The 107,369-nt window shown below is 67.0% G+C and carries 101 protein-coding genes and 3 pseudogenes (1 of these 104 only partly in view); 58 read left to right on the forward strand and 46 right to left on the reverse strand.

Annotated features, from left to right (window positions below; all coding sequences use genetic code 11):
- The 8 genes in view from bluB to WFQ67_RS27375 are tightly spaced (each overlapping or abutting the next) and all read left to right on the forward strand, a layout consistent with a single transcriptional unit that may run on beyond the window.
- Positions 1-166, forward strand: partial view of a 5,6-dimethylbenzimidazole synthase gene (gene bluB / locus WFQ67_RS27340; RefSeq protein ID WP_213625598.1) — the 3' portion only. It extends 485 nt beyond the left edge of the window; the window shows 166 of its 651 coding nt (coding positions 486-651); the start codon falls outside the window, past its left edge; the stop codon is at positions 164-166.
- The gene (gene cbiB / locus WFQ67_RS27345) at positions 163-1,071 is read left to right on the forward strand and encodes an adenosylcobinamide-phosphate synthase CbiB (protein WP_213625597.1); all 909 of its coding nucleotides are present in this window, start codon (positions 163-165) and stop codon (positions 1,069-1,071) included. Before bluB ends, cbiB begins: the two co-directional genes overlap by 4 nt.
- Positions 1,064-2,056 carry a threonine-phosphate decarboxylase CobD gene (gene cobD, locus WFQ67_RS27350; RefSeq protein ID WP_337058733.1) on the forward strand — a complete coding sequence of 331 codons (993 nt, stop codon included), beginning with the start codon at positions 1,064-1,066 and terminating at the stop codon, positions 2,054-2,056. Before cbiB ends, cobD begins: the two co-directional genes overlap by 8 nt.
- The gene (locus tag WFQ67_RS27355; RefSeq protein WP_337058734.1) at positions 2,053-3,519 is read left to right on the forward strand and encodes a cobyric acid synthase; all 1,467 of its coding nucleotides are present in this window, start codon (positions 2,053-2,055) and stop codon (positions 3,517-3,519) included. The genes cobD and WFQ67_RS27355 overlap by 4 nt, the downstream gene beginning before the upstream one ends.
- Positions 3,512-4,033 (forward strand): bifunctional adenosylcobinamide kinase/adenosylcobinamide-phosphate guanylyltransferase, encoded by a 522-nt coding sequence (gene cobU / locus WFQ67_RS27360; RefSeq protein ID WP_337058735.1) that lies wholly within the window; start codon positions 3,512-3,514, stop codon positions 4,031-4,033. The genes WFQ67_RS27355 and cobU overlap by 8 nt, the downstream gene beginning before the upstream one ends.
- Complete coding sequence (cobT, locus tag WFQ67_RS27365; RefSeq protein WP_337058736.1) at positions 4,030-5,088, forward strand: nicotinate-nucleotide--dimethylbenzimidazole phosphoribosyltransferase; 1,059 nt, start codon at positions 4,030-4,032, stop codon at positions 5,086-5,088. Before cobU ends, cobT begins: the two co-directional genes overlap by 4 nt.
- A complete protein-coding gene (gene cobC / locus WFQ67_RS27370) occupies positions 5,085-5,633 on the forward strand; it encodes an alpha-ribazole phosphatase family protein (RefSeq protein ID WP_337058737.1) in 549 nt (182 codons plus the stop codon). The genes cobT and cobC overlap by 4 nt, the downstream gene beginning before the upstream one ends.
- The gene (locus WFQ67_RS27375; protein ID WP_337058738.1) at positions 5,630-6,361 is read left to right on the forward strand and encodes an adenosylcobinamide-GDP ribazoletransferase; all 732 of its coding nucleotides are present in this window, start codon (positions 5,630-5,632) and stop codon (positions 6,359-6,361) included. Before cobC ends, WFQ67_RS27375 begins: the two co-directional genes overlap by 4 nt.
- A gap of 33 nt (positions 6,362-6,394) precedes the next feature.
- On the opposite strand, the gene sph is transcribed toward WFQ67_RS27375, so the two are convergent.
- Together sph and WFQ67_RS27385 are read right to left on the reverse strand one after the other, a co-directional pair.
- Positions 6,395-7,954, reverse strand: coding sequence for a sphingomyelin phosphodiesterase (gene sph / locus WFQ67_RS27380; protein WP_337058739.1), 1,560 nt, complete (start codon positions 7,952-7,954; stop codon positions 6,395-6,397).
- A gap of 162 nt (positions 7,955-8,116) precedes the next feature.
- On the reverse strand, positions 8,117-9,937 hold the full coding sequence (locus tag WFQ67_RS27385; protein ID WP_337058740.1) for an acyl-CoA dehydrogenase C-terminal domain-containing protein: 1,821 nt from the start codon (positions 9,935-9,937) through the stop codon (positions 8,117-8,119).
- A 162-nt stretch (positions 9,938-10,099) separates the two neighbouring features.
- Between WFQ67_RS27385 and WFQ67_RS27390 the strand changes: the two genes are divergently transcribed.
- From WFQ67_RS27390 to WFQ67_RS27410, 5 genes are all read left to right on the forward strand, one after another.
- Positions 10,100-10,513 carry a MarR family winged helix-turn-helix transcriptional regulator gene (locus WFQ67_RS27390; protein WP_337058741.1) on the forward strand — a complete coding sequence of 138 codons (414 nt, stop codon included), beginning with the start codon at positions 10,100-10,102 and terminating at the stop codon, positions 10,511-10,513.
- Positions 10,514-10,556: 43 nt separating this feature from the next.
- On the forward strand, positions 10,557-11,756 hold the full coding sequence (locus WFQ67_RS27395) for an MFS transporter (protein ID WP_213625588.1): 1,200 nt from the start codon (positions 10,557-10,559) through the stop codon (positions 11,754-11,756).
- A 177-nt stretch (positions 11,757-11,933) separates the two neighbouring features.
- Positions 11,934-12,485: a glutathione peroxidase gene (locus WFQ67_RS27400; RefSeq protein ID WP_337058742.1), complete on the forward strand. Its 552-nt coding sequence runs from the start codon at positions 11,934-11,936 to the stop codon at positions 12,483-12,485.
- Between the two features lie 160 nt (positions 12,486-12,645).
- Positions 12,646-13,698, forward strand: a complete 1,053-nt coding sequence (locus WFQ67_RS27405) for a DUF2167 domain-containing protein (RefSeq protein ID WP_337058743.1) — start codon at positions 12,646-12,648, stop codon at positions 13,696-13,698.
- 301 nt (positions 13,699-13,999) lie between these two features.
- Positions 14,000-15,307 (forward strand): Wzz/FepE/Etk N-terminal domain-containing protein, encoded by a 1,308-nt coding sequence (locus WFQ67_RS27410; protein WP_337058744.1) that lies wholly within the window; start codon positions 14,000-14,002, stop codon positions 15,305-15,307.
- A gap of 76 nt (positions 15,308-15,383) precedes the next feature.
- Here the strand turns inward: WFQ67_RS27410 and WFQ67_RS27415 are convergent, their stop codons facing one another.
- The 3 genes from WFQ67_RS27415 to WFQ67_RS27425 all read right to left on the reverse strand — a co-directional run bounded on the left by WFQ67_RS27415 (position 15,384) and on the right by WFQ67_RS27425 (position 18,434).
- On the reverse strand, positions 15,384-16,658 hold the full coding sequence (locus WFQ67_RS27415; RefSeq protein ID WP_173178008.1) for an OmpP1/FadL family transporter: 1,275 nt from the start codon (positions 16,656-16,658) through the stop codon (positions 15,384-15,386).
- Positions 16,659-16,850: 192 nt separating this feature from the next.
- On the reverse strand, positions 16,851-17,330 hold the full coding sequence (locus tag WFQ67_RS27420; protein WP_337058745.1) for a hypothetical protein: 480 nt from the start codon (positions 17,328-17,330) through the stop codon (positions 16,851-16,853).
- A gap of 249 nt (positions 17,331-17,579) precedes the next feature.
- On the reverse strand, positions 17,580-18,434 hold the full coding sequence (locus WFQ67_RS27425; RefSeq protein WP_337058746.1) for a sulfurtransferase: 855 nt from the start codon (positions 18,432-18,434) through the stop codon (positions 17,580-17,582).
- A 94-nt stretch (positions 18,435-18,528) separates the two neighbouring features.
- On the opposite strand from WFQ67_RS27425, the gene WFQ67_RS27430 reads away from it, so the two are divergent.
- Positions 18,529-19,320 carry a lysophospholipid acyltransferase family protein gene (locus WFQ67_RS27430; RefSeq protein WP_337058747.1) on the forward strand — a complete coding sequence of 264 codons (792 nt, stop codon included), beginning with the start codon at positions 18,529-18,531 and terminating at the stop codon, positions 19,318-19,320.
- An 85-nt stretch (positions 19,321-19,405) separates the two neighbouring features.
- Here the strand turns inward: WFQ67_RS27430 and WFQ67_RS27435 are convergent, their stop codons facing one another.
- The gene (locus WFQ67_RS27435) at positions 19,406-20,467 is read right to left on the reverse strand and encodes an SMP-30/gluconolactonase/LRE family protein (protein ID WP_337058748.1); all 1,062 of its coding nucleotides are present in this window, start codon (positions 20,465-20,467) and stop codon (positions 19,406-19,408) included.
- 417 nt (positions 20,468-20,884) lie between these two features.
- Here WFQ67_RS27435 and dapA point away from each other — a divergent pair, with 417 nt between their 5' ends.
- The 12 genes from dapA (at position 20,885) to WFQ67_RS27495 (ending at position 33,932) form a co-directional block, all read left to right on the forward strand.
- Positions 20,885-21,739 carry a 4-hydroxy-tetrahydrodipicolinate synthase gene (gene dapA / locus WFQ67_RS27440; protein ID WP_285961189.1) on the forward strand — a complete coding sequence of 285 codons (855 nt, stop codon included), beginning with the start codon at positions 20,885-20,887 and terminating at the stop codon, positions 21,737-21,739.
- Between the two features lie 87 nt (positions 21,740-21,826).
- Positions 21,827-22,957, forward strand: coding sequence for a ribonuclease D (gene rnd / locus WFQ67_RS27445; RefSeq protein WP_213625584.1), 1,131 nt, complete (start codon positions 21,827-21,829; stop codon positions 22,955-22,957).
- Entirely contained in the window at positions 22,954-23,247 is a 294-nt protein-coding gene (locus WFQ67_RS27450; protein WP_173178016.1) for a YcgL domain-containing protein, read from the forward strand. Before rnd ends, WFQ67_RS27450 begins: the two co-directional genes overlap by 4 nt.
- Entirely contained in the window at positions 23,247-24,179 is a 933-nt protein-coding gene (locus WFQ67_RS27455) for a D-2-hydroxyacid dehydrogenase (protein ID WP_337058750.1), read from the forward strand. The genes WFQ67_RS27450 and WFQ67_RS27455 overlap by 1 nt, the downstream gene beginning before the upstream one ends.
- A gap of 381 nt (positions 24,180-24,560) precedes the next feature.
- Positions 24,561-25,010 (forward strand): YcgN family cysteine cluster protein, encoded by a 450-nt coding sequence (locus tag WFQ67_RS27460; protein ID WP_111262080.1) that lies wholly within the window; start codon positions 24,561-24,563, stop codon positions 25,008-25,010.
- A gap of 56 nt (positions 25,011-25,066) precedes the next feature.
- Positions 25,067-26,305: a hypothetical protein gene (locus WFQ67_RS27465; protein ID WP_337058751.1), complete on the forward strand. Its 1,239-nt coding sequence runs from the start codon at positions 25,067-25,069 to the stop codon at positions 26,303-26,305.
- Between the two features lie 97 nt (positions 26,306-26,402).
- Entirely contained in the window at positions 26,403-27,290 is an 888-nt protein-coding gene (locus WFQ67_RS27470) for a LysR substrate-binding domain-containing protein (protein ID WP_337058753.1), read from the forward strand.
- A gap of 95 nt (positions 27,291-27,385) precedes the next feature.
- Positions 27,386-28,498 (forward strand): agmatine deiminase, encoded by a 1,113-nt coding sequence (gene aguA, locus WFQ67_RS27475; RefSeq protein WP_173178019.1) that lies wholly within the window; start codon positions 27,386-27,388, stop codon positions 28,496-28,498.
- Positions 28,499-28,507: 9 nt separating this feature from the next.
- Positions 28,508-29,602, forward strand: a complete 1,095-nt coding sequence (locus WFQ67_RS27480) for an extracellular solute-binding protein (RefSeq protein ID WP_213625581.1) — start codon at positions 28,508-28,510, stop codon at positions 29,600-29,602.
- Between the two features lie 187 nt (positions 29,603-29,789).
- Positions 29,790-30,323, forward strand: coding sequence for a sigma-70 family RNA polymerase sigma factor (locus WFQ67_RS27485; protein ID WP_244862917.1), 534 nt, complete (start codon positions 29,790-29,792; stop codon positions 30,321-30,323).
- A 14-nt stretch (positions 30,324-30,337) separates the two neighbouring features.
- Positions 30,338-31,294 (forward strand): FecR family protein, encoded by a 957-nt coding sequence (locus WFQ67_RS27490; protein ID WP_337058754.1) that lies wholly within the window; start codon positions 30,338-30,340, stop codon positions 31,292-31,294.
- A 151-nt stretch (positions 31,295-31,445) separates the two neighbouring features.
- Entirely contained in the window at positions 31,446-33,932 is a 2,487-nt protein-coding gene (locus WFQ67_RS27495) for a TonB-dependent receptor (RefSeq protein WP_337058756.1), read from the forward strand.
- A gap of 123 nt (positions 33,933-34,055) precedes the next feature.
- On the opposite strand, the gene WFQ67_RS27500 is transcribed toward WFQ67_RS27495, so the two are convergent.
- Both WFQ67_RS27500 and WFQ67_RS27505 read right to left on the reverse strand, forming a co-directional pair.
- Positions 34,056-34,736, reverse strand: coding sequence for a type 1 glutamine amidotransferase domain-containing protein (locus tag WFQ67_RS27500; RefSeq protein ID WP_337058757.1), 681 nt, complete (start codon positions 34,734-34,736; stop codon positions 34,056-34,058).
- A 98-nt stretch (positions 34,737-34,834) separates the two neighbouring features.
- On the reverse strand, positions 34,835-35,305 hold the full coding sequence (locus tag WFQ67_RS27505; RefSeq protein WP_213625576.1) for a DUF1456 family protein: 471 nt from the start codon (positions 35,303-35,305) through the stop codon (positions 34,835-34,837).
- A gap of 82 nt (positions 35,306-35,387) precedes the next feature.
- Between WFQ67_RS27505 and WFQ67_RS27510 the strand changes: the two genes are divergently transcribed.
- Positions 35,388-35,708, forward strand: coding sequence for a hypothetical protein (locus tag WFQ67_RS27510; RefSeq protein WP_213625575.1), 321 nt, complete (start codon positions 35,388-35,390; stop codon positions 35,706-35,708).
- On the opposite strand, the gene WFQ67_RS27515 is transcribed toward WFQ67_RS27510, so the two are convergent.
- Both WFQ67_RS27515 and WFQ67_RS27520 read right to left on the reverse strand, forming a co-directional pair.
- The gene (locus WFQ67_RS27515) at positions 35,705-36,028 is read right to left on the reverse strand and encodes a low molecular weight protein tyrosine phosphatase family protein (RefSeq protein WP_173178042.1); all 324 of its coding nucleotides are present in this window, start codon (positions 36,026-36,028) and stop codon (positions 35,705-35,707) included. The two genes, WFQ67_RS27510 and WFQ67_RS27515, sit on opposite strands and share 4 nt — an antisense overlap.
- A 16-nt stretch (positions 36,029-36,044) precedes the next feature.
- Positions 36,045-38,078 (reverse strand): S9 family peptidase, encoded by a 2,034-nt coding sequence (locus WFQ67_RS27520; protein ID WP_337058759.1) that lies wholly within the window; start codon positions 38,076-38,078, stop codon positions 36,045-36,047.
- Between the two features lie 107 nt (positions 38,079-38,185).
- Here WFQ67_RS27520 and WFQ67_RS27525 point away from each other — a divergent pair, with 107 nt between their 5' ends.
- Genes WFQ67_RS27525 through WFQ67_RS27540 form a run of 4 tightly spaced genes read left to right on the forward strand, consistent with a single transcriptional unit; the run spans position 38,186 to position 40,476 of the window.
- A complete protein-coding gene (locus tag WFQ67_RS27525) occupies positions 38,186-38,677 on the forward strand; it encodes an MFS transporter (RefSeq protein ID WP_173178028.1) in 492 nt (163 codons plus the stop codon).
- A gap of 36 nt (positions 38,678-38,713) precedes the next feature.
- The gene (locus WFQ67_RS27530) at positions 38,714-39,160 is read left to right on the forward strand and encodes an HIT family protein (RefSeq protein WP_173178029.1); all 447 of its coding nucleotides are present in this window, start codon (positions 38,714-38,716) and stop codon (positions 39,158-39,160) included.
- A 3-nt stretch (positions 39,161-39,163) separates the two neighbouring features.
- Complete coding sequence (locus WFQ67_RS27535; protein WP_173178030.1) at positions 39,164-39,937, forward strand: class II glutamine amidotransferase; 774 nt, start codon at positions 39,164-39,166, stop codon at positions 39,935-39,937.
- 17 nt (positions 39,938-39,954) lie between these two features.
- Complete coding sequence (locus tag WFQ67_RS27540; protein WP_337058760.1) at positions 39,955-40,476, forward strand: DUF2937 family protein; 522 nt, start codon at positions 39,955-39,957, stop codon at positions 40,474-40,476.
- Positions 40,477-40,641: 165 nt separating this feature from the next.
- Here WFQ67_RS27540 and WFQ67_RS27545 read toward each other — a convergent pair whose 3' ends face one another.
- Positions 40,642-42,066, reverse strand: a complete 1,425-nt coding sequence (locus WFQ67_RS27545; protein ID WP_263150397.1) for an aminotransferase-like domain-containing protein — start codon at positions 42,064-42,066, stop codon at positions 40,642-40,644.
- Between the two features lie 98 nt (positions 42,067-42,164).
- Here WFQ67_RS27545 and WFQ67_RS27550 point away from each other — a divergent pair, with 98 nt between their 5' ends.
- From WFQ67_RS27550 to WFQ67_RS27570, 5 genes and pseudogenes are all read left to right on the forward strand, one after another.
- Positions 42,165-43,103, forward strand: a complete 939-nt coding sequence (locus WFQ67_RS27550; protein ID WP_373874761.1) for a DMT family transporter — start codon at positions 42,165-42,167, stop codon at positions 43,101-43,103.
- A gap of 13 nt (positions 43,104-43,116) precedes the next feature.
- Positions 43,117-45,000: pseudogene (moeB, locus tag WFQ67_RS27555) on the forward strand (molybdopterin-synthase adenylyltransferase MoeB).
- A gap of 11 nt (positions 45,001-45,011) precedes the next feature.
- Positions 45,012-45,926 carry a PLP-dependent cysteine synthase family protein gene (locus WFQ67_RS27560; protein ID WP_213625571.1) on the forward strand — a complete coding sequence of 305 codons (915 nt, stop codon included), beginning with the start codon at positions 45,012-45,014 and terminating at the stop codon, positions 45,924-45,926.
- A gap of 22 nt (positions 45,927-45,948) precedes the next feature.
- Positions 45,949-46,935: a serine O-acetyltransferase gene (locus WFQ67_RS27565; protein WP_213625570.1), complete on the forward strand. Its 987-nt coding sequence runs from the start codon at positions 45,949-45,951 to the stop codon at positions 46,933-46,935.
- Between the two features lies 1 nt (position 46,936).
- Entirely contained in the window at positions 46,937-47,665 is a 729-nt protein-coding gene (locus tag WFQ67_RS27570; protein WP_213625569.1) for an alanyl-tRNA editing protein, read from the forward strand.
- A gap of 238 nt (positions 47,666-47,903) precedes the next feature.
- On the opposite strand, the gene WFQ67_RS27575 is transcribed toward WFQ67_RS27570, so the two are convergent.
- The 4 genes from WFQ67_RS27575 to ycaC form a co-directional block, all read right to left on the reverse strand.
- Entirely contained in the window at positions 47,904-48,572 is a 669-nt protein-coding gene (locus tag WFQ67_RS27575; RefSeq protein ID WP_173178036.1) for a TIGR04211 family SH3 domain-containing protein, read from the reverse strand.
- Positions 48,573-49,071: 499 nt separating this feature from the next.
- Positions 49,072-49,575, reverse strand: coding sequence for a GNAT family N-acetyltransferase (locus WFQ67_RS27580; protein WP_213625568.1), 504 nt, complete (start codon positions 49,573-49,575; stop codon positions 49,072-49,074).
- Positions 49,576-49,636: 61 nt separating this feature from the next.
- On the reverse strand, positions 49,637-50,374 hold the full coding sequence (locus WFQ67_RS27585) for a transporter substrate-binding domain-containing protein (protein ID WP_337058763.1): 738 nt from the start codon (positions 50,372-50,374) through the stop codon (positions 49,637-49,639).
- Positions 50,375-50,559: 185 nt separating this feature from the next.
- Positions 50,560-51,189, reverse strand: a complete 630-nt coding sequence (ycaC, locus tag WFQ67_RS27590) for an isochorismate family cysteine hydrolase YcaC (RefSeq protein ID WP_175384284.1) — start codon at positions 51,187-51,189, stop codon at positions 50,560-50,562.
- Between the two features lie 156 nt (positions 51,190-51,345).
- On the opposite strand from ycaC, the gene WFQ67_RS27595 reads away from it, so the two are divergent.
- Positions 51,346-52,251 carry a LysR substrate-binding domain-containing protein gene (locus WFQ67_RS27595; RefSeq protein ID WP_213625566.1) on the forward strand — a complete coding sequence of 302 codons (906 nt, stop codon included), beginning with the start codon at positions 51,346-51,348 and terminating at the stop codon, positions 52,249-52,251.
- An 88-nt stretch (positions 52,252-52,339) separates the two neighbouring features.
- On the opposite strand, the gene WFQ67_RS27600 is transcribed toward WFQ67_RS27595, so the two are convergent.
- The 9 genes from WFQ67_RS27600 to WFQ67_RS27640 form a co-directional block, all read right to left on the reverse strand.
- Entirely contained in the window at positions 52,340-52,942 is a 603-nt protein-coding gene (locus WFQ67_RS27600) for a hypothetical protein (RefSeq protein WP_337058764.1), read from the reverse strand.
- A gap of 229 nt (positions 52,943-53,171) precedes the next feature.
- Positions 53,172-53,681 carry a BRO-N domain-containing protein gene (locus tag WFQ67_RS27605; RefSeq protein ID WP_337058765.1) on the reverse strand — a complete coding sequence of 170 codons (510 nt, stop codon included), beginning with the start codon at positions 53,679-53,681 and terminating at the stop codon, positions 53,172-53,174.
- Between the two features lie 319 nt (positions 53,682-54,000).
- Positions 54,001-55,230, reverse strand: coding sequence for a hypothetical protein (locus WFQ67_RS27610; RefSeq protein ID WP_337058766.1), 1,230 nt, complete (start codon positions 55,228-55,230; stop codon positions 54,001-54,003).
- A gap of 4 nt (positions 55,231-55,234) precedes the next feature.
- Positions 55,235-56,362, reverse strand: coding sequence for a nucleoid-associated protein (locus WFQ67_RS27615; RefSeq protein WP_337058767.1), 1,128 nt, complete (start codon positions 56,360-56,362; stop codon positions 55,235-55,237).
- 173 nt (positions 56,363-56,535) lie between these two features.
- On the reverse strand, positions 56,536-57,714 hold the full coding sequence (locus tag WFQ67_RS27620) for a vWA domain-containing protein (RefSeq protein ID WP_213625562.1): 1,179 nt from the start codon (positions 57,712-57,714) through the stop codon (positions 56,536-56,538).
- 25 nt (positions 57,715-57,739) lie between these two features.
- Entirely contained in the window at positions 57,740-58,135 is a 396-nt protein-coding gene (locus WFQ67_RS27625) for a GFA family protein (RefSeq protein ID WP_236208841.1), read from the reverse strand.
- Complete coding sequence (locus tag WFQ67_RS27630) at positions 58,128-58,562, reverse strand: hypothetical protein (protein WP_337058768.1); 435 nt, start codon at positions 58,560-58,562, stop codon at positions 58,128-58,130. The genes WFQ67_RS27625 and WFQ67_RS27630 overlap by 8 nt, the downstream gene beginning before the upstream one ends.
- 7 nt (positions 58,563-58,569) lie before the next feature.
- Complete coding sequence (locus WFQ67_RS27635; protein ID WP_173178893.1) at positions 58,570-59,415, reverse strand: AAA family ATPase; 846 nt, start codon at positions 59,413-59,415, stop codon at positions 58,570-58,572.
- A 285-nt stretch (positions 59,416-59,700) separates the two neighbouring features.
- The gene (locus WFQ67_RS27640) at positions 59,701-60,780 is read right to left on the reverse strand and encodes a DUF748 domain-containing protein (RefSeq protein ID WP_337058769.1); all 1,080 of its coding nucleotides are present in this window, start codon (positions 60,778-60,780) and stop codon (positions 59,701-59,703) included.
- A 130-nt stretch (positions 60,781-60,910) separates the two neighbouring features.
- Here WFQ67_RS27640 and cysK point away from each other — a divergent pair, with 130 nt between their 5' ends.
- Positions 60,911-61,885 (forward strand): cysteine synthase A, encoded by a 975-nt coding sequence (cysK, locus tag WFQ67_RS27645; RefSeq protein WP_173178895.1) that lies wholly within the window; start codon positions 60,911-60,913, stop codon positions 61,883-61,885.
- Between the two features lie 480 nt (positions 61,886-62,365).
- Here cysK and WFQ67_RS27650 read toward each other — a convergent pair whose 3' ends face one another.
- Entirely contained in the window at positions 62,366-64,030 is a 1,665-nt protein-coding gene (locus tag WFQ67_RS27650; protein ID WP_173178896.1) for an MFS transporter, read from the reverse strand.
- Between the two features lie 247 nt (positions 64,031-64,277).
- Here WFQ67_RS27650 and WFQ67_RS27655 point away from each other — a divergent pair, with 247 nt between their 5' ends.
- Entirely contained in the window at positions 64,278-65,363 is a 1,086-nt protein-coding gene (locus WFQ67_RS27655; RefSeq protein WP_213625558.1) for a polyamine ABC transporter substrate-binding protein, read from the forward strand.
- 366 nt (positions 65,364-65,729) lie between these two features.
- On the opposite strand, the gene WFQ67_RS27660 is transcribed toward WFQ67_RS27655, so the two are convergent.
- Both WFQ67_RS27660 and WFQ67_RS27665 read right to left on the reverse strand, forming a co-directional pair.
- Positions 65,730-66,638, reverse strand: a complete 909-nt coding sequence (locus WFQ67_RS27660; protein WP_213625557.1) for a DMT family transporter — start codon at positions 66,636-66,638, stop codon at positions 65,730-65,732.
- A 382-nt stretch (positions 66,639-67,020) separates the two neighbouring features.
- On the reverse strand, positions 67,021-68,763 hold the full coding sequence (locus WFQ67_RS27665) for an amidohydrolase (RefSeq protein ID WP_337058770.1): 1,743 nt from the start codon (positions 68,761-68,763) through the stop codon (positions 67,021-67,023).
- 107 nt (positions 68,764-68,870) lie between these two features.
- Here WFQ67_RS27665 and WFQ67_RS27670 point away from each other — a divergent pair, with 107 nt between their 5' ends.
- The gene (locus WFQ67_RS27670; RefSeq protein WP_337058771.1) at positions 68,871-69,785 is read left to right on the forward strand and encodes a LysR family transcriptional regulator; all 915 of its coding nucleotides are present in this window, start codon (positions 68,871-68,873) and stop codon (positions 69,783-69,785) included.
- 349 nt (positions 69,786-70,134) lie between these two features.
- Here WFQ67_RS27670 and WFQ67_RS27675 read toward each other — a convergent pair whose 3' ends face one another.
- Both WFQ67_RS27675 and WFQ67_RS27680 read right to left on the reverse strand, forming a co-directional pair.
- Positions 70,135-70,878 (reverse strand): TorF family putative porin, encoded by a 744-nt coding sequence (locus WFQ67_RS27675; protein ID WP_213625554.1) that lies wholly within the window; start codon positions 70,876-70,878, stop codon positions 70,135-70,137.
- A gap of 101 nt (positions 70,879-70,979) precedes the next feature.
- On the reverse strand, positions 70,980-72,722 hold the full coding sequence (locus tag WFQ67_RS27680; RefSeq protein WP_337058772.1) for an amidohydrolase: 1,743 nt from the start codon (positions 72,720-72,722) through the stop codon (positions 70,980-70,982).
- A gap of 105 nt (positions 72,723-72,827) precedes the next feature.
- On the opposite strand from WFQ67_RS27680, the gene WFQ67_RS27685 reads away from it, so the two are divergent.
- From WFQ67_RS27685 to WFQ67_RS27695, 3 genes are all read left to right on the forward strand, one after another.
- The gene (locus WFQ67_RS27685; protein WP_173178903.1) at positions 72,828-73,742 is read left to right on the forward strand and encodes a LysR family transcriptional regulator; all 915 of its coding nucleotides are present in this window, start codon (positions 72,828-72,830) and stop codon (positions 73,740-73,742) included.
- A gap of 115 nt (positions 73,743-73,857) precedes the next feature.
- On the forward strand, positions 73,858-75,588 hold the full coding sequence (gene aceK / locus WFQ67_RS27690) for a bifunctional isocitrate dehydrogenase kinase/phosphatase (RefSeq protein WP_173178904.1): 1,731 nt from the start codon (positions 73,858-73,860) through the stop codon (positions 75,586-75,588).
- 13 nt (positions 75,589-75,601) lie between these two features.
- The gene (locus tag WFQ67_RS27695) at positions 75,602-76,621 is read left to right on the forward strand and encodes an AraC family transcriptional regulator (protein WP_337058774.1); all 1,020 of its coding nucleotides are present in this window, start codon (positions 75,602-75,604) and stop codon (positions 76,619-76,621) included.
- Between the two features lie 353 nt (positions 76,622-76,974).
- On the opposite strand, the gene WFQ67_RS27700 is transcribed toward WFQ67_RS27695, so the two are convergent.
- A complete protein-coding gene (locus tag WFQ67_RS27700; RefSeq protein WP_337058775.1) occupies positions 76,975-77,316 on the reverse strand; it encodes a BRO-N domain-containing protein in 342 nt (113 codons plus the stop codon).
- Between the two features lie 447 nt (positions 77,317-77,763).
- Here WFQ67_RS27700 and WFQ67_RS27705 point away from each other — a divergent pair, with 447 nt between their 5' ends.
- The 4 genes from WFQ67_RS27705 to map all read left to right on the forward strand — a co-directional run bounded on the left by WFQ67_RS27705 (position 77,764) and on the right by map (position 81,060).
- Positions 77,764-78,804, forward strand: a complete 1,041-nt coding sequence (locus WFQ67_RS27705; protein ID WP_213625551.1) for a histone deacetylase family protein — start codon at positions 77,764-77,766, stop codon at positions 78,802-78,804.
- The gene (locus tag WFQ67_RS27710; protein WP_337058776.1) at positions 78,801-79,886 is read left to right on the forward strand and encodes an extracellular solute-binding protein; all 1,086 of its coding nucleotides are present in this window, start codon (positions 78,801-78,803) and stop codon (positions 79,884-79,886) included. Before WFQ67_RS27705 ends, WFQ67_RS27710 begins: the two co-directional genes overlap by 4 nt.
- A gap of 164 nt (positions 79,887-80,050) precedes the next feature.
- Positions 80,051-80,272, forward strand: coding sequence for a ParD-like family protein (locus WFQ67_RS27715; RefSeq protein ID WP_173178909.1), 222 nt, complete (start codon positions 80,051-80,053; stop codon positions 80,270-80,272).
- Positions 80,269-81,060 carry a type I methionyl aminopeptidase gene (gene map, locus WFQ67_RS27720; RefSeq protein ID WP_337058777.1) on the forward strand — a complete coding sequence of 264 codons (792 nt, stop codon included), beginning with the start codon at positions 80,269-80,271 and terminating at the stop codon, positions 81,058-81,060. The genes WFQ67_RS27715 and map overlap by 4 nt, the downstream gene beginning before the upstream one ends.
- 271 nt (positions 81,061-81,331) lie before the next feature.
- Here map and WFQ67_RS27725 read toward each other — a convergent pair whose 3' ends face one another.
- The gene (locus tag WFQ67_RS27725) at positions 81,332-82,498 is read right to left on the reverse strand and encodes a YbfB/YjiJ family MFS transporter (protein WP_337058778.1); all 1,167 of its coding nucleotides are present in this window, start codon (positions 82,496-82,498) and stop codon (positions 81,332-81,334) included.
- Between the two features lie 102 nt (positions 82,499-82,600).
- On the opposite strand from WFQ67_RS27725, the gene ptrR reads away from it, so the two are divergent.
- Complete coding sequence (gene ptrR / locus WFQ67_RS27730; RefSeq protein WP_213625547.1) at positions 82,601-83,473, forward strand: putrescine utilization regulator PtrR; 873 nt, start codon at positions 82,601-82,603, stop codon at positions 83,471-83,473.
- Between the two features lie 605 nt (positions 83,474-84,078).
- Here ptrR and WFQ67_RS27735 read toward each other — a convergent pair.
- Entirely contained in the window at positions 84,079-85,035 is a 957-nt protein-coding gene (locus WFQ67_RS27735; RefSeq protein ID WP_337058779.1) for a helix-turn-helix domain-containing protein, read from the reverse strand.
- A gap of 119 nt (positions 85,036-85,154) precedes the next feature.
- On the opposite strand from WFQ67_RS27735, the gene WFQ67_RS27740 reads away from it, so the two are divergent.
- The 3 genes from WFQ67_RS27740 (at position 85,155) to WFQ67_RS27750 (ending at position 87,474) form a co-directional block, all read left to right on the forward strand.
- Positions 85,155-85,781: a cysteine hydrolase family protein gene (locus tag WFQ67_RS27740; protein ID WP_213625545.1), complete on the forward strand. Its 627-nt coding sequence runs from the start codon at positions 85,155-85,157 to the stop codon at positions 85,779-85,781.
- A 123-nt stretch (positions 85,782-85,904) separates the two neighbouring features.
- Complete coding sequence (locus WFQ67_RS27745; protein WP_337058780.1) at positions 85,905-87,200, forward strand: PQQ-dependent sugar dehydrogenase; 1,296 nt, start codon at positions 85,905-85,907, stop codon at positions 87,198-87,200.
- Between the two features lie 139 nt (positions 87,201-87,339).
- Positions 87,340-87,474 carry a PA1414 family protein gene (locus tag WFQ67_RS27750; protein WP_256604856.1) on the forward strand — a complete coding sequence of 45 codons (135 nt, stop codon included), beginning with the start codon at positions 87,340-87,342 and terminating at the stop codon, positions 87,472-87,474.
- A 27-nt stretch (positions 87,475-87,501) separates the two neighbouring features.
- Here WFQ67_RS27750 and WFQ67_RS27755 read toward each other — a convergent pair whose 3' ends face one another.
- The 6 genes from WFQ67_RS27755 to speB form a co-directional block, all read right to left on the reverse strand.
- Positions 87,502-88,227, reverse strand: coding sequence for an MBL fold metallo-hydrolase (locus WFQ67_RS27755; protein WP_173178916.1), 726 nt, complete (start codon positions 88,225-88,227; stop codon positions 87,502-87,504).
- A 241-nt stretch (positions 88,228-88,468) separates the two neighbouring features.
- Positions 88,469-90,070, reverse strand: coding sequence for a 5-guanidino-2-oxopentanoate decarboxylase (locus WFQ67_RS27760; RefSeq protein WP_337058781.1), 1,602 nt, complete (start codon positions 90,068-90,070; stop codon positions 88,469-88,471).
- 132 nt (positions 90,071-90,202) lie between these two features.
- Entirely contained in the window at positions 90,203-91,591 is a 1,389-nt protein-coding gene (locus tag WFQ67_RS27765; protein ID WP_337058782.1) for a sodium:solute symporter, read from the reverse strand.
- A 158-nt stretch (positions 91,592-91,749) separates the two neighbouring features.
- Complete coding sequence (locus WFQ67_RS27770) at positions 91,750-93,267, reverse strand: purine-cytosine permease family protein (RefSeq protein WP_337058783.1); 1,518 nt, start codon at positions 93,265-93,267, stop codon at positions 91,750-91,752.
- 24 nt (positions 93,268-93,291) lie between these two features.
- The gene (locus WFQ67_RS27775; RefSeq protein ID WP_173178920.1) at positions 93,292-93,699 is read right to left on the reverse strand and encodes a YybH family protein; all 408 of its coding nucleotides are present in this window, start codon (positions 93,697-93,699) and stop codon (positions 93,292-93,294) included.
- 2 nt (positions 93,700-93,701) lie between these two features.
- Positions 93,702-94,661: an agmatinase gene (gene speB / locus WFQ67_RS27780; RefSeq protein WP_173178921.1), complete on the reverse strand. Its 960-nt coding sequence runs from the start codon at positions 94,659-94,661 to the stop codon at positions 93,702-93,704.
- A gap of 281 nt (positions 94,662-94,942) precedes the next feature.
- Here speB and WFQ67_RS27785 point away from each other — a divergent pair, with 281 nt between their 5' ends.
- From WFQ67_RS27785 to WFQ67_RS27795, 4 genes and pseudogenes are all read left to right on the forward strand, one after another.
- Entirely contained in the window at positions 94,943-95,836 is an 894-nt protein-coding gene (locus WFQ67_RS27785) for a LysR family transcriptional regulator (protein ID WP_213625539.1), read from the forward strand.
- 155 nt (positions 95,837-95,991) lie between these two features.
- Positions 95,992-96,273, forward strand: a pseudogene (locus WFQ67_RS30560) (PAS domain-containing protein); the annotation flags it as partial.
- A 306-nt stretch (positions 96,274-96,579) separates the two neighbouring features.
- Positions 96,580-97,557: pseudogene (locus WFQ67_RS30565) on the forward strand (methyl-accepting chemotaxis protein); the annotation flags it as partial.
- A gap of 347 nt (positions 97,558-97,904) precedes the next feature.
- Positions 97,905-98,534 (forward strand): tRNA-uridine aminocarboxypropyltransferase, encoded by a 630-nt coding sequence (locus WFQ67_RS27795; protein WP_337058784.1) that lies wholly within the window; start codon positions 97,905-97,907, stop codon positions 98,532-98,534.
- Here WFQ67_RS27795 and WFQ67_RS27800 read toward each other — a convergent pair.
- Together WFQ67_RS27800 and WFQ67_RS27805 are read right to left on the reverse strand one after the other, a co-directional pair.
- Positions 98,501-98,857, reverse strand: coding sequence for an antibiotic biosynthesis monooxygenase family protein (locus WFQ67_RS27800; protein ID WP_337058785.1), 357 nt, complete (start codon positions 98,855-98,857; stop codon positions 98,501-98,503). The two genes, WFQ67_RS27795 and WFQ67_RS27800, sit on opposite strands and share 34 nt — an antisense overlap.
- The gene (locus WFQ67_RS27805; protein WP_337058786.1) at positions 98,854-99,558 is read right to left on the reverse strand and encodes a CTP synthase C-terminal region-related (seleno)protein; all 705 of its coding nucleotides are present in this window, start codon (positions 99,556-99,558) and stop codon (positions 98,854-98,856) included. The genes WFQ67_RS27800 and WFQ67_RS27805 overlap by 4 nt, the downstream gene beginning before the upstream one ends.
- An 81-nt stretch (positions 99,559-99,639) precedes the next feature.
- Here WFQ67_RS27805 and WFQ67_RS27810 point away from each other — a divergent pair, with 81 nt between their 5' ends.
- From WFQ67_RS27810 to WFQ67_RS27820, 3 genes are all read left to right on the forward strand, one after another.
- Positions 99,640-100,527: a LysR family transcriptional regulator gene (locus tag WFQ67_RS27810; RefSeq protein WP_337058791.1), complete on the forward strand. Its 888-nt coding sequence runs from the start codon at positions 99,640-99,642 to the stop codon at positions 100,525-100,527.
- 124 nt (positions 100,528-100,651) lie between these two features.
- Positions 100,652-100,813, forward strand: coding sequence for a hypothetical protein (locus WFQ67_RS27815; RefSeq protein ID WP_173178928.1), 162 nt, complete (start codon positions 100,652-100,654; stop codon positions 100,811-100,813).
- 3 nt (positions 100,814-100,816) lie between these two features.
- Positions 100,817-101,461: a helix-turn-helix domain-containing protein gene (locus tag WFQ67_RS27820; RefSeq protein WP_337058787.1), complete on the forward strand. Its 645-nt coding sequence runs from the start codon at positions 100,817-100,819 to the stop codon at positions 101,459-101,461.
- A 417-nt stretch (positions 101,462-101,878) separates the two neighbouring features.
- Here WFQ67_RS27820 and WFQ67_RS27825 read toward each other — a convergent pair whose 3' ends face one another.
- The 6 genes from WFQ67_RS27825 to WFQ67_RS27850 all read right to left on the reverse strand — a co-directional run bounded on the left by WFQ67_RS27825 (position 101,879) and on the right by WFQ67_RS27850 (position 106,894).
- Positions 101,879-102,400: a hypothetical protein gene (locus tag WFQ67_RS27825; RefSeq protein WP_213625532.1), complete on the reverse strand. Its 522-nt coding sequence runs from the start codon at positions 102,398-102,400 to the stop codon at positions 101,879-101,881.
- A gap of 310 nt (positions 102,401-102,710) precedes the next feature.
- Complete coding sequence (gene ssuE, locus WFQ67_RS27830) at positions 102,711-103,298, reverse strand: NADPH-dependent FMN reductase (RefSeq protein WP_213625531.1); 588 nt, start codon at positions 103,296-103,298, stop codon at positions 102,711-102,713.
- A 10-nt stretch (positions 103,299-103,308) separates the two neighbouring features.
- Positions 103,309-104,130: an ABC transporter ATP-binding protein gene (locus WFQ67_RS27835; protein ID WP_213625530.1), complete on the reverse strand. Its 822-nt coding sequence runs from the start codon at positions 104,128-104,130 to the stop codon at positions 103,309-103,311.
- Positions 104,131-104,146: 16 nt separating this feature from the next.
- A complete protein-coding gene (locus WFQ67_RS27840) occupies positions 104,147-104,917 on the reverse strand; it encodes an ABC transporter permease (protein WP_213625529.1) in 771 nt (256 codons plus the stop codon).
- A gap of 9 nt (positions 104,918-104,926) precedes the next feature.
- A complete protein-coding gene (locus tag WFQ67_RS27845) occupies positions 104,927-105,694 on the reverse strand; it encodes an ABC transporter permease (RefSeq protein WP_213625528.1) in 768 nt (255 codons plus the stop codon).
- Positions 105,695-105,706: 12 nt separating this feature from the next.
- The gene (locus WFQ67_RS27850; protein WP_337058788.1) at positions 105,707-106,894 is read right to left on the reverse strand and encodes an MFS transporter; all 1,188 of its coding nucleotides are present in this window, start codon (positions 106,892-106,894) and stop codon (positions 105,707-105,709) included.
- Between the last annotated feature and the right edge of the window lie 475 nt (positions 106,895-107,369).

The raw sequence follows: 107,369 nt of genomic DNA on the forward strand, positions 1-107,369 counted from the left end.
GGCCGACCTGCTCCGCATGCCGCCCGGAAGCAAGCCCCTGGCGGTGCTCTGCCTGGGCCCGGTCGAGGCCTTCTACCCGGCGCCGATGCTGGCGCTGGAAGGCTGGGCGCAACCGCGTCCGTTGTCCGAACTGCTGTTCGAGAACCAGTGGGGAAACAAGGAATGAGCCTGGGCATGCTGACATTGGCCGCCGTGGTGCTGGACGCCGTCTTCGGCGAGCCGCGCCGCTGGCACCCGCTGGTGGCCTTCGGTGACTGGGCCAAGCGCCTGGAGCAGCGCTTCAACCCTGGCGGCCGTGGCTGGCGCAGCCATGGCGTCAGCGCCTGGGTGATCGCCGTGCTGCCGCTGACCCTGGCGGCCTGGTGGCTGGCCGAGCTGCCCTGGGTCGGCACCCTGGTGGGCGTGGTCGCGCTCTATGCCGCCATCGGCCTGCGCAGCCTCAACGAACACGCCGAGCCCGTGGCCGTGGCGTTGCAGGGCGGCGACCTGGACGAGGCGCGCCGTCGCGTCGGCTACATGGTCAGCCGCGAGACCCGCGAGCTGGACGAGAGCGCCGTGGCCCGCGCCGCCACCGAATCGGTGCTGGAGAACGGCAGCGACGCGGTGTTCGCCGCGCTGTTCTGGTTCGCCGTGGCCGGCGCGCCGGGCGTGGTGCTGTACCGCCTGAGCAATACCCTCGACGCCATGTGGGGCTATCGCAACGAGCGCTTCGAGCGTTTCGGCTGGGCCGCCGCGCGCATCGACGACGTCCTCAATTTCATTCCCGCGCGCCTGGTCGCACTGACCTATGCGCTGCTCGGCAAGACGGCGCTGGCGCTGCATTGCTGGCGCAAGCAGGCGCCGCTCTGGGACAGCCCCAACGCCGGCCCGGTGATGGCCGCCGGCGCCGGTGCGCTGGGCGTGCAACTGGGCGGGCCGGCCGTGTACCACGGCGAGCTGCACGAGCGCCCGTGCCTGGGGCAGGGCGAGCCCGCGCGCGCCGAGGACATCGGCCGTGGCATGGACCTGGTGCGCCAGGGCGTGATGCTCTGGGTGGGCGTTCTGATCATCGGAGGATGGCTCGTTGCTTGAGCATGGAGGCAGGCTGCGCGCCGCCGCGCAGCGTTATCGCATTCCCGAGGCGGACTGGCTCGACCTCTCCACCGGCATCGCCCCCTACGGCTGGACCCTGCCCGAGGTGCCCGCCGCGGCCTGGGCGCGCCTGCCCGAGCGCGACGACGGCCTGGAAGAGGCCGCGCGCCAGTACTACCGCGCCCCGTCTTTGCTGCCGGTGGCCGGCTCCCAGGCCGCCATCCAGGCGCTGCCACGCCTGCGTCGCACATCCCAGGTGGGCATCCTCTCGCCTTGCTACGCCGAGCACAGTGCCGCCTGGCGCCGGGTCGGCCATCGCCTGGAAGAGATCAGCGAGGCCGGCGCGCGCCGTGCCATCGACCGCCTCGACGTGCTGGTGGTGGTCAACCCCAACAACCCCACCGGCCAGCGTTACTCCCCGGAGCTGCTGCTGGACTGGCATGCGCGCCTGGCCGAGCGTGGCGGCTGGCTGGTGGTGGACGAAGCCTTCATGGACTGCACCGGCGACCAGAGCCTGGCGCGGGTCAGCCACCTGCCCGGCCTCATCGTGCTGCGCTCCTTCGGCAAGTTCTTCGGCCTCGCCGGGTTGCGCCTGGGCTTCGCCTGCGCCGCTCCCGAGCTGCTCGACGAGATGGAGGAGCTGCTCGGACCCTGGGCGGTCAGCGGCCCGGCGCGGGCCATCGCCAAGGGCCTGCTGCAGGATGTCGACGGCCAGGCCCGGCAGCGCGAGCGCCTGCTGCGGGACGGCCAGCGCCTGGCCCGCCTGCTCGGCAGCCATGGCCTGCAACCCACCGGCGGCTGCTCGCTGTTCCAGTGGGTCGCCATGCCCCACGCCGGGGTGGTGCACGAATACCTCGCCGCCCACGGCATCCTCACCCGGTTGTTCGTCACGCCGTCGAGCCTGCGTTTCGGACTGCCGCCCGACGAGGCCGGCTGGCAGCGCCTGGACACCGTGCTGAGCGGCTTCGCCCGGGAGCTCGCATGACCACACTGATGGTGCAGGGCACCACCTCCGACGCCGGCAAGAGCACCCTGGTGACCGCGCTGTGCCGCTGGCTCAAGCGCCAGGGCGTGGCGGTGGTGCCGTTCAAGCCGCAGAACATGGCGCTCAACAGTGCGGTGACCGCCGACGGCGGCGAGATCGGCCGCGCCCAGGCGGTGCAGGCCCAGGCCTGCGGGCTGGCGCCGCACACCGACATGAACCCGGTGTTGCTCAAGCCCAATACCGACACCGGTGCCCAGGTGATCATCCACGGCCGCGCCGTCACCTCGATGAACGCCGTCGCCTACCACGACTACAAGAAGGTCGCCATGCAGGCGGTGCTGGCCTCCCACCAGCGCCTGGAGGCCGGCTACCGGGTGGTGATGGTGGAGGGCGCCGGCTCCCCGGCGGAGATCAACCTGCGCGCCAACGACATCGCCAACATGGGCTTCGCCGAGGCGGTGGACTGCCCGGTGATCCTCATCGCCGACATCGACCGGGGCGGCGTCTTCGCCCATCTGGTGGGCACCCTGGCGCTGCTCTCGGAGAGCGAGCAGGCACGGGTGAAGGGCTTCGTGATCAACCGCTTCCGGGGCGACATCGCCTTGCTGCAACCCGGCCTCGACTGGCTGGAGGCGCGTACCGGCAAGCCGGTGCTCGGGGTGCTGCCCTACATCACCGACTTCCACCTGGAGGCCGAGGACGCCATCGACCGCCGCCAGGACGCCAAGCCCCGCGAGGCGTTGAAGGTGGTGGTGCCGGTGCTGCCGCGCATCAGCAACCACACCGATTTCGACCCGTTGCGCCTGCACCCCCAGGTGCAGCTGACCCTGGTCGGTCCGGGGCAGGCGCTGCCACCGGCGGACCTGATCATCCTGCCCGGCTCCAAGAGCGTGCGCGCCGACCTGGCCTTCCTCCGCGCGCAGGGCTGGGACGCGGCCATCGCCCGCCACCTGCGCTACGGCGGCAAGCTGCTGGGCATCTGCGGCGGCCTGCAGATGCTCGGCGAGCGCATCGACGACCCCCACGGCCTGGAAGGGCCCGCCGGCAGCAGCGCCGGCCTCGGCCTGCTCGCCTTCGACACGGTGCTGGAGCCGGAGAAGCAGCTGCGCAACGTGCGTGGCCGCCTGGGCCTGGAAGGTGCCGCGGTGACCGGCTACGAAATCCACGCCGGGGTCAGCCGTGGCGCCGCCCTGGAGCGGCCCGCCGCGCAACTGGACGACGGCCGCTGCGACGGCGCCGTGAGCGAGGACGGCCAGGTGCTCGGCACCTACCTGCATGGCCTGTTCGAGGCTGCCGAGGCCCGTGACGCGCTGCTGCGCTGGGCCGGCCTCGCCGAGGTGCAGGCCGTGGACTACCCGGCGCTGCGCGAGCGCGACATCGAGCGCCTGGCCGATCAGGTCGAGCGCCACCTGGATACCGACCTGCTGCGCCGCCTCTGCGGCCTGGAGCCCGCCCATGGCTGAACTTATTCTCGGCGGCGCCCGTTCGGGCAAAAGCCGCCTGGCCGAACGCCTCGCCGGCGAGTCGGGCCTGGCCGTCACCTACATCGCCACCAGCCAGCCGCTGGACGGCGAGATGAGCCAGCGCGTGGCCAGCCACCGTGCCCGGCGCCCCGACCATTGGGGCCTGGTGGAGGAACCCACCGAACTGGCTCGGGTGCTGCGCGAGCACGCGGCCCCCGGCACCTGCCTGCTGGTGGACTGCCTGACCCTGTGGCTGACCAACCTGCTGATGCTGGAGGACGAGGCGCGCCTCGTCGCCGAGCGCGACGCCCTGCTGGCCTGCATCGGCGAGCTGCCGGGGCGGGTGCTGCTGGTGAGCAATGAAACCGGCCTCGGGGTCGTGCCCCTGGGCGAACTGACCCGCCGCTACGTCGATGAAGCCGGTTGGCTGCACCAGGCCCTGGCCGAACGCTGCACCCGCGTGACCTTCACCGTCGCCGGCCTGCCCATGCTGTTGAAGGGAGAGCCCCTATGACCTCACTCGCGTGGTGGTTGGCCGAGTGCCAGCCCCAGGACCATGTTGCCCGCACCCGGGCCCAGGCCCGCCAGGACCAGCTGACCAAGCCGCGTGGCGCCCTGGGCCAGCTGGAAGGCCTGGCGATCACCCTCGCTTCGATGCAGGGCAGTGATCGCCCCGAGGTCGCGCGGCCCTGGTTCGCCGTGTTCGCCGGCGACCACGGCGTGGTGGAGGAGGGCGTTTCCGCCTACCCGCAGGCGGTGACCGGCGAGATGCTGCGCAACTTCGTGCGTGGCGGCGCGGCCATCAACGTGCTGGCCCACAGCCTGGGGGCGACCCTGGAGTTGGTCGACCTGGGCACCGCCGTGCCGCTGGAGCGCTTGCCTGGCGTGCTGCACCTGGGCCTGGGCGCCGGCACCGCCAACTTCGCCCGCGAACCGGCGATGAGCGATGCCCAGTGCCTGGCCGCGCTGGAGGCTGGCCGCGCCAGTGCCGAGCGTGCGGTGGACTCGGGGGCCGACATATACCTCGGCGGCGAGATGGGCATCGGCAATACCACCGCCGCCAGCGCCCTGGCCTGCGCGCTGCTGGGCACCCTGGCGGCACAACTGGTCGGCCCCGGCACCGGGCTGGACGACAAGGGCGTGCAGCACAAGGCCGAGGTGATCGAACGCGCCCTGGCCCTGCACAGGCCCCATTGCCATGGCCCGCTGGAAAGCCTGCGCCGCCTCGGTGGCTTCGAGGTCGCGGCCCTGGCTGGCGCCTACCTCGGCTGCGCCCAGCGCGGCATCCCGGTGCTGGTGGACGGCTTCATCTGCAGCGTCGCCGCGCTCTGCGCCGTGCGCATGAACCCCGCCTGCCGCGACTGGCTGCTGTTCTCCCACCGTTCCGCCGAGCCGGGCCACCAGGCCGTGCTGGCGGAGCTGCAGGCGCAAACCCTGCTCGACCTCGGCCTGCGCCTGGGTGAGGGCAGTGGCGCCGCCATCGCCTTGCCGCTGCTGCGCCTGGCCTGCGACCTGCACAACGGCATGGCCACCTTCGCCGAGGCCGCCGTCTCGGATCGCCCGGCATGAGCCTGGTCATCGACCTGCTGCGCCATGGCGAAACCGAACTGGGCGCGGGCTTTCGCGGCAGCCTGGACGATGCCCTGACCGAAACCGGTTGGGCGCAGATGCGTGGTGCGGTGGAGGGGGCCGGCCCCTGGGACGGCATCGTCAGCTCGCCGTTGCAGCGTTGCGCGCGCTTCGCCGAGGAGCTGGCCGGGCGCCTGGACCTGCCGCTGGGTTTCGACGCCGACCTGCGCGAGCTGCATTTCGGCGCCTGGGAAGGCCGCACCGCCGCCCAGCTGATGGCCACCGATGAGGCCGGCCTGGGCCTGTTCTGGAACGACCCCTACAGCTTCACCCCGCCCGACGGCGAGGCGCTGCTCGACTTCGAGGCCCGCGTTCACGCGGCGGCGGCGCGTTTGCAGGAAGGCTTCGCCGGCCAGCGCCTGCTGGTGGTCAGCCACGGCGGGGTGATCCGCCTGCTGCTGGCCCGCGCACGGGGCCTGCCACGGGCCCAGCTGATGCAGGTGGAGGTGCCCCACGCGACCTTGCACCGGATCGTTTTGCCATGACCCCGCTGCTGATCGCCCTGCAGTTCCTCACCCGCCTGCCGGTGCGCCTGCCGGGCATGCCCGAGCCGCAGCAGATCGGTCGCTCATTGCTGTTCTACCCGCTGGTGGGATTGCTGCTGGGCCTGGCGCTGCTGGCGCTGGAGTGGGTGCTGGGCGATACCTCGACGCTGCTCGAGGCCGCGCTGCTGCTGGCCGCCTGGGTGGCGCTGAGCGGTGGCCTGCACCTGGATGGCCTGGCCGATACGGCGGACGCCTGGGTGGGCGGCTACGGTGACCGCGAACGCACCCTGGCGATCATGAAGGACCCGCGCAGCGGCCCCATCGCCGTGGTCGTATTGGTGCTGGTCCTGCTGCTGAAGTTCGCCGCGCTGGTGGCGCTGCTGGAGCAGGGGCCGATCGCCGCGCTGCTGCTGGCACCCTGGCTGGCGCGGGCGCTGCTGCCACTGCTGTTCATGACCACGCCCTATGTGCGCCCCGGTGGGCTGGGGCAGGCGCTGGCCGAGCACTTGCCGCGCCGGGAGTTGCCCTGGGTGCTGGGCGCCCATGCGCTGCTGGGGCTGGTGTTCGGCTGGGTGGCGCTGGTCGCGCTGGTGGCGGCGCTGGCGCTGTTCGCCGGGTGGCGCCGTGGCTTGCTGCGGCGACTCGGCGGCACCACCGGCGACACGGCCGGGGCGCTGGTGGAACTGGCCGAGGTGGCCGTGCTGGTGGCGCTGGCGCTGCTGGGGTGAAAACGCCGGGGCGCAACGCCCCGGCGCGGTGGTTCAGAAACGCAACCTGTCGTACCAGTTCTCGTAGACCGCGGTCGGCTCCACTTCGACGCGGAAGCGGCTGGCGTCCCGGGCCTCGCCCCAGAGGAACAGGTGGTCCTTCCAGGCGCCGTCGGGCCAGATCTTCAGGTAGTAGTCGCGCCCGGGCAGGGGGCGCTGGCCGCTGTAGTCGATGAACGCCACCTGGTCGCCATCCTTCAGGCATTGCCCCTGGTCGTTGTCGATCTGCACGCGCAGGTGGCGCGAGGGTTTCCCGGCGGCGGGGTAGTAGCCGTACTTGCCGGCGCCGTGTTCGTACCAGGTGAGGAAATGGCCCGGGTAGGCGCGTGATTCCAGGGTCACGTAGTCGCCGTTGCGCACGCAGAAGCTGGCGAAGTGGTCCCAGTCGTTGAGGCTGAAGGTGCTGGCGTCGTCTCGGCCGTTGCCGGTGACGGTGACCCAGTTGGTCGCCTTTGCCCCGCTGCGCAGGGCGTTGCCGTTTTCGAGGCTGCGCAGCACCACGCGGGCGTAGCGGTTGTCGGTGGGCTTGAAGGCCCGCTGAGGCGTGCGCTGCGGATCGGCATAGGTGAAGGCGGCCACCGGGTAGTGGTCGGAGTAGTCCTGGTAGTGCCAGGTGTTGACGCCGTCGCTGGCGCTCCAGCGCGGGGAGGGGGTGTCCAGCGCCTGGTTGTGCCAGTACGAAACCTGGCCGTGGCGGTTGGAGACCAGGATGTAGTCGAGGTACTCCGGCGGGTTGGATGGCGCCTTGCCGGGGCCGTTGTCCTTGTAGGGGTACTGGTAGCCGGTCACGCCGTTGCGCCGGGTGTCCCAGGTGGCGGGGGCGCCGGCGTAGCTGTCCGGTTCGCGCAGGTCCAGCTGGGCCAGCACGCGTGGGTACTCGGCGCTGCCGCGCACGACGTTGAGGTCGCCGCCGACGAACAGCACTTCGTTCGCGGGGATGTTCTGCCGGTCGATGAAGGCGCGCATTTCCCTGAACTGGCTTTCACGCGCAGCCTGGCCGCCATCTGGGCAGGCCGCGTCGGCAGCCTGGGTGTGGGTGGCGATGACGTGGAACGGGCGCTCGCCGCGCATCACCTTGACGTACACGAAGCCCTTGTTGGCCAGGGCGTCTGCCCCGCAGGCATCGCGGTAGAGGTACTGCACCCGGCGCACGATGGGCCAGCGGCTGACGATGGCGACGCCGCCGTCCTCGGGCTTGGCGGCGGGGTTGCCGGTGCTCTCGTCCCAGCCGCTGGTGGCGCGGCCCAGCACCGGGGTCTGGTGCGGGTAACGGTCCTTCAGCCCGTTGAGCAGGATGTCCGAGGCTGTGTTGTCGAACAGCTCATTGAAGATGATCAGATCGCGTCCTTCCACATAGTCGGCCCGGGTCATCAGGCGCGCGCGCTCCTGGTTGTTCCAGCTGAACTTGAACGGCAGCGGCGTGAGGAAGAAGGCGTTGTGGGTCAGCAGGTCGAAGGCGTCAGGCCGGGGGGCGGGGGCGGCCGGGGCCTGGGGGGCGGTGAGCAGGGCGAGAAGGCTGAGCATCGTCCAGTTGATGCGCGTGGTCGTTGTCATCTGCATGTCCGAGATGAGTGGATGCGGAGGGCGGTGAGAGGCCACCACCCGATGGCGGACCGGCTACTGCTGTCCTTGATGTCCTTGTAGAAAACCTCAGCTGTTTTACAACGGTGTGTCATGGCGGGCCTCCCCTGGGGGAGGCCCGTTCCAGCGGGTGGATCACTCGAAGAGGAAGTGCTCGTCCTGCAGCCCCATCACCGACTTCGTCGGCTTGAGCATGGCGCTGGCGTGGCCCTTGGCGCGGGGCAGGAGGCGGTCGAAGTAGAAGGCGCTGGTGGCCAGCTTGGCGCGGTAGAAGTCCTCGGACTCGGCGCCGCCTTCGCGCAGGCGGCGGCGTGCGGCGGCTTCCTGCAGGGCCCAGGCGTAGGCGAGGGCGGCGTAGCCGGAGTACATGAGGAAGTCATGGCTGGCGGTGCCCACCAGGTCACGGTCCTTGCGGGCGCGCAGGGCGATGCGCAGGGTCAGGACGTTCCACTGGCCGGCGAGCTTGAGCAGGGTCAGCGCGCGGCCGCGCATGGCCGGCTCGGTCTTCAGCAGGTCGAGGGCCAGGCGCGCCACCTGGCCGCTGAAGTCGCGCACGGCCTTGCCCTGGGTCATCAGCAGCACCTTGCGGCCCAGCAGGTCGAGGGCCTGGATGCCGGTGGTGCCTTCGTAGAGGGTGGCGATGCGGGCGTCGCGGACGATCTGCTCCATGCCGTGCTCGCGGATGTAGCCGTGGCCGCCGAATACCTGCATGCCGAGGTTGGCGCTCTCCAGGCCCAGTTCGGTCAGGCAGCCCTTGAGGATGGGGGTGAGGAAGCCGAGCTTGTCGTCCCAGTGTTCGTACTTGCCGGTGTCGCTCTGCAGGATGCCTTCGATCATGCGGTCGGCGTACTGGGTGGCGAGGTAGACCAGCGCGCGGCCGCCTTCGGCCACCGCCTTCTGGGTCAGCAGCATGCGGCGCACGTCGCCGTGGTGCATCAGTACGTCGGCCACCTCGCCCGGCTCCTTGGTGCCGGAAAGGGCGCGCATGGAGCGGCGCTCGCGGGCGTAGGCGAGGGCGCCCTGGTAGGCCAGTTCGGCGGTGGCGACGCCCTGGATGGCGGTGCCGATGCGGGCGCTGTTCATGAAGGTGAACATGCATTCCAGGCCCTTGTTCGGCGGGCCGATGAGGTAGCCGGTGGCGCCGTCGAAGTTCATTACGCAGGTGGCCGAGGCCTTGATGCCCATCTTCTTCTCCAGCGCGCCGCAACTGACGCCGTTGCGCGGGCCGAGGCCGCCGTCATCGCCCGGGAGGAACTTGGGCACGATGAACAGGGAGATGCCCCGGGTGCCCTTGGGCGCGTCGGGCAGGCGGGCGAGGACGATGTGGATGATGTTCTCGGTGAGGTCGTGGTCCCCGGAGGAGATGAAGATCTTGGTGCCGGTGAGGGCGTAGCTGCCGTCGGCGTTGGCTTCGGCGCGGGTCTTCACCTGGCCCAGGTCGGTGCCGCACTGGGGCTCGGTGAGGCACATGGTGCCGGCCCAGCGGCCTTCGGTGAGCGGGGTGAGGTAGGTGCGTTTCTGCTCCTCGGTGCCGTGCTGCATGAGGGTGTTCATGGCGCCGAGGGACAGGCCCGGGTACATGGAGAAGGGCCAGTTGGCGGTGCCGAGCATTTCCTGCTTGAGGGCGCCGAGGCTCATGGGCAGGCCCTGGCCGCCGTATTCCACCGGGTGCGAGAGGCCTTGCCAGCCACCTGCCACGTAGGCGTCGTAGGCTTCCTTGTAGCCCTTGGGCGTGCGCACTTCGCCGTTCTCCAGGTGGCAACCCTCCTCGTCGCCTGAGTGGTAGAGCGGGGCGATCACTTCCTCGCAGAGCTTCGCGCACTCGCCGAGGATGGCCTCGACCATGTCCGGCGTGGCCTCGCCGCCATTGGCCAGGGCCTGGTAGTGGGCGGGGAAGTCGAAGACCTCGTTGAGCAGGAAGCGGGTGTCGCGCAGGGGCGCCTTGTAGCTGGGCATCGGTGAACCTCGGAACGCAGGTGGCAGACCCGCCGATTTATACGGCGCCCTTGCCGGCACGGCCTTGGCAGCGATAACGGAGGCCTCTGGCAGTTCGGACAATGCCGCGCCGATGCGCGATTGCCATTGACGCCGGATTGATGCGGGTATATACACGCATCCATGATCACGACCCGATGCCTGTGCACGCGACTGCGTCGCGCCAGCCGCAACCTGACCCGCATCTACGACGACGCCCTGGAGAGAGTCGGGATCAACGTCGCCCAGTATTCGCTGCTGAACAACCTGCAGCGCCTCGACCAGCCGAGCATCACCGAGCTGGCCGAGGCGCTGGGGCTGGATCGCAGCACCCTCGGGCGCAACCTGCGGGTGCTGGAGGGCAAGGGCCTGGTGCGCATGGACGAGGGCGAGGACCAGCGCAACCGCCTGGTGGCCCTGACCACCGATGGCACGGCCTGCGTCGCGGCGGCGTTGCAGGCCTGGGAAGGCGTGCAGGCGCGGATGACCGAGCGTCTGGGCGATGAGCGACGCGACGCGCTGATGGCGCTGCTGGGCGAACTGGAATCCCTGGACTGATTTTTTCGCGATAACGCGGGTATATACCCGCAGAGGACATTCTATGACTTCCGTATGGCGCACGAGTGGCTGGATTCTCCTGGGGGCGTCGCTGATCCTCGCCCTGTCCCTGGGCATCCGCCACGGCTTCGGCCTGTTCCTGGCCCCGATGAGTGCCGAGTTCGGCTGGGGGCGCGAGGTGTTCGCCTTCGCCATCGCCCTGCAGAACCTGATCTGGGGCCTGGCACAGCCGGTGACCGGCGCCATCGCCGACCGCTTCGGGGCGATGAAGACGGTGATCATCGGCGGTGTGCTCTACGCCGTGGGACTGGTGCTGATGGGCTACTCCCACTCGCCGCTGGGGCTGTCGCTGAGCGCGGGGCTGCTGATCGGCATCGGCCTGTCGGGCACCTCCTTCTCGGTCATCCTCGGCGTGGTCGGCCGCGCGGTGCCGGCCCAGAAGCGCAGCATGGCCATGGGCATCGCCGCGGCGGCCGGCTCCTTCGGTCAGTTCGCCATGCTGCCGGGCACCCTCGGGCTGATCGGCTGGCTGGGCTGGTCCTCGGCGCTGCTGGCGCTGGGGTTGCTGGTGGCGCTGATCGTGCCGCTGGCGGGAATGCTCAAGGACAATCCGCTGCCGGTGGCCGCCCATGAGCAGACCCTGGGCGAGGCGCTGCGCGAGGCGTCCGGCCACTCCGGGTTCTGGCTGCTGGCGCTGGGTTTCTTCGTCTGCGGCTTCCAGGTGGTTTTCATCGGCGTGCACCTGCCGGCCTACCTGGTGGACCAGCACCTGCCGGCCCAGGTGGGCACCACGGTGCTGGCGCTGGTGGGGCTGTTCAATGTGTTCGGCACCTACATCGCCGGCTGGCTCGGTGGGCGCCTGTCCAAGCCGCGCCTGCTCACCGCGCTCTACCTGTTGCGGGCGGTGGTGATAGTCGCCTTCGTCTACTCGCCGTTGAGCATCTGGAGCGCCTACGCCTTCGGCGTCGCCATGGGGCTGCTGTGGCTCTCCACGGTCCCGCTGACCAACGGCACCGTGGCCACCCTGTTCGGCGTGCGCAACCTGTCGATGCTCGGTGGTATCGTCTTCCTCTTCCACCAGCTCGGCGCCTTCCTCGGCGGCTGGCTGGGCGGCTACCTCTATGACCACACGGGCAGCTACGAAATGGTCTGGCAGATTTCCATCCTCCTCAGCCTGGTGGCGGCGGCCCTGAACTGGCCGGTGCGCGAGCAGCCGGTGGCGCGGCTGCAGGCGCTGGCATGAGCCTGCGCCTTGGGTTGGCCTTCGGTGCCGGGGCGGCGCTGTTGCTGGCGCTGGCCTGGTGGGGCTGGCAGCGCGGCGGCCTGGCGCTGCTGCAACTGAACATGAGCCTCTGCTGATTGCCGCGAAGGCCCTGCGGGCGTAGCCTTTCGCCATTGCCCCTGCCTCGCGGAGCGCTCGATGAAATCCCTCCCTCTATTGCCTTTCCTGGCGCTGGTCGCCGCTCCCGTTCTGGCCGCCGAGTGCCCGCCGTTGCTCCAGCATTCGATGCAACAGCTGCGCTCGAAGGAGAACATCGACCTCTGCCAGCGCTTCGCCGGCAAACCGCTGGTGGTGGTCAACACCGCCAGCCACTGCGGTTTCACCCCTCAGTTCAAGGGCCTGGAGGCGCTCTACCAGCGCTACAAGGACGATGGCCTGGAAGTGCTCGGCGTGCCTTCCGACGACTTCAAGCAGGAGGCCGATGACAACGCCGAGACGGCCAAGGTCTGCTACGTGAACTACGGCGTGACCTTCGCCATGACCCAGCCGCAACACGTCACCGGGGACGAGGCGACGCCGCTGTACCGCGACCTGATCGCGCAGTCCGGGCAGAGCCCGCGCTGGAACTTCTACAAGTACGTGGTGGATCGCCAGGGCAAGGTGATCGCCCATTTCTCCAGCCTCACCAAGCCGGACGACGAGGACCTGGTGAAAGCGGTGGAGCAGGCCCTGGCCAGCAAGCCGCTGTGAGGGACTGCCTGCTCCGGTGAGGCTGTTCGCGGCACCCGGGGAGCGCGAAAGTTCCATGGCGCCGGATAAATATTTCCGAATATTTCGGCTGGTTCCGGTTTCCCGGCCTGGCTCGTGGTACCTTCCCGCGCCTTACTTTTGCCCAACCATGGAGTTACCCATGTCGATCAAGGAACTGATCCTGGCCGGCCTCATCGCCGCTGCCATTCCTTGCGCATTCGCCGCGAAACCCGAAGCCCCCGTCGAAGACACCGCTGCCGCCACCCAGGTGGAAGAGGACGGCGAGGCCACCATCGAGGAAAACGGCGAGTCGATGTCCGAAGAGGAGTTCCTCGCCAGCCTTAACTTCCAGCAGGGCAAGGTGGTGATCGGCGACAACCTCGCCACCCTCGATATTCCCGAGCAGTTCGTCTTCCTCGCCGGCGAGGACGCCGAGCGCGTGCTGACCGACGCCTGGGGCAACCCGCCGGACGAGGTCCTGCCGCTGGGCATGATCCTGCCCAAGGGCATCTCGCCGCTGGCCGATGAGTCCTGGGCAGTGACGGTGGAGTACGAGGAGAACGGCTATGTCTCCGACGAAGACGCCGCCGACATCGACTACGCCGAAATGCTCGACGACATGAAGGAAGAGGCGAAGGCCGATAACAAGTGGCGCGCCGAGAACGGCTACGAGCCCGTCGAGCTGATCGGCTGGGCCGCCCAGCCGCGCTATGACGCCGACGGCCGCAAGCTGCACTGGGCCAAGGAGCTGAAGTTCGGCGACGCCGAGACCCACACCCTGAACTACAACATCCGCGTGCTGGGCCGTAAGGGCGTGCTGGTGCTGAACTTCATCGCCAACATGGACCAGCTGCCGACCATCGAGCAGAACCTGCCGGCGGTGCTGGCCATGACCGAGTTCAACCCGGGCAACCGCTACGCCGACTTCAACCCCGAGCTGGACAAGGTCGCGGCCTATGGCCTGGGTGCACTGATCGCCGGCAAGGTCGCCGCCAAGGCCGGCCTGTTCGCCATGCTGCTGGTGCTGCTGAAGAAGTTCTTCTTCGTGCCCCTGGCCATCGGCGCCTGGATCATCAACCGCATCCGCGGCAAGAAGAAGGAAGCGCCCGCCGAGGCCCAGCCCCAGCCGACCCCCGAGCCGCAGCCCGTGGTGGTGAGCGAGCCGGCGGCGACGGTGATGGACATGAACAAGGACGACAAGCCCAAGGGGTGACCGTCAGGCGGTATGAAAAAGCCCGGACTTGTCCGGGCTTTTTTGTATTGAATGGAAGCCAATAGCCATCTGTGACTGTTGCCTCTGTGCGTGTAGCGAAGTGCTGATTTCTCTTGCGCAAGCTACAGTTTGTGTACCTAATTGTGCTACTTTGCGACTCCTAATTTTCCTTCGGCTTCCACCCGTGCCTGGTTAGTCTCCCCGAAGTGGGGTTGAGGATATCGTTGCTTGGCGCTGATATGTGAGTCCTTGATTTAAAGTGTCCTACCTGAGTTCGTATAGCTGTCATGGAAGAAAAGATATGAATGCTCCACTAATACAGCCATATAAAACCTCTGGCGATATAGAATTCTTCGTTCTATTGAGAGGTGTCTGGAATCAGCGCCGAATTATTTTTTCTATTACTTTAGTGGCGTTGACGTTGGCAGCAGTCTATGCGTTTTTGGCGACTCCTCAATATAAGGTTCAGAGCTTACTCAGGCAGGCGTCTCTCAAGGATCTGGATCAGCTCAATGAGTCAGGTTTCTATTCCATCACCCCTGAGGTTTCATTGGGGCGGGTAATGGATACATTAGGTTCGTACAGCTTGCGTTTGGAGTATCTGAGCTCTCATCCGGAGCTTGTAAAGGGTATGCGCAAGGAGAACGAACCTTTAAACCAGTTACTGGATCGTCTCAATCGTGAAGCTTTCTCAATGATTGTCTCGGACGTCAAAACAGTAGGAGAGCCTCGCTCATATCAAGGGATCAGTTTCATCTATCCGGAGGGAGTGGATGGTGTCGCCATTACGAATGGGCTAGTTATGGCGGCAATCGATCATGAGCGGAAGAAATTGCAGGAAGACATGGATGTACTCCTGAACAATCGACTTTCCATGTTGCAGGCACGGTTCAATGCTGAGAAGGCACGTTATGATGCTGATAAGGCTTCTCGTATTGCCGAGTTATTAGAAAACGACCAACTGGATAAGGCTCTGTTGCAGGACGAACTCAAAGCGTTACGGCAGCAATTGCTGATCGGTAGGCAGAGTCGTATCAAGCAGCTGGATGAAGCAATTTTGATTGCGGATAAATTGGGCATTCTCAAGCCCACAACACCTTCAGTAATGGTGGAAAGTAGTGCTGCAGGGCAGGGTAATTTCGTCCGGGCCGAAGTCAATAGTCAGCAGAATCCATTATATTTCATGGGGGTTGAGGCACTGTCGGCCGAGCGCGCAATCCTTCTATCCCGTACGTCTGATGACTTTATCGAGCCGAAAGTTGCGAAAATTCAAACAAAACTGAGCCGCCTGGAAAATAATCGGCAGGTTGAAAGGCTTAGGGCGCGTAAAGATGAAGATATTTTCTACAAGGATATTGTGAAGCTCAGCGGTGAGCGTGCGAAGTTGGAGTCCTTGAAAATAGAGTTTGCACATCTCGATTTCGCTAAGCTGCGTTTGGTCCATGTAGACCAAGTTGCTTCGACCCCCGAAGAGCCAGTGAAGCCCCAGAAGTTCTTGATTATTCTATGTGGTCTAGGCCTGGGTCTCATAATGGGAGGATTCATCGCCACTATTCGGGTCTTGATCCGACACGCCGTGGAGCCTGCCCGCCAAGAGGTGCCCATTTAGGCTAACGATTTTTTTGTGAGGCAGAAGAGGGCCGATCAGTTGACTGATCGGCCCTTTTTGTTCGGTCAAGCTTCTATCAGAAGCGGTAGGTCACCTGCGCGCCCAGGCCGTGGGCGCTGTTCTTGTAGGTGGAGGTGTAGCGGCCCTTGGTGGCGCTGGTCTGGTTCACTTCGGCATCGTCTTCCTTCAGGTAGGAGTAGGCGACGTCGACGGTCCAGTCGTCGCTCGGGCTCCAGGCGGCGCCCAGGCTGAGGATCTTGCGGTCGTCGGTGGGGATGCGCGGCGAGCGGTGCTCGTTGCGGGTCGGGGTCTGGTCGTAGGCCAGGCCGGCGCGCAGGGTCCACTGCGGGTTCAGCTTGTAGGAGGCGCCCACGGCGTAGGACCACACGTCACGCCAGTCCTGTTCCTCGGTGATGGTGCCGATGGGGCCCGCCGAGCCCCCGAGGAGCGCCGGAACCCCCTTGTTGTTGACGGTGATGTCCTTCAGGCGGCTCCAGCGGGTCCAGGTGCTGCCGGCATAGAGGGTCCAGTCGGCGTTCAGGTCATGGGTGACCGAGAAGTCGACGGATTCGGGGGTCTTCAGCTTCAGGGAGGCGTCGTACTCGTTGCCGGAGAAGGGGCCGAAGCCGGTGCCGGAAATCTGGGTATCGCCTTTGAGCTTGTAGTCGACCATCGAGTGGTAGGTCAGGCCGAAGCGGGTGCTGGGGGTGGCCTCGAACAGCACGCCGACGTTGTAGCCCAGTGCGGTGTCGTCGCCCTTGACCTTGACCTTGCCGTCGTTGCGGCCGGGGGTGCCCGCGTTGAGAGTGGCGGAGGTCAGCTCGCCGTCGATGCGGTTGATAGTCGGGCCGAAGCCGACGGAGAGCTGGTCGGTGATCTTGTAGCTGATGGTCGGCTGCAGGGTGATCACGCGGACTTCGCTGCGGTCGCCGTAGTAGCGGCCCTGGAAGCCGGACTCGTAGTCGGTGATCAGGCCGAAGGGCACGTACATGCCGAGGCCGAAGGTCCATTTGTCGTCGATCGGCTTGACGTAGTAGCCCATGGGCACGCCCATGAAGGGGACCATGTCGCCGTCGTTGCTGCCGCCGAAGGTGCCACTGTGGTCGTCGATATCGGTCTTGGCGTCCAGCAGGGCGATGCCACCACTGACCTGCTCGCGCTTGAGGCGCGACATGCCGGCCGGGTTGCCGAAGACGGTGGTGGCGTCGTCGGCGGACGAGGAGCGACCTGCAAAGGCGGTGCCCATGCCGCTGACGCTCTGTTCGTTGATGGCGAAGCCACCGGCGAGGCTGTAGCTGGATGCAGCGCTGATGGCAATTGCGAGGCTGGTCTTGAAGACTCTTTTGATCACGGGTGACTCCTGGGGACTTTCAGACAGGTGGCGGAAACTATCAGGATTTCCAGACCCCTGCCAGTTTCCGGGAGTTCCCGTAATAGAGCGTTTTATCGGGCTTTATGGCATCAAAATGCCTGCAATTTCGCTGATCGTGCATATTGCCTGGGACGCTCGTTCCTGACTGGTCGGTCAATGAGCGGGTCGGGCCTACGCCACCCTTGCCGAAGGGCCCACCCAGCGCTGCCAGGCATCCAGGTATTGGCGAGGCGTGCCCTGCGGGTTGAACACCTGGCGCCAGATGGAGGCCATGCCGATCCAGTCGTCGGCGGCGGGCATCACCAGCACCTCGGTCTCGATCAGCAGCCAGGCGATGGCGGTGGCGTAGCGCAGGTTTACCGTCAGCTCCAGGTGCGGCGCGGCGAGGAAGGCGTGCTGGCTGGCCAGGCCGCGCACCAGGCTGGCGAGTTCCGGGTCCCGCGCCAGGTGCAGGTCCCAGAGGCAGCGGTGGTGTTCCTCGCTGATGTGATAGAGGCCGTAGCCCGCCTGGTCGCCCAGGGCGCTGCCGAGTGCCGACTGGCAGGCCGCGGCACCCAGCAGCAGGGATTCGGCCATGGGCGAGGGGCGCTGCAGGTAGAGCAGGGTGGGGCGGATGACGTGTTCACAGAGGTCGCTGGCGGCTATTCCCATGGTGCCCTCGCGAGAAAGGTGCCGGCGGGACCGGGGGCGTCTGGCAGCTTCTCGTTCTCGGAAAGGGCCCCGCCGGAAGCGGGGTTAGCCGCTCGTTTTGAAGTGTAGTGCGATGAAAACGTTGTAAAGGCCTGTTTTTAAACTGTTTGAGCCAGCGTTGGCTGGCGCATATATCCGAGGGTGATTAAAAAATGATCGCTCGCAACCGGCCCAGCATCGCGGATGACGGGCCGGCACGGCCTGGGTGGCTCAGTCGCCCTTGGCCTGCGGGCGTGCCGGGTCGGTGATCCATTCGCTCCAGGAGCCGGCGTAGAGCGGCGCCAGCGGGTAGCCGGCGAGGCTGAGGGCGAACAGGTTGTGGCAGGCGGTGACGCCGGAGCCGCAATAGGCGACCAGGCCCTCCACTGGCCGCTGGCCGAGGAAGGCGGCGAAGCGCTGGCGCAGGGCCTCGGCGGGGAGGAAGCGGCCGTCGGCGCCGAGGTTGTCGGTGAACACCGCGCACTGGGCGCCGGGGATATGGCCGGCCACCGGGTCGATGGGCTCCACCTCGCCCCTGAAGCGGGGCAGGGCGCGGGCATCGAGCAGTGTCAGGTCGTCCGCGCCCAGGCGACCCTGCAGTTCGTCGGCGCTGCGCAGCAGGCTGGGGTCGGCTTCGCCGCTGAAGCGGCCACGGGGCACTTGGGGCACGGCGACCTCCAGCGGCAGGCCTTCGTCGCGCCAGGCCTTGAGCCCGCCGTCCAGCAGGTACACGCCTTCACGCTTGCCCAGCCAGGCCAGCAGCCACCAGGCGCGCGCGGCGAAGGCACCGGGGCCGTCGTCGTGGAGCACCAGGGTGCTGTCATTGTCGACGCCCCAGCCGCGCAGGCGCTCCACCAGGCGTTCCGGGGCAGGCAGCGGGTGGCGCCCGGTGACGCCCTTTTGCACCACGCCGGAGAGGTCGTGCTCCAGGTCGGCGAAGCGCGCGCCGGTGATATGCCCTTCGGCGTAGCTGCGCTGCCCGTAGGCGGGATCGTCGAGGGCGAAGCGGCAATCCAGCACGATCAGGCCCGGTTCTCCCAGGCGGGCTTCCAGTTGCCGGGGGCTGATCAGTTGCGCGAGGGGCATGGCGGTCTCCTGTGTCCAATCGATGACAGTGGGCATCATAAGGACAGCCGCGCGTCGCGTCGCGCGGATCGATGAGTGATGGGGAGAGCCGTCCATGCCAAGCCTGCAATCCTTCGCCGAGAGCGCCAACCTCGCCCGCCGCATCGGCGTGGTGCTCGGGTCGTTGCTGCTGACACTGTTCTATTGCCTGCTGGTACTGGGGCGTGCCGCCTGCGGGCGTCTCGACCGCGCGCGCGTGGACGCCTACACCCGCGCCTGGTCCCGCGGCCTGCTGCGCCTGGTGCGGGTGCGCCTGTCGGTGCATGGGCAGCTGCCTGATTTCAACGACGGCCGTCGCTACCTGATCCTCTGCAACCATTCCAGCCATTACGACATCCCCGCCAGCTTCGTGGCCCTGCCGGGCTCGATCCGCATGCTGGCGAAGCAGGAACTGTCGCGCCTGCCGTTCCTCGGGGCAGCGATGAAGGCGGCGGAGTTCCCCTTCGTCGACCGGCACAACCGCCACCGGGCCCTGGCCGACCTGCAGCGGGCGCGGCAGATGATGGAGAGCGGCATCGTGCTGTGGGCGGCGCCGGAAGGCACGCGCTCGAAGGATGGCCAGTTGCAGCGCTTCAAGAAGGGCTGCTTCCACCTGGCGCTGGACACCGACGCGGTGATCGTGCCGGTGGCCATCCGTGGTATCCACCAGGTGCTGCCGGCGCGCACCTGGCGCTTCAACCTCGGCCTGCCGGTGTCGCTGCACGTGGGGGCACCCATCGATGCCGCGCAGTTCGACCTCGAGCACCTGGACGAGCTGATGGCGCGGACCCACGGGCAGATGCAGGCGCTGTTGCACCCGCAGCCGGCCCGAGTGGTTCCGGGCGTGCACGAGACTGCGCCGGCTTGAGCAGCTGGTATCGCGCTCCTGGAAATGAAGAAGCCCGCCAATTGGCGGGCTTCTCGTCTCCGGGAATGGGCCAGTCGCCCGGCCCTCAGTGGATCTTCAGCTTGCCGATCCGGTCGTTGTCGAGGCTGCCGAAGTACAGGTAGTCGCCTACCGGTTTCACCGAGGTGATCATGCGCAGGTGGGTGCCGCTGGTGTCGTGCAGGCTGCGGATGATCTGGCCGTTCTCGTCGAGGGCGATCACCAGGCCGTACTTCTCCGCCTTGGGCCACAGCGCGCGGGGCAGCTTGGCGATCTGCGCCTTGAGCCAGGGCTGGGTGTGGAGGAAGTCGGCGTCGGCCTTGCGCGGGGAGGGCAGGGCGACCCAGAAGGTGCCCTTGCGGTCACCCTGGAGGTTGTCCGGCAGGCCCGGCAGGTTGTCGATGAACACATCGTGGGTGCCGGCCTTCTCGCCGCTCAGCCAGTAGCGGGTGATGCGGTAGCGGTAGGTCTCGTTGACCAGCACGAAGTCTTCCTTGGCCGAGAGCGCCACGCCGTTGCCGAAGTACAGGTCCTTGAGCAGCACCTCGACCTTGCCGGTGGCCGGGTCGTAGCGCATCAGCCGGCCGTGGGGGCGGGCTTCGAGCAGGTCCAGCAGGTAGTCGGGTTGCTCGAACTTGGCGGAGGCGTCGGTGAAGTAGATGTGCCCGTCGCTGGCGATGTCCAGGTCGTCGGTGAAGCGGAAGGGGCCGCCTTCGGCCTCGGTGGCGAGCACCTTGATCTGGCCCTTGGGGTCGATGCTCAGCAGGCCCTTGTAGGCGTCGCCGACGATCAGGTTGCCCTGGGCGTCGAAGTCCATGCCCAGCGGGCGACCACCGGTGGTGGCGAAGGTCTCGACCTTGCCGTCGGCGTCGATGCGCACCACGCGGCCATCGTGCAGGCCGGCATAGACGCGGCCCTGGGCGTCCACGGCGGTGTCCTCGGGGCCGTGGATCTGCCCCTTGGCCAGCAGCTCGGCCTTCATCAGGGTGTCGTTGGGCTCCATCACGCCGGTCATGGGCGGCGCCTTGGGGGCGTCCCAGGCGACGGGATCGATGGGGCTCTTGGTGATGCCGAGGTAGATGCCCGCAGCGGCGATGAGCAGGACCAGCAGGCCCAGGAGTTTCTTCATGTCCGATTTCCCTGGAGGAGGGCCCGTCATGGGCCTGGTTATTGTTGGAAGGGCTTTTTAGCAGCCATGGCCCGGCAATGCCAGAACCCCCCTCCGGCTGAATGGCGGGCATGCGGCATTGTCGCAGTTGACAGCCTTGTAGGGATTTTCGCAGTATCCATTTCTCGCATTCCTGCACCGAGCTACAGCATGCCCGCCACCTTCGCCTCCCTCGCTTCCGTTCCGGCCCTGCCGGCGCTGGCGTTTGGCGTTGTCGCGGGTAAATCGAAGAAACAGTCGCTCATTTGACCGGGGCGCGCTGTCCCGTCAGATGGGCTGACAGGACAGTGGGCGCGAAGGTCGAAACCTCATCCGCACGAACACTCCCCGCATCCCCTCCGACGGTGACTCTGACGGTCAGCCTGAAGGAGCTTTGCAATGCCTGTGTTTTCTGGAATCTGGGTCGCCCTGGTAACCCCCTTCGCCGATGGCGCCATCGACTTCCCCGCCTTGCGCCGACTCTCCGCGCACCTGCTGGAGGCGGGTGTCGCCGGCCTGGTGGTGTGCGGCACCACCGGTGAAGCCGCGGCGCTGAGCAAGGCGGAGCAGCTCGCGGTGCTCGACGCCCTGCTCGAAACCGTCCCCGGCGAACGCCTGGTGATGGGCCTGGCCGGCAACAACCTGGCGGACCTCCTGGCCCTGCAGCGCGAGGTGCAGAAGCGCCCGGTGGCCGGCCTGCTGGTGCCCGCGCCCTACTACATACGGCCCTCGCAGTCCGGGCTGCTGGCCTGGTTCGGTGCCATCGCCGACGGTGCCGAGGTGCCGGTGATCCTCTACGACATCCCCTACCGCACCGGCGTGCGCCTGGAGCTGGAGACCCTGCGCCAGCTGGCCCGGCACCCGCGCATCGTGGCGATCAAGGATTGCGGCGGCGAGATCGACAAGACCCAGGCGCTGATCGCCGACGGCCAGCTCGACGTGCTGGCTGGGGAGGACGCGCAGATCTTCGCCACGCTCTGCCACGGCGGCAGCGGCGCCATCGCGGCTTCCGCGCACATCCATCCCGAGCGCTTCGTGGCCATGGCCGAGCGGGTCGCGGCCTCCGACCTCGAGGGCGCCCGGGCGATCTTCGGCGAGCTGCAGCCGCTGATCCGCCTGGCCTTCGCCGAGCCCAACCCGGCGCCGGTGAAGAGCCTGCTGGCCATGCGCGGGCTGATCCGCGACGAGCTGCGCGCACCCATGCAACCCAGCTCGCCGGCCTTGCTGCAGCGCCTGCGCAGCGAACTGGCCTGAGCCGCAGCCGCCCCGCACGGCACGACCGGGTGGGGCGGAAATGGGGTTGCGATATATACTTCGCGCCTCTGAACCGAGGAGAGCCTTGTGGCCATCGATTTTCACTGGATTCGCGACGACGCCGAACTGGCCTCCCATTGCGCCCGCTGGCGCACCCTCAGCTTCGTGGCCCTGGACACCGAGTTCATGCGGGTCGACACCTTCTACCCGAAGGCCGGCCTGGTGCAGGTGGGTGACGGCGACAGCGCCTGGCTCATCGACCCCCTGCTGATCAAGGACTGGCGCCCCTTCGCCGAGCTGCTCGAAGACCCGGCGGTGACCAAGGTGCTGCACGCCTGCAGCGAGGACCTCGAAGTCTTCCTGCGCCTCACCGGCAGCCTGCCGTTGCCGCTGCTGGACACCCAGCTCGCCGCCGGCTACCTGGGCATCGGCTACTCCATGGGCTATTCGCGCCTGGTGCAGGCGGTGCTCGGCATCGACCTGCCCAAGGACGAGACCCGCTCCGACTGGCTGCAGCGCCCGCTCACCGAGATGCAGGAGCGCTACGCCGCCGAGGACGCCATCCACCTCGCCGAGATCTACCGCATCATCGACGAGCGCCTGGACGCCACCAAGCGTGCCTGGGTGCTGGAAGACGGCGCCGAGCTGGTGGCCAACCTGCGCCGTGAAGTGGACCCGGACGACCTCTACCGCGACGCCAAGCTGGGCTGGAAGCTATCCCGCCAGCAACTCGCCGTGCTGCGCGAGCTCTACGCCTGGCGCGACATCGAGGCACGCCGCCGCGACCAGCCGCGCAACCGCATCATCCGCGAGCACGCCCTCTGGCCGCTGGCCAAGTTCCAGCCGGACAACCTCGTCGCCCTGGCGCGCATCGAGGACATGCACCCGCGCACCGTGCGCCAGGACGGCAACACCCTGCTGAAGATGATCCGCGAGGCGGCCGAGTTGCCCCCCGCCGAGTGGCCCGAGCCGCTGCCCGAGCCGCTGCCGTCCGAAGCCACCGCGCTGCTGAAGAAGCTGCGCGCGATCGGCCAGGCCGAAGCCGAGCGCCTGGGCATGGCACCCGAGCTCATGCTGCGCAAGAAGCACCTGGAGGCCCTGCTCAAGACGGGCTACCCCGACGGCCCCTACAGCCTGCCCGAGGGCTTCAAGGGCTGGCGCCGTGAACTGATGGGCCAGGCGCTGCTCGATGCGCTGGCCGGAGACAACGCCCCATGAAACGCATCTGCTCCATCTACAAGAGCCCGCGCAAGAACGAGATGTACCTCTACGTCGAGAAGCGCGATGCCCTGACCCGCGTCCCCGAAGCCCTGCTGGCCGCCTTCGGCACACCGCAGCACGCCTTCGACCTGGTGCTCAGCCCCGAGCGCCAGCTGGCCCGCGAGGACATCGGCAAGGTGCTGGAGAACCTCGAGAAGCAGGGCTACCACCTGCAGATGCCGCCGGCTGAAGAGGAATACATCGAGCACCTGCCCGAAGAACTGCTGCGCATGAACGACCCCATCTGATGAAGGTCCTCCTCGCCGACGAGAAACACCGTCGCCATGCCGAACTGCTGCGCGCCCTGGCCCCCTCGCTGGAGGCGGTGGGCAGCGACGATGCGGATGAACTCCACGGCCTCGCAGGCGATTGTCCCGTCTGGCTGGGCAGCCCGGATCGCGTGGTCCCGTTGCTGCGGGCGGGCCTGCGGCCGCAGTGGCTGCAATCCAGCTGGGCCGGCATCACCCCGTTGCTGGCGGAGGACTTTGCGCGTGGCTACCGCCTCACCCGCGCCGTCGGCATCTTCGGCCAGGTGATGGCCGAGTACGTGCTGACCTACGTCCTCGCCCACGAGCGCCAGCTGCTCTCGCGCCTGGCCAGCCAGGTGGAGCGGCGGTGGGATGCGCGCATGCCCAGCAGCCTGGCCGGGCGCCGGGTGCTGATCGTCGGCGCCGGCGATATCGGCCAGAGCGTCGCGCGCTTCCTCGCGCCGTTCGGTGTGGAGTTGCGTGGCATCGCCCGTGAACCCCGTGCGCTTGCGCCCTTCGCCGAGGTGCTGGGGATGGACGCCCTGGCGGAGCAGGCGGCCTGGGCCGACTACCTGATCAACCTGTTGCCGGACACGCCGGCCACCCGCGACGTCTACGACGCCGCGCTGTTCGCCCGCATGCGCCCCGAGGCGCTGTTCATCAACACCGGGCGCGGTGTCGCGGTGGTGGACGCCGACCTGGTCGCCAGCCTGCAGGCCGGGCACCTGGCGGGAGCGGTGATCGACGTCTGCCGCGAAGAACCGCTGCCGCCCGCGCACCCGTTCTGGACCGCGCCGCGCCTGCTGCTCACCGGCCACAGCTCCGCGCCCACCCTGCCGGAGCTGCTGGTGCAGCTGTTCCTCGACAACCTCGCGCGCTTCCAGGGCGGCCAGCCGCTGCGCGGTGAAGTGGACTTCCAGCGCGGCTATTGAGCCCGATTCGGTGGGCCCTGCACGGTGCCGGCTTTCGTGCTCCCGGCAACCCCTTGGTGGATGAAAAAAGCGCCATCCACCCTATGCCCGACGGCATCTCAGGTTTCAGATGGCTGCTTTTGCTTGGCACCGAACCGATCCCGGCACAGATGGCTTTCGTAGGGTGGACCACGCTTCACCGGTCCACCATTCGCACTCTCCGGCATCACTGCGGCTGGATAATTTCTCTTACGTGCGCCGGTGGTGTGAGAGCCCACTGAACAGCCGTTCTGCGAATGATTTTCCTTACACGGCGCTGCCGGTCGTCCCGTCGTCGCCGGCGCTTGGCCGGCGCGGTTGGCGCGACTAGACTACCGCGCCCCGTTACCCAGTCAGAGCACCATGGCCGCCAAAGTCGAACCCTTCTGGAAGCGCAAGACCCTCGCACAGCTCGATCAGGAGGAGTGGGAATCCCTCTGCGACGGCTGCGGCCTGTGCTGCCTGCAGAAGCTGGAGGACGAGGACGACGGCGCCGTGTACTACACGCGCATCGCCTGCAAGCTGCTCGACCTGAAGACCTGCCGCTGCACCAACTACCCCAAGCGCCGTGACTTCGTGCCCGACTGCATCCAGCTCACCCCGGCCCAGGCCGATGAGTTCCGCTGGCTGCCGCCCACCTGCGGCTATCGCCTGGTGGCCGAGGGCAAGGACCTGCCGCCCTGGCACCCGCTGGTCTGTGGCGACACCGAGGCGGTGCACAACGCCGGCATCTCCCAGTCCGGGCGCATGGTCAGCGAGACCCAGGTGGCCGAGGACGACTGGGAGGACTACATGATCTTTCGTGCGGGCTAGACGGATCGAACGACCGCTTGCCGAGTCATAGGGAAATCGCTCCGAGGAAGCCCGACATGTCCAACCGCGCCACCCTGCTGCTGTCCGCCGCCACCCTGCTGTTCTGCGCACCCCTGCTCGCCGCCAAGCGCACCGATGTCGACTACCTGGTGCGCTTCCTGCCGGACAGCGACCAGGCCGAGGTGCGCCTGGTGCTGGAAAACGGCGAGAAGGTCCGCAGCCTCGCGTTCGACCTGGGCGACAAGGGCTACTACAGCGACTTCAAGGGCGACGGCCAATGGCAGCAGGCCAGCGCCGAGCGCGGCACCTGGACCCCGGCGGAAGGCAAGGCGACCCTCAGCTACAAGGTGCGCATCACCCACCCCCGTGGCGACGGCAAGTTCGATGCGCGGATGACGCCGGACTGGACGTTGCTGCGCGGTGACGACCTGGTGCCGCCTGCGCGCATCGACCTGGTGGACGGCACCGAACTGGTGTCGCGCGTCCAGTTCGAGCTGCCCAAGGGCTGGAGCACTGTGGAGACCGGCTGGTCCCGCGTGGGCAAGAACCGCTTCCGCATCGACAACCCCGAGCGCCTGTTCGATCGCCCCACCGGCTGGATCATCGCCGGCAAGCTGGGCAGCCGCCGCGCGGAACTCGGCAACACCGACGTCACGGTCGCCGCGCCGATGGGCGAGGGCATGCGTCGCATGGACATCCTCACCCTGCTGACCTTCGTCTGGCCTCACGCCCAGGCGGTGTTCCCGCGCGACCCCGGCAAGCTGCTGATCGTCGGTGCCGGCGACCCGATGTGGCGCGGCGGCCTCTCCGCGCCCAACTCCTTCTTCATGCACGCCGACCGTCCCCTGGTCAGCGAGAACGGCACCAGCTCCCTGGTGCACGAACTGGTGCACGTGTTCAGCCGCATCAAGGACACCGACCAGAGCGACTGGATCAGCGAGGGCATCGCCGAGTTCTATGCCATCGAACTGATGCGCCGCGCCGGCGGCCTCAGCGAAGACCGCTACCACAAGGTCCGCGCCAAGCTGCAGCGCTGGAGCCGCAAGGTCGAGAGCCTGCGTGGCGAGCAGTCCACCGGCCCGGTCACGGCACGCGCGGTGCTGCTGCTGCAGGACCTCGACGAGGAGATCCGCAAGGCCAGCAAGGGCGAGCGCTCCCTCGACGACGTCGCCCGTGGCCTGATGCGCCTGGACAAGGTCAGCACCCGCGATTTCGTCGAGATCGCCGAGAACGTCCTCGGCGGCCAGTCCGATGTGCTCGACACGCCCCTGCTGAAGGCCCCCAAGGCTTCCTGAGTCCCCGCGCAGTCCCGGGCTGAAGCCCGGGCTACGTCACGCTGGACGCCATCGCCCCACCTGCGCAACGATGCCGGCTTTGCCCGGAAGCCCGCCCATGCGCCGCCTGCCGTCCCTCACCGCCCTGCGCACCTTCGAATCAGCCGCCCGCCATGCCCATTTCGGCCGCGCCGCCGCCGAGTTGTGCGTCACCGACAGCGCGGTGAGCCACCAGATCCGCCAATTGGAAGAGCAGCTCGGCACCGAGCTGTTCGTCCGTGCCGGCCGCCAGGTGCGCCCGACGCCCCAGGCACTGCGCCTGCTGCACAGCCTGCAACAGGCCTTCGAGCTGATCCTCGATGCCTGCGACGAACTGCGCGACCCCGGCTCCCAGGCCCAGCTGCGCATCGCCGTCACCGCCGAGCTGGCGCAGAAGTGGCTGGTGGGCCGGCTGGCGGACTTCGGCGAGCGCCACCCGCACATCACCCTGCATCTCTACGAGCAGCCGCTGGAGTCGGCGCTGCCGGGCGAGGAGATCGACCTCGCCATCACCTACGGCACCGGCCCGGGGGATGCCAGTGCCTACTTCGTGCGGCCGCTGCCGGCCCTGCAGTTCTTCCCGGTGTGCAGCCCCGGCCTGTTCAACCAGATTCCGCTCAAGCACCCGCGTGACCTGGCCCGCCACTGTCTGCTGCATGACGACCAGGACGGCAAGACCTGGAGCGCCTGGCTCAGCGTCCACGCCGGCGACCTGCAACCCCTGCGGCACCTCTACCTCGGCCACGCCGGGCTGACCCTGGAGGCCGCCGCGCAAGGGCAGGGCGTGGCGATGGGCGACAACCTCACCAGCGCCGAGGACCTGGCCAGCGGCCGCCTGGTGCGCCCCTTCGCGGCCAGCGTGGCGTCGCTGGGGCAGTACGCGCTGGTCTGCGAACGGCTGCGCCTGGACAAGCCGGCGGTGGCCCAGTTCGTCGAATGGTTCAGCGATCAGCTGGCCGATAGCTGAATCCAATTCAAGGGTTCCGCGATATTCATCATTGGTCGCCGGGGCACCGCCGCGCTTAACGTCAGGGCACTTCCCACCCCATCCCGAGGTTTCCCATGGCGCGTTCCCTGACTTCCCTCCCCAAGGCCGACGGCTTCCGCCTGCCCGGCGAATTCGAGCCCAAGGCCGGCTGCTGGCTCGGCTGGCCCGAGCGCACCGATGTCTGGCGCAATGGCGCCAAGCCCGCGCAGAAGGTCTGGGTCGAGATCGTCAGCGCCATCGCCAGCAGCGAGCCGGTCACCGTCTGCGCCTCCGCCACCCAGTACGCCAACGCCCGGCGCATGCTGCCGCCCCAGGTGCGGGTGGTGGAGATGACCTGCAACGACACCTGGTTCCGCGACAGCGGCCCGGCCTTCCTGGTCAATGACCAGAGCGGCGAGGTGCGCGGCGTGGACTTCGAGTTCAACGCCTACGGCGGCCTCGATGGCGGCCTCTACTACCCCTGGGACAAGGACGACCAGATCGCCCAGAAGATCCTCGAGATCGAGAAGCTCGACCGCTACCGCGCGCCCTTCATCGCCGAGATGGGCGGCATCCAGACCGACGGCCAGCGAACCCTGCTGACCACCGAGCAGTGTCTGCTCAACCGCAACCGCAACGCCCACCTGGGCAAGGACGAGATGACCCGGCGGCTGTCCGACTACCTCGGCGCCGAGCAGGTGATCTGGCTGCCGCGCGGCTGCAAGTTCGACGAGACCGATGGCCACATCGACGACCTGGCCTGCTTCGTCCGTCCCGGCGTGGTGGTGATGCAGTGGACCGACGACCGCGACGACCCGCAGTGGGAGATCTACCAGGAGGCCTACGACATCCTGCGCAGCACCCGTGACGCCCGTGGCCGCGCGCTGGAGGTGCACAAGCTGCCGCAGCCCCGCGTGCTCACCTGGACGGCGGAGGAGGCCGCGGGCCTGGACCAGGTGGACGGCACCCACCTGCGCGAGGAGGGCACGCGCATCTGCGCGTCCTACATCAACTACTACGCGGGCAACTCCGCGATCGTCCTGCCGCTGTTCGGCGACGCCCACGACCAGGCGGCCGGCGCGGTGCTCGCCGAGCTGTTCCCCAGGCACCGCATCGTCGGCATCGAGAACTCTCGCGAAATCCTCCTCGGGGGCGGCAACGTCGCCTGCATCACCATGCCGCAATACGCCGCCAGCCGGGCTGGCTAGGAGCCTTCGATGCAACTGCGCACACTGGCGATCGCCCTGGGCCTGGCCCTGGGCACCTGCACGGCCCAGGCGGCGAGCGAGCCGCCCAGGGTCAACCTGTATATCTGGAGCGAGTACCTGGCGCCGGACACGCTCTCCCGCTTCGAGGCGAGGACCGGCATCAAGGTGGTGGCCGACCACTTCGACTCCCTGGAAACGGTGGAGACCAAGCTGCTCACCGGCCGCAGCGGCTACGACCTGGTGCTGACCGCCGGCCAGCACCTGCAACGGGCCATCGCCAGCGGCGCGCTGCAGCCGCTGGACAAGGCCAGGCTGCCGCACTACCAGGGCCTGGACCCGGAGTTCACCGCGCACATGGCCAGCTTCGACCCCGGCAACCGCTACGCCGGGCTCTACGTCTGGGGCACCACCGGCTTCGGCTACCAGGAGGAGGCGATCCGCGCGCGCATGGCCGAGGCCCCTACCGACAGCTGGGCGATGCTGATGGACCCGGCGGTGGTCGCGCGCTTCGCCGACTGCGGGGTGAGCTTGCTCAACGACCCCAACGAGGTGTTCGCCGCCGCCTTCCGCTACCTGGGGCTGGACATCAACCGCCAGAGCCTCGACGACCTCAAGCTCGCCGAGGCGCACCTGGCGAAGATCCGCCCGTCGATCCGCTACTTCGACAACGACCGCAACATCAACGACCTGGCCAACGGCAACACCTGCCTGGCGATGTCCTGGAACGGCAACGTGGCCATCGCCGCCGCCCAGGCCGAGCAGGCGCAGAAGCCGTTCAAGCTGCGCTACCGCATCCCCCGGGAGGGCACGCTGATCTGGTTCGACGCCATGGTCATCCCCAGGGACGCACCGCACCCGGACGCCGCCCTGGCGCTGATGGACCACCTGATGACTCCCGAGACCATCGGCGCCATCACCAACAGCATCCACTACGCCAACGCGGTGCCGGCGGCGGCGCCCAGCGTCGACCCCGCCATCCTCGCCGACCCGGGCACCTACCCGCCGGCGGCGGTGCGCGCCACGCTCTACACCAAGAACGACAACACCAAGGCCTTCAATCGCGCGCTGACCCGTGCCTTCAGCAAGTTGAAGTCCGGCCTCTGAGGCCCGGGTCGCCCGGTTCCCGGCGATCCCGCTGCCGGGCGTCTTGACCGCTTCGCGCTGCTTGCTATCTAATGATATGCATTCTCATTTGGTGTCCCTGGCACGCCGCATCCGGCGGCGTCGCCTGGCCACCTGTCGTCGGGGGCATGCGTGCAGCGAGCGAGTCGAGCGGACGGGAGGCAGCCCCGTGGATGAGCAGTTCCGGGGCTCCATCTCCGGCGCCTACCGAGCCTTCCATGCCGAGCTGCTGAAGTTCCTCGGCAAGCGCCTGGGCAGCCCCGCCGACGCCGCCGACCTGGCCCAGGACGCCTTCACCCAATGGCTGGACTGGCGCGAGCGCGGACAGGTCCACCAGCCTCGCGCCTTCCTTTTCCAGATCGCCCGCAACCTGCTGCGTGACCACTGGCGCCGCCAGCAGGTGCGCGGTGCGCTCGACGGAGAAGTTGAACAGGCGCTGGAGACCCTGGTCGATGAACAGGGAGCGAGCCCGATGGAACAGGTCGAGCACCACCAGCGCTTGCGCCTCCTGGCCTCGGCACTGGATGATCTGTCGCCGCGCCGGCGCGAGGCCTTCGTCCTGCACAAGTTCGACGGCCTGTCCCAGGCGGAAGTGGCCGCGCGCATGGGGATTTCCCTGAGCATGGTGGAAAAGCACATCGCCTGTGCCCTGCTGCACTGCAAGCAACGCGTGCAGGGCGACGTCCAGGCGGACGGACAATGAACACGAGCCCCCGGATGGATTCCCGACCCTCGATCGACGAACAGGCCGCCACCTGGTACGCCCGCCGCAGCAGCGGGCAGTTCAGCGCGGAGCAGGAAGCCGAGCTGCAGGCCTGGCTCGCCGCCAGCCCGGCGCATGCCCGGGCCTTCGCCGACATGCAACTGATCTGGGCCGACTTCGATCGCGTGCCGCGCCCCGTCCTCGCCACCCCGGTGGTCCGGCTCGAGCCCCGCGGCCGCCGCACGTTGCCGCGCGCCATGGCGGCCTCGTTCGTGCTGCTCTGCGCCGCCCTGGCCACCTCGCAGAACTGGTTCGCCCGCGCGCCCGACGTCGACCTGCAACTGAGCAGCGCCCGGGGCGAGCAGCACCAGGTGGAGCTGGCCGACGGCTCGCGCATCGACCTCAATGTCGACACCCGCCTGCACGTGCGCCTCTACGACGACCACCGCGAAGTGGAGCTGCTCCAGGGCGAGGCCTTCTTCGCCGTCGCCCGTGACGAGCAGCGCCCATTCGTGGTGATGGCCGGGGAGGGCAGCGTGCGCGTGCTCGGCACCCGCTTCAGCGTCCGCCGGGGCGGCGAGCGCCTCGACGTGGCGGTGGAGAGCGGCAAGGTCGCGGTGAGCCCGGAGGCCGGCGGCAGCCAACGTGCCGAACTGGGTGCCGGTGACAGTGCCGACTTCGATTACCGCACGCGTCACCTGGAGCTTGGCCACCGCAGCCCCGAGGAGATCGCCAGCTGGCGGCGTGGCCAACTGATCTTCCGTGATCGCCCGCTGGCCCAACTGGTGGACGAGTTGTCCCACTACCGAAGCGCGCCCGTGGGCCTGGCCGATGCCAGCCTCGCCGAGCGCCGTGTCTCCGGCAGCCTCAACATCGGCAAGCCGGATGCCTTCCTCGCCGCGTTGCCGCAACTGTTGCCGGTGCGCGTCGAATACCTGGCCAACGGAACGGCCCTGATCCACCCGCGCTGACCCTCCGGAGCACCTCCGGAGTCCAATCGCGTGGACGTTTCGATGCAAGTGAAAATATTTTTCATTTGCATATGCGGGTTTTGCCGAGCGCTGCGTCTTCCTGATGTCCGCCTCATGCAAGGGCGGTTTTGCAGTACTTGGGGAGATTTGGATGAACACCCGTAGCACCCGTTTCGCGCTGCGCCGTCTCGTTGCCGGCGGCGCCCTGGCCACCTTCCTGCTCAGCGGCAGCGCCCTGGCGCAGGACCACGACTTCAACCTGCCGGCCCAATCCATGGCCAGCGCCCTGACCGCCCTGGCCCAGCAGAGCCAGCTGCAGATTCTCTTCGACGAGTCGCAGTTGCGTGACCTGCGCGCCCCGGCCCTGGCCGGCCGCTACAGCGCCCGCGCCGCGCTGCAACGGCTGCTGGCCGGCTCCGGGCTGGAGCTGGTGGAGGCGGGGGATGGGTTCGTGATCCGTCGTGTTGCCAGTGCCGGCCAGGCCGCCGCCGATGACAACGTGCTGGAACTGGGTAGCACCAACATCATGGGCAGCGCCATCGATTCCAGCTCGGTGGGGCGTTCGGTCCTGACCCAGGAAGACATCAACCGCAAGCAGGCGGACAACATCGCAGAACTGCTCGACACCCTGCCGGGCGTCAGCTCCAGCGGCTCGCCCCGTCCAGGGGGCCAGACCCTGAACATCTGGGGCATGGGCGATGTGGAAGACGTCAAGGTAATCCTCGACGGCGCGCCCAAGGGCTTCGAGAAGTACCGCCAGGGTTCGGTGTTCATCGAGCCGGAACTGATCAAGAACGTCGAAGTGGACAAGGGCCCCCACAGCACCCTGTACGGCAACGGCGGTTTCGGTGGCGTGATCAAGGTGGACACCAAGGACCCCGCCGACCTGCTGAAGGAGGGCGAGAACGTCGGCGCCTTCCTCAAGTACGGCTACCACACCAACGACCGCCAGGAAATCTACAGCGGCGCGGTGTACGGGCAGACCACCGACAAGATGTTCGATGGCCTGCTGTTCCTCACCGGGCGTGACGGCGACAATATCAAGCGCCCTGACGGCACGCGCTTCGTCTACTCCGAAAACAGCCTCGACGCCTTCCTGTTCAAGAGCAACTTCCGCCCCAACGACGAGCATGTCTTCACCCTTTCTGCCATGCAGTCCGGCAGCGAGGCCTGGGAGCCCTTCGCCGCCAAGCGCGATGAGATGGCCGCCCCCACCGCGGCGGAGATCGCCCGCTATGGGTTGGACGGTGCCTGGAAACGCAAGCTGGTGAACCGTGACCAGGACGACGAGAACTACTCGCTGAAATGGAACTACACGCCGCTGGACAACCCGTTGGTGAATGTCACCGCCAGTTATGCCTATTCCAAGACCGACCAGCACGACAAGCGGCCGGCCAATGCGTCTGCGGGTTTCGCGTCCTCGCTGGGCAACGAGAGCTGGGTCAACTACACCGACCGGCTGGCGGAGCTGAAGAACGAAAGCCGCTTCGATACGGGGCTGCTGTCCCACGTCGCCACCGTGGGGGGGCAATGGCACGGGCATGATCGCGACACGCTGATGAAGGACCTCAGCAAGTTGACCGACAGGACCTACAACTACGGCCTCTACCAGCCCTACTACATGCCGTCCGGCGAGCAGGAAACCCGCAGTGGCTATCTGCAGGACGCCATCACCATTGGTTCGGTGACCATCACGCCGGCATTGCGCTACGACCATGTGTACAGCCGAGGCGAGCCCAGCCTGGCACCGCGCTACAACAGCCCGGACCCGGCCGTGGGGCACGACTACAGCAGCGTGACCTACAGTGGCTGGTCGCCGCGCCTGGGGCTGTTCTGGACCGCCACCGACAACCTGGCGTTCTTCGCCGACTACAGCAAGACCTGGCGCGCCCCTCTGATCGACGAGCTGTACGAGGTGCAGAGCGCGGCGAGCAGTGTGCCCGCCACCAGTCGCAACCTGGACCCGGAGCGCATCACCGGGGTGCGCCTGGGCAGTATCTTCAATATCGACAAGCTGCTGGTGGACAGCGACAACCTGCAGATCCGCACAACGCTATTCCGCAACCGTGGCAAGGACGAGATCTTCAAGCGCACCGGCGTCTATTGCCTCGCCAGCGTGACCGGCGGCAACAGTGCATGCCCGGGGCCGTTGGCCAATAACCGCAACCTGCCCGGCTACACCATCGAGGGGGTGGAAGTCGAATCCTTCTACGACAGCTCGCGCATCTTCGGCAGCCTGTCGGTGTCCTACATCCGCGGCAAGCGCGATGCCTCGCCGCGCAACCCCTGGGGCCACGAAACCTGGCTTTCGGACATCCCACCGCGCAAGGCGGTGGCGACCCTGGGCGTGAAAGTGCCGGAGATCGATATGGCCATGGGCTGGACCGGCAATTTTGTGCGCAAGCAGGACCGCTCACCTGTGGATGACGATCCGCTCGCTTCGGGCTGGAGCCTGCCTGAAACCCAGGGCTACGCCCTCCATGGGCTGTTCGCCACCTGGCAGCCGAAGTACATCAAGGGATTCGAGGCGCGACTGGCCGTGGATAACCTGTTCAACCGCGAGTACTACCCCTACCTCGGCGAGGCCGTCTCTGGCGTCGGCCGCAACATCAAGTTCAGCGTCTCGCAGTTCTTCTAGGCACCGCCCCATTGCATCCCCACCTTCGTGGGGATGCTTGCCTCTTGCCGGGGAGTCGGGCTGCACCCGGCCTACATCCCACGCAGACGCAGGGCGGGTGAAACCCTCGAATGTCGGTCCCGCTCAGCCGCCCAGCATCTGCAGCAGCGCGGCGGCGGTGGGTTCGGAGGAGGCGGGGTTCTGGCCGGTGATGAGCTTGCCGTCGGTGACCACGTGGGGCTGCCAGTCGGCGACCTTGGAATACTGGCCGCCCTGTTCGCGCAGCACGTCTTCCACCAGGAAGGGCACCACCTGGGTGAGGCCGACTGCTTCCTCCTCGCTGTTGGAGAAGCCGGTCACCGCGCAGCCCTGCACCAGCGGGCTGCCGTCGGCGGCGCGGGCGTTGCGCAGCACGCCGGGGGCGTGGCAGACGGCGGCCACCGGTTTGCCGGCGTGGTGCAGGTCTTCGATCAGGCGGATGGAGAAGGGATCGTCCGCCAGGTCCCAGAGCGGGCCGTGGCCGCCGGGGTAGAACAGTGCGTCGTAGTCGGCCGAGACCAGCCCGGACAGCGGCAGGGTGTTGGCCAGGGCCTGCTGCGCTTGAAGGTCGCCACGGAAACGGTGGGTCGCTTCGGTCTGTGCGTCGGGCTCGTCGCTCTTCGGGTCGAGCGGTGGCTGGCCGCCCCGGGGCGAGGCGAGGACCACTTCGGCCCCGGCGTCGCGGAAGGCGAAGTAGGGGGCGGCGAACTCTTCGAGCCAGAAGCCGGTCGGCTTGCCGGTATCGCCCAGACGGTCGTGCGAGGTCAGCACCATGAGGATTTTCATCGGCAACTCCTTGAGATTATCGAGGGTGTGACTGGCGCTCCTCCGGCAAGGTTCCGGCGGTTGGCCGATGAATTCTAGACGCGCCTGGGAACCTGTCCTCAGTCCGGCTGCGGGCGCCTGCGCGCGGTGAGGCCGCGAAGGAAGTTGCGCAGGATCTGGTCGCCACAGGGGCGGTAGTTCTTGTGGTCCTTCTTGCGGAACAGGGCGCCGATCTCGGACCGGGTCATGGGCAGGTCGGCCTCCTGGAGGATGTCGAGGATGTCGTCCTCGCGCAGTTCGAAGGCCACCCGCAGCTTCTTCAGCACCTGGTTGTTGCTCATCGGCAGTTCCAGGGGCAGGGGCGGGCGGCTCTCGTCCTTGCCGCGCATGGCGTACACCAGGCCGTCGAGGAAGCCGGCCAGGCGCTTGTCGCTGCAGGAGTGGTAGCCCTCTTCGTCCTCACGGACCAGCCAGGACGCGACCTCCTGTTGGCTCACTTCCTGGTCGGCCAGGCCGATGATCTCCACCACCCGGGCGTCGCTGATATCCAGCAGGTAGCGCAGGCTGCGCAGTACATCGTTGTTGGTCATGGGGTGTTCCGTCGGGATGGGAGGCCGGCAGGGTGCCGGCAACTAGACTGAGGACTTCGACGCCGATAGGCGGGAGGTCCATATGAAGGGCGCCATTGTGCTCGCATTCGCGGCGCTGGTCGCGGTCAGTTGTGGCATCCAGGCGCAACAGCCGCCGTTGCTGCGCTCGCCCGGCACGCCGGCACCGGGCTCGCCCGGTACGGCCACGCCGCAACCCTATCCCCAGGCGAGCCCGCCGAGCCTTCCTGCGGCTGCGCCGCGTTCGGGCAGCCCGCCGCTCTTGGTCAACCCGCCGACCACGCGCCAGGCGGACCCGCGCGACGAGCGCATTCCGGTGCTGCAGGAGCAGCTGGATCGCAACAGCAAGGGATTGGGAGGCAGTGAGAAAAAGCCGGCGCCCTAGCGCAGCAGCGGCGGCACCCGGGCCTCGAGCAGCTCCACCAGGGCCGGGTCCATGTACTCGTAGTCGTCGGGGATATCCAGGCTGACCACGCGCTTGCCCTTGAGGGCGGCGGGGAAGCGGGCGGCGAGCTTGCGTCGGTGGCTGCCCTCCATCACCAGGATCAGGTCGGCCCAGGCCAGGGCCTCGGGCGTCACCGGGGTTTCGGCCTCGGCCTTGAGGCCGGCGGAGTCGGTCTCGATCCCCGGCCAACTGGCGAACAGTTGCTCCGCGGTGGGGCTGCGCAGGCGGTTCTGCCCACAGATGAACAGCAGGCGCTGCACCTTCATCCGCGTACCTTCATTGGCCGGTCAGCCCCAGCACCTTGAGCAGGAAGGCGTATTCCAGGGCGACGTCGCGCAGCGCCTGGTAGCGCCCGCTCATGCCGCCATGGCCGGCGCCGAGGTCGGTCTTGAGCAGCAGCAGGTTGTCGTCGGTGCGTGTGGCACGCAGCCTGGCCACCCATTTGGCGGCTTCCCAGTACTGCACGCGGGAGTCGTTGTAGCCGGCCACCACCAGCAGCGCCGGGTAGGCCTGGGCGCGCACGTTCTCGTAGGGCGCGTAGCTGCGGATGCGCTCGAACACCTCGGGCTCGTTCGGGTCGCCCCACTCGTCGTATTCGGTCACGGTCAGCGGCAGGTCGGGGTTCTGCATGGTGTTGAGCACGTCGACGAAGGGCACTTCGGCGATGGCGGCGGCGAACAGGTCCGGGCGCTGGTTGAGCACGGCGCCCATCAGCAGGCCACCGGCGCTGCCGCCGCTGATCACCAGTTGCTCGCGGGTCGTCAGGCCTGCGCCGATCAGGTGCTCGGCACAGGCGATGAAGTCATCGAAGCTGTTGGTCTTGTGCTCCAGCTTGCCGGCGCGGTACCAGGCTTCCCCCAGTTCGCCGCCGCCGCGCACATGGGCGATGGCGAAGACGAAGCCGCGCTCCAGCAGGCTCAGGCGGGCGTGGGAGAACCAGGGGTCGAGGCTCTCGCCATAGGCGCCGTAGCCGTAGAGGTAGAGCGGCGAGGGCTGGCCCAGCACGTCGCGGCGGGCGACCAGGCTGATGGGCACGCGGGTGCCGTCGGCGGCGGTGGCCCAGAGGCGCTGGCTGACGTAGGCGTCGGCGTCGAAGGGGCCCTCCACCGGGGTCTGCTTGAGCACCCGTTGCTCGCCGTCGGCCAGGCGCAGCTCGCGGACCTGGGCGGGGCGGTTGAGTGCCTCGTAGCGCAGGCGGATCACCGGGCTGTCGAACTCCATGCCGTCCTGCACATAGAGGCTGTAGGCCGCGTCCGGCAGCTGCACGCGGTACGGCGCGGCGCCGCGTGGGTGCACCTGGATGATCGGCAGGCCACCCTCGCGCAGGCTGAGGGTGAAGGCGCCGGCGTTCATGCCTACGCCGTCGAGCATGCAGTCGGGGTCGTGGGCGATCAGCTCGCGCCAATGGGCGCGCTCGGGTGTCGCCTCGGGGGCCTGGTAGAGGGCGAAGTTGATGCCGGTCTGGTTGCTGCGGATCAGCCAGCACCACTGGCCGTCCACCTGGCCGTGGTCGGCGTAGTACTCGTGGCCTTCCTCGCGCGGGGCCAGGCAGCGGAAGTCGCCGTCGGGGGTGTCGGCGTCCAGCACCCAGCTCTCGCTGGTGGTCTTGCTGCCCAGCATCAGCACCAGCTGGCGCTCGGAGCTGGCGCGGTGGCAGCCGAGGAAGAAGCGGCCGTCGGCCTCCTCGAACACCAGTTCGGCGTCGGCCTCGCCCAGGCGGTGGCGGTAGAGGCGGTGCGGGCGGTGGGTGTCGTCCAGCTCGCCGAAGAACAGGGTGCGGCTGTCGTTGGCCCAGGTCATGCTGCCGTCGCAGTCGTCGAAGGGCAGGGCGGTGAGGCTGCCCTCGACCAGGTCCTTGACGTAGAGGCGGTAGATCTCGTCGCCGCTGGTGTCCAGGCTGTAGGCCAGCAGGCGGTGGTCCGGGCTGACGCTGAAGGCGCCGAGGGAGAGGAAGCCGCCATCGGCCAGGGCGTTGGGGTCGAGCAGCAGCTGTTCGCTGGCCTCGTCCACCTCGAAGCCTTCGGCCGGGCGCGCACAGCGGTAGTGGCGCGGGTATTCGTCGCCGGCGGTGGTGCGCTGGTAATAGAGGTAGGGGCCCCAGGGCGTGGGGAGGGAGAGGTCGGTCTCGCGTATGCGCCCACGGATCTCCTCGAACAGCGCGTCTCGCAGCGGCGCTTCGTCGGCCAGGCGCTCGTCGAGCCAGGCGTTCTCCGCCTTCAGGTAATCGAGCACCTCGGGGGCGTCGCGTTCCTCCAGCCAGCGGTAGGGATCGGCTCCGGCCTGGATGCGGGCGATGGGGGCTTCGGACATGGCGGTTCTCACGGCTAGGCGTTGCGGGCCGGGCGACGGCGGGGACGCCGGGCTTCGGAAAAGTCGCTATCATAAGCGCCCCTTTGCCCGCCTTGCCATGGAAGCCCATGAACGAACACGACTATCTCCTCGCCTGGGGCGCCTATGGCGTCGCGGCCCTGGGCTGCCTGCTGGTGAGCTTCCGCGCCACCGGCTGGATGTGGCGCTGGCTGCGCGAGCCCCTGCGCCTGATAGTCGCCGTACTGCTGCTGACCCCGACTCCCGTCGACCCCGGTCGCGACCTCTACGCGCCGGCGGTGGCGGTCACCGCGCTGGACATCGTGTTCAAGGTGGGCAACAACGCCTGGAAGGCGGTTTCCGACCTGGCCATGTACGGCATGATCGGCCTGGTGCTCTACCTCATCTTCGTCGCCATCCGCTGGCCCATCGAGCGCGCCATCCGTGCCCGTCGCGCCGAGCGCGAGAAGCCGGCCGCGGTGGACGAGGAGGAAGACGAGCCGACCCTGCGCCAGCTGATGGAGCGTGACTCGAACGAGCGCGTGGATACCCGCCTCGACGACCGGGGCGACCGTCGCCTGCGCATCGAACCGCGTCTCTGATACCGGCGGCGCGCCGAGCGCTCACGAGGAATGCCCATGGATTGTGTGTTCTGCGCCATCGCCGCCGGCAAGCTGCCGGCCCACCTGTTGCACGAGGACGAGCACTTCCTGGTGCTGCTGGACATCTTCCCCCTGCGGCCCGCCCACGTACTGGTGGTGGCCCGCGAGCACGCGCCGTACCTCGCCGACCTCGGCACCCCGGCGCGCCAGCGCCTGGTGGACCAGGCCCTACATATGGGCGAGGCGTTGCGCAGGGCGGGCTATGGTCGCCAGGGCATCAACCTGCTGATCAACGACGGCCCCGACTCCAACCAGCACGTGCCCCATCTGCACCTGCACCTGATTCCCCGGCAACGGGGCGACCTGGCTGCGCTGCTCTGGCGTATCCTCACCCGCTTCCTGCCCTTCGGCCGCGCCCGCATCCAGGCCCGGCTGGCGCGGGAGGCCGAACAACTGCGACAGGCATTGAAACGAGAGCCCTGAACCATGTGCGAATTGCTCGGCATGAGCGCCAACGTGCCCACCGATATCGTTTTCAGCTTCACCGGCCTGATGCAGCGCGGCGGTGGCACCGGCCCGCACCGTGACGGCTGGGGCATCGGCTTCTACGAGGGCCGTGGCCTGCGCCTGTTCCAGGACCCTTCCGCCAGCGTCGACTCCGAGGTGGCGCGCCTGGTGCAGCGCTACCCGATCAAGAGCGAGACGGTCATCGGCCATATCCGCCAGGCCAACGTCGGCAAGGTCAGCCTGGCCAACACCCACCCCTTCGTCCGTGAGCTGTGGGGGCGCAACTGGTGCTTCGCCCACAACGGCCAGCTCGCCGACTTCCATCCGGCCGCCAGCTTCTATCGGCCGGTGGGCGACACCGACAGCGAGGCGGCCTTCTGCGACCTGCTCAACCGGGTGCGCCAGGGCTTTCCCGAGCCGGTGCCGGTTGAAGTGCTGCTGCCGGTGCTGGTGCAGGCCTGCTCCGAATACCGCAGCCGCGGCGTGTTCAACTGCCTGCTCAGCGACGGCGACTGGCTGTTCTGCTTCTGCACCACCAAACTGGCGCAGATCACCCGGCGTGCACCCTTCGGCCCGGCGCGGCTGAAGGACGCGGACCTGACCGTGGACTTCCAGTCCGAAACCACACCCAACGACGTGGTCACGGTGATCGCCACCGAGCCACTGACCGACAACGAGACCTGGACGCTCTACCAGCCCGGCGCCTGGAGCCTGTGGCGACGTGGCGAGTGCCTGGCGTCCGGGCAGACCTGACGAGAAGGGGATTACCGATGCTGCGTAGCTACCTGCGACTGGCGCTGTTCGCCCTGGGCCTGCTGATCGGCGTGCAGGTGCCCGGGTTCGTCGACGACTATGCCAAGCGCGTCGAAGCCCATCGCCTGGAGGCGGAGAACGGACTCAAGGGCTTCCGCGAGACCGCCCAGAAATTCTTCGACGGCGACCTCGCGGCGCTGGTGGCGCACTACCGCGCGAGCAACGACCCGGTGATGCGCAGCGACGCCGACAGCGTGGCCACCCTGGTCAACCGCGACGCCTTGCTGCAGCGCGAGTGGCAAGCCATGCAGGGCCCCTGGTACGCCCGCACCTGGCACGTGGCGACGGGGGCCGATCACGACCTGCTGCTGGAAACCGCCAACGCCTACAGCTACCAGGTGCTGCTGGTGCCCGAGGCGATGGCCTGGGGCATCGTCTGCGCGCTGCTGCTGGCCTGGGTGGTGGAGAGCCTGCTCCTCGGTTTCGCCCTGCTCGCCGGCGGCAATGGCAAGCGCGTGCAGCAGCGGCACTGGCGCTGAACCCCCTGGTGGGCTGAAGCCCATCCTGCTGGCCAGTGGGGCCCCGCGTTCGCGAGGGTGACGAGGGGCGGGGCGCTTCCAGCAAGCACCGTCATCCCCGCGAACGCGGGGATCCACTTGAAAGCCCAGATACAGCGCGTAGGTCGGGCCCTCTCAGGCAATGGCTCACAGCCCGAAGCGATTGGCCTCCTCGCGCAAGGTGCCGGCCAGGGTGAGGAAACCGTCGTAGAGCAACTGGTCGTTGCTGGAGGCGTTGCTGACGCTGGCGCGGACGAACTGCGGCACCGTGGCGCGGCCCACGGCGAAGGCCTCGGCGGCGGTGATCAGGTAGTTCTTCAGCTTCAGGTCGGCTTCGATATCGGCGGCGCGCCAGGCTTCCGGCACTTCGATCCAGAAGTGCGGGCTCTGTGGATGGGTGCGGTAGTTCAGCCCGTCCAGCAGCCGCTCCACCAGCGCCTTGCGCCGGCCGATCTCGTTGATCTGCTGGCTCAGCAGCTTTTGTGCCGTGCCGTTCTCGATCCATAGCGTCGACAGCTCCAGCGCCAGCGGCGTGGCCATCCAGCAGGTGGCGCGCAGCGCGGCGGCGATGCGGCTGACCAGCGCCGTCGGCGCGTGCAGGTAGCCCACCCGCAGGCCGGCGGCCACCGCCTTGCTCAGGCTGCTGATGAGGATGGTGCGTTCCGGCGCGTAGTGGCTGAGGGGTGGCGGGCGATCCTCCACCAGCACCGCATGGGCCTCGTCCTCGATGATCAGCAGGTTGTGCTCGCGGCACAGGCGCGCGATGGCGTCGCGGCGCTGGTGCGAGAGCACGCCGGTGGTCGGGTTCTGGATGGTCGGGGTGCAGTAGAGCGCGGTCACCCGGTTGTTGCGGCAGATCTCGTCGAGGGAGCTGGGGACCAGGCCTTCCTCGTCCATGTCGGCGCCGAGCAGCTTGATGCCGAGCATACGCGCGAGGGTGATCAGCCCCGGGTAGGTGAGCTGCTCGGTGACCAGGATGTCCCCGGCGCGCAGCAGGCCCATCAGGGTGCAGAGCAGCCCGTGCTGGCCGCCGTTGACGCATAGCACCTGGTCGGCCTGGGGCAGGAAGTCGCCGTGGGCGAGCCAGTTCGCACCCACCTGGCGGTAGCGGGGCAGGCCGGTGTCCGGCGTGTAGCGGGTCAGGTCCTGCAGGGTCTGCGGGTCGTTGGCCAGGTCCAGCAGGCTCTGCGCCAGGAAGGCCGTCTCATGCCCCGGGATATGCATGTTGCGGCTCATGTCGTAGAGCTCCGGCGCCTCTTCGATGAAGTTGCGGAAGCCCTCGTCACGCTTGCGCTCCAGCCCCCGCCGGCGGACGAAGGTGCCGTCGCCGACGCGGGCTATCACCAGGCCCATGCGTTCGAGTTCGGCGTAGGCGCGGCTGACGGTGCCGATGGTCACCCCCAGGCGGTCGGCCAGGTTGCGATGCGGCGGCAGCTTGGCGCCGCCTTCCAGAGTGCCCTCGAGAATCCTGATTTCCATGGCTCCGGCGAGGCGCTTGTATTTCGCGCCCTGCCCGGAATCCAGCGCTGATTTCAGAATTGACACCGTGTCAATAATTGGTTTGACAGCCATTTTTCGTCCTAATAGCCTGATTGAGCTGTGTCAATCAGTGATTGATACCCAGGTTTTAGAGGTCAATTTAGCAGCAAGGATGAATTGCCATCATGCCAATGTCCGCCGTAATTGAAAACACCGGAAAATCGCAAAAGCACTGGTTGGCCGGATTCATCACCAGCCTGCTGTTCCTCGTGGTCTGCCTGAGCTGGGGGACCACCTGGCTGGGCATCAAGATCGCCGTGGAGAGCGTGCCGCCCCTGACCTCCTCCGGCCTGCGCTTCCTCATCGCCTTCCCGCTGTTCATCTGCTTCGCCCTGATCCGCGGCGACTCGATCCTCTTCCCCCGCGAGCGGCTGGGCTTCTTCGCCTTCGTCACCCTGAGCTACTTCGGCATTCCCTACTACCTGCTGAACTACGGCGAGATGCACGTCTCCTCGGGGCTGACGGCGCTGCTGTTCAGCTGCATGCCGGTGTTCATCCTGATCTTCTCGTCGCTGTTCTTGCGTGAGCGCATCTACCTGTCCCAGGTGGTGGGCATCGCCATCGGCTTTGGCAGCCTGTTCATGATCCTGCGCAGCCAGGGCCTGCGCCTGGACCACGCGGAGTTCCTCGGCGTGCTGGCGATCCTCGCCGCCGCGGTGATGCACGCGCTGTGCTACGTGATCACCAAGCAGAAGGGCGAGGGCATCAGCGTCATCACCTACAACACGCTGCCCATCGGGATCGCCGGGGCGATGCTGTTCCTCGCCGGGCTGGTGGTGGAGCAGCCGGACTTCGCCCAGGTCACCACCCGCTCCTGGCTGGCGCTGACCTACCTCGGCCTGTGCGCATCGGTCGGCGGCTTCATCGTCTATTTCTTCCTGCTCAAGCGCCTGAGCCCGGTGATCCTCTCCTTCGTCTTCATCATCTTCCCGGTGTTCGCCGTGGTCATCGGCTCCTGGTACGAGGGGCAGGCCATCTCCCGCGACCTGGCGCTGTACTCGGCGATCCTGCTCGCCGGCTTCGCCATCACCAAGCTGCCAGTTGAAAAATTCCTCACGCGCAAGCCCTGACAACGAGGACCACATGGACGTGATCGATCGCGACACCCTGCAGCCCATCTACCGGCACGCCTGCGAGACCTACCCCGAGGAGTGCTGTGGCTTCGTTTTCGCCGATGGCCGGGTACACCTGGGCAGCAACATCCAGAACCTGCTCAACCAGCGCAGCCCCGAGGTGTTCCGGCGTGACGCCAGCACCGGCTTCACCTTCGCGGTGGCAGACACCCTGCTGCTCAACCGCAGCCTGCGCAGCGACAACCCGGTGCGGGTGATCTACCACTCGCACCCCGACGTAGGCGCCTACTTCAGCCGCGAGGACGAGGACAAGGCGCTGTTCATGGGCCAGCCCATCCATCCCGTCGCCCACCTGGTGGTGGATGTGCGTGCCGGCCAGGCCCATGGCGCCAAGTTGTTCGAATGGAGCGGGGAATCCTTCGTCTGCAGCCGGGAATACCCCGGCACCCCATAACGACCTGCATAAAAGGAGTTGGCTATGAATACGGTGATCTTCCCGGATGTACTGGCACGCGTCGCCAAATTGCCGGATGCCCGCCTGCAAGGGCAGGGCACCACGGTACGCGAGCTGGTCGAGGATATATGCAGCCGCCATGCGGGCCTGCGTGACCACCTGTTCTATGGAAACGACCAGTTCAAGGAGCACTTCCTGCTCAGCGCCAACGGCGAGCTGGTGGATGGCGACAGCCCGCTGGAGGCGGGCGTCGAGCTGGACATCATGCTGGCCACCTCCGGCGGCCTGGACAGCGATGAGCTGAGCAACGACGAGGTGCGTCGCTACGTGCGCCACATCACCCTGCCCGACGTCGGTCGCCAGGGCCAGTTGCGCCTGAAGAAGTCACGGGTGCTGATCATCGGCACCGGCGGCCTGGGCTCCCCGGTGAGCCTGTACCTCGCCGCCGCCGGTATCGGCACCCTCGGGCTGGTGGACTTCGACCGCGTCGAGGCCAGCAACCTGCAGCGCCAGGTGGTGCACGGCACCAGCACCCTGGGCCTGCCCAAGGTCGAGTCGGCGCGCCGCCGCCTGCTGGACCTCAACCCCGACATCCGCATCGACGCCCATGACTGCGCCCTGACCCCCGACAACGCCCTCAAGCTGGTAGGCGACTACGACCTGGTGGTGGACGGCACCGACAACTTCGCCACCCGCTACCTGGTCAACGACGCCTGCGTGCTGCTGGGCCGGCCGCTGGTGTACGGCGCGCTGCACCGCTTCGACGGGCAGATCAGCGTGTTCAACCACCAGCAAGGCCCGTGCTACCGCTGCCTGTTTCCCAAGAGCCCGCCGGCCGAACTCGCGCCCAACTGCAGCGCGGGCGGCGTGATCGGCGTGCTGCCCGGCGTGGTCGGGCTGCTCCAGGCCACCGAGGCGGTGAAGCTGATCCTCGGCATCGGCGAGCCCCTGGTGGGCCGGCTGATGCGTTTCGACGCCCTGGCCATGAAGTTCAACGAGGTGCGCTTCAAGCGCCGTGCCGACTGCCCCTCCTGCTCGCCCGGGCGCACCTGCATGCAGCCGCTGAAGGAGGAGGTTTCGGCATGCACATCCAGCATTCCCGCGTCCAGCTCGTTGCCGGCCGACTTCCGCATCACCGCGCTGGAGCTGCAGCAACTGCTCGCCCGTGGCGCCGACCTGCAACTGGTGGACGTGCGTGAAGCCAACGAGCTGGAAGTGTGCCGCCTGCCGGGCAGCCTGAACCTGCCGCTGGGCGAGCTGGACGCCCGCCTCGACGAGCTGGATCGCCAGCGCCCCCTGTGCATCGTCTGCTACGGCGGCACCCGCGCCGAGCGCGCGGCCCAGTTGCTGCTCGGCGCCGGCTTCAACGAACTCCAGGTGTTGCAGGGCGGCATCAAGGCCTGGGCACGGGATGTCGACACCGACATGCCCCTGTACTGAGGAGGCGCGAGATGATCCACGAATCCCTGCTCCAGGCCATCGGCGAGACCCCAGTGGTGCGCCTGGCCGCCTTCAGCGCCGAAACCGGGCTGGAGGTGTACGCCAAGCTGGAGTCGCTCAACCCCGGCGGCAGCCACAAGGCGCGCATCGCCCTGGGCATGGTCCGCGACGCCGAGGCCCGGGGCATTCTCGTGCCCGGCAGCGGCCAGACCATCATCGAGCCCAGCGGTGGCAACACCGGTATCGGCCTGGCCATCGCCGGCAACATCCTCGGCTACCGCGTGGTCCTGGTGATCCCCGACAACTACAGCCCCGAGAAACAGAAGGTGCTGCGCCTCTACGGCGCCGAGGTGGTGCTCTCCGACAGCCGCCTCGGCAACAACTCCCATGGCGAGAAAGCCATGGAGCTGCAACTGGAAAACCCCGGCTACGTGATGCTCAACCAGCAGCGCAACGCCGCCAACCCCGAGACCCACCGGCGCAGCACCGCGCTGGAGATCCTCCGCGACTTCGCCGATCGCCCCCTCGATTGCCTGGTGGCGGGCATCGGCACCGGCGGCCACATCACCGGCCTGGGCGAGATGCTCAAGGCCCGCTGGCCTTCGCTGCGGGTGTTCGGCGTCGAGCCGGAGCAGTGCGACCTGCTCGCCGATCGCCATGCGCCGCACGAGATCCAGGGCCTGTCCATCGGCCTGGTGCCGAGCATCCTCAACCTCGAGGTGCTCGACGGCATGCTCAAGGTGGGCAAGGCGGATTGCCTGGAGCGCGTGCGCCGCACCATGCGCAGCGACGCGGTGAGCCTGGGGCTGTCCTCGGCGGCCAACCTGGTGGCCATCGCCAGCCTGGCCGGCGAGCTGCCGCGCGGCAGCCGGGTGCTGACCCTGATCTACGACGGTGTGGACGGCTACCTGCCGCATTTCGAATAACGAGCCTGTGGAGGGCGACAGGATGTGGGGATATCTCGACAGGTTGCGGCTCTATGACGAGCTGCTCGATCAGTTGGTGCATGCACTCAAGCCGGCGGACCTGGACCTGCTCATGCCGCACCTGGACGGCATCATGGACGAGGCCGTGCAGCAGGTGGCCGAAGACCTCCAGGCCTATGCCCGGCGCGACCCCGCCACGGCCGGTCGCATCGACCTCGTGCTCGGCTCCTACGCCTCCTTCAAGGCGGTGCTGTTCCATCGCCTGGCGCACCAGGTATGGATGCGTGGCGCGGTGGAAGGGCGCGAGGCCATGGCGCACAAGCTGGCCAGCACCGGCAAGCTGCTCTCCGGTGCCGAGATCCACCCGGCTGCCCGCATCGGCAAGCGCTTCGTGCTCGACCACGGCTTCGGCACGGTGATCGGCGAGACCTGCGAGATCGGCGACGACTGCTACCTGCTCAGCGGCGTCACCCTCGGCGCCTCGGGCATCGCCGACAACCCGGGTGGCAAACGCCATCCCCGCCTGGGCAACCAGGTGGAGGTGGGCGCCGGGGCGCGCCTGCTCGGGCCCATCAGCATCGGCGACAACGTGTTCATCAGTCCGGCGTGCGTGATCACCCGCGACGTGCCGGCCAACACCAAGGTGAGCATCGTCAACCAACTGCAGATGCAGCGCGCGTCGATGTCGTCCAACTGCGGCTACCTCGGTGCCTTCGCCCTCAACGAGCGCGTGCACCTGGTGGGCGAGCTGCCCGAGAGCGGCGAGGTGCTGGTGCTGGACGCCGAACACAGGCGCTTCGGCTGCATGGCCCTGGAGTGCACGGTGCAGGAGCGCAACCACCGCCAGTACCGGTTGCGCAGCATCGGCCTGGCCCTGCCGGCCCCGCGCTACCCGCTGCACCTGCGGATCATCGGCCCCGACCACGACATCACCCTGATCGACCCGCCCGGGCTCAGCGCCCTGGTGCGTTCCCAGCTGCAACCCTACTTCCTGAGCATCGGAGGCTGAAATGTCCGTATTCGCCATGCACACCCGCGCCCTGTTCGACGAGGCGCCCTACCAACGCACCTTCACCGCCCGCGTTCTCGCGGTGAGTGACCAGGGCGTGGCACTGGACCAGACGCTGTTCTATCCCACCGGCGGTGGTCAGCCGGGTGACCAGGGTCACTTCCTGCTGCCCGATGGCTCGGTGGTGGCTGTGGTCGGCACCCAGCGCGACCCCCTGCTGCGTTCGATGATCTGGCACCAGCTGGAAGAAGGGGCCGGCCCAGTCACTGCCGGTGTCGAGCTGCAGGGATGTCTGGACTGGGAGCGCCGCTACCAGCACATGAAGATGCACACCTGCCTGCACCTCCTGTGCTCGATCATCGATGCGCCGGTCACCGGTTGCAGCATCGCCGCCGACAAGGGCCGCCTGGACTTCGACCTGCCGGAGTCGACCCTGGACAAGGAGCGCCTGACCCACGCGCTGAACGAACTGATCGAAGGCGCCCTCGACGTGCGCACCCACATGCTGCCGGCCAACGAGTACAACACCGTGCTGGAGATCACCCGCACCCAGGCCGTGGCGCCGCCGGTGTTGCAGGGCATGGTACGCGTGGTCGATATCCCCGGCGTGGACATCCAGCCCTGTGGCGGCACCCATGTGCGCAATACCCAGGAGATCGGCCAGGTGGTGTGCGACAAGATCGAGAAGAAGAGCCGCCACAACCGTCGCGTGACCTTGCGTTTCGCCTAGGTGACGTTCTTTTGGTGGGCCCCCGCGTTCGTGGGGGTGACGAGACGTGGGGCGTGCTGGGCATGAGCGTCACCCTCGTCGCGAACCGGCGTGGGCTCCACCCACCCCACGATTGCCCGGCACTCGCGGGGGTGCCAGGAAAACGCAGTATTCCCATCTCCCCACCGTCATCCCCGCGAACGCGGGGAATCACTGGAAACAGGGAACACGGTGCAGGCGGGCAGGGTGGCGCTGGCCCTCACACCCACTGGTCGCTGCGCTTGCGCTTGACCCGCAGCATGGTCGGCAGGATCAGGCCCAGGAGCAGGCCGGCACCGGCGATGCTGCCGCCATAGACCATGTAGCGCATCAGCACCTGCTTGTTCTCGTCGCCCAGTTGCGCCTGCACTTCGCGCAGCTCGGAGCGGGCCTGGTTCAGTTCGCTGTCCAGTGTCGCGCGGGCGGCCTGGGCTTCGTCGATCAGCGCCTTGCGCGAGTCCATGGTTTCCTGCATGCCTTGCACGCGGGTCTTCCAGGTCTGGTCGATGCCTTCCAGCTCCGCGCTCAGCTCGCTCACCTTCTGTTCCAGTTGCGGCAGGCGCTCGGCCTGGCCAGGAACCTGCTGCAGGTCGCGGGTGGGAATCCACACCGCGCTGCCGTTCTCGCCGCGCACCTGGCTGTAGTCGCCCTGGGTGCTCAGCAGCTCGACTTTCTGCCCGGAGACGAGGGTGCCGACGATGCGGTAGCCATCGGTCGGGCCGCTGCGCACGTAAGTGCTCAGGCTGTCGCTGACCCAGCGCGTGGTGTCGGCCTTCTCCTCGGCCTGCGCGGGCGAGCCGAGCAACAGCAGGCCACTGAACAGGCCGGCACCGAGGGCGCGGGGGGAGAGCGAGGAAACACGGGCGAGCAGATGACGGGTCAGGGGCATGGGGCAATCTTCACATGGCAATGGAACGGAACCCGAAGTGCGGGCGTGATAAGCGCCGGCCAGGCGAGCATCGCGTTCATCGTGGGTGAAGCCTGCGCTGCTTCCGCTTCCCGGGTGGCGAATGGCCACGCCATCCACCCGGTTCGGGCCGACAGCGAACTGACCATTCGCGACCCCGCCTAGTTCACTCATGGCCCCGCAAGCGAGACGGGTGGTCGAGCTGTAAAGAGGTGGCATGCCGGGTAGTGGGTCGAGATACAAGGGTGGACCACGCTCTACCGGGCACTCCGTGCAGCTGCACAGCATGGGTTTCGCAAAGCTCTACCCATCCTACGGGGCGGCATTCGTAGGATGAGTAGAGCGGAGCGAAACCCATCATTTCGCAGCACAGCGATTATCTGGGCGTGGATGACGTTCTTTTCATCCACCCGCGATGCCGGGCCGCGTTGCCAACCCAGGGAGCCACCGTAGCCCGGGCTTCAGCCCGGGAGCGCAGGCCTCAATGCAGCGCCCGGGTCACCAGGTAGGTCAGCAGCTGCGGGTCGTCACCCGGCTCGATGGTGCGCACCGGCTTCGGCAAGCCGTCCAGCACTGCGCTCCAGAAGGCCTGGGCGGGTTGGTCCTCGCGGTAGAAGCGCACCAGCCAGTTGTGGTCGCCCTCCATCAGCACCTGGGTCGCCAGCAGGCGGCCGATGCCCTGCCTGCGGTAGCGCTTGAGGATGAACAGGTCCGCCAGCTCCAGGGCGTCGATGCTTGGCAACTCGCTGCGTTCGATCAACAGGAAGCCGGCGATGAAGCCATCCACCAGGATCAGGTTGGCGCTCCATTGCGGCTCCTGCCAGTAACGCGCCAGGTGCTCCTCGTGGATGTAGAAACGCCCGTCCGCCTCCACGTCCTCCTCCTCCCAATCCGAGGACTCGTAGGCGTAGAACTGGTACAGGTTGCGGATCAGCTCGGCCTGCTCGGGGCCGGTCTGCAGCAGTTCGAGGGTGACGTCGTTCATGGTCGGGCATTCGTGAGGGGGAGAGGGCGCGGCATTCTACCCAGAGCGCCGTGCCGTGCGCCTAGGGGAAGTAGTGTTTCTGTCGCTTCAGCCATACCGGGTCGCTGGGCAGGGCATCGATGGCCTTGTCCAGCGCCGGCAGCACCTTCTCGTACCGGGCCGGCACCAGCAGCTGGCGCCGGTAGCGGTACAGCACCGGCTCGGCGACATGGATTCGTTCGCGCAGCCCGGGCTGCTGGTGCTCCTGGTAGTCCAGGGTGCGCATGCCCACCACCGTGGCGTCGATCCAGCCACGCAGCAGCCGCTCCAGGTTGGCCAGCTCGCTGTTGGCGTTCTGCCGCTCAGTCTTGCCGCTGGCCAGCACCGCCTGCAGCTCCGGGTAGGCGTGCCCACCCACCAGCCCCAGGCGCTTGCCTGCGAGGTCGTCGATACCCAATCGGCTGGCCGCTCCTTCGCGGCGTGATACCAGCAGGTTGCCGTCGTCGATGAAGGCGTGGCTCCAGCGGTAGCGGCTGGCGTCGGCGAACCAGTCCGGGCTCACGCCCACCACCAGCCCGTCGAGCTGGCCCTGCTGCAGCAACAGGTCCAGGCGTCGACGCGGGATTTCCTGCACCGTGAAACGGTAGTCGGGCATCTGCGCTTCGAGGCGCTCGGCCAGGTCGAAATACAGGCCCTGGCGGCGCCCGGCGTCCACCACGTAGGGCGGTTTCTGCTGGTAGCTGTAGAGCAGGATTTCCCTCTGTTCGGCCTGCAGCGTCGTGCAGCAGCAGAGCCAGAAGATGAACGGTATCGACCTCAAGCTACCCCCGTTGGCTGGCGTCCTCGTGCATGCCGGCCCGTTGCCGCCCATGGTGTTTATGACCCCGCCGGAAAGCGTAGCGTTCGCTGGATGAACAGGCATGACCGCGTTCACGAAAGAGGCCGTCGAAGAAAAAAGCGGGAGCCCAGGCTCCCGCTTTTCATTCCAGGCCCCGCTTCAGCCCATCACTTGTTGCCGGTCAGCGCCGCGTAGCTGGTCATCAGGTTGCGGTAGTCCGGGATGTGGTTGGAGCACAGGGCGGCCAGGCCTTCCACGTCGTTGCGCCAGTCGCGGTGCAGCTCGCAGGCGACGCCGAACCAGTTCATCAGTTGCGCGCCGGCCTGGCTCATGCGGTTCCACGCCGCGTCGCGGGTGATCTCGTTGAAGGTGCCGGAGGCGTCGGTCACCACGAACACTTCGAAGCCTTCCTCCAGGGCGGAGAGGGCCGGGAAGGCCACGCAGACCTCGGTCACCACGCCGGCGATGATCAGCTGCTTCTTGCCGGTGGCCTTGATCGCCTTGACGAAGTCCTCGTTGTCCCAGGCGTTGATCTGGCCCGGGCGGGCGATGTAGGGCGCGTCCGGGAACAGCGCTTTCAGTTCCGGTACCAGCGGGCCGTTGGGGCCGGTTTCGAAGCTGGTGGTGAGGATGGTCGGCAGCTTGAAGAACTTGGCGAGGTCGGCCAGGGCCAGGACGTTGTTCTTGAACTTGTCCGGCTCGATGTCGCGGACCAGGGACAGCAGGCCGGCCTGGTGGTCGACCAGCAGGACGACGGCGTTGTCTTTATCGAGACGGTTGTAGGTGAAGTGGGTCATGGTGCGTTCCTCGCTTTTCGATAAGGGGTGCCGGTTCGGCGTGGGTGTTCTCTGCTTCGTTGCAGTGGCTGACTGCATGGAGGAAAGATTAAATTTGGCACCCTTGATCCGCTAGACTGCGAAAATTGCCTCTAGCGTTCTATATGGAGAACGAGCGTGGAAGACCTGAACACCCTCTACTACTTCACCCAGGTGGTGGAGCACGGCGGCTTCGCCCCCGCCGGCCGCGCGCTGGACATGCCCAAGTCCAAGCTCAGCCGGCGCATCGCGCAGCTCGAGGAGCGCCTCGGCGTGCGCCTCATCCACCGCACCAGCCGGCACTGCTCGCTCACCGAAATCGGCCAGGAGTACTACCAGCGCTGCGTGGCCATGCGCGTGGAGGCGGAAGGGGCGGCGGAGGTGATCGAGCGCAACCGCTGCGAGCCGCGCGGCCTGGTGCGCATCGCCTGCCCGACCACGCTGCTCAACTCCTGGGTCGGGCCGATGCTCACCCGCTACATGCTCAAGTACCCGCTGGTGGAGCTGTTCATCGAGAGCACCAACCGCCGGGTGGACCTGCTCCACGAGGGCTTCGACATCGCCCTGCGGGTGCGCTTCCCGCCGCTGGAAAACACCGACATGGTGATGAAGGTGCTGGCCGACAGCACCCAGTGCCTGGTGGGCCGGCCGGACTTCCTCACCCGGTTGCCGGCAGGCTTCGCGCCGGAGGAACTGGGCCGCCTGCCGAGCCTGCACTGGGGCGGCGCGCAGCGGGACTACCAGTGGGAACTGTTCGGCCCGGACGGGGCGCGGCTGACCATCCCGCATCGCCCGCGCATGGTCACCGATGACCTGCTGGCGCTGCGCAACGGCGTGCTGGGCGGGGTCGGCATCGCTCACCTGCCACGGGTAGCGGTGCGTGAAGACCTGGCCAACGGCACGCTGGTGGAGATGCTGCCGGGCTTCTCGCCCAAGTGCGGCATCGTCCACGCCATCTTCCCGTCGCGGCGCGGGCTGTTGCCCTCGGTGCGCTCGTTGATCGACTTCCTCGGCGAAGAGTTCGCCGGCAGCGACATGGCCTGAGGGGGGGGCGGGAGCGGTGGGCTGAAGCGGAGCGCCGCCCGGCCCACCCAACGCCCACCTGGGACTGAAGCGGGGAGGGGAGCCGGCGTCAGCCGAACTCCTCCATGCTGGCGCGCACCTCTTCCAGGGCATTGCCCAGCAGTTGCTCCAGCGGCTGGCCCGGGATGCCGTCGCGCAGCATGGCCTTGAGCGCCTGACTGGCACTGGCGAAATCGTCCTGGTGGTAATACAGGCTGCCGAAGCGGCCGTCGCGGTCGAAGAACAGGAAGTGGGCGCCTTCGAGGATGTCCGCCACCCTGTACCAACCGTAGCCGATGAAGCGCTCATTCAGCGCCGCGATCTCTTCCGCGCCGAAGTGGCGCCCCGCGTCGAACTCCGGGCGGTCCCCACCCCAATGGGCGCGTATCACGTCGATGATCCCGGCCGAGCCGCCTTGCTCACGCAGCCAGTCCGCCAGTTCGGCGGGGGCGGGAATCCAGAAACAGTGGGACTCGGATTCGGTCTGGTTCTTCAGCGCGCCGAGGGTGCGGTAGAAGCCTTGCAGCTCCGCCGGCAGCGGGCCGGTGAGGGTGGCCAACTGATCGATATCCTCCTCCGACGCGGGGCCTTCGGTGTAGAGCTCGTCCTCTTCCCCGTTGATCTCGAGGTAGGTCTGGTTATAGGCATCGATGCCGTCGCGGAGGGTGTCCATGCTGTCGTCCGATCTGTTGGCTAAGCCCCGTGGGGCGGATGGCGGCACCTTAGCCGAATGCCTCGAAGGCATTGTGAAACCAGTGCGCGTTTGCGTGATCCGGTGGTCGGTCCAATCCACTCCCACCGCTCATGGGATAGGTAGAGCGAAGCGAAACCCATGCTGCAATGTGGGATCGCTCCGCGCTCCCTGGGCGAATGAATTCGCCCCTACAGGTATTTAGCCTGTACTACCAGTCGGTGAAAGGCATCCGCCTCCAGCTCGGCTCGTCGCTGAGTGCCGGGTCGTCCCGGCTGGCGAGGAAGACCGGCAGATCCTGCCGGGCGATCCAGATATCCCCCTGCCATTTCAGAATGCCGATCCGCTGATTGGCCCAGCACATATGGGCCCTCCGGGGCGTCGCCTCGTCGTCGCGGTGGCGGTCGTACAGCGCTGGTACGACTTCCTCGCTGAGCCAGCGGCTGATACAGCGGTGTTCCGGATGGGCGAAGCGATACAGCAGCCGGTACGCACCGGCCTCGCTGATGGCAATCACCTCTTCGCTGCCGCCGCTGGCATGCCGCAGCACGACGGCACGGCGCTGGTGCGGGTCCACCAGGCGTGGCATCCGGTTAGGGCGCAGCGCGCCGATGAGGCGAGCGAAATCGATCGCGACCAGCCAGGGCTGGTTGTCGATCATCACGGTGCGCAGGAAAAGGTTGTGGCGTTGGAAAACGATGGGGGTGTATGCGTCGTGCATGGTGTTGCTCCCGAGCTACATGGAGGAACTGCCACGCTTCGCTGTCATTCGAAGGGTGGCAGACCGCACGGGGTTGACAGACCGGGCTCGGACCGGCAGACCCGCTAGGGTCTCCCCGCGCGATCTGCCATAGAGCAGAGCAGCCAAGAAAGCTGCATGCGTGCCGATGCCTGCAAAAAACGTCCGCCGTTTTTCGCATGCACCTTCTGGCGCATTCGCGCCGAGCAAGCGGGCTGTCAAACCCGGTCGCGGGATTGACCGCGACGCGGGGAGGATAAGAACGATAGAGAATATAGGCAAGACGAAATTTGATTAAAAATTAAAGGCAATAAGTTATGTGGAAAATATTCTTAACAATGAAATCCCAGTATTTATAAATAAGTATGCCGATGGCTGCAGCTGTAGGTGTTGTCGAGAGGATTGAGAAAAACGTCAAGACCCGGTGCGTGAACGTTTTCTGACTCTGTATTTCAGATGTGGTTTTTTTTAGTAGTTTTCTTAAGCTTTCGGGATAAGTGCTTGTTCTGGTGTCTAGCTTGTCTAGTGCAATGCTGAGGCTATTTTCAAGCCTGTTTATGCTGAGTTTTTGATTGTGCAGAATGCCTAAAAATATTAGAGATACCATTATTAGTCCGGCTGTAGTTACGGCCTCTTCCAGCGGTGTTTCTGCTTTCTTTAAAATTACTAGGGCCGTTAGTGATATTGGCAGGGCAAGTAATTTTCCGGCCAGGTCGCCAAATATACCGCTTAGCTTGCTGCCGTAGTCAAGTTCAGCTTGAGCTAGGTCTTTACGTGCCTTGTCAAATGAGAATCCATGCACGTAAGTTAGTAAGTTCTTCCTGTAGGTATCGAGTATCTCCTGCCAGTTCAAAAGAATATGCATGAACTGATCTTTTTGTTCTAGCGTGGGCAGGTTTACGGTGTTTGAAATGGCAAGATTAAGAATTGCCTTTCTTTCGTCAAAATGAAGTTTATTAGCGTTTTGCTCAGAGCTGGCTAGAGCAGACATTAGTTGTGCATGCCTAAGGTCGGCTTCAAGTAGTCTTTCATCTAGCCTGGTCTGTATGGAGAAAGTTCTAGGGGGCTTTCCTATCTCTGCTGGAATGGCAAATATTAGGTTTATGTAATAGAGGCTGGACTTAGTGTCCGATATCATTACTACTTGGCTTATGTCTTTAATGAATTTGCAGCACTTTTTGATTTTTTCGAAATTTTCGTTAGAGGTGCCGTCTGTTGTTGACCAGTCCTCGTCGAGAATATAGATGTTCGGTGGTAGTTCGCCATGCCCCAAAGTGGGGGTTCTTTGGATGAAATCAGCGAAGCTATTGTAAAAAGCCGAGTTTCCTGTGGCTGGAACCTTAAATTCAAAGGTTATTTTTCCGTTTTTATTTTCTAAAAATTGAAAGTCACCGAACTCATCATTTATTTCTTTGCATTCTGATATGAGTTCTAATAATTTTTTATTTTCCTGGCCATAATACGTAAATATTCCAAATTCTAAAGTGGGCTTTCCCGCTGCTCGATAAAGATTGACTACCTTGTCAAACATTACACTATCCTGCGTTTCGGTCTTTTATTTCTTTTGCTATGTCTTTAATTAGTTTGGGTGGCAGATCTTTTAATGTAATGGTTCCTTCGTTTTCGTTATAGAAGACGGTGCTGTTTGCGGTTGTGCCAAGTGCTCCTTTTTCAAATTGTAAAGTCCATCTATTTGCAATGGATTTTATTTTTGTTTTCCTGTTGAGTACCACCTTATTTACAGTGAATTCTTCTGGTACTCTGTTTTCTTCATTGTTTAACTGTTCGTCAAGAGAGTCTAAAAAGGTAGCATGATCTGCGATTTCAGCAGGTATCGCGCTAGCAGCAGCAGCCTTTACACCTCTAAGAGTAGCTTTCTCTTTTTTCTCTAAACGCTCTCGCAAGTATATGATTACATTCTCTTTGGCTTGCGGGGATATTGGGCGTAGCTCAGGGATGCCTCTAAAGAAGGCTTCTACAACATCTATAGCGTTGTTAGTGGCTCTGCCGCTGGCTACTCCTTTTTCGCAGCCTAGCGCTTTGATGAAATATGTAGATGCGTCACTATCCCTGCCTTTGCTAATGAAGCAAAGATATGTTCTGTCGTTGTTTTCTTCAATATTTTCGTCGCCTTCGAAAGTTGTAGGCAAAAGGCTTTCAGATAGCCGAGACAAATTTATGCGTGCGGCTTGCTGCACCTTTGTCATATCAATGTCAACACTTTCTATCGGGATGTAATCCTCGCCTAATCGCAGGCCATTTCTCTGCTTAATATTAGCAATTAGAAGGTAGGGGATTGAATTTGATATGTAGTGCGCAAAGAGTGTGTGGCCCCCAGTGGAAAGAGGCTCCTCCTTGGCTTGACCAATTAGTTGGTGTAGGGCTGTTTTTGCAAGGCTTTCAAAATTTTTAGCGTTTGGGGTTGTTAATAAGCTTTTTACAGTGTTAGGGAATGGACCTGGACGGCTATCGGAAAACTGTCCCCATATGACATTATTTTCAGGCTTGCCAAGAAGCTCATGAATTCCAGTTACCAAGGCTTGTACTGTTGGGATTTTTACATCGAAAAGTGGCTTCTCAACTATTGTGTCTCTGCGAACTACTATGGTGTGTTGTGCTTTTTCAAAGCTGTGAATAACAGCGAACTTCAACTCGTATGCCATGATTCGTCCTTGAAGGTTTTTATAAGGTGCAATCGTTTTGTAAGACCTATAACGTTTTAAGACTACTTCATCACGCTCGCTTGCGGGAAGCTTACTGTGTTAGAGGTAAGTCGTTGCTGTTGCTAATTTATTGATTTCAATGAAGAAAGGGCCCTTCCAGGCCCTTTCTTGTTTCACTTCGACAGGAACTTCATTCCCTCCTCCAGTCCGCTCAGCGTCAGCGGGTACATCTGGTCCTCGATCAGCTCGCGCACGATGTTGGTCGAGGCGGTGTAGTTCCAGGTGTCCTTGGGGTAGGGGTTGATCCAGATGAGCTTCTTGTACTTCTCCATGAAGCGCTTGATCCACACATAGCCCGGCTCCTCGTTCCAGTGCTCGACGCTGCCGCCGGCCTGGGTGATTTCGTAGGGGGCCATGGCGGCGTCGCCGACGAACACCACCTTGTAGTCCGGGCCGTACTTGTGCAGCAGGTCCAGGGTGGAGGTGCGTTCGGAGGTGCGGCGCAGGTTGTTCTTCCACACCGATTCGTACACGCAGTTGTGGAAGTAGAAGTACTCGAGGTGCTTGAACTCGGTCTTGCAGGCGGAGAAGAGTTCTTCGCAGACCTTCACGTGGGCGTCCATGGAGCCGCCGATGTCCAGCAGCAGCAGGAGCTTCACGCTGTTGCGGCGTTCGGGGCGCATCTGGATGTTGAGCAGGCCGGCATCGCGTGCGGTGTGGTCGATGGTGCCGTCCAGGTCGAGTTCGTCCTGGGCGCCCTGGCGGGCGAACTTGCGCAGGCGGCGCAGGGCGACCTTGATGTTGCGGGTGCCCAGTTCCACCTGATCGTCGAGGTTCTTGTACTCGCGCTGGTCCCACACCTTGGCGGCCTTGCCCTGGCGCTTGCCGGCGTCGCCGACGCGGATGCCCTCGGGGTTGAAGCCGCCGGAGCCGAAGGGGCTGGTGCCACCGGTGCCGATCCACTTGTTGCCGCCGGCGTGGCGTTCCTTCTGTTCTTCCAGGCGCTTCTTGAACTCTTCGATGAGCTTGTCCAGGCCACCGAGGGACTGGATCTGCGCGCGCTCCTCGTCGGTCAGCATGCGCTCGAACTCCTTGCGCAGCCATTCCTCGGGGATCAGCGCCTCGATGTGCTGGTTGAGGTTTTCCAGGCCCTTGAAGTAGGCGCCGAAGGCCCGGTCGAACTTGTCGAAATGGCGCTCGTCCTTGACCAGGATGGTGCGCGACAGGAAGTAGAACTCGTCCATGTCGGCGAACACCACGTTGTGCTTCAGCGCGTTGATCAGGTCCAGCAGCTCGCGGACGGAGACCGGCACCTTGGCCGCGCGCATTTCGTTGAACAGGTTGAGCAGCATGGCTGCGCCCTCTTGCTGGTTGGCCTCAGGAACGGGGTTCCCGGGGCAGGCCGTCGGCTATGGCGTACCAGTCGGCCTTGGATTCGGGGTAGATGTGTTTCTGCGGGATCTCGCCCAAGGGCGAGTCCAGCGTGCCCAGGGCGATCGACACCCAGTTGGGGTGGGCCTTGTCGCTGTACCACTGCAGGGTGGCGCCGCACTGCCGGCAGAAGCTGCGGGTGACGCCGGGGCTGGAGTGATAACGGGTCACCAGGTCCTCGCCCGCGGTCCAGCGGAAGCTGCTCCAGCGCACGTTGCCGTAGGTGGCGAACGCGGCGCCATGGCCCTTGCGGCACTGGCTGCAATGGCAATGGGTGGCGGATTCGATGGGCGCGTCGATCTGGTACTTCACCGCGCCGCACAGGCAGCTGCCGTTATGCATTCTCGCTGGCCTCTCCGTTGAGCTGGCGTTGGACTTCCAGGGCCCAGGCACCGTCGCTGACACCCGTCCCGCGGTTATGGCGGGAGGTCGAGGTCTGCTCTGTCACGTCATGCCAAAGGTTGCGGCCTTTGGCATCCAGCTCGGAGTAGTCCTCGTTGGTATCGAGGTCGAACTCAATGAACCGGCAGTCTTGGGTCAGCAGCAGGCCTCTGACTGAATGACCGCCGTATTGCTCTATATGCAGGTCGACCATGATGGTGCTGCTCCAGTCGATCCCCAGTGCCTGCGGGTGGTGCAGGAGCACGCGAGGCAATTCGTCTGGTTGGTTGCGGTAGTACTCGGCGGTCAGTCGCAGCCCTTCACGCCGGAGCAGGGCCTGCTCCTGAACGTTCTTCTGGCGCTTGCGTCTGATCCGCTCGAGGTCCATCGCAGCTTCAGCGGCTGGCGCGGCGGCTCATGAACGCCAGGCGTTCGAGCAGCTGCACGTCCTGCTCGTTCTTCACCAGGGCGCCGGCCAGGGGCGGGATGGCCTTGGTGGGGTCGCGCTCGCGCAGCACGGCTTCGCCGATGTTGTCGGCCATCAGCAGTTTCAGCCAGTCGACCAGCTCGCTGGTGGAGGGCTTCTTCTTCAGGCCCGGCACCTTGCGCACGTCGAAGAACACGTCCAGCGCCTCGGCGACCAGGTCCTTCTTGATGTTGGGGTAGTGCACATCGACGATCTTCTGCAGGGTCTCGCGATCCGGGAAGGCGATGTAGTGGAAGAAGCAGCGGCGCAGGAAGGCGTCCGGCAGTTCCTTCTCGTTGTTGGAGGTGATGATGATGATCGGGCGCTGCTTGGCCTTGATCGTCTCGTTGGTCTCGTAGACGTAGAACTCCATCTTGTCGAGTTCCTGCAACAGGTCGTTGGGGAACTCGATGTCGGCCTTGTCGATCTCGTCGATCAGCAGGATCACGCGCTCTTCGGACTCGAACGCCTCCCACAGCTTGCCTTTCTTGATGTAGTTGCGAACGTCGTGGACCTTCTCGGAGTTCAGCTGCGAGTCGCGCAGGCGGCTGACCGCGTCGTACTCGTACAGGCCCTGGTGCGCCTTGGTGGTGGACTTGATGTGCCAGGTGATCAGGCGGGCACCGAAGGATTCGGCCAGTTGCTCGGCGAGCATGGTCTTGCCGGTGCCCGGCTCGCCCTTGACCAGCAGCGGGCGTTGCAGGGTGATGGCGGCGTTGACCGCAAGCTTGAGGTCGTCGGTGGCGACGTAGGACTGGGTGCCTTCGAACTTCATCAGGGAATCCTCGAACGGTAACGCCCGGCTCGGCCGGGGCCTTCGGTATTTACGGAAAGGCCGACTATAACGCGCGGCCCGGCGCACTGTGAACGCAGACGGGGCATTCAGTCACTGAATGGGCGGTCACTCTCCTTCCAGCCTAGACACTCCCGGCCCGGCGCGTACCCCGACCTGCGATGGGCGGTGGCTCAAGCACGGGCCTGGCAGGCGGGCGGCTGTCACCTTCGGCAACAGGTTGGCCTGCCCTCTGGGAGCGGATTCATCGGCGAGGGGGGCCGGCCGTCAGTCGTTCTTCTCCGGCGGCGGGCGTTCGAAGCGGGTGGTGAAGGCTTCGATGAAGGCGTTGCGCAGGATCGACAGGAAGGCCTGGAAGGCGCTGATGTCCTGGCGATGCACGTTGCCGCTGAGCTCCACGCGGGTGGCGAACTGGTCGCGCTGCTGGTTCTTCAGCACCGTCTCGCCGCCGCCCACCAGGGCCTCCCACAAGGAACGGAGGAAGCCCTTGTCGTCGTTCTCCACGTCCTGCTCCCAATCGAAGACATCGACGTTGCGCAGCAGCGGCTTGATGTAGCCGCTGAGCTGGGCGTTATCGGCACGGGCCTCGATCACCAGGTCGCCGCTGCCGGCCTTGAAGTCGAACTTGCCGTAGGCGCGGGAGAAGTCGTTGAGCCGGGGCAGGTCGACGTCGCGGGCGCGCAGGCGCAGCTCGAAATCCTCGAAGTTCTTGAACGGGTCGAAGCGCGCCTCCACCTCCAGCGGCGCGTGGCCGAGCAGTTGCGCCCGGCCCTCGAAGCGCGCCACGCGCTCGCCGCTGTCGTCGGCGACGTTGGTCAGGTTGTAGAGGCTGGCGTTCACCTCGCTGGCGTCGATGTCCACCTTGGGCGTCGAGCTGAAGTTGTGGAAGGCGATGCGGCCGTTGACCACGCGCACCTCGTCGAGGGTGATGGGCAGCAGCTTGTTCAACTGGTCGCGCCAGTCGGTGCCGGCACCGGTCTGCGAGTCCTGCTTGTTCTTGCCGCCGTCGACGAAGTTCACCTCCGGCGCTTCGAAGATCACCCGCGCCACCACGCTGTGGTCGTACCAGAGCGAGTGCCAGCTCACCGCCAGGTCGATGCCCGGGGCGTCCAGCAGCGGCACCGGGATCGCGCCGTCGGCCTTGACGATGGACAGGCCGTTGATGCGATAGGCGCCGCGCCACCAGGCCAGGTCGACATCGGCGATATGGCCGCGGTACTCGCCCATGTCGGCGAGCTTGCCGTTGAGGTAGTCGCGGATCAGCCAGGGCAGCGCGAAGTGCGCCACCACCAGCAGCAGGACGAGGGTGAGGAGCGCCCCGAGGGGCAGGCTGTAGCGTCTTTTCATGGGGGCATCCGCCGGGGGCGATTCTCTTTCATGGACTGCCGCCCACTGCAATGAGTTCGGCTGGACTGCACTGGCGCGCGGGCATAGGCTGGTCGCCTTCCAACCGCCCGCCACCTCTAAGGACAGGCCCATGACCCGTATCTATGCAGACAACTCCAAAGCCATCGGCAATACGCCCCTGGTGATGGTCAACCGACTCGGCCCGAAGGGCGTGACCATCCTCGCCAAGGTCGAGGGGCGCAACCCCGCCTATTCGGTGAAGTGCCGCATCGGCGCGAACATGATCTGGGACGCCGAGGAGCATGGGCGCCTGCGCCCCGGCATGACCCTGGTGGAGCCCACCTCCGGCAACACCGGCATCGGCCTGGCCTTCGTCGCCGCCGCCCGTGGCTACAAGCTGATCCTCACCATGCCGTCCTCCATGAGCCTGGAGCGTCGCAAGGTGCTCAAGGCGCTCGGCGCCGAGCTGGTGCTCACCGAGCCGGCCAAGGGCATGAAAGGGGCCATCGAGAAGGCCGCCGAGATCGCCGCCGGCAACCCCGAGCAGTACCTGCTGCTGCAACAGTTCGAGAACCCGGCCAACCCGGCCATCCACGAGAAGACCACCGGCCCTGAGATCTGGAACGACACCGACGGCGCGGTGGACGTGCTGGTGGCGGGCGTCGGCACCGGCGGCACCATCACCGGCGTGTCGCGCTACATCAAGCAGCAATGCAACAAGCCGATCCTCTCGGTGGCGGTCGAGCCGGTCACCTCGCCGGTGATCAGCCAGACCCTGGCCGGCGAAGAGGTCAAGCCCAGCCCGCACAAGATCCAGGGCATAGGCGCGGGCTTCGTGCCGAAGAACCTCGACCTGTCCATCGTCGACCGCGTCGAGCAGATCACCGACGACGAGTCCAAGGCGATGGCCCTGCGCCTGATGCGCGAGGAAGGCATCCTCTGCGGCATCTCCGGCGGCGCCGCCATGGCCGTCGCCGTGCGCCTGGCGGAGAAGCCGGAGATGCAGGGCAAGACCCTCGTCGTCATCCTCCCCGACTCCGGCGAGCGCTACCTCTCCACCATGCTCTTCGACGGCCTGTTCACCGAGCAGGAACTGCAGCAGTAAGGCCTGCCAGCATGCCCCCGGCTCGCTGGGGGCATGCGCACTTGTGGGAGCGAATTCATTCGCGAAATCCCGGCGCCGATGTGCCGGGTTTAACGCCGAACCGGCAGGGCGGGTGCAACCCGCGTAGGGGCGAATTCATTCGCCCAGCCAGGCCACCGGTGCACACCCGCATCCCACTAGGCACAAGCGCTCCTTGGGGGGAGCGAATTCATTCGCGATGGGGCTGGCACCTATCCGCCGGGTTTCCCTTGTAGGGGCGAATTCATTCGCCCAACCAGGCCACCGGTGCACACCCGCATCCCACTAGGCACAAGTGCTCCTTGGTGGGAGCGAATTCATTCGCGATGGGGCTGGCACCTATCCGACGGTTTTCCCTTGTAGGGGCGAATTCATTCGCCCGGGAGCGCGAGGCGGTCCCTGGCAGCATGGGTTTCGCTCCGCTCTACGCCATCCTACGAAGCCGCTTCCCGCTTCCCGCTTCTAGCTTCCAGCTGCCTTTGCTTCATAACTCCCCGACTCATAGCTGACCCCGTGCCTCACCCGTGGCGGCTCCTCGCCTTCGTGGAGCATGGTCACGTTGTCGATGATCGCCTTGTCGGCGATGGTCAGGCGGTCGAGCATGCGCAGGTGCTGCAGCCAGTTGTCCACCAGGAGGATTTCCTGCCAGTTCTCCTGGTCGCTGGTGTCGCGGTACAGCGCCCAGCGGTCGGCGCCGTTGCGCAGGCGCAGGCGGCGGAGGATCTGCATGGCGCGGACGAAGTCGCGGGTGCGCTCCACCGGGATGCGGTATTCGATGGTCACCAGCACCGAGCCACGGCCGGGGTTGAAGACGAAGGTGGGCTGGCCGGGCAGGGTGGTCACCGCGTGGGCGATGCTGGTGGCGTCCAGCTCCGGCAGGCGCGACTGATAGAGCAGGAAGGCGCAGGCGATCATCAGGCAGCCTGCGGCGAACAGCGCGCCCTTCACCCCCATGGTTTCCGCCAGGTGGCCCCAGAGGAACGAGCCCAGCGCCAGGCCGCCGTAGAGCGCCGTCTGGTACAGCGCCAGGGCGCGCGCCTTGACCCAGTCCGGCACCAGGATCTGCACCGCCGAGTTGTAGCTGGCCACCGCCGCGATCCAGCAGGCGCCGCCCAGCACCAGCGCCGGGAAGATCACCCAGAGGCTGTCCAGCGAGCCCAGCGCCAGCAGCACCAGGCCCAGCAGCAGGCCGGCGAAGCTGATCAGGCGGCTGGTGCCGACGCCGCGTCGCGCCAGGTTCACCCCCAGGCTGCCGAGGATCGCCCCCACGCCCAGGGCGCCGAGCATGTAGCCGTACACCGCCGCGTCGCCGTCCGGGTTGCGGTGCGCCAGCAGCGGCAGCAGCGCCCACACGGCGGAGGCGGAGATGCCGAAGGAGAACGAGCGCAGCATCACCAGGCGGGTGACGCTGGAGTACTGTGTGAAGCGCAGCGCGGCGACCACGCCCTCCATCAGCCGCTCCGGCGGCAGGCTGCGCACCGGCAGTTCCCGGCGCCAGCGCCAGATGGCCCAGATCAGCCCCAGGTAGCACAGGCAGTTGAACAGAAAGACCCAGGCCGGCCCCACCGCGCTGAGCATCAGCCCGCCGATGGCCGGGCCGGCGGCGCGCGCGACGTTGTAGTTGACGCTGTTAAGCAGCACCGCATCGCCCACCATCTTCGCCGGCACCTGCTCGTTCACCGCCGCCTGCCAGGCCGGGATCGTGATTGAGCCGCCGATGGAGATCCACAGGATCGAGACGATCAGCAGCAGCGGGTCCAGGTAGCCGAAGAAGGCCATGGCGGTGAGGAAGGTCGCGCCGCTCATCTCGAAGGCCAGGCCCGCCATCATGATCTTGCGGCGGTCGTGGTTGTCGGCCAGCACCCCGGACATGATCGACAACAGCACCAGCGGCAACGCGGCGGCGACCTGGATCATCGCCACCGTCGGCGGGCTGGCGTGGGCCTCGGTCACCACCCAGGCGGCGGCCACCGACTGCGCCCAGGTGCCCAGGTTGGCGAACAGGTTGGCGATCCAGATGATGCGGAACGCGGTGATGGTGAAGGGGCTGAACAGGCCGCTCTTGGGGGGCTCCTCGGATTCGGGTGTGCGCGGCAGGTCGTTCTTCGGCGATACGGACTGGAGCATGCGGGGTTCCTTGCGAGGCCGGACCGGGCCATGGGCGCCGGTCCCTGGTTACCGCGCAAGTGTAGACACCACCCCGGCGGGCAAAGGCCGGATCGGCGGTTTTCGCCAGTGGCGTTCTTCCTCGCGGGTCCGCTGGGACTTTGGTGTGATTGTCTCGCCCGGCCACCGCGGTAAAGCTGGCGCAACGCCGGTATCGACTACGCTTGCCGTGCCCCGATTCCCAACTCGCAGCCAGGAAACAAAGACAATGAGAAGTTCCTTCGCGCCTCTGCTCCTGACCCTCGCCGTGTCCGGAGCTGCACAGGCCGCCGACACGGTGAAGATCTACAACTGGACCGACTACATCGCGCCCGACACCGTCGCCACGTTCAGCAAGGAGACCGGAATCCAGGCCACCTACGACGTCTACGACAGCAACGAGACCCTCGACGGCAAGCTGATGACCGGCAAATCCGGCTACGACATCGTCGTCCCGTCCAACCACTACATGGCCAAGCAGATCCAGGCCGGTGCGCTGAAGAAGCTCGACAAGAGCCAGCTGCCCAACTGGAAGAACCTCAACCCGGCGCTGCTCAAGGCCCTGGAAGTCAACGACCCGGGCAACGAACACGGCTTCCCCTACCTCTGGGGCAGCACCGGCATCGGCTACAACCCGGCCAAGGTCAAGGAAGTGCTCGGCGACAACGCGCCGCTGGATTCCTGGGACCTGATCTTCAAGCCCGAGAACATGGAGAAGCTCGCCAAGTGCGGCGTCGCCATCCTCGACAACGGCCCCGAGCTGCTGCCCATCACCCTCAACTACCTGGGCCTGCCGCACCACAGCAAGAAGCCGGAGGACTACAAGACCGCCGAGGCCGCGCTGCTCAAGGTCCGCCCCTTCGTGCGCTACTTCCACTCATCCAAGTACGTGGGTGACCTGGCCAACGGCGAGATCTGCGTGGCCGTCGGCTTCTCCGGCGACATCCTCCAGGCCGCCACCCGCGCCAAGGAGGCCGGCAACGGCGTCGAGATCAAGTACTCCACGCCCAAGGAAGGCTCGCCGATGTGGTTCGACATGGTCGCCATGCCGGTGGACGCGCCCGACGAGAAGGCCGGCTACGCCTTCATGAACTACCTGCTGCGTCCCGAGGTGATCGCCGGCGTCAGCAACTACGTGCACTACGCCAACGGCAACAACGCCGCCGAACCGCTGGTGGAAGCCGAGATCAAGGCCGACCCGGCGATCTACCCGCCGGCCGACGTCATGGCCAAGCTGTTCGCCCTGGAATCCATGCCGCTGAAGATCGACCGCGTGCGCACCCGCACCTGGAACACCGTCAAGACCGGCAAATGACCCCGCGCTGAAACACCAACGCCCCGGCTTGCCGGGGCGTTTTTCTTGTGGGAGCGGATTCATCCGCGATGGCCCACTACCGCAACACCGGGTTTCACCCGACCTACCGATCGATCACCGCCATACAGGATGTAGGGTGGACCGCGCTTCATCGGCCCACCATCGGAGCCACCCGCCACTGCGCTGGTGGACGTGAAGAGCGACGTCCACCTACGCAGGGCCCTGGCTCTTATGTAGGGGCGACTTCATTCGCGACCGGCCAACACCGCAACGTCGGGTTTCACCCGACCTACAGGCCAAACCGGTAGGGCGGGTGCAACCCGCGCAGGGGCGAATTCATTCGCCCAACCGACCAGCCGGCAACCCCTACGACGCCCGCTCCACCTCGACCGCCGCCACCGTCGGGCGCAGCACCAGCCACAGCGCCAGGGCGATCAGCACGCCGCCCTGCAGGTGCGCCCAGGACAGCGACTCGTCCAGCAGCAGCGCGCCCCAGAACACCCCGAACAGCGGGATGAGGAAGGTCACCGTCATGGTCTTCACCGGGCCGACGTTGGCGATCAGGCGGAAGTAGATGACGTAGGCGAACGAGGTGCACAGCAGCCCCAGCCCGGCCAGCGCGAGCCAGATGCCCGGCTCGGCCAGGGGCGCCAGGGGCATGGCGTGGCTGCTGGCGAGGAAGATCGGCAGCAGGCACAGCGTCGCGCCGGCCTGGGCGCCGAAGGCCGAGAGGCCGCTGTCCAGGCCACCGGCATCGTTGATCCAGCGCTTGGTGAAGAACCCGGCGAAGCCGTAGCAGGTGGTCGCCATCAGGCAGGCCAGGGCACCGCGCAGCAGGTCGGCGTCGAAGGCCACCGGCCCGGCGCCGGTCAGCACCGCCACGCCGGCCAGGCCCAGCAGCACGCCGGCGGCCTTGGGCAGGGTCAGCTTCTCGCCGAAGAACAACCCGCCGATCAGCACGCCCATCAATGGCGTGGTGGCGTTGAAGATGGCCGAGTAGCCCGCCGGCAGCACCTCGGCGGCGAGCGCGTACATGGCGGCGGGAATGCCCGAGCTGACCACGCCAATCAGCAGGATCTTGCCCAGCTTGCCGCGGAAGTCCCAGGTCACCCGCAGCAGCGCCAGGATCGCCACCAGGCCGATGGCCGAAATGGCCACGCGGAAGAACGCCGTCGGCAACGCGCCGATCACCGGCACCAGCACGCGCATGAACAGGAAGCTGGCGCCCCAGATGGCGGCGAGGCTCAACAGGCGGACGAGATCGGCGGGTTTCATGCAAGGGCTCCGAGGCAGGAGCGGCACAGCTTACGCCGCCCCGGCAGCGGCGCAATCGACACCTTGCGTTCAAATCGACGGCACAGTTCGGCTAGGCGTCTGGGCTGGGCGTTGTGGGGGCGGGTGGTTCGCCGGGCGAGTAAACATCCATGTTCGTGGTGCGTGGCTTTGCTTTTGGGTCCCACTATCAGACCTCGGCGCATGCAGCAGCCGCTCATTCCGGATGTAGGGTGTGCTGCGCGCACCTGGAGCCCGCCGGAAGCACCGAGCGGAGGTGCGCACGGCACACCCTACGGCACGCGTTCATCCTGGTGAAACCCGGCGTTGTGGGGCGGGGCATCGCGGATGAATCCGCTCCCACAAGGGCGCCGGGGCGGGGCTGTTACAGGGCGGCTTCGAAGACTTCGCGGCCGGCGAACCAGGTCTTCAGCACCTGGGTGTCGCGCAGGGCGTCGGGCTCCACCTGGAACACGTCGCGGTCCAGCAGGATCAGGTCCGCCTGCTTGCCGGGGGCCAGCGAGCCGATCTGCTGGTCCAGGCCGATGGTGCGCGCCGCGTTGAGGGTATAGGCCTGGAACATGGTCTCCCGGTCGATTTCCTCGCTCGGGTTGAGCACGCCCTTGGGCCCCTTGCGGCTGACGGCTTGGTAGATCGCCTTCCAGGGTTGTGGCGTGGTCACCGGCCAGTCGCTGGCGCCGGCGAGGGTGGCGCCGTTCTTCAGCAGCGAGCGGGCCGGGTACTGGTACTGGAAGGCCATGGTGCTGATGTAGGGCTGCACCAGGTCGAGGGTGGCGTCGTCGGCGCTGGCCCAGTAGAGCTGCATGGAGGCGATCACGTCGAGCGGCTTGAAGCGGGCGAATTCCTTGGGGTTGACCATCTGCAGGTGGGTGATGGAGTGGGGGATGCCGCTGTGCCGGTCGCGGCGTGCCTGCTCGATGCCGTTGAGGGATTCGCGCACCGCGCGGTCACCGATGGCGTGCACGTGCACCAGCCAGCCACGGGCATCGACCGCGCTGACCAGTTCGCCGAAGTGCGCCGGGTCGATCAGCAGCTCGCCGTACTTTTTGGAATTCTTGTAGGGCTCCAGCAGGGCGGCGGTCTGCGCCGGGTATTCGGGCACGCCGTCGGCGAAGATCTTGATCCCCGGCAGGCTCAGGTTGGGCACGCCCTGGAACTGCCGGCGCACCTGCTCGAGGGTGTCCAGGTCGGCCGGGCGGCTCTTCGGGTGGGCCACCAGCAAGGCGGCGACGTGGGCGGTCAGTTCACCCTTTTCGGCCATTGCCTTGTACACCGGCAGGATGCCGAGGGTCTGGGCGGTGGGCTTGAAGTCGAACAACGGCTCGCCGGGGGCGGCGTTGGCGGCCGGGTCCATCCAGGCGGTGATGCCCAGGCTGAGGTTGTAGCGCAGGGCCGCGCGGCCGGCCTCCAGCAACTGCTCGGGGGTCGCCGTCGGGTATTGCGCCAGCACCGGGTCGAGGCCGGCGTCGGCGAGGAAGCCGTTGGGGCGCATGTCTTCGTGGTGGCCGACGGTGGCCAGCTGTTCGCCCCTGAGGGCTTTCACCGTGTCGGCGTCGATGCCGGCGCGTTTCAGCATGGCCTGGTTGACCCAGCCGGTGTGCTGGTCCCAGCCGATGAAGGCGATGGGCACGTCCTTCCATTCGCCCTGGTTGAAGCGTCGCTCGAACTCCGCCACCTGGCTCCAGTAGGCCGAGGGCAGGCCGCCGACGCTGAGGATGTCGCCCTGGCGTGCCTTGCCGTCGTCGCGCCATTGGCGCAGGCGGCGCTCCAGCTCGTCCATGGGCAGGAGCTGGGTGTCGACGGTGGCCGCCGCCAGTTCCAGGCCCCCCATGACCGCATGGGAGTGGGAGTCGACGAAGCCGGGCATCAGCACCTTGCCGCCCAGGTCGACGACGCGGGTGCCGGCCTCCCTGAGGCGCAGCATGTCGGCGTCGCTGCCCACCGCTCGGATCTTGCCGTCCTCCACGGCCACGGCCTGCTGCAGGGGTTGGCCGGGTTCGGCGGTATAGACCTTGGCGTTGTGCAGGATCAGGTCCACCGCCGCCATGCTTTCCATGGAGGCACAGATCAGGGCGGTGGCCAGGAGGGTGGGGGCGAGGCATTTCATTGGCTGGGTTCCGGTTCTTGTTGGTCTGGCGCTGAGCCTAACCAAGCCGGCGCGGCGGCAGAATGCTATGTTCGCGCACAACTTCTATGCCGAATCGGAACAGGTCGATGGACAAGCTCAGTGCCCTCTCGATGTTCATCGCCACCGCCGAGCACGGCAGCTTCAGCCGCGCGGCCGAGCACCTGGGCAAGACGCCCTCGGCGCTGACCAAGGCGGTGGGCCACCTCGAATCCGAACTGGGAGTGCGCCTGTTCGAGCGCACCACCCGGCGCATGGCGCTGACCGAGGCCGGGCACATCTACCTGGAAGGGGCGCGCCAGGCGCTGATGCAACTGCAACTGGCCGGCGAGGAAGTGGACCAGCTGCAGCACGAGCTGCGTGGCACCCTGCGCCTCACCGCGCCGCCGTCCTTCGGCCCGGCCTTCCTCAACGAGGTCTGCTGCTGCTACATGGACGCCCATCCCCAGGTGCGCCTGGAAGTGGACCTCAACGACGCCTTCGTCGACCTGATCGACGGCGGCTACGACCTGGCCCTGCGCGACGGCCCCACCGACCTGCCGGGGCTGATCGCCAGGCCCCTGGCCGATAACCGCGTCTACCTGTGCTGCACCCCGGGCTATCTGGAGCGCAAGGGCATGGGGGTGACCCTGGAGAACTTCCAGCAGCACGACTGGCTGATCTTCCAGCACCCCATGCTCAACCGGCACTTCTGGTGGCTGCGCCTGGGCGAGGAGCGCATCCGCCTGGCCCATCCGGTGGCGCACCTGGCCAGCGACAACTACGACTTCCTGCTCGCCTGCCTGCTGCGCGGCCACGGCCTGCAGCCGCTCCCACGCTGGAGCGCCAAGCCGTACCTGGCCAGCGGCCAGCTGGTGCGGGTGATGCCCGAGTACCTGCTGGAGCCCGATGTATTCGGCCCCTGGGTGCATGTGCTCTACCTCTCCCACCGCCGGCGTACGCGCAAGGTCCGGGCGTTCATCGAGATGCTGGAGGCTTATATGCACGAGCAGGGGATCGCTTGATGGCCGGGCCATCGCGAATGAATTCGCTCCCACCCGTAGGATGGGTAGAGCGCAGCGAAACCCATGCTGTCGTTGGGCCCGCTGCGCGTGCCTTGGCGAATGAATTCGCCCCTACAGGGTCCTGGCTTTGGAAGTTGCGGATGGTCCCGACGGTGGACCGATTAAGCGCGGTCCACCCTTCCCGAGCCCGTAGGTTGGTGCCGAGCGTAGCGAGGCCCAACGCAACGGCGCTGACCCATTTCGCGAATGAATTCGCTCCCACAGAAGAGCCAGAGCGCAGCGAAACCCATGCTGTCGTCGGGCCCGCTGCGCGCGCCTTGGGCGAATGAATTCGCCCCTACAGGGCCTGTCAGAACGACTTGCTGACGCTCGCCACCACCGTTGCGCTGCAGGTGTCGGTGAAGCCGTAGTTGCTGGCGCACTGGCTTTCCGAGAGGTCGGTGTCGACGTAGGCGAGGCCCCAGGTGACGCCGAGGAAGTCGCGGGTCAGCTTGGCTTCCCACTCGCGGTACGACTCGCTGCCGGTGCCGTTGCGCGACCAGAACAGCGGGTCCTTGAAGTCCATGCGCCCGTAGCGCAGCTCCAGGCCCACCTCCAGGGGCAGCTGGGTCTCGTAGCCGACCCAGGTGTAGAGGGTGTCCTGGTCCTCGCCGATGATGTTCGGCGCATCGTCCGAGTAATAGGCGGCGGCCTTGAAGCCGTACGCGCTGAGGATGGCGTACACCTCGCTCTGGTTGAACTGGCTCTCCTTCGGGTAGGCGTACTTGATCACGCCCAGGTCGAGGCTCACCGCGTCCGTGGCCTGCCAGAACCAGCCGGCGTAGTAGTCCACCTCCTGGCGGGTCTTGAGGCCGAAGCCGAAGTCGACGTTGGAGGTCCAGGCGCCGGCGTAGAGGCCGCTGGCATGCAGCAGCGTGGCGCCGGCCTGGATGGCGGGGTCGCCCTGGGTCTGCGAGATGCCGCGGGTGCGGTAGTCGCTGGCCAGGTTGAGGTCGACCGCGACGGCGAAGTCGTCGGTGATCGGCAGCGCGGCCTGGCTGCACAGCGGGGCCAGGGCGAGGCCGGCGAGGAGGAGGGTGGTGGAACGCTTCATGGTGGATTCCCGATCTTGTGGTTGTTATGGGCAGATGAAAGGCAAGGCTTCGCCCGACCCCCATGCAGCGGGGGCCAGGCAGCAGCGGTGGTGCGGTCTTGTTATCGGGCGGCGGTGTAGACCTCGCGGCCACCGAACCAGGTCTTGAGCACCTGGGTTTCGGCCAGGGCCTTGGCGTCCACGGTGAACACGTCGCGGTCGAGGAGGATGAAGTCGGCCTGCTTGCCGGCGGCCAGCGAGCCGATGTGCTGCTCCTGGCCGATGGTGCGCGCGGCGTTGAGGGTGTAGGCGTAGAACATGGTGTCGCGGTCCAGGCGCTCCTCGGCGTTGAGCACGCCTTTCTCGCCTTCGCGGGTCACCGCCTGGGCCATGGCCGCCCAGGGGTTGGGCGAGGACACCGGCCAGTCGCTGGCGCCGGCGATGGTCGCGCCCTGCTGCAGCAGCGAGTGCGCCGGGTACTGGTAGCGGAAAGCGAAGGCGCTGACGTAGGGCTTGACCATGTCCAGCGTGTAGTCGTCGCCGGCGGCCCAGAGCAGCTGCATGGAGGCGATCACGTCGAGCGGCTTGAAGCGCGCGAACTCCTTGGGGTTCACCAGTTGCAGGTGGGTGATCGAGTGGGTGATGCCGCTCTGCCGGTCGCGGCGGGCCTGCTCGATGCCGTTGAGCGCCTCGCGCACCGCACGGTCGCCGATGGCGTGGATGTGCACCAGCCAGCCGCGTGCATCCGCCGCGCTGACCAGCTCGCCGAAGTGCGCCGGGTCGATCAGCAGCTCGCCCTGCTTGTGGCTGTTGCTGTACGGGTCGATCAGCGCCGCGCTCTGCGCCGGGTACTCCAGCACGCCGTCGGCGAAGATCTTGATCCCCGGCAGGCTCAGGTTGTCGATGCCCTGGAACTGCTGGCGCACCTTCTCCAGGGTGTCCAGGTCGGCGGGGCGGCTTTTCGGGTGGGCCACCAAGAGCGCGGCGACGTGGGCGGTCAGCTCGCCTCTCTCGGCCAGCGCCTTGTACACCGGCAGCACGCCGACGGACTTCTCCGTGGGCTTGAGGGCGAACAGGGGCTCGCCGGGGGCGCCGTTGGCGGCCGGGTCCATCCACGCCGTGATGCCCAGGCTGTTGTTGGTGCGCACCGCGTTCTCGCCGGCGCGCAGCAGCAGGGCCGGGTCCATGGGCGGCAGCACGGCGGCGACGCGGTCCCAGCCGGCGTCCACCAGGAAGCCGTTGGGCGCGCCGTCCTTGCCCAGGCCGATGGTGCCGCGCTCGGCCTCGGGGAGGGACTCGACCAGCTTGGCGTCGATGCCGGCGCGCTTGCGCATGGCCGCGTTGGCCCAGGCGGTGTGGTGGTCGCTGCCGACGAAGACGATGGGCACCCCGGCCCACTCGCCCTGGTCGAAGCGCTGGCCCATGGCCTCGGCCTGGGCCCAGTAGGCGGAGGTCATGCCCCCGACGTAGAGGGTGTCGCCGTGGCGCGCGGTGCCGTCGTCGCGCCAGGTGCGCAGGCGTTTTTCCAACTCATCCAGGCTCACCTGCTCGTCACCCATGTTGGCGGTGGACATCTCCAGGCCGCCGAAGATGGCGTGGGAGTGGGTGTCGATCAGGCCCGGCATCAGCGCCTTGCCGCCGAGGTCGATGCGCTGGGTGGAGGCGTCCGCGAGGGCCTTGATCTCGGCATCGCTGCCCACCGCCAGCACCTTGCCGTTCTCCACGGCGATGGCCTGCACCATGGGGCGGGCCTTGTCGGCGGTGAACACCTTGCCGTTGAACAGCACCATATCGGCGCCGGCCATGGCTTCCATCGAGGCAAAAGCCACCGCAGCCGCCAGTAGTCGTGGAACGAAGTTTTTCACGGGCTCCCCCTTTGTTTTTGTCGGTCTGCCAGCGAGACTAGCGGCTCCCCGGGGCTGGCAGAACGCCGGCAGCGTGCAAAACCCTTTTGCCGGAATGGAAAAACCATGGACAAGCTCGGTGCCATCGCCATGTTCGTCGCCACCGCCGAACAGGGCAGTTTCAGCCGTGCCGCCGAGCAACTGGGCAAGACCCCCTCGGCGCTGACCAAGGCCGTCAGCCACCTGGAGGCCGAGCTGGGTGCGCGCCTGTTCGAGCGCAGCACCCGGCGCATCGTCCTCACCGAAGCGGGGCGCCTCTACCTGGAGACCGCGCGCCAGCTGCTGCAGCGCCTGCACGATGTGGGCGAGGAGATCGGCCAGCTGCAGCACGGCCTGCAGGGCAGCCTGCGGATGACCGCGCCGCTGGCCTTCAGCCGCGCCTTCCTCGATGAGGTGTGCGCGGGCTTTCTCGCCGCCTACCCGCAGATCAGCCTGCGGGTCGATCTGTGCGACGCCTTCGTCGACCTGGTGGAGGCGGGCTACGACCTAGCCCTGCGCGAGGGGCAGAGCGACCTGCCGGGGCTGATCGCCCGGGTGGTCGGGCGCAACCGCCTGGCCCTGTGCGCCAGCCCCGCCTACCTGGCACGCAAGGGCGTGCCGACCCTCGCCGATCTCGACCGCCACGACTGGCTCGCCTACCGCCACCCGGCGCTGAGCCGGCAGTACTGGTGGGTGGAATGCGACGGCCAGCGCACGCGCCTGGCCCAGCCTGCCGCCCCGCGCCTGGAGAGCGACAACTACGACCTGCTGCTGGCCAACGCCCTGGCCGGGGTCGGCGTGCTGCACACTCCCCTGTGGAGCGCCGCGCCCTATATCGCCGATGGCCGCCTGGTGCGCCTGCTGGCCGACCACGAGATCGACCCGGACGCCTTCGGCGACCAGATCCTCGCCGTCTACCCCAGCCATCGCCGGGCCACCGGCAAGGTGCTGGCGTTCATCGACTACCTGGCCGCCTTCCTCGAGGCGCGGGGGCTGGCCTGAGCGCCGTGACCCATCGGTCGCGAGTGGTCCGGCCGGGGCTGATGCAGGGGGAGCTTTTTTTCGGGCCGGGCTGTGGCTAAGCTCCGTCTTCCGAATTCCCAGCTGAGTGTTCCCCATGGCGCAGCAATGGCCGGCCGCAGATATCGCGCGACTGATCCTCGATGGTTTCGACGACTACCGTGAGCATTTCCGTCAGATCACCGACGGCGCCCGCGCCCGCTTCGAGCAGGCGCAGTGGCAGGAGATCCAGCAGGCGGCCGCCGCGCGGATCGCCCTCTACGAGGAGAAGGTGAGTGAAGTGGGCGAGCGCCTGCGCGCCGCCTTCGACGAGGAGGTGCTGCTGGACGTGCAGCTGTGGCCGCTGGTCAAGAGCGCCTACATCAAGCTGATCGACCTGCGCTTCGACGACGAACTCTCGGAAACCTGGTTCAACTCGATCTTCTGCGGCCTGTTCAGCCATGACCTGATCAGCGACGGCTGCATGTTCATCCACACCACGCGGCCGTCCCTGCGCCCCCACGAGCGCGCGCCGCAGACCCGCAGCTACCACCCGCGCGGCGACCTCAAGGCGGCGCTGCTGCAGATCCTCGACGACTACCGCTTCGCCGTGCCCTTCGACGACCTGGAGCGCGACCTCGATCGCCTGGTCGCCCAGCTGCGCGACAGCCTGCCGGACTGGGTGATCAAGGACCCGGAACTGTGCGTCGAGCTGTTCTCATCCACCCTCTACCGCAACAAGGGCGCCTACCTGGTGGGCCGCATCTACACCCGCGACGAGCAGTGGCCGCTGGTCATCCCGCTGCTGCACCGCGAGGGCAAGGGCATCCAGGTGGACGCGCTGATCACCGACGAAGCCGACGTCTCGATCATCTTCTCCTTCACCCGCTCCTACTTCATGGTGGACGTGCCGGTGCCGGCGGAGTTCGTCGGCTTCCTCAAGCGCATCCTGCCGGGCAAGCACATCGCCGAGCTGTACACCTCCATCGGCTTCTACAAGCACGGCAAGTCCGAGTTCTACCGCGCCCTGATCAACCACCTGGCCAACACCGACGACCGCTTCATCATGGCGCCCGGCGTGCGCGGCATGGTCATGAGCGTGTTCACGCTGCCGGGCTTCAACACCGTGTTCAAGATCATCAAGGACCGCTTCTCGCCGTCGAAGAACGTCGACCGCAACACCGTCATCGAGAAGTACCGCCTGGTGAAGAGCGTCGACCGCGTCGGGCGCATGGCCGATACCCAGGAGTTCGCCGACTTCCGCTTCCCCAAGGCCAAGTTCGAGCCCGAGTGCCTGGCCGAGCTGCTGGAGGTGGCGCCGTCCACCGTCGAGCTGGAAGGCGATACCGTGCTCATCCGCCACTGCTGGACCGAGCGCCGCATGACCCCGCTGAACATCTACCTGGAAAGCGCCAGCGAGCCCCAGGTGCGCGAGGCGCTGGACGACTACGGCCTGGCCATCAAGCAGCTGGCCGCCGCCAACATCTTCCCCGGCGACATGCTGCTGAAGAACTTCGGCGTCACCCGTCACGGCCGCGTGGTGTTCTACGACTACGACGAGATCAGCTACCTCACCGAGGTCAACTTCCGCTTCATCCCGCCGCCGCGCTACCCCGAGGACGAGATGTCCTCCGAGCCCTGGTACTCGGTGGCCCCGCACGACGTGTTCCCCGAGGAGTTCCCGCGCTTCCTGTTCGCCGATATCGGCCAGCGCAAGCTGTTCAACCAGCTGCACGGCGACCTCTACGACGCCGACTACTGGAAGAGCCTCCAGGACGCCATCCGCGCCGGCAAGGTGATCGACGTCTTCCCCTACCGGCGCAAGGAACGCCCGGACGCCATCCAGTGACGGCCTGAAGGCCATGGGCGACCCGCTGTTCTCCAGGGCCACCTGGCTCAACTCGCTGCACATGTCGACGCTCACCGTGGCCTGCCTCGGTGAGCGCGGCATCGATGCCGCCAGCCTGCTGGAAGGCAGCGGCATCACCGAGGACGACCTGCGCGCCCTGCAACGGCTGATCAACCCCGGGCAGGAGCAGCAGGTGTTCGCCAACGCCCTGCGCCTCGCCGACACCCCCGCGCTGGGGCTCGAACTGGGCCAGCGCACGCGCATCTCCGCCTACGGCCTGCTGGGCTACGCGCTGCTCTCGGCGCCCACCCTGGGCGAGGCCCTGCGCATCGGCCTCGGCTACCCGGTGCTGCTGGGCACCTACTTCCACCTGCGCCTGGTGGAGGAGGGCGATCTGGCCTGGCTGCTGGCCAGCGGCTACGGCGAGCGCGAAGCGCTGAAACCCTTCAACACCGAACTCTGCCTGGGCTCGCTGCGGGTGATCTGCGCCGACCTGCTCGGCCAGCCGCTGCCGGTGGCGGCGCTGGAGCTGGACTACCCCGAGCCCCCCGGCGCCGCGCCGTTCTACCGCCAGGCCTTCGACCGCGCCCCGCGCTTCGGCCGCGCGCGCAGCGGCTTCGGCTTCCCCCGCCAATGGCTGGAGCGCCCGCTGCCCCTGGCCGACCCGGTGACCCACCGTGAAATGCTCGAACAGTGCCGCCGGCAGAATGCCGAGTTCGCCACCCGCCGCGCCTGGCTGGAGCGTGTGCGCGAGCAACTGGCCCAGCGCCTGGCCTCGCCGCCGGGGCTGGAGGAACTGGCCCGCGCCATGAACTGCTCCGCCCGCAGCCTGCGCCGCCACCTGGCCCAGCAGCAGACCAGCTACCAGCAACTGCTCGACGACCTGCGCTTCGCCCGCGCCAAGGAACTGCTGCAGCAGGGCGAGCTGCCCATCTACCGCATCGCCGAAGAACTCGGCTTCAGCGAAACCGCCAGCCTGCGCCACGCCTTCCAGCGCTGGAGCGGCCAGCCCCCCAGCCAGTTCCGCGGCTGAGCCCCGGCACAGACCAACCCGGGGGGCAGGGTGGATGGCGCTTCTCCCATCCACCAAGCGGAGCCCCCAATCGCGTTGAACCCACACGTGACGCGTGGGGTGGGCCGGGCGGTGCTCCGCTTCAGCCCACTGCTGCCGTTTCCCGCCCCCCACATTGCTTGCGTCCACGTTGTGTTCAGTGGGCCCCCGCTTTCGCGGGGGTGACGTATGGGCGGGGAGGTTCGCGTAGCCCCGTCATCCTCGCGAATGCGGGGATCCAGTGAAGGTGGGGCGTTGCCTCCGGCCACCGGCTTTCCGGCGGCCCTGCGCACCGGGTAGCCCGGGCTTCAGCCCGGGATGGCCCATGCGAGGAGTCAGGCGATCGCCCGTGCCTGGCGCAGCGCCGGGATCACTTCCTGGGTGAGCCATTGGCGCAGGTTGCGGTTCTCGGGGTGGGGGAAGTGGCGCTGGAGGAGGGCGTAGGCGCCGGATTCGCTGACCATCATTTCCTCGCCCACCGTACCGTCGCCGGCGGCGATGAGGCCGAGGCGCCATTGGTCGGGGGCGAGGCGCGCCTGGACCTTGTCGCCGAAGTGGATGCCCATCAGGCGGGCGAGGTCGCGGGCGGCGAACCAGGGTTCGTGCTGGATGAGGGTGGCGCGCAGCAGGCGGCGGTAGCGGAAGAAGCGGAGGGTGTCGAAATAGCGGTTGGTCATGATGCAGCTCCCTGTCGAATCCATTGGAGCCGCCACCCCGGCCATCCGGGTGTTGGGGTGGCGGACCGTGCAAGGTTTAGAACCCCCGGTAACAGACAAGGCAGATAACCGAGCGGGCGTGAGCCCCCCTTGCACAGTCCGCCATAGACAGCCAGGAACGACAGGAAGGGTTTCCTGTCGATCCTGCTTATGGCGTGCCTCATCTGTATTGGCTGGGGTTCTAAGCCCAGGTCGCAACCGAGGTCGCAACGGAGCGGGATGCTGCCCAAGCCCCTTGTAGGACGGCAATGCAGTTGTCGTGTCAGAACTGTCGGAGCCTGGCCGGGAGCAACCCTGTGGCCAGTCAGGTTGGCCATTTCGATCCCCTATTGGCCGCCCGTCCCCCTGCGCAAGGGGCCACGATCGGCCACAGAATCCATCCACCCATAACAAGATGAGGTTCCCGGCATGCTGACCGTGTACAGCGACGACCATCGTCTCCACTTCGGCCAGTCCGAACTGGTGGACGGCAAGCTCCAGCCCTGCTTCGAGATGCCCAGCCGTGCGGACACCGTGCTGGCGCGGGTGCGCCACCAGGCGCTGGGCGAGGTGATCGAGCCCCGCGACTTCGGCCTGGAACCCATCCTGCGGGTGCACGACGCCGCCTACGTGGATTTCCTCAAGGGCGCCTGGGCGCGCTGGGCCGCCGAAGGCCACAGCTGCGACATGCTGCCGAGCACCTTCCCCGCGCGCCGCCTGCGCCGTGATGGCCCCATCCCCACCGCGCTGCACGGCCAGCTCGGCCACTACTGCTTCGACACCGAGGCGCCGATCACCGCCGGCACCTGGCAGGCCGTGTACAGCTCGGCGCAGGTCGCGCTCACCGCCCAGGACCACATGCGCAACGGCGCCAACACCGCCTTCGCCCTGTGCCGCCCGCCGGGCCACCACGCCGGCAGCGACTTCATGGGCGGCTATTGCTTCTTCAACAACGCCGCCATCGTCACCCAGGCCTTCCTCGACCAGGGCGCGCGCCGCGTGGCCATCCTCGACGTCGACTACCACCACGGCAACGGCACCCAGGAGCTGTTCTACAGCCGCGGCGACGTGCTCTTCGCCTCGATCCACGGCGACCCGCTGGTGGAATACCCCTATTACCTGGGCCACGCCGACGAGCGCGGCGAAGGCGCGGGCGCGCTCTGCAACCACAACTACCCGCTGCCCCACGGCACCGGCTGGGACGGCTGGGCCGCCGCGCTGGAGGACGCCTGCGGCAAGATCGCCGCCTACGCGCCGGATGCGCTGGTGATCTCCCTCGGTGTCGACACCTACAAGGACGACCCCATCTCCCAGTTCAAGCTGGACTCGCCCGATTACCTGGCCATGGGCCGGCGCATCGCCGCGCTCGGCCTGCCGACGCTGTTCATCATGGAAGGCGGCTACGCGGTGGACGCCATCGGGGTGAACGCTGTCAACGTGCTGCAGGGCTATGAAGAGGTGGCCCGATGAGCGCGCGCCATCTCGTTGCCCTGGCGCTGCTGGGCGCCTCCCTCCAAGCCGCCGCCGAGCCGGTGGTGCGCATCTACAACTGGTTCGACTACATCGCCCCGGACACCCTGGAGAACTTCCGCAAGGACAGCGGCATCACCCCCAAGTACGACGTCTACGACAGCAACGAGGTGCTGGAGGCCAAGCTGCTCTCCGGCCACTCCGGCTACGACCTGGTGGTGCCCAGCGACGGCTTCCTGCCCAACTACATGAAGGCCGGCGTGTTCCAGCCCCTGGACAAGAGCAAGCTGCCCAACTGGAAGAACCTCAACCCGGCGCTGCTCAAGGTGCTGGCCGCCAAGGACCCGGGCAACCAGTACGTGATGCCCTACATGTGGGGCACCAACGGCATCGCCTACAACGTCGACAAGGTGCGCGCGGTGCTCGGCGAGAACGCGCCGGTGGATTCCTGGGAGCTGATCTTCAACCCCGACAACCTGGCCAGGCTCAAGCAGTGCGGCGTGGCCTTCCTCGACTCGCCCACCGAGGTGATCCCCGAGGTGCTGCACTACCTGGGCCTGCCGCCCAACAGCCGCAACCCCGAGGACTACGCCAAGGCCGAGGAACTGCTCACCCGCCTGCGCCCGCACATCACCTATTTCAGCTCCTCGAAGTTCGTCAGCGACCTGGCCAACGGCGAGATCTGCGTCGCCCTGGCCTGGTCCGGCGGCGCCATGCAGGCCGCCGCCCGCGCCGAGGAGGCGGGCAACGGGATGAAGGTCGTGTACCGCATTCCCAAGGAAGGCACGGCCGCCTGGTTCGACGTACTGGCCATCCCCAGGGACGCGCAGAACGTCGAGCAGGCCCACGCCTTCCTCAACTACCTGCTGCGCCCGGAGGTGGTCGCGCCCATCTCCGACCACGTGGCCTACGCCAACCCCAACCAGGCGGCGGACGGGTTGATCTCGCCCACCCTGCGCGACAACCCCAACGTCTACCCGCCGGCGGAGGTGCAGGCGAAGCTGTTCTCGGTGGAGATGCTGCCGCCCAAGCTGGAACGCATCCGTACCCGCACCTGGACCAAGATCAAGACCGGCACCTGAACCGACCGCGCTCGCGCACGTAGGATGGCGTAGAGCGAAGCGAAACCCATCGCTGCCCCAGGTGATGAGGGCACCAGGGAAGGGCCGCACTGCGGCCCTTTTCCATTTGTGCTTTAAAAATGAAATGCTATGTTATGTAGCATTTCGTATATGGATCGATTGCCATGGGTATCGTCAAGATTTCCGATGTTCTGCACGAAGAGGCGCGCATCGCCTGCCGCGCCATGTCCCGCTCCATCAACGCCCAGGCCGAGCACTGGATGCGCATCGGCATGCTCGCCGAGGCCCAGCCGGAGCTGACCTACGCCGACATCGTCAAGCGCCTGATGGAAGAGGCCCGCGAACTGGAGCTCTCCGCCACGCCGCCGGTGGAGGCGGTGGAGTGAGCAAGGTCACGATCAAGAACGCCGCCGAGATCGAGCGCATGGTCGTCGCCGGCCGCCTGGCCGCGCGGGTGCTGGAAGCGCTGGATGACTTCATCGTCCCCGGCGTCACCACCGCAGAGATCGACGCCTTCGCCGAGCGCTACATCCTCGACACCCTGCAGGCGATCCCCGGCAGCAAGGGCCAGTACGGCTATCCCTTCACCGTCAACACCTCGGTCAACCAGGTGGTCTGCCATGGCTGGCCCTCGGCGGAAGAGGTGCTGCAGGAGGGCGACATCGTCAATGTCGACGTCACGGTGATCAAGGACGGCTTCTACGGCGACACCAGCAAGATGTACTGCCTAGGCGCCGTCAGCGACGACGCCCGGCGCCTGGTGCAAACGACCCGGCAGTGCCTCTACGACGCCATCCGCCTGGTGCGCCCGGGCGCGACCCTGGGCGATGTCGGCCACGCCATCCAGAGCCGCGCCGAGGAGGCAGGCTACTCGGTGGTGGTGGAGTACTGCGGCCATGGCATCGGCCGGCAGATGCACGAAAGCCCCCAGGTGCTCCACGTCGGCCATCCCGGCACGGGCCTGCGCCTGCAGCCGGGCATGACCTTCACCATCGAGCCGATGATCAACCAGGGCCGCCGCAGCGTTCGTACCCTGGCCGATGACTGGACCGTCATCACCCGCGACGGCAGCCTCTCGGCGCAGTTCGAGCACACCGTCCTCGTCACCGAGAGCGGTTTTCGCGTGCTCACCCTGCGCGAGGAAGAGCGCGACGCCTTCCCGGCGATGCCGTAGCCGGCAACCTGTAGCCCGGGCTTCAGCCCGGGAATGTGCCGAGCAGCAGGCCGGGTAGGGCGGGTGAAACCCGCGTTGCCACCGCTCGGTGCCGTAGGTTGGCGCCGGGCGCAGCGAGGCCCAACGGTGCGGGGTTGGTCGGTACCTTGTGGGCGCGCCACCGCATGGGTTTCGCTTCGCTCTACGCCATCCTACGGGTGTGCGTCTGCGCCTTTGTAGGATGGGTAGAGGCACGAAACCCATCGATGCGGATCAGCCGGTTATCGCTCGCTCACCCCCTGCACACCACGGCTTCCACCTTCACCTCTTCCCGCGCCTTGAGCATCAGCCCGCCCGCCAGCAACAGGGCACCGGCGGCGAGCAGCAGGACGGGGCGCAGGCCGCCGCTGAAGTGGCTGCTGAGGGCCGCGAGCAGCGGCCCGCCGAGCTGGCCCAGGGCGAAGCCGGCGGTGAGCAGGCCGACGTTGCGCGCATGGCCCAGCGGGTCGATCTCCCGGGCCCGCTGCATCACCAGCAGCATGCTGGCGAGGAAGGGGCCGCCGCAGAAGATCACGCCCAGCGCGAGGCCGGTCATCCCCGGGAACAGGCAGGCCAGCACACCGAATGCCTGCAGCCACAGCGCGCCCACCAGCCAGCGGCCGGTACTGCCTGTGCCCGGGCGGCGCAGGCTGACCAGCAGCACGCCCAGGGTGGCGATCAGGCCGAAGGCGGGCCAGAACAGGTCGGCCAGCCACTGGCCACGGAACTGCGCGGCGGCCATCTGCGAAAGGAAGGTGGCGGGGATGATGTAGCCGATGCCCACCAGCGAGTACGCCACCAGCAAGGGATAGAAGGCCCTGGGGCGCGGGCCCGCCGGCTGCAGCGCGACATCGGCGCGCTCCTGCGGACGCGGCAGCAGCGGGTGGATGGCCAGGGTCAGCACCAGCGCGGTCACGCCGTACAGCAGCCAGGCGCTGGACGAGCCCTGGCCCAGCAGGTTCAGTGCCAGGGCCATCAGCCCGGTGGCCAGCACGCCCAGGCTCGGCCCGGTGAAGATCAGCCCGGCCAGGCGCGGCCGGCCGGCCTGCACCGCGACCTGGGCGGCGAGGGCCGTGAGCACCACCAGCACCCAGGCGCTGGCCACACCGGCGGCGAAGCGCAGCGCCACATGGGGCCAGAAGCCGAACGCCCAGCTGGAGGCGAGGGTGATGGCGACGCCCGCCCAGAGGCCGCCGAACAGGCGGCGATGGGCCTGGGCCGGCGCCGTGGCACGCAGCGCGTCGAGGGCGCCCACCAGGTAGCCGAGGTAGTTGGCGGCGGCGATCAGGCCGGCGCCGGTGAGGTCCACCTGGCCTTCGGCGATCAGGTGCGGCAATTGGGGCGTGAGGGAAAAGCGCCCCACGCCCATGGCGACGAACAGGGCGAGGGTGCTGGCGACGATGCGGATGATGGGCGACATGGCGGCCTCCGGAGTGGCGATGGAGGCCATGCTAGGTTTTTGACTTGTTCAGTTAAAACGAATAATAAAGAACAACTTGTTCATCCAAAGAGAATGGTTGCCATGGAACTCAGTCAGCTGCGCATCTTCCAGGCGGTCGCCGAAGAAGGCTCCATCGCCAAGGCCGCGGTGCGCATGAACCGCGTGCCGTCGAACCTCTCCACCCGCCTGCGCCAGCTGGAGGAGGCCCTGGGCGTGGACCTGTTCCTGCGCGAGCGCCAGCGCCTGCAGCTGTCCGCCGAGGGCAAGGTGCTGCTGGGCTACGCCGAGCGCATGTTCAGGCTGCAGGCCGAGGCGGAGGCGGCGCTCAAGGGCGGTGAGCCGGCGGGCGAGTTCGTCATCGGTTCCATGTACAGCACGGCGGCCATCCACCTGCCGGGGATGCTGGCGCGCTTCCACCGCCGCTGGCCGGCGGTCAACCTCCAGGTGCAGACCCTGCCCAGCGGCGAGCTGATCGAGGGGCTGGTGAGCGGCAGGCTGGACGCGGCACTGGTGGACGGCCCCATGGACTACGCCGAGCTGGACGGCCTGCCGCTGTTCGAGGAGACGCTGGTGCTGATCACCAGCCTCGGCCACGCCCCGGTGGCCACGGCGGCGGACGTGCAGGGCGAGTCGGTCTACAGCTTCCGCCCGCGCTGTTCCTACCGCAAACGCATCGAAAGCTGGTTCGCTGCCGCGCGGGTGCCCATGGGGCAGATCATGGAGATCGAGTCCTACCACAGCATGCTCGCCTGCGTGGTCGCCGGTGGCGGCGTGGCGTTGATGCCACTGTCCATGCTCGAGACCCTGCCCGGCCGCGAAGCGGTGGCGGTGCACCACCTGGCCGAACCCTTCGACCACACCACCACCTGGCTGATGTGGCGCAAGGGCATGCTCGGCGCCAACCTCAAGGCGTGGATCGAGGTGATCGAAGCGGAGGCGGCGCAAGCCGCATGACGCGATTGCCCTGTAGGGGCGAATTCATTCGCCCGGCGCCGCCGGATCGCGGGAGCGGATTCATCCGCGAAGGGTGTGTGCGGCAGCATGGGTTTCGCTTCGCTCGCGGAACGCCGCCCGACCCATCCGAAAGTCCGTGCGCACCACGTCGTGATGCGTTGGAGGAAGAAGTTGGAGCACCGCCAACGCCCCTCCAGGAGACCGAACGCAGTCGTTGCGCAGGGGGACGAGTGGCATGGATGCCACGAGAGGCGCGACTGGCCATGGATGGCCCTTCGCGCCGGCCCCCGGAGCGACGACGGAGTGAGGGCACCCGACGCAGTCGGGCCGGATGATGGGGCAAGCGCTTTTGGTTCCTTTTAAGGCGATTTTTAAAAGGGACTCGCCCGGCAAGGCGAAACAGGAATCATCAGCAAAACTCGGCAATCAGCTGGGCTCAAATCCCCTAGCAACACTTGACGCAGACAGCGCCAATTCATTCGCAAGCGCCGCCAGATCGTGGGAGCGGATTCATCCGCGATAGGACTCGACCCTTGCACGAGGTCCAACGCGCACCGTTGGGCCTCGCTGTGCTCGGCGCCAACCTACGGTGAGCTGATTGCGGACTACGCCACGCTCCCCTGGAAGCTCTGCCGCCACGCCGAGGGCGAGACGCCGAAGGCGCGGCCGAAGTGGTGGCGCAGGGAGACGGGCGAGCCGAAGCCGGCGAGGGTGGCGATCTTTTCCACGCTCTGGTCGGTGCCTTCCAGCAGGCGCTGGGTCAGGGCCAGGCGCTCGGCCAGCAGCCACTCGCCGAGGGTGCTGCCGGTGAGCTGGCGGAAGTGGCGGCTGAAGGTGCGCCGGCTCATCAGCACGCGCTGGGCCAGGCTGTCGAGGCTGTGCTCCTGCTCCAGGTTGCTGCGCACCCAATCCAGCACGCAGGTGAGGCGGTCGTCGCGCGGGCTGGTGGGCAGGGGTTGTTCGATGAACTGCGCCTGGCCGCCCTGGCGATGAGGTGGCACCACCAGGCGCCGGGCCACGCGGTTGGCGGTCTCGGCGCCGCAATGCTGGCGCAGCAGGTGCAGGCAGCAATCGATGCCGGCGGCGGTGCCGGCCGAGGTGAGCAGTTCGCCGTCTTCGAGGTAGAGCACGTCCGGGTCCAGTTGTACCTGCGGGTAGCGCTCGGCGAAGTCGCGGGCCCAGGCCCAGTGGGTGGTGGCGCGGCGGCCATCGAGCAGGCCGGCTTCGGCCAGCACATAGGCGCCCAGGCACAGGCCGACCATCTTCGCGCCGCGCGCGTGGGCGGCGACCAGGGCGTCCAGCAGGGCCTGCGGCGGGCGTTCGTCGGGGTGGCGCCAGCTCGGCACGATCACGGTGTCGGCGCTGGCGATGGCGTCCAGGCCAAGCTCGACGGCGATGGTGAAGCCGGCGGTGGTGCGCAAGGGGCCCGCTTCGGCGGCGCAGACGCGCAGGTCGAAGGGCGCCATCTCCGGGCAGGTCTCGCCGAACACCAGGCAGGGCACGGAAAGGTGGAAGGGGATGATGCGGTCGAACGCGACCACGACTATCACGTGTTCCTGCATGGGGAAGGCTCCTTGGGGTTGGCCCGATATTAGCGGAAGTTGGCAGTCGGGCCACTCACCCGTCGAGATCGCCAAGGCGAAGAATGCGCTCCAGTCCAATCACCACAAGGAGCTCCACCATGGCCCAGCCGAAGCGTGCGCTGATCGTCATCGATGTGCAGAACGAATACGTCAGCGGCGACCTGCTGATCGAGTACCCGCCCGTGGACCAGTCCCTGGCCAATATCGGCCGGGCGATGGACGCCGCCACCGCCGCCGGCATCCCCGTGGTGCTGGTGCAACACCTGGCGCCTGAGGATTCGCCGATCTTCGCCCGTGGCAGCCGTGGTGCCGAATTGCACCCCGTGGTGGCCGATCGTGCCCATGACCATTGGGTGCAGAAGGCACTGCCCAGCGCCCTGACCGGAACCGACCTCGGCCCCTGGCTGCGCGAGCGCGGCATCGACACCCTGACCATCGTCGGCTACATGACCCAGCACTGCGACGAGTCCACCGCGCGCCAGGCCCGCCACGAAGGCTGGAACGTCGAGCTGCTGCACGACGCCACCGGCTCGGTGCCCTTCGCCAACGACCTCGGCTCGGCCAGTGCCGAGGAAATCCACCGCGTGTTCACCCTGGTCTCCCACACCGGTTTCGCCGCCGTGGCCAGCACCGGGCAATGGCTCGCCACCGTCGCCACCGGTGAGGCGCTGCAGCCGGACAACCTCTACCTCTCCAACCAGCGCGCGGTGAAGGCCCGCGGCTGACGCAGCGGCAGGCCCGTCCCGGCGCTCTGGGACGGGCCTGCCGGCGTTGCAGAAATATTCCCTGAACCCCGCGGGCAGGGCCCGGTCGATGCAGTGTGCCCCTCACACGAAAAGGACCGAGCCATGGGCGAGCCCAATCCCCTCAATGTCGTCTTCAGCCTTGCCGCCGGGCTGTTCCTGGTGATCGTCCTGGCCGGCTTCGCCCGTGCCGATGACGCCTTGCTGCCCCCCGACCCGACTCACAAGGTGAAGAACTACAGCAAGGTCCAGGGCTGGGCCGATGGGCAGACGCCCGTCGCCCCCAGGGGCTTTCGCGTCAACCGCTACGCCGGCGAGCTGAACAACCCGCGCTGGCTGTACGTGACGCCCAACGGCGACGTGCTGGTGGCCGAGGCCAACACCGAGCTGAAGGACGACAAGGCCAGGGAAAAGGCGCGCAGGGACGGCAAGCTGCAATCGCAGAACTACGGCAGGAGCGCCGACCGCATCACCTTGCTGCGCGATACCGATGGCGACGGCGTGGCCGAGCAGCGGGTGACCTTCCTCGATGGCCTCAGGCAGCCGCTGGGCATGCAGGTGGTGGGCGACTGGTTCTACGTGGCCAACACCGATGCGCTGTGGCGCTACCCCTACCAGCCGGGTGACCTGAAGATCCACGGCGAGGGCGAGAAGATCCTCGACCTGCCGGCTGGCGGCTACAACAACCACTGGACGCGCAACATCCTCGCCAACGCCGACAACTCCAAGCTCTACATCTCGGTGGGTTCGGCCAGCAACCTGGGTGACCACGGCATGCAGGAGGAGGAGCGCCGCGCCAACATCCTCGAGATCAACCCCGACGGCAGCGGCGAGCGCATCTTCGCCAGCGGCCTGCGCAACCCGGTGGGCATGGGCTGGGCACCGGGCACGCAGGACCTGTGGACGGTGGTCAACGAGCGCGACAACCTCGGCGAGGACCTGGTCCCGGACTACCTGGCCAAGGTGGAGGCGGGCGCCTTCTACGGTTGGCCCTACGCCTACTTTGGCCCCCACGAGGACCCCCGCCTGGCCGGCAAGCGCCCGGACCTGGTGGCCAGGGCGCGCAAGCCGGATCTCTCCCTGGGCGCGCATACCGCATCGCTCGGCCTGGCCTTCTACACCCAGCAGGCCTTCCCCGAGCGCTACCGCGACGGTGCGTTCGTCGGCCAGCACGGCTCGTGGAACCGCAGCGCGCTCTCCGGCTACAAGGTGGTTTTCGTGCCTTTCGAGAACGGTGAACCGAGCGGTGCGCCGGAGGATTTCCTCACCGGCTTCGTCAAGGATGCGGACAAGGCCGAGGTCTTCGGTCGCCCGGCGGGCATCGCCGTGCTGCCCAGCGGCGCGCTGCTGGTGGCGGATGATGCCGGCAACAGCTTGTGGCAGGTTCGTGTCGAACCCTGAGGGGAAATTTGATCCAGGGCATTTTCGCTTTGGCGCGGCAGGACTACTCTGTACTTGGCAGCGGAATCGTTCCGTTCGCCGAGGGCGGCCAACCTGATTCGGGCCGCCCGACCAACCTTTTGATCGACTGGAGGGGCCCATGAAAGCTTGGCTGAGCCATATCGCCTGGCAGTTGTCCGTGACCCTTGGGCTGAGTGAGCGCCCGCGTCTGCAACCCATCCCCGTACGCAGCGACGAGCAACGTCGTCTGGCGGAGCAACGTCGGCGCCGCTAGGGCGCCTTGCGCGGGGCGCCTGCGCGGTCAGTCGTGCGCCTTGAACCAGGCACCGATCAGTTCGCGCAGACGTTCCCCGGAGAAGCTCGGGAAATGCCCGCCATGCACGGTGCGAACCGGAAGTTCGCGCAGCCGTGCGAGGCTTTTCGCGTAGTCATCCAGGTCCGAGTGGTAGGCGTCCTCGATCAGCGGCCCGTCGTAGACGATATCGCCGCTGAACAGCGTGCCGGTCCGCTCTTCCCACAGGCTGATGCCACCGGGTGAATGCCCGGGGGTGTGCAGCACCTGCAACGTCCTGTCCCCCAGGTCCAGCACATCGCCTTCCTCGATCAGCCGCGTGGCCGGCGCCGCCTTGACGCGGTACTCGGCGTAGCACAGCGGGCAGTCGGGGTGCGCCTCGAACATCTCGTCGCCGACGAAGGCGCGGGCCAGGGTGTTGTCGCCGTCCGGGGTGGCGAGGATGTCCGCCTCGGCGGGGTGCACCAGGCGTTCGTCGAACTCGTGATGGCCGGCGATATGGTCGAAATGGGTGTGGCTGGCCACCGCCAGCAGCGGGCGTTCGGTGAGCCAGGGCAACTGCTCGCGCAGGCTGACCAGGCCTGAGCCCGAATCCACCAGCACGTCGCGGTCGCGGCCCTGCACATGCCACAGGTTGCAGCGGTAGAAGGGGCGCACATAGGGCTCGCTGATCAGGCTGACGCCGTCGTAGAGATGCTCGACTTCGAACCAGCGGTCGCGGCTGACGATCTTCATCGGGGGCTCCTTTGTTGTGGTTGTGCGGGCAGCATACCTGTCCGGTGCGGGCCATGGAGGGGGTGTTTCCGGCATGGGCGCGTGCCTCGCCCGACTCCGCCTGGTGGAGGTGAAAAGCGACCTCCACCCGACGACCGTGGGAGCGAATTCATTCGCGAAAACGCCCCGGCACGTAGAGCCGTAGCCCGGGCTTCAGCCCGGGGCCAGGCGGGAGATTCCCGGGCTACCGGTTGTCCTTGGCTCAAGGCGCAAAGGGCGGGGCTTCGGCCACTTCGATGATCAGCGGGCGGTCGGCCGGGGCGTTGCGCAGCAGTTCCTGCAGGTGGGCGTGGTCGCGGGCCTTCTCCGCCTGGCAGCCGAAGCCGCGGGCGATGGCGATGAAGTCCGGCGTGTAGATGTCCACGCCCAGCGGGGTGATGTCGCGTCGCTCCATGTAGCGCTTGATCTCGCCGTAGCCCTGGTTGTTCCACAGCAGGACGATGACCCCGACCCGCGCTTCCACGGCGCTGGCCAGTTCCGGCAGGGTGAACTGGATGCCGCCGTCGCCCATCAGGCTGATCACCGGGCGGCCCGGTTCGGCCAGCTTGGCGCCGATGGCCGCCGGCAGGCCGTAGCCCAGGGTGCCGTAGCCGGTGGAGGCGTTGAACCAGCGGCGCGGGCCGTCCAGTTCCACCAGGTGGTTGCCGCTGTAGACGGTCTGCGTCGAGTCGCCGACGAAGCGGGCGTCCGGCAGGGTGTCGAGGATGCACGCGAACAGCCGACGATAGTGCGCCCAGCCGGAGAAGTCCTCGGCCAGTTGTGCACGTACCCCGGCGGCGCGCTGGGCGCCCGGGCTGGTGGTGCTGGCGTCGCGGGCCGGCAGCTCGGCCAGCAGCACGCGCATGGCCAGGCGGGCATCGCTGTGGATGGCCAGGGCCGGGGCGTGGTTGCGCACCAGTTGCAGCGGGTCGATGTCGATGCGGATCAGCTCGCCGCCGATGCGGAAGTTGCCGTCGAACACCACGTCGTAGTCGGTCTCGCCCAGCTCGGTGCCGATGGCCAGCACCACGTCGGCCTCCAGGGCCAGCTGGCGCACGGGGACCAGCGACTGGTTGCTGCCGATCAGCAGCGGGTGGTCGGGTTGCAGCAGGCCCTTGGCGTTGATGGTCAGCGCGGTGGGGGCATCCAGCGCGGTGGCCAGGGCGCGGGCTTCCGCCTGGGCCTCGACGCAGCCGCCGCCGAGCAGCAGCAGCGGGCGCCTGGCGTTGCGCAGGCGGCTGGCGGCATCACGCAACTGGGCCATGGCCGGGGCCGGGCGCGAGAGGGCGGCGCGGGGCTGCACCCGCAGGTGGTCGGCGGGCGCGGTGATGATGTCCAGCGGCAGCTGGATGTGCACCGGGCGCGGGCGCTGGCTGTCGAACACGGCGAAGGCGCGGGCCAGTACCGCCGGCAGTTCCTCGACGCTCATCAGGGTGTGGCTGAAGGCGGCGACGCCGGCCACCAGGGCGCTCTGGTCGGGCAGCTCGTGCAGGTAGCCGTTGCCCAGCCCCAGGCGCGAACGCTCGTTGACGCTGGAGATCACCAGCATGGGGATGGAGTCGGCGTAGGCCTGGCCCATGGCGGTGGTGATGTTGGTCATGCCCGGGCCGGTGATGATGAAGCACACGCCCGGCTTGCCGGAGACGCGCGCGTAGCCGTCGGCCATGAAGCCGGCGCCCTGCTCGTGGCGCGGGGTGATGTGGCGGATGCCGCTGCCGGGCAGGCCGCGGTACAGCTCGACGGTGTGCACGCCGGGGATGCCGAACACGGTGTCGACGCCCCAGGCTTGCAGTTGCTTGACGAGGAATTCACCGCAGGTGGTCATGGCAGTTTCCTTGCTCTTTCAGTGGCCCCCCGAAAGCGGGGACCCACCCGACTGATAAAACGAATCCCGGCCTGCGGGCGCAGGCCGGAATCCAAGGGTGGCCGCCGGGATGGTGCGGCCGTTCACGCAAACTCAGGCCAGGCTGGTGCTGGCCGCCGGGCGACGGGACAGCAGGCTGACCAGCACGAAGCTGACCAGGCCGACCGCCAGGCTGTAGTAGATCGGCGTGTTGGCATCGAGGCCGTCCTTGACCATCAGGGCGAGGACGGTGACGAAGCCGAGCACCATGCTGGTGATGGCGCCGGCAGTGGTGGCGCGCTTCCAGTAGATGGCGCCGATCAGCGGGATCAGCATGCCGCCCACCAGCAGGTTGTAGGCCACGGTCAGGGCGCTGATCACGTCGCTGACCACCAGGGCGATGCCGAGCATCACCAGGCCCAGCAGCAGGGTGGCGAGGCGGTTCTCGTGCACGTCGCCGTTGCCGCTCTCACGGCCTTTGCGCAGCAGCGGCAGAAGGTCCTGGGTGATGGTGGTGGAGGCGGCCAGCAGGCCGGCGCTGGCGGTGGACATCAGCGCGGCCAGGGCGGCGGCGATGACCAGGCCGCGGATGCCGTTTGGCAGGCTGTGCTCGACCACGCTGGCGAAGGCGTTGTTGACGTTGTCCAGGTCCGGCAGCAGCACCTTGGCGGCCATGCCGATGAGCGCACCGGCCAGGCCGTAGAGCACGCAGTAGAGGCCGGCGGCGGTGCCGGCCACCTTGGCCACGCCTTCGCTACGGGCGGTGAACACGCGCTGCCAGATGTCCTGGCCGATGAAGATGCCGAAGAAGTAGATAAGGAAGTAGGTGACGATGGTGTCCCAGCCGATGGCGGTGAAATCGAAGTAGCGCGCCGGCAGCTTCTCCACCAGGGCGTTCCAGCCGCCGGCGTCACTGATGGACATGGGCATCAGCAGGAACACCAGGCCGACGGTCATGATCAGGAACTGCACGATGTCGGTGAGGGTCAGCGACCACATGCCGCCGATGGTGGAGTAGAGCACCACCACCCCGCCGCCGACGAGGATGGCGACCCAGAACGGCAGGCCGAACAGCACCTGCATGACGGTGCCGATGGCGATGGTGGAGGTGGCGCCGATCATCAGCGCGTACACCAGCATGATCACCGCGCTGGACTGGCGGGCAGCCGGGTTGTAGCGGCGCTCCAGTACCTGGGTGACGGTGTAGATCTTCAGCTTCAGCAGCGGTTTGGCGAGGAACAGGCTGAGGCCGACGATGCCCAGGCCGATGGCGCCGCAGAGCCAGAAGCCGGAGATGCCGTGGACGTAGCCCAGGCGCACGGTGCCGATGGTGGAGGCGCCGCCGAGGACGGTGGCAGCCATGGTGCCGAGGTAGAAGCCCGGGCCGAGGTTGCGCCCGGCCACCAGGTAGTCGTCACGGGTCTTGGCGCGGCGCATGCCGTACCAGCCCAGGGTGAGCATCGCGGCTACGTAAAGCAGTACGACGAAGATATCCAAGGCCATTGTTCAGCTCTCTCTTTCTCATTGTTGTAGCTCAGGCGGGTCAGGCCCGAGGGTATGTGGCTCGCGGTCGATCCATCGGTGATGCACCGGGGCGGCAGTCCCCGGGTCGGTGGTGTCGCCGGCGGCCGGACCCTGGCCGCCGGTGTATCGGGTTGGGTTCAGGCGGCGCTGGCGTCAACCAGGCCGGCGGCGCCGGCGCGCTTCACGCGCACCCAGCGCGGGCCCTTGGGGCCGTATACCTCGGCGGCTTCGGGGAACAGGTTGAGCAGCGCCAGGTAGAGGAGGGCGGCCATGCCCAGGGTCACCGGCAGGCTGACGTCGATGCCGCCGGCCAGTTCGCCCAGCGGGCCGACGAACTGCCCCGGCAGGTTGACGAAGCACAGGCCCACCAGCGCGCTGGGGATCCAGGCGCCCATGCCGCGCCAGTTCCAGCCGTTGTGGAACCAGTAGCGGCCGCCGGTCTCGCCACGGGTGAAGACCTGCAGGTCGTCCGGGCAGTAGAAGCCGCGGCGGATCACCAGGCCGAGGATCATGATCACCATCCAGGGGCTGGTGCAGGTGATGATCAGCACGGCGAAGGTGGACACGCTCTGCACCAGGTTGAAGGCGAAGCGGCCGATGAAGATGAAGGCGATGGACATCAGCCCGATCATCACCGTGGCCTGCACGCGGTTGAGCAGGCGCGGGAACACCGAGGACATGTCCAGGCCGGTGCCGTACAGCGAGGTGGTGCCGGTGGACATGCCGCCGATCACCGCGATCAGGCACACCGGCAGGAAGAACCAGGTCGGCGAGACGGCCAGCAGGCCGCCGACGTAGTTGTTCTGCGCGATGTAGTCCGGCGCCTGGACGGCGACGATGGTGGCGGTGACCAGGCCGAAGAAGAAGGGGATCAGGGTGGCCAGCTGGGCGCCGATCACCGCCGCCATGATGCGGCCCTTGCTCGCCTCGCGGGGGATGTAGCGCGCCCAGTCGCCGAGGAAGGCGCCGAAGGACACCGGGTTGCTCATGGCCAGCAGGGCGGCGCCGATGAAGGCGGCCCAGAAGCCCGGGCTGCCCAGTTGCACGGAGCCGGCGTAGCTGGCGTCGAAGGGCCCGGCGAAGGCGAAGATGCCCAGCAGGAACAGCGCGCTGGCGCTCCACACCGCGACCTTGTTGACCCACAGCAGGAAGCGGAAGCCGTAGATGCACACCGTCAGCACCAGCACCGCGAACAGGCCGTAGGCCAGGCCCAGGGTCAGGTCGGTTTCCGGCAGGCCCATCAGGCGCTTGGCGCCGCCGATGAGGGCATCGCCCGAGCTCCACACCGAGAGGGAGAAGAAGGCGATGGCGGTGAGCAGCGAGAGGAACGAGCCGACGATTCGCCCGTGCACGCCGAAGTGGGCGCCGGAGGAGACCGCGTTGTTGGTGCCGTTGAGCGGGCCGAACAGGCCCATCGGCGCGAGGATCAGCGAGCCCACCACCACGCCCAGCAGGATTGCCCACATGCCCGCCTCGAAGGACAGGCCGAAGAGCACCGGGAAGCTGCCGAGCACGGCGGTGGCGAAGGTGTTGGCGCCGCCGAAGATCATGCGGAACAGGTCGACGGGCTTGGCGTTGCGTTCGTGGTCGGGGATCTGCTCGACACCGAACGTCTCGATTCGGGTCAGGCTTTGCTCGTTATTGTTGTTATGCATCGTTGTTCTCCCGGGGGAGCCTCATCAGGTTTGGGGCAGGTGCTCCGGCATGGCCGACAAGTGCTCGTGACAGGCCAGCCAACGGCCCTGTTCTTGTTGTTGGCGGAAGACGATGGTCTCCCGCTCCAGGCTCGTGATCGCCTCACCGCCCACACGCAGGCGGGTGACCACTTCGTGCATGAAGATCGCCACGTCGCCCTGCAGGCTCAGCAGCGGATTGCGCGATTCGCAGCCCAGCACGCGGAAACCCTCGCGCTGCCAGGCATCCCAGAGTTCGCGGTAGGCCGCGCGGCCCTGCAGCACACCGGGGGTGGTGTGGAACAGGAAGCTGGCGTCCTCGCTGAAGGCGGCGAAATAGGCCTCGGTGTCGTTGCGGGCGAAGGCGGCCACCAGTTCCCTGGCGGCCTCCATGACCTGTGCGTGGCGGTCCATGCTCAGCGACGCTCCACGCCGGGCAGGATGCAGAGCATTTCGTACAAGAGGTTGGCGCCCAGCAGGGAGGTGTTGCCGGTGGTGTCGTAGGGCGGGGAGACCTCGACCAGGTCGCAGCCGATGATGTCCAGGCCCTGGCAGCCACGGATGATCTCCATCGCCTGGATGGTGGTCAGGCCGCCGATCTCCGGGGTGCCGGTGCCGGGCGCCCAGGCCGGGTCGATGCCGTCGATGTCGAAGGACAGGTACACCGGGCCGCCGCCGACCTTCTCGCGCACCTCGGCCATCAGCGGGGCCAGCGACTTGTGCCAGCACTCCTCGGCCTGGACCACGCGGAAGCCCTGCTTGCGGCTCCAGTTGAAGTCCTCGGCGGTGTAGCCCTGGGCGCGCAGGCCGATCTGCACCACGCGGTCGCAATCGAGCAGGTCCTCTTCCACCGCGCGGCGGAAGGTGGTGCCGTGGGCGATCTTCTCGCCGAACATGTGGTCGTTGACGTCGGCATGGGCGTCGATGTGCACCAGGCCCACCTTGCCGTGCTTCTTCTTGATGGCCCGCAGGATCGGCAGGGTGATGGTGTGGTCGCCGCCCAGGGTCAGCGGCAGGATGCCGTGGCCGAGGATGCGGTCGTATTCCTCCTCGATGATGCGCACGGCGTCGAGCAGGTTGAAGGTGTTGATGGCGACGTCGCCGATGTCGGCCACGTTCAGCGAATCGAAGGGGGCGGCGCCGGTGGCCATGTTGTAGGGGCGGATCATCACCGACTCGGCGCGGATCTCGCGGGGGCCGAAGCGGGTGCCGGAGCGCAGCGAGGTGCCGATGTCCAGGGGCACGCCGACGAAGGCGGCGTCCAGGGCGTCGAGCTCGGCGGGGGTCTGGATGTGGGGAAGGCGAAGCATGGTGGCGATGCCGCCGAAACGGGGCATTTCATTGCCGCCCAGGGGCTGGTGGAGTTTCTTGTCCACGGGGTGGCCTCACGTTTGTTGTGGTTGTCGTGGGGCGATTCTGGTGACCTGGCGATGCGGGAAGAATCCCCATGGGCAAATAATCACTTCAGGTATTTCTAAACTATCCGCAGCAGGTAGACTGCGCCGATCTGTCGCAGTAGCACCGTTGTGGTGGGAGCGGATTCATCCGCGAAACGCCGCGAAGCGGCGCCTGGCGGCGGATTGGCGGGCCTGTGGCCCGCATCGCGAATGAATTCGCTCCCACGGAGCCCTGTCGTCGATAGTTTTGCCGGAGCCCTATGTCCAACACCCTTCCCGACCTCAAGCTGCTGCGCATCTTCGCCACCGTGGTGCGCAACCAGGGTTTTGCCGCCGCGCAGCAGGAGCTGAACCTCTCCACCTCGGCCATCAGCACCTACATGAGCCAGCTCGAAGGGCACCTGGGCCTGACCCTCTGCCATCGCGGCCGGGGCGGCTTCAGCCTGACCAGCAAGGGCGAGCTGTTCTACCAGGAGACCCTGCGCCTGCTCGGCGAGCTGGAAGGCTTCGAGCGCTACTCCGCCTCCCTCAAGGGCGAGCTGCGCGGCACCCTCAACCTGGGGGTGCTCGACTCCACCGTCAGCGACCCGGCCCTGCCGCTGGCCGAGGTCATCGGCGCCTACAGCCGGGAACACGCCGCCGTGCACCTGCACCTCTCGGTGATGAGCCCCTACGACCTGCAGCTCGGCGTGCTGGAGAACCGCCTGGACCTGGCCATCGGCGCCTTCTCCACGCGCATGAACGGCCTGGTCTACCAGCCCCTGTACCGCGAGCAGCACTGGCTCTACTGCAGCGACCGCCACCCGCTGTTCGCCGAGCGGCGCATCCCCGCCGAGGTCATCACCCAGCAGCGCATGGTCGGGCGCGGTTACTGGAGCCAGGCGGAGCTGGCGCGCCATGGCTTCAAGCACAGCGCGGCGACGGTGGAATCGATGGAGGCGCAACTGATCCTGGTGCTCTCCGGTGCCTACATCGGCTACCTGCCGGAGCACTACGCCCAGAGCTGGGTCGACCAGCAGCGACTGCGCGGCCTGCTGCCGGCCACCTTCGGCTACCAGGCGCCGTTCTCGATGATCCTGCGCCGGGGCCGTGCCCGCGAGCCCCTGATCGTCACCTTCCGCGACCTGCTGCGGGCCCAGTTGAACCTGCGCTGATTGCCGCTTCGCTGGCGTTTCCCTGACGCTTGCGGGGCTTCCTGCGCGTTGATGCCAAAATAATGGCTGGTGCCTCTGGCGGCGCTGCAAGCCTGTGCTAGACCTAATTTCTGTGGGCCAGGACGTACACACGTACCAATCACAGGGATTTGCGCATGCGCCAGAATCTACCCGTCACCCAGCGTGAAAGAACCTTCCCGGCCACCGAACGCCTGATCTCGACCACCGATCTCAGCAGCAAGATCACCTACTGCAACGACGCTTTCGTCGAGATCAGTGGTTTCTCCCGCGAGGAACTGATCGGCCAGCCGCACAATCTGGTGCGCCACCCCGACATGCCGCCCGCGGTCTTCGGCCACATGTGGGACACCCTCAAGCAGGGCAAGCCCTGGATGGGCCTGGTGAAGAACCGTTCCAAGAATGGTGACTTCTACTGGGTCAGCGCCTATGTCACCCCGGTGTACGAGAACGGCCAGATGTCCGGCTACGAGTCCGTACGCTCGCTACCCACCCGCGAGCAGGTGCAGCGCGCCGATGCCCTTTATGCGCGGCTGCGTGCCGGCAAGCCGCCAGTGCCCTGGATCGAGTACTGGACCTACGACCTGGTCCGTTCCTGGCCGGTGATCCTCGCCACCCTGGTCATCCTCGCCGGTCATTTGCTCATCGGCGGCCCGGCGCTCATCGCCCTGATGGTGGTGACCATGTTCGCCCTCGGTTCCTACCAGCTCTACAGCAAGCGGCAGACCATCCGCCGCACCCTGGCCGAGCACCCCAAGGCCTTCACCAGCGGCCTGGTGTCGCTGACCTACTCCACCAACAAGGGGGCGCAGGCGCTGCTCGACATGGCCATGATCAGCGAGGAGGCGCGCCTGCAGACGGCGCTCACGCGGCTGGAGGACGCGGGCATCAACGTCAAGCAACGCGCCTCGGACTCCTCCCGGCTGTCGCGTTCCAGCGCCGAGCTGCTTGAGCAGCAGCGTTCCGAGACCGACCAGTCCGCCACCGCCATCAACCAGATGGCGGCGACCATCCAGGAGGTCTCGCACAACGTGCAGAACACCGCCCACGCGGCCGAGGAGGCCGACCGCCTGGCACAGCAGGGACGCGGCCTGGCCGGGGAAAGCCTGAGCGCGATGCAGCACATGGCCGGCGCGGTGAGCGAGATCGGCCAGGCGGTGAACGAGCTGGCCAATTCCACCCAGTCCATCGGCAGCGTGGCCGATGTCATCACCTCCATCGCCGAGCAGACCAACCTGCTGGCGCTCAATGCCGCCATCGAGGCGGCGCGGGCCGGCGAACAGGGCAGGGGGTTCGCGGTGGTGGCCGACGAGGTGCGCTCGCTGGCCTCGCGCACTCGCCAGTCCACCGAGCAGATCCACCAGATCATCGCCTCCTTGCGCTCCGGCGCCGATCGCGCGGTGGCCACCGCCAGCCGGGGCGAGGAAATCTCCCGTGACAGCGTCGGCAGCGTCGAGGCCGTGGGCAAGGCGCTGGAAGGCATCAGCCAGGCGGTGACGCGCATCACCGGCATGAGCCAGCAGATGGCCGCCGCGTCCGAACAGCAGAGCCACGTGGCAGATGACATCAGCCGGCAGATCACACGGATCGCCCAACTCTCGGATCACAGCGCCGGCCAGGCCCAGGAAGGCGCGCAGATCAGCCAGGACCTCGAACACATGGCCGAGTACCTGCATAGCCTGGCGGAGCGCTTCAACCGCTAGCGACCTGGCATGGGCGGGCGGAGCCGCGCAGGAGGGCGCGGCTCCCGGGGCAGGGATGCCCCACTTTCCCGAACCCCGCCCCCGTATCCGTAGGATGGGTCGGGCGGCGTTCCGCGAGCTCCGCGAAACCCATCGATGCTGAGTTCCAGGCATCACAACGTGCCGCGCTCGACTCCGCCCGGTGGAGGTAAAAAGCGACCTCCACCCTACGCAGCGGTCATCTCCTTGCCTCTGTAGGGGCGAATTCATTCGCCCAACGGCGCACAGCGCCGTCCCTCCCGTGGGAGCGAATTCATTCGCGAAAATGGCCCACGCCGTGCTCGGCATCCATGGCAGAATCCTCGCCCATGTCCCGCCCCCAATGCCCCCGCTGCCAACGCCCCGCCAGCCATTGCCTGTGCCCGCTGATCCCCAGCCTGCCCAGCCGTACGCGCGTGCTCGTCCTGCAGCACCCGAGCGAGGTGGGGCATGCGTTGAACACCGCGCGGCTGGCGGCGCTGGGGCTGGAGAATGCCGAGCTGCGGGTGGGCGAGCAGTTCCCCGGACTGGCCGCCGAGCTGGCCGACCCGCGCCATGACGCGCGCCTGCTGTTCCCGGGGGACGAGGCCGTGTCGCTGGCGGATGTGGCCGGCAGCGCCGGGCGCCCGTTGCTGCTGGTGGTGCCCGACGGCACCTGGCGCAAGGCGCGCAAGCTGCTGCATAGCAACCCCGCCCTGGCGGCCTTGCCCCGGGTGACACTGCCGGCCGGGGGCATCTCCCGCTACCGCCTGCGCAAGGCCCCGGCGCCGGGGGCCCTTTCGACCATCGAAGCCATCGCCCAGGCGCTGGACCTGCTCGAGGCCCCGGCCCGCTTCGATGCCCTGCTCAAGCCCTTCGAAGCGCTGATCGACGGCCAGATCGCCGCCATGGGCGAGGAGACCTTCCAGCGCAATCACGGCCAGCCTCAGCCCGACACCGCCTCGCGGGAGAAGCCGTAGGCGCGCTCCACCCGGGCGATGCGCACCTCGAAGGCGTCGTACCAGTCCGCCCGGCCCCGTGCCCGCGCCAGGCTGTGGTCGGCCTGGCGTTTCCAGGCGAGGATCGCCGCCTCGCTCTCCCAGTAGGACACCGTGATGCCCAGCCCATCCGCCCCACGCGCCGACTCCACGCCGAGGAAGCCCGGCTGCTGGCGTGCCAGCTCGACCATGCGCTCGGCCGTGTCGCCGTAGCCGTCGTCGAGGGCGGTGCGCCGCGAAGTGAAGATCACCGCGTAGTAAGGCGCTGCCGGTGTCCGGGCGAACCCCTGCCCGCCGCCGCTCATTGCGCGCAGGCCTCGACGAAGGCCGCCACCAGCGGCGGCAGGCGCCCGGCCAGGGCTGCGCGTTCCGGCTGGAACAGCGTGGCGACGAAGAAGGGATGGCCCTCCAGCTCCACCGCGCGCACCTCGCCGCTGGCGTCCCGCGCGCCGACACGCAACGGCCCGCCCAGCAACGCCGCCTCGAACTGCGGGTTGAGCCCGTAGCGGCAGCGGTAGCCCTCGAAGGCCAGCTGTGCGCCATAGGCCCGGGCGATGCGCGACCCGGCCGCCAGGTGCACCGCGTCGATGGCTTCCACCAGGGAGCAGGCCAGTGGCGCGATCACCTGGCGGCCCGCGTCCGGTGCCGTCTCGCCGTGTTCGGCGTCGGCCCAGCCGAGCACGTTGCGCGCGTATTCCAGCAACGCGTGCTGGAAGCCGCCGCAGGTGCCGAGGAAGGGCACGCCGTGGCCCCGGGCATGTTCGATGGCGCGCAGCGTGCCCTCGGTGTCGCGGTAGGGGCTGCCCGGCACGCACCAGATGCCGTCGAAGCGGGCGAGGGCGCCCGCGTCGATGCCGTCGGTGGCCAGCCACTGGTGGGCCAGGCCGATATCCAGCAGCGATGCGGCCAGCGACAGCGCTTCGGGAATGGCCTGGTGGGCGGTGATCGAAAGGTCCTGGTCGCCGATCAGGGCGAGGCGAATGCGGGAAGTGCGAGGGCGGGCCATGTCCGTTCCTTGTCTGCGGCGCGATATGCGCGGTGGCAGGCGGACTATATAGTTGCGCTTCGGCACTCAATATTGGCGAAAATACAATTGATCATTGCAGCTGCGCACTATCGCCTGGAGCACGGCGACCTCGCCCTGGTGCTCGCCCTGGTCCGTGGCGGCAGCCTGGCGCGGGCCGCCGAGTTGCTGCAGGTGGACGTCTCCACCGTGTTCCGCGCGGTGCGCAGGCTGGAGAAGGCCCTGGGCGAGGAGCTGTTCGAGAAAAGCCGCGCCGGCTACCTGCCCGGCAGTACCGCGCTGCTCCTGGCGCAGCAGGCGGAACAGGCCGAGCACGCCCTGGAGGCCGCCCGGGTCGCGCTGGAGCAGGGGCGCGAGGTGCTCGCCGGCACCGTGCGCCTGACCTGTACCGACTCGGTGCTGCATGGCCTGCTGCTGCCGGCGCTGGCGCGCTTCATGCCCAGCTACCCGGCCCTGCACCTGGAACTGGCCACCTCCAACGACTTCGCCAACCTCAGCCGCCGCGACGCCGACATCGCCCTGCGCCTGACCACCGCGCCCCCGCAGCATCTGGTGGGGCGCTGCCTCGGTGCCGTGCCCTACGCCCTCTGCGCCAGCCCCGCCTACCTGCACGGGCGCGACCCGGCGGACCTGGCGGCCATGGCCTGGATCGCCCCTGACGAATTCCTGCCCAACCACCCCAGCGTGGTCTGGCGCCGCCAGCGCTTCCCGGCGCTGGTGCCGGCCTATCGCTGCAACAGCATGCTCGCGGTCGCCCAGATGGCCCGGGCCGGCCTTGGCGTCGCGGCCTTGCCGCGTTTTCTCATCGAGGACGGACTGCAACCGCTGGAGGCCGACCTGAGCCCTTGCGACACCGCCCTGTGGCTGCTGACCCGTCCCGATTGCCGTGCCTTGCGCTCGGTGGTGACGCTGTTCGACGAGCTGGGTCGCAGCATCCACCTGGAACCTTGAAAGGGCTGTGTTCGCTTAGCTCCATAGGTAATTAATAAATGAAAATTGATTATTTATGGATATAAAAAGTGCGGTGATAGTCTCCTCCCCATCGAGTCACTCCAGCGCTCCCGAGGAGACATCCATGAGCCGCACCGCAGACGTCATCGACCTCAACAGCTACCGTGTACGTCGCCAGGCGCGCCGCATGGCCGAGCTGATGTGGAGCATGTATGCCCTGCGTTCCGGCTACGCGGCCCACCAGCTCGTCCAGAGCGGGTCGCTGGATCGCTCGCGGGAGGCCTGAGGCATGAGCGCCCCCAGCTCATTCCTCGCCTCGGATAGCCCCACCCTCGAACTCGCCCAACCCAACGCCGGCAACCGTGACGACGACCTGATCAGCCAGCGGGTCGCCCACAACCTGTTGCGCCTGCGCAGCAAGCGGCAACTGTCGCTCGACGCGCTGGCGCGGCTCTCCGGCGTGAGCCGGGCGATGCTGGCGCAGATCGAGTCGGGGCGCAGCGTCCCGTCCATCAAGGTGTTGTGCAAGGTCGCCCAGGGGCTCAAGGTCTCGGTCGCCGCCTTCCTCGACGACCGCGCCTTTTCCGGTGTCGCGGTCCTGCCGGCGGCGCAGAGCAAGCGCCTGGTCAGCGCCGGGGAGGGCTTCGTCAGCCGCGCGCTGTTTCCCTTCGAGGTGAAGCGCCAGGCCGAGTTCTACGAAGTGCGCCTGGCCGGCCTCGCCACCGAGGAAGCCCAGCCCCACGCGCCGGGCACCCAGGAGAACCTGGTGGTCGCCCAGGGCGTGCTGGAAGTCAGCGTCAACGACGAGCGCTACCTGCTCTCCACCGGGGATTCGATCCTCTTCTATGCCGACCAGCCCCACAGCTACCGCAACCCGGCCAACAGCGAAGCGATCATCTACCTGGTCATGACCTACCCGGAAAGCCTGGACTAGATCCGCACCAATCGCGGCACTGTCATGCGTCGCCTTGTGGGAGCGAATTCATTCGCGATGGACTATCCGGCCATCCGCAGCCCTGTGCCTGCGGCGGGTCTTTCGCGGTACGGTTTCGTAGGATGGGTAGAGGTACGAAACCCATCAATGCGCGGTTGCAGGCATGCTCGAACACATCCCGCGTGAACAGTGACATCGAGCGTACCCACAGCTACCACCGCATGGGTTTCGCTCCGCTCTACCCATCCAACGAGCCACGGTCTGTCGGTCATCCATTCGGGACGCTCCGTAGGGTGGGCTTCAGCCCACCGCTCATGCCATCCGGGCCGTCCCATCGTTCACGGTGGGCGTCGCCATGACGGGATGAAAAAAACCCGGCCCAGGTTTCCCTGGCCGGGCTTTTTCACGGGCGGTGTGTCAGCAGGTGCAGCACATCACCGGCATGCCGTTGCAGCTCATCATCATCGGCATGCCGCACTCCATCATCTTCATCATCAGTGCGCAGCAGTTCTTGAACATGTCCATGTTCATGCCCTGCATCGGCATCATCTTGCACATCATGCCGTTGCCCTGCATGGAGCAGGTCATCATGCACTTCATCGACGGCATGGGCATGCCCATCATCATCGGCATCATGGTCATCTGCGGCATGCCCATCATGGGCATCATCGCCATGCCGGCCTGGGACATGCACATCATCGACATGTTGCCGCAGTGCATCATCATCGGCATGCCGCAATCCATCATCATCGACATCATTTCGCAGCTGTTGCGGAACATGGCCATGTCCATGCCGGCGGCCGGCATCATGGTGCATTCCATGCAATCGTCCATCATCTTGCAGGACATGGTGGCCATCATCATCGGCATGCCCATGGGCATCATCATGCCGTTCATGTTCATGCCGGCGTTCATCGGCATCTGCATCGCGTTCATCATGTTCAAACTCCCTGAAGCCAGAATTGTTCGGATGGGTCGAAAGGTTTCGTGGGGCCGATTCTAGGCAGCGCGGCGGGGCCAACAAGATGCTCAGGAAGCAGCGGTCGAGCCCGCATCGGCAGCGCTAATGACGGTATGGCAGGGAGTTTCGAGGCAGGAGCGTCCATTCGTCTGCTGGAGCGATCGAGCAGGGCGTGGGGAAGGCCGGATCGACGCTATGGATATTCACTTCAGCGCTATGCAAAGAACTGAAGTGAATAATCGATCTAACCAGCCGCCGGTTTTTCGCGGCGAAGAGGAGGGCGCTGCATCAGATGCCCCAGCGCGCCGCCTTCAGGCTCTCGCCCAACTGGTGTGGATGCAGCCGTGCGGGGCGGCGCCGGAGGATTTCCAGCAACTGCTGCAGGCCGTCCTCCAGGCGCTGGTGCAGGTCGTCGGCCAGGGTGCCACCCTGGTCGTCGTAGCTGACCTGGGCGTCGATGGCGAAGATGCCGTGCAGCACCTCTTGCGCCTTGAGGGCGGAGAGCACCGGCTTGAGCGCGTAATCCACCGCGAGCATGTGGGCCAGGCTGCCGCCGCTGGCGATGGGCAGCACCGGCTTGTCGCACAGGGCGCGCTCCGGCAGCAGGTCGAGCAGGGTCTTCAGCGCCCCGGAGAAGGACGCCTTGTACACCGGCGTGGCGATCACCAGCGCATCGGCGCCGGCCACCGCCTCGATCAGCGCCTGCACGTCCGGGCTGTCGAAGCGCGCGTGGAGCAGGTCCTCGGCCTTGAAGTCGTGGATGCCGAAGTGGCGCACGGTCGCGCCGTGCGCGACGAGCCAGCGCTGGCCGTGGGCGAGGATCACGCCGGAGCGCGAGCGCAGGCCGGGGCTGCCGGCGAGGGTGACGATCCGCATGCTGCGCTCCTCAGGCCGCCTGGCCGGTGGCGGGGGTGTCGTGGCCGGTCAGCTCGGTGAGCAGTTCTTCCTTGAGCTTCTGCAGCAGCGGCGAGGCGCGGTCGCGTGGGTGCGGCAGGTTGACCCGGATCTCGTGCTTGATGCGCCCCGGGTGCGAGTCGAGGACGATCACCCGGTCGCCCAGGTAGAGCGCCTCCTCGACGTCATGGGTGACCATGATCATGGTGCTGCGCTGCTGGATCCAGATGCGTTGCAGCTCGCGCTGCAGATGCACGCGGGTGAGGGCGTCGAGGGCGCCCAGGGGCTCGTCGAGCAGCAGCACCTTGGGCTTGTTCACCAGCGCCCGGGCGATGGCCGCGCGTTGCGCCATGCCGCCGGAAAGCTGGTGCGGCCAGGCATTCTCGAAGCCCTGCAGGTTGACCAGGGCGATGTGCTCGGCCACCAGCCGCTCCTTCTCGGCGGCGCTGAGGCGGTGGTTCTTCAGGGCCAGGGCGATGTTCTCGCGCACCGTCATCCAGGGGAACAGGCGGTGGTCCTGGAACACGATGCCGCGCTCCAGGCTGGTGGCGGCGATGCGCCGGCCGTCGAGGAGGATCTCGCCCTCGTAGTCGTTCTCCAGGCCGACGATCAGCCGCAGCAGGGTGGATTTGCCGCAGCCGCTGGCGCCGACGATGCTGACGAACTCGCCGGGGGCGACCTTCAGGTCGATGCCTTCGAGCACCGGCAGGGTGCGGCCTTCGATGCGGTACTGCTTGCTCAGGCCGCGGATCTCCAGGGCACCGGTCAGCGTGTGGGGCTGCCCCAGCGGGGCCTTCTGTGGGAGTGCTGTCATGGTCATCAACCTGTGTTCAACGGGTGTTGCGCCAGCGCAGCAGATGGCGCGCCAGGCGGGAAAAGGTGAGGTTCATCAGGTAGCCGAGCAGGCCGATGCAGAGCACCGCGAGGACGATCACCTCCATGCGCGAGCCGGCCTCGGCGCTCATCATCAGGTTGCCCAGGCCCGCCCCGGAGGAGAGGAACAGCTCGCTGCCCACCGCCGTCACCCAGGCGAAGGCCAGGGCGTGCAGCAGGCCGGTGGCGATACTCGGCAGCGCGGCCGGCAGCAGCACATGGCGGAACTGCTGCAAGGGGCGCAGCTCGAAGACCCGGCCCACCTCGCGGTAGCGCTTCTCCACCTGGGTGAAGCCCTCGTAGGTGTTGAGCACCATCGGGTAGAAGGCGGCCAGGGAGACGATCAGCACCTTGGAGAATTCGCCATTGCCGAACCACATGGCGATCAGCGGGATCCAGCCCAGCATCGGCACCTGGCGGATGGCATGGAACAGCGGGCCGATGAGCCGGTCGGCCACCTTCGACAGCGCCATCAGCACGCCCAGGGCGAGGCCTGCGATCACGCCGAACAGCAGCCCGCCGCTGGTGCGCGCCAGGCTGGCGAAGAGGTTGACCAGCAGCTCGCCGTTGCCCAGCAGCTCGACCGCCGCCCGGCCGATGCTGCTCAGCGGGACGAAGGCATAGGCGTTGGCGGCGTCCTGGCGCGACAGGGCTTCCCAGCCGGCCAGCAGGGCCAGCGGCAGCACCAGGCCGCGCAGGCGCGGCAGCCATGAAAGGATTCGGGACATGGGCATCTCCTAGCGCGACTGCCAGCGGAACAGGCGACGTTCCAGCAGGCGGAAAATGAAATCGAGGCCGAAGCCGATCACCCCGGTGACCAGCACGCCGACCATCACCACATCGATGCGCAGCATCTGCCGGCCCATCTCGATCATCTGCCCCAGGCCGCTGTCGGCGGCCAGCAGCTCGGCGGCCACCAGCACCACCCAGGCGCGGGTCAGGCTGATGCGCAGGCCGGTGATGATCGGTGGCGCGGCGGCGGGGAAGGCCACCTCGCGCACCAGGGTCGGCCAGCTCAGGCGGTACACGTCGGCCACCTCGAAGTAGCTGCGCGGGATGGCCTTCACCCCCTCGCTGGCGGCCAGGGCCACCGGGAAGAACGCCGCCTTGGCGACGATGACGATCTTGAAGGTCTCCTCGATGCCGAAGAACAGCACGAACATCGGGATCAGGGCGATGCTGGGAATCTGCCGCAGGCAATGGAACAGCGGGCCGCAATAGGCCTCCACCTGCTTCGACAGCGCCATCAGCACGCCGAAGGCCAGGCCGCCGACGGCGCCGAAGCAGAAGCCCAGGCCCAGGCGCGACAGGCTGCCGCCCAGGTGCTCCTGCAGCTCGCCGCTCTGCAGCAGCTCCTCGAAGGCCTGCAGCACGTGCAGCGGCGGGATCAGCAACTGGCGGGGGAACAGGCCGGCGTCGGCCACCACGGCCCACAGCGCGAGCAGCGCCAGGGGCGAGATCAGCCAGGTGAGCGCACCCGGCAGGCGTTTCAGGGTCGCGGTCATGTCAGGCCTCGTTCAACAGCGAAGGGCGGGTGCCGGGGTCCGTCGCCGGGCGCGCAGCCAGCAGGCGAGGGCGGTGGCCAGCACCAGGGGAATCCAGCAGAGGAACAGGTTGCCGAGCCCGGCCAGGTGGCTGACCAGCCCGCCGAGCATGGCGCCGCCGAAGCCGCCGAGCATGGTGGCGAGGTTGAACAGGCCGGAGATCTTGCTCTTGTCCATGGCGTGGCTGGCCAGTTGCGCCATGTTCACCAGGTGCACCTGCGCCGCGGCGATGCTCAGCAGCACCGCGCCCAAAGCCAGCAGCCAGTAGTCATGGGCCAGGCCCAGCAGGGCCAGGGCCGCCACCGCCGCCAGCAGGCTGGAGCCGTAGGCGAAGGCGCGACCGCCGAGCTGCACCAGGCGGCCCAGGCCGAACAGGGCGAGCACCGAGGCCAGCCCCTGGATCATCACCAGGCTCACCGCCTGGCCCTGGGTCAGCCCGGCCACCTGCATGGCCAGCAGCAGGATGAAGGTGCCGTAGAGCGAGCCGGTGGACGCGCTGACCGCCTCGATCAGGCAGCTCTCGCTGATCGCCGGGTTGCCCAGCATGGTGCGCACCTCGTCGAGCAGGCCGCTGCCCGGCACGCCGGCCACGGCCTCGTCGCCGGCGTCCTCTTCCCAGAAGCCCAGGCTGTAGGCGGCCATCGCGCCGAAGCACAGGCCGATCACCACGAAGCCCAGGGTGAAGCTGCCGGTGCCGCTCAGGGCGTTGCCCAGCAGCGGGCCGATCAGGCCCATGCCCAGGGTCAGGGCGCCGCGGTACCAGCCGGCCTTGGCGTGGCCGATGTGGCGCAGCTGGCGGAGGAAGGCGCTGTTCATCGAGACGATGCGGAAGGGGATGCACAGGCCGATCAGCAACCGCGCCACCGCCAGCCACAGCCAGCTGGCGAACACGGGGATCAGCAGGTTCAGCAGCATCGGCCCGAGGCTGGCGAGGAAGTACACCCGCCGTGCGCCGAAGCGGGCGATGACGAAGCCGGCTGGCAGGGTGACGAAGATCATCCCCAGGGACTCCATGGCGGCGATCACGCCGATCTGCATCGAGTTGGCGCCCAGCTCCAGCGCATAGAGGGTGGTGACGATCTTCGCCATGCCGATGGTGGCGCCGCTGAAGGCGGCCAGCAGCAGGAAGTTGAAGAGGAAGGCGGAGGGCCGCTGGCTCATGGTCGCGCCCCGTATTGCGGGAGCGGTGCCGTGACGGGCGAAGGTGGAGCGGAGGTCGGGAGCATCGGCTGGATCCTGGTCGAACAGCTGGCAATCGGTAGCGCAGGGCGCATCGACCGCATGGGCCGGGAGACATAGCAGCATGCGTGCCGCTTTTTGGTGTTCGTTCAACTCATTGAATTAAAAGGATTTTATGGGGCGTTTCGGCGCGACTGCGGCTGTCGTGCTGCAAGGCCAGCAGCCCGCTGCTTGCAAGGTGTTGCTGGGGCAGCAGTGGGGCGACAGGGTGTGTTTGTCGGGGCTGTGTGGGAGCGAATTCATTCGCGATGCGGTGCCACCAGCCACCCTCGGACTCGCCCGAAATGTAGATACCGTCTTGATTCCTAGTGAGCAAGGGCCAGTTTTGCGTCAAATGGCCGGCCCGATTTCAAGACGCCATAGGCGATGTTCAGCAGCTTGCGCATCGCTGCGCAGA

The organism is Pseudomonas sp. USHLN015 (assembly GCF_037153275.1).
GTDB classification, from domain to species: domain Bacteria; phylum Pseudomonadota; class Gammaproteobacteria; order Pseudomonadales; family Pseudomonadaceae; genus Metapseudomonas; species Metapseudomonas tohonis.

Excerpts from the sequence above, each read along its gene's own strand:
- cbiB (WP_213625597.1), top strand. The coding sequence starts at position 163 with ATGAGCCTGGGCATGCTGACATTGGCCGCCGTGGTGCTGGACGCCGTC.
- WFQ67_RS27355 (WP_337058734.1), top strand. The coding sequence starts at position 2,053 with ATGACCACACTGATGGTGCAGGGCACCACCTCCGACGCCGGCAAGAGC.
- cobU (WP_337058735.1), top strand. The coding sequence starts at position 3,512 with ATGGCTGAACTTATTCTCGGCGGCGCCCGTTCGGGCAAAAGCCGCCTG.
- cobT (WP_337058736.1), top strand. The coding sequence starts at position 4,030 with ATGACCTCACTCGCGTGGTGGTTGGCCGAGTGCCAGCCCCAGGACCAT.
- cobC (WP_337058737.1), top strand. The coding sequence starts at position 5,085 with ATGAGCCTGGTCATCGACCTGCTGCGCCATGGCGAAACCGAACTGGGC.
- WFQ67_RS27375 (WP_337058738.1), top strand. The coding sequence starts at position 5,630 with ATGACCCCGCTGCTGATCGCCCTGCAGTTCCTCACCCGCCTGCCGGTG.
- sph (WP_337058739.1), bottom strand. The coding sequence starts at position 7,954 with ATGACAACGACCACGCGCATCAACTGGACGATGCTCAGCCTTCTCGCC.
- WFQ67_RS27385 (WP_337058740.1), bottom strand. The coding sequence starts at position 9,937 with ATGCCCAGCTACAAGGCGCCCCTGCGCGACACCCGCTTCCTGCTCAAC.
- WFQ67_RS27390 (WP_337058741.1), top strand. The coding sequence starts at position 10,100 with ATGATCACGACCCGATGCCTGTGCACGCGACTGCGTCGCGCCAGCCGC.
- WFQ67_RS27395 (WP_213625588.1), top strand. The coding sequence starts at position 10,557 with ATGACTTCCGTATGGCGCACGAGTGGCTGGATTCTCCTGGGGGCGTCG.
- WFQ67_RS27400 (WP_337058742.1), top strand. The coding sequence starts at position 11,934 with ATGAAATCCCTCCCTCTATTGCCTTTCCTGGCGCTGGTCGCCGCTCCC.
- WFQ67_RS27405 (WP_337058743.1), top strand. The coding sequence starts at position 12,646 with ATGTCGATCAAGGAACTGATCCTGGCCGGCCTCATCGCCGCTGCCATT.
- WFQ67_RS27410 (WP_337058744.1), top strand. The coding sequence starts at position 14,000 with ATGAATGCTCCACTAATACAGCCATATAAAACCTCTGGCGATATAGAA.
- WFQ67_RS27420 (WP_337058745.1), bottom strand. The coding sequence starts at position 17,330 with ATGGGAATAGCCGCCAGCGACCTCTGTGAACACGTCATCCGCCCCACC.
- WFQ67_RS27425 (WP_337058746.1), bottom strand. The coding sequence starts at position 18,434 with ATGCCCCTCGCGCAACTGATCAGCCCCCGGCAACTGGAAGCCCGCCTG.
- WFQ67_RS27430 (WP_337058747.1), top strand. The coding sequence starts at position 18,529 with ATGCCAAGCCTGCAATCCTTCGCCGAGAGCGCCAACCTCGCCCGCCGC.
- WFQ67_RS27435 (WP_337058748.1), bottom strand. The coding sequence starts at position 20,467 with ATGAAGAAACTCCTGGGCCTGCTGGTCCTGCTCATCGCCGCTGCGGGC.
- dapA (WP_285961189.1), top strand. The coding sequence starts at position 20,885 with ATGCCTGTGTTTTCTGGAATCTGGGTCGCCCTGGTAACCCCCTTCGCC.
- WFQ67_RS27450 (WP_173178016.1), top strand. The coding sequence starts at position 22,954 with ATGAAACGCATCTGCTCCATCTACAAGAGCCCGCGCAAGAACGAGATG.
- WFQ67_RS27455 (WP_337058750.1), top strand. The coding sequence starts at position 23,247 with ATGAAGGTCCTCCTCGCCGACGAGAAACACCGTCGCCATGCCGAACTG.
- WFQ67_RS27460 (WP_111262080.1), top strand. The coding sequence starts at position 24,561 with ATGGCCGCCAAAGTCGAACCCTTCTGGAAGCGCAAGACCCTCGCACAG.
- WFQ67_RS27465 (WP_337058751.1), top strand. The coding sequence starts at position 25,067 with ATGTCCAACCGCGCCACCCTGCTGCTGTCCGCCGCCACCCTGCTGTTC.
- WFQ67_RS27470 (WP_337058753.1), top strand. The coding sequence starts at position 26,403 with ATGCGCCGCCTGCCGTCCCTCACCGCCCTGCGCACCTTCGAATCAGCC.
- aguA (WP_173178019.1), top strand. The coding sequence starts at position 27,386 with ATGGCGCGTTCCCTGACTTCCCTCCCCAAGGCCGACGGCTTCCGCCTG.
- WFQ67_RS27480 (WP_213625581.1), top strand. The coding sequence starts at position 28,508 with ATGCAACTGCGCACACTGGCGATCGCCCTGGGCCTGGCCCTGGGCACC.
- WFQ67_RS27490 (WP_337058754.1), top strand. The coding sequence starts at position 30,338 with ATGGATTCCCGACCCTCGATCGACGAACAGGCCGCCACCTGGTACGCC.
- WFQ67_RS27495 (WP_337058756.1), top strand. The coding sequence starts at position 31,446 with ATGAACACCCGTAGCACCCGTTTCGCGCTGCGCCGTCTCGTTGCCGGC.
- WFQ67_RS27500 (WP_337058757.1), bottom strand. The coding sequence starts at position 34,736 with ATGAAAATCCTCATGGTGCTGACCTCGCACGACCGTCTGGGCGATACC.
- WFQ67_RS27505 (WP_213625576.1), bottom strand. The coding sequence starts at position 35,305 with ATGACCAACAACGATGTACTGCGCAGCCTGCGCTACCTGCTGGATATC.
- WFQ67_RS27510 (WP_213625575.1), top strand. The coding sequence starts at position 35,388 with ATGAAGGGCGCCATTGTGCTCGCATTCGCGGCGCTGGTCGCGGTCAGT.
- WFQ67_RS27520 (WP_337058759.1), bottom strand. The coding sequence starts at position 38,078 with ATGTCCGAAGCCCCCATCGCCCGCATCCAGGCCGGAGCCGATCCCTAC.
- WFQ67_RS27525 (WP_173178028.1), top strand. The coding sequence starts at position 38,186 with ATGAACGAACACGACTATCTCCTCGCCTGGGGCGCCTATGGCGTCGCG.
- WFQ67_RS27530 (WP_173178029.1), top strand. The coding sequence starts at position 38,714 with ATGGATTGTGTGTTCTGCGCCATCGCCGCCGGCAAGCTGCCGGCCCAC.
- WFQ67_RS27535 (WP_173178030.1), top strand. The coding sequence starts at position 39,164 with ATGTGCGAATTGCTCGGCATGAGCGCCAACGTGCCCACCGATATCGTT.
- WFQ67_RS27540 (WP_337058760.1), top strand. The coding sequence starts at position 39,955 with ATGCTGCGTAGCTACCTGCGACTGGCGCTGTTCGCCCTGGGCCTGCTG.
- WFQ67_RS27545 (WP_263150397.1), bottom strand. The coding sequence starts at position 42,066 with ATGGCTGTCAAACCAATTATTGACACGGTGTCAATTCTGAAATCAGCG.
- WFQ67_RS27550 (WP_373874761.1), top strand. The coding sequence starts at position 42,165 with ATGTCCGCCGTAATTGAAAACACCGGAAAATCGCAAAAGCACTGGTTG.
- WFQ67_RS27560 (WP_213625571.1), top strand. The coding sequence starts at position 45,012 with ATGATCCACGAATCCCTGCTCCAGGCCATCGGCGAGACCCCAGTGGTG.
- WFQ67_RS27565 (WP_213625570.1), top strand. The coding sequence starts at position 45,949 with ATGTGGGGATATCTCGACAGGTTGCGGCTCTATGACGAGCTGCTCGAT.
- WFQ67_RS27570 (WP_213625569.1), top strand. The coding sequence starts at position 46,937 with ATGTCCGTATTCGCCATGCACACCCGCGCCCTGTTCGACGAGGCGCCC.
- WFQ67_RS27575 (WP_173178036.1), bottom strand. The coding sequence starts at position 48,572 with ATGCCCCTGACCCGTCATCTGCTCGCCCGTGTTTCCTCGCTCTCCCCC.
- WFQ67_RS27580 (WP_213625568.1), bottom strand. The coding sequence starts at position 49,575 with ATGAACGACGTCACCCTCGAACTGCTGCAGACCGGCCCCGAGCAGGCC.
- ycaC (WP_175384284.1), bottom strand. The coding sequence starts at position 51,189 with ATGACCCACTTCACCTACAACCGTCTCGATAAAGACAACGCCGTCGTC.
- WFQ67_RS27600 (WP_337058764.1), bottom strand. The coding sequence starts at position 52,942 with ATGGACACCCTCCGCGACGGCATCGATGCCTATAACCAGACCTACCTC.
- WFQ67_RS27605 (WP_337058765.1), bottom strand. The coding sequence starts at position 53,681 with ATGCACGACGCATACACCCCCATCGTTTTCCAACGCCACAACCTTTTC.
- WFQ67_RS27610 (WP_337058766.1), bottom strand. The coding sequence starts at position 55,230 with ATGTTTGACAAGGTAGTCAATCTTTATCGAGCAGCGGGAAAGCCCACT.
- WFQ67_RS27615 (WP_337058767.1), bottom strand. The coding sequence starts at position 56,362 with ATGGCATACGAGTTGAAGTTCGCTGTTATTCACAGCTTTGAAAAAGCA.
- WFQ67_RS27620 (WP_213625562.1), bottom strand. The coding sequence starts at position 57,714 with ATGCTGCTCAACCTGTTCAACGAAATGCGCGCGGCCAAGGTGCCGGTC.
- WFQ67_RS27625 (WP_236208841.1), bottom strand. The coding sequence starts at position 58,135 with ATGCATAACGGCAGCTGCCTGTGCGGCGCGGTGAAGTACCAGATCGAC.
- WFQ67_RS27630 (WP_337058768.1), bottom strand. The coding sequence starts at position 58,562 with ATGGACCTCGAGCGGATCAGACGCAAGCGCCAGAAGAACGTTCAGGAG.
- WFQ67_RS27635 (WP_173178893.1), bottom strand. The coding sequence starts at position 59,415 with ATGAAGTTCGAAGGCACCCAGTCCTACGTCGCCACCGACGACCTCAAG.
- WFQ67_RS27640 (WP_337058769.1), bottom strand. The coding sequence starts at position 60,780 with ATGAAAAGACGCTACAGCCTGCCCCTCGGGGCGCTCCTCACCCTCGTC.
- cysK (WP_173178895.1), top strand. The coding sequence starts at position 60,911 with ATGACCCGTATCTATGCAGACAACTCCAAAGCCATCGGCAATACGCCC.
- WFQ67_RS27650 (WP_173178896.1), bottom strand. The coding sequence starts at position 64,030 with ATGCTCCAGTCCGTATCGCCGAAGAACGACCTGCCGCGCACACCCGAA.
- WFQ67_RS27655 (WP_213625558.1), top strand. The coding sequence starts at position 64,278 with ATGAGAAGTTCCTTCGCGCCTCTGCTCCTGACCCTCGCCGTGTCCGGA.
- WFQ67_RS27660 (WP_213625557.1), bottom strand. The coding sequence starts at position 66,638 with ATGAAACCCGCCGATCTCGTCCGCCTGTTGAGCCTCGCCGCCATCTGG.
- WFQ67_RS27665 (WP_337058770.1), bottom strand. The coding sequence starts at position 68,763 with ATGAAATGCCTCGCCCCCACCCTCCTGGCCACCGCCCTGATCTGTGCC.
- WFQ67_RS27670 (WP_337058771.1), top strand. The coding sequence starts at position 68,871 with ATGGACAAGCTCAGTGCCCTCTCGATGTTCATCGCCACCGCCGAGCAC.
- WFQ67_RS27675 (WP_213625554.1), bottom strand. The coding sequence starts at position 70,878 with ATGAAGCGTTCCACCACCCTCCTCCTCGCCGGCCTCGCCCTGGCCCCG.
- WFQ67_RS27685 (WP_173178903.1), top strand. The coding sequence starts at position 72,828 with ATGGACAAGCTCGGTGCCATCGCCATGTTCGTCGCCACCGCCGAACAG.
- aceK (WP_173178904.1), top strand. The coding sequence starts at position 73,858 with ATGGCGCAGCAATGGCCGGCCGCAGATATCGCGCGACTGATCCTCGAT.
- WFQ67_RS27695 (WP_337058774.1), top strand. The coding sequence starts at position 75,602 with ATGGGCGACCCGCTGTTCTCCAGGGCCACCTGGCTCAACTCGCTGCAC.
- WFQ67_RS27700 (WP_337058775.1), bottom strand. The coding sequence starts at position 77,316 with ATGACCAACCGCTATTTCGACACCCTCCGCTTCTTCCGCTACCGCCGC.
- WFQ67_RS27705 (WP_213625551.1), top strand. The coding sequence starts at position 77,764 with ATGCTGACCGTGTACAGCGACGACCATCGTCTCCACTTCGGCCAGTCC.
- WFQ67_RS27710 (WP_337058776.1), top strand. The coding sequence starts at position 78,801 with ATGAGCGCGCGCCATCTCGTTGCCCTGGCGCTGCTGGGCGCCTCCCTC.
- WFQ67_RS27715 (WP_173178909.1), top strand. The coding sequence starts at position 80,051 with ATGGGTATCGTCAAGATTTCCGATGTTCTGCACGAAGAGGCGCGCATC.
- WFQ67_RS27725 (WP_337058778.1), bottom strand. The coding sequence starts at position 82,498 with ATGTCGCCCATCATCCGCATCGTCGCCAGCACCCTCGCCCTGTTCGTC.
- ptrR (WP_213625547.1), top strand. The coding sequence starts at position 82,601 with ATGGAACTCAGTCAGCTGCGCATCTTCCAGGCGGTCGCCGAAGAAGGC.
- WFQ67_RS27735 (WP_337058779.1), bottom strand. The coding sequence starts at position 85,035 with ATGCAGGAACACGTGATAGTCGTGGTCGCGTTCGACCGCATCATCCCC.
- WFQ67_RS27740 (WP_213625545.1), top strand. The coding sequence starts at position 85,155 with ATGGCCCAGCCGAAGCGTGCGCTGATCGTCATCGATGTGCAGAACGAA.
- WFQ67_RS27745 (WP_337058780.1), top strand. The coding sequence starts at position 85,905 with ATGGGCGAGCCCAATCCCCTCAATGTCGTCTTCAGCCTTGCCGCCGGG.
- WFQ67_RS27750 (WP_256604856.1), top strand. The coding sequence starts at position 87,340 with ATGAAAGCTTGGCTGAGCCATATCGCCTGGCAGTTGTCCGTGACCCTT.
- WFQ67_RS27755 (WP_173178916.1), bottom strand. The coding sequence starts at position 88,227 with ATGAAGATCGTCAGCCGCGACCGCTGGTTCGAAGTCGAGCATCTCTAC.
- WFQ67_RS27760 (WP_337058781.1), bottom strand. The coding sequence starts at position 90,070 with ATGACCACCTGCGGTGAATTCCTCGTCAAGCAACTGCAAGCCTGGGGC.
- WFQ67_RS27765 (WP_337058782.1), bottom strand. The coding sequence starts at position 91,591 with ATGGCCTTGGATATCTTCGTCGTACTGCTTTACGTAGCCGCGATGCTC.
- WFQ67_RS27770 (WP_337058783.1), bottom strand. The coding sequence starts at position 93,267 with ATGCATAACAACAATAACGAGCAAAGCCTGACCCGAATCGAGACGTTC.
- WFQ67_RS27775 (WP_173178920.1), bottom strand. The coding sequence starts at position 93,699 with ATGGACCGCCACGCACAGGTCATGGAGGCCGCCAGGGAACTGGTGGCC.
- WFQ67_RS27785 (WP_213625539.1), top strand. The coding sequence starts at position 94,943 with ATGTCCAACACCCTTCCCGACCTCAAGCTGCTGCGCATCTTCGCCACC.
- WFQ67_RS27795 (WP_337058784.1), top strand. The coding sequence starts at position 97,905 with ATGTCCCGCCCCCAATGCCCCCGCTGCCAACGCCCCGCCAGCCATTGC.
- WFQ67_RS27800 (WP_337058785.1), bottom strand. The coding sequence starts at position 98,857 with ATGAGCGGCGGCGGGCAGGGGTTCGCCCGGACACCGGCAGCGCCTTAC.
- WFQ67_RS27805 (WP_337058786.1), bottom strand. The coding sequence starts at position 99,558 with ATGGCCCGCCCTCGCACTTCCCGCATTCGCCTCGCCCTGATCGGCGAC.
- WFQ67_RS27815 (WP_173178928.1), top strand. The coding sequence starts at position 100,652 with ATGAGCCGCACCGCAGACGTCATCGACCTCAACAGCTACCGTGTACGT.
- WFQ67_RS27820 (WP_337058787.1), top strand. The coding sequence starts at position 100,817 with ATGAGCGCCCCCAGCTCATTCCTCGCCTCGGATAGCCCCACCCTCGAA.
- WFQ67_RS27825 (WP_213625532.1), bottom strand. The coding sequence starts at position 102,400 with ATGATGAACGCGATGCAGATGCCGATGAACGCCGGCATGAACATGAAC.
- ssuE (WP_213625531.1), bottom strand. The coding sequence starts at position 103,298 with ATGCGGATCGTCACCCTCGCCGGCAGCCCCGGCCTGCGCTCGCGCTCC.
- WFQ67_RS27835 (WP_213625530.1), bottom strand. The coding sequence starts at position 104,130 with ATGACAGCACTCCCACAGAAGGCCCCGCTGGGGCAGCCCCACACGCTG.
- WFQ67_RS27840 (WP_213625529.1), bottom strand. The coding sequence starts at position 104,917 with ATGTCCCGAATCCTTTCATGGCTGCCGCGCCTGCGCGGCCTGGTGCTG.
- WFQ67_RS27845 (WP_213625528.1), bottom strand. The coding sequence starts at position 105,694 with ATGACCGCGACCCTGAAACGCCTGCCGGGTGCGCTCACCTGGCTGATC.
- WFQ67_RS27850 (WP_337058788.1), bottom strand. The coding sequence starts at position 106,894 with ATGAGCCAGCGGCCCTCCGCCTTCCTCTTCAACTTCCTGCTGCTGGCC.